This is a genomic window from Chrysiogenes arsenatis DSM 11915 (assembly GCF_000469585.1).
Taxonomy (GTDB): Bacteria; Chrysiogenota; Chrysiogenetes; order Chrysiogenales; family Chrysiogenaceae; genus Chrysiogenes; species Chrysiogenes arsenatis.
The window spans coordinates 1-115,343 of sequence record NZ_AWNK01000004.1; the positions used below are offsets into that span (position 1 = coordinate 1).

Sequence of the window (115,343 nt, forward strand, 5' to 3'; positions counted from 1 at the left end):
GCTGACATCTCCATTTATGCTTGCCTCGGAGGTGGATTATGAGTCGAGTAGCTGACGCTTTGCTGGTGCAGCACAATCTCAAAGCTCTCAATCTCACCAATATGGCTCGCAACATCGAACAGCAGTTGCGTCAGGCCAGAGACGGCGGAATCGATTATGGCCAATTTCTGTTGGAACTAACGGAGTTGGAATTACGCATCCGCTCCGAAAACAACGAGAAACGACGAATTAAAGAGGCGAAATTCCCTCTGCTCAAGACACTGGAAAATTTCGACTTTGAAGCTGTACCCGAACTCGACAAGCGTCTAATGCGAGATCTGGCCGTGGGAGACTACCTTAATGAATGCCGCAACGTGATCCTGATGGGTAAAAGCGGTGCAGGCAAAACGCACCTAGCAACCGCTCTCGGTATCGAGGCTTGCCGTCAAAGCAAGCGAGTACGCTTCGTTACCGGCTACACTCTTGCTAATGATCTTGTGGAAGCCCGCACCGAGAGAGATTTAAATCGCCTACTCGGTAAATATACCCGGCTTGACCTGCTCATTCTCGATGAACTCGGATACGTGCCGTTCTCAAAAGAAGGAGCGGAATTACTCTTCCAGATCCTCGCTGAACGCCATGAACGCGGTTCGGTGATCATTACCACCAACCTTGGCTTTGCTGATTGGACGCAGATATTTGGTGATCACAATATGACCGCTGCGCTCCTCGATCGGCTAACTCATCGCGCCCATATCATCGAATGCACTTGGGACAGCTATCGCCTCAAGCAGTCTCTGAAAGGAGGAAAAAAGAAAACCCTTTAGCTGTACGATTAATTTACTAACCACCGAGGGTGGTCAAAATTCGGTGATCACAGGTGGTCAATTTTCGGTTGTCATAACGACACCAACGAAGTGATATTCTCAGAAGTACCATTGGAATAGGTACCAGTCGCTACAAACTGTCGCGTCAAACCATTCACAACGCTTGGATTCACCGGCGTTACTGCTATCGAACTCAGGGTCGCGGCAGTGACGGTCAGCGTGCTAGTACCAGATATACTGCCAAGGGTGGCGGTGATCAGCGATGTACCAGCCGAAATACCCGTTGCTAAACCACTGTTTACCGATCCATTCGGATTCAACGTCGCCACAGCAATGGTGCCAGACGACCATGTCACCAACGAAGTAATATTCTCTGAGGTACCATTCGAGTAGGTACCAGTCGCTACAAACTGTCGCGTCAAACCGTTCACAACGCTTGGATTCACCGGCGTCACGACGATGGAACTCAGGGTGCCTGCGGTTACGGTCAACGTAGTGTTACCAGAAACACTGCCAAGGGTGGCGGTGATAACTGATTGACCCGCCGATACTCCGGTAGCAAGACCACTAGCGGCTTCAAAGTTGGGATTCAACGTGGCCACAGCTGGTGTGCCAGATGACCATGTCACCAACGAAGTAATATTCTCTGAAGTACCATTGGAATAGGTACCGGTCGCCACAAACTGTCTCGTCAAACCGTTCACAACGCTTGGATTCACTGGCGTCACGACGATGGAACTCAAGGTGCCTGCGGTTACGGTCAGCGTGCTAGTACCAGATATACTGCCAAGGGTGGCGGTGACCAGGGACGTGCCAGCCGAAATACCCGTTGCTAAACCACTGTCAGCCGATCCATTCGGATTCAACGTCGCCACAGCTGGTGTGCCAGACGACCATGTCACCAACGAAGTGATATTTTCTGAGGTACCATTCGAGTAAGTACCAGTCGCCACAAACTGTCGCGTCAAACCGTTCACAACGCTTGGATTCACCGGCGTCACGACGATCGAACCCAGGGTGCCTGAGATTACCGTCAGCGTGGTATTACCGGATAAAGTGCCGAGTGTGGCCGTAATAACCGATGCTCCTGTCGCAACCCCAGTTGCGCCACCTGTAGATGAAATGGTAGCAATAGTAGGCGTTCCTGACGACCATACCACCTCATCGCTGATATCATCAGTGGTGCCATCAGAGTACAATCCTGTTGCAATAAAGTCTTTACTGAGGCCGATGATAACCGTAGAACTTGCTGGCGTAACGGTTATCGAGCTCAGAGCTCGCGGAACACCATCCCAATGCCCACCACCACCGCCACAGCCCGTGATGGAACCAAAAACAATCAACATGAAACAAATAATACTATACCACTTGAACTTTTCCATACCAACAACTCCATTTCTCTTTTAACTACTTAGGAAAGCGATAGTTACAAAGATTCACCGATAATTATTCACTCACCCTCCATTCATCACGACTATAAAATCGCTCGCACATGGATGCATTAGAGCAAATATGATGCCAATGAAATGCTACGCAAACAGCAACGCTATCCCTTTGTTTTCATTAAGTCTCAAAATGAGTTAAAAGTCGAAAAGATGATGATAGATTTGAAATACCTCAATATTTAACAGATCTACGGCATATTGAGGGCAAGGTATGGCACAGAAAAAAAGCGACTGAAACGACACGAAACGAAAATCAGACGAATCTCTAGCGGGTTAAATACTTATATACAAATGGGAAACATAGCTAACAATAGATTTAACGAGAAGACGAACGACGACCAATTCAATACGCGCCGAGCTCATCGAGTCGGTCGTCGCTAAGACCAAAATAGTGGGCAATTTCGTGGTACAGGGTAATTTCGATCTCCCGTTGAATTGATGCGGGAGTACCATCACTGGCCTCAATAATTGGTTCCAGAAAAAGGGTAATCATATCCGGCTCTGAGCCAATACCGTCATGCGTGCGCTCGGTAAGCGGTATCCCTTCATATAATCCCAGTAAGGTTTCGTCATCCTCCATGCCAAGTTCACGCAATAACCGTGCCGAGGGTTTCCGTTGGATAGCGATAGAGACGTTATGTATCCGTTCGCGTAAAGTGGGTGGCAAGGCACGGAACGCCGCATCTGCCAAATCGGCGAATTCATCTTCGGTCATAACGCGTGCCCACTCCCACCATTATCTTCTCACCGTTTCCGCCTGCTGCGGTGCAAGGCAGGCATCACCGGCACAAATCTGTCCGGGGAAAATAAAGACTTGCGAGGGATCAAGGGTAACCATCACCCGCGCACCATCACGCAATGGAATTCTCCCCGCAATTTTCGCGTGGATGTGGGTAGGGCATTGTGGTCCGCAAAATTCAAGCCGCATGTGAATTAAGGTACTGCCGACCAGCATACGGGTCGCACTGACTTCAGCCGCCACTCCATGAGGTGCATCTTCCGCAAAACTCACCTGCAGCGATTCGGGGCGGAAAAAGATTTCCACTGGCGTCATATCAGGGATGTGCGCCGCGTCTAACTGCCCAAACGGTGTAGCGACGACACCCGCTTCGACAAACCCCTCAATACGGTTCACATCACTAAAGAACGATGCCACAAAGGCGTTGATCGGATGATAGTACAATTGCTGGGGGTTATCGATCTGCACAATCACCCCCTGAGACATCAACGCAATACGGTCGCCCATAAACATCGCTTCTTCGGGATCGTGCGTGACCATCACAGCGGCAATGCCGGTTTTTTTGAGAATGTGCAGCGTCTCATCACGGATGTGCGAACGCAAACGGGTATCAAGGCTCGAAAACGGCTCATCGAGCAAGAGGATTTTCGGCTCTGGCGCGAGAGCACGCGCTAAGGCAACCCGTTGTTGTTGCCCACCCGAAAGCTGGTGCGGAAAATGGTCAATGAATTTCTCCATCCCCACTAACCGTAACGCGGCCAAAGTTTTCGCCCGCACACTCTCTTTGGGCAACGAACGCAACCCGAAAGCAACATTCTGGCGCACGTTGAGATGCGGAAAGAGGGCAAAATCCTGAAACACCACTCCGGTATGGCGCTGCTCAGGTGGAGTCGACTTGCCAGTAGAGGCAACAATATTTCCACCAATCGCAATTTCCCCATTTTGCAATATTTCGAGGCCAGCGATCAGGCGCAGTAACGTCGTTTTGCCACAACCCGAAGGGCCAAGCAGGCAGATTACCTCTCCCGCCGCAACGGTAAAGCTGACATCTTGCAAAACGTTATGTGGGCCAAACGCGTGGTGTACGTGCGAAATTGAAAGAATCATAGCTCTCCTCAATCGGTTAGTGTGCCGCCCGCGAACCACGAATGGCGAGCGTGATAAGTATCACGGGAATAATACCAACGGCGACAATAGCCAGCGATGAACTGGCCGACTGGATTAAAAACCCGTCGTTTGCCATTTCGTACGAGCGTATCGCCAAAGTTTCAAGCCCAAAAGGTCGCATCATAAACGTGGCAGGGAGCTCCTTCATCACATCCACAAATACCAGAATAAGCGCCGTAAACAAACTCCCCCGCATCAGTGGAGCGTGTACCTTCATCAGCGTTGAACTGGCACTATGCCCCAACGTGCGCGCCGCGCCATCCATATTCGGCGTGATTTTCGCCAGACTCGCTTCGACCGTGTTGAGCGAAACGGAAAGGAAACGCACCAAGTACGCGAAAATCAACGCCAGCCACGTTCCGGTAAAGAGTTGCCCCGTCGAGATATTCCAATGCTCACGGAAAAAATTGGCGGCAATATTGTCCAGATACGTGAAGGGAATCATCACACCCAAAGCAATAATAGCTCCCGGAATCGCATACCCCAGCGAGGCGAAACGGAGCGCAATGCTCTTGCCGCGCGAAGGTTGCAGCCGATGCCCATACGCCAGAATCACCGCCACAATCACCGCCACAAACGCCGCCAAACCAGCAAGGGCAAAGCTATTGTAGGCCATCGCAAAAAAACGGCTATCGACAAAATCCCACGTAGTAATAGTCCAATACCCCATCGCCGCGACGGGAAGAAAAAAACCAAAGAAAACGGGAAGAGCGCAAACCAACGAAGCCGCCATACCTTGCCAGCCCGAAAGGGTGTGCCGTGATGCAATCCGATCGGCGCGCGAGGAACGTTCCGTTTTGCTCATCCCGCGCGACCACCGTTCCAAGAGAATCAGGGAAAAGATAAACAGCATCATCACCGCACCAAGTTGTGCCGCTGCCGCCACATTCCCCATCCCCAGCCACGTGCGATAAATGCCCGTGCTGAACGTATCCACCGCGAAAAAATCAACCGTTCCAAAATCATTCAGGGTTTCCATCAACACCAGCGCCAAACCACCGGCAATCCCCGGACGCGCCAAAGGGAGCGCCACCAGAAAAAATGATTTCCACGCTCCGCACCCAAGGGTACGGCTCGCTTCCAGTACCGTGGCGGATTGTTCCAAAAAAGAAGCACGTGCCAGCATATAGACATACGGGAAAAAGACCAACGTCATCATAATGATCGCTCCCCATAAAGAGCGGATCTGCGGGAACCAGTAGTCGGACGCGCTACGCCAGCCAAACCAGTCACGCAGCATTGTTTGAATTGGCCCCGAGTATTCCAGCAAACCGGTATACGTAAATGCGATAACATACGCCGGTATCGCTAGCGGTATCAGCAGCGCCCATTCAAAAAAACGGTGCCCAGGAAAACGCGTCATCGTCACCAGCCACGCCGTCGCAACGCCAAGCAGCAAGGTCCCGCTTCCGACTCCAAGCATCAGCCACAAAGAATTAGCGACGTAGCGCGGGAGCACCGTCGCGAACAAATGGCTCCAGAGTTCCGACGAAGGGGTAAATATATAGCTCAATACAACGAAAACTGGGATGCCCACCAAAATGGCGGCACCCCACGTCAACGTTGTCCACAATGAAAATATTCGCAAATTCGTCATTTATCTCCAGCCAGCACGATCCATAATTTTTACCGCTTCTGCTTGATGCTTTTCGAGTTCCGCCAAGGGTAAAGTATCCGCCTTGAACGTTCCCAGCGCTTTTATCGGCCCCGAAATAGCCACCGCGCTATTGACAGGAAACTCGTTGTTTTCGTTGGCATACACCTCTTGAGCCGCTTCGCTGGCTAAGAATTCAATCAGCGCAATCGCCGCATCTTTATTCTTCGCACTTTTTGTGACCCCAGCGCCACTCAGGTTCATATGCGTACCACGTGAATCCTGATTTGGCCAGAGCATTTGTACCGCTTTAACCGTTTGTTGATCTTTTTCTTTATCAGAGCTTAATAGTCTTCCAAAATAATAGGTGTTCGCAATTGCAACATCACATTCGCCAGCAGCAACCGCATAAATCTGAGCCGTGTCATTATCCTGAGGCTGACGGGCAAAGTTTGCCACTAAACCGCGCACCCACGCTTCAGTAGCTTCTACCCCATGATGCGCGACCATAGCTGCCACCAGCGACTGATTGTAGATGTTTGACGAACTGCGCACGCAGATTTTTTTACCCAACGCTGGGTTTGCTAGAGCCTCATAACTGTTTATCGCGTCAGCCTGTATTCTGTCGGGAGCATAAAAAATGACCCGCGAACGAGCGGAAAGTCCAAACCACTGATTATCGCTATCGCGATAGTGCGCCGGGATGATTTGCTTGAGTTTTTCCGACTCAATAGGCTGCAAAACGCCAGCCACTTTCGCCGCAACAAGATTCCCCGCATCAACCGTGATCAGCACATCAGCCGGGCTATTTTCCCCTTCGCGAATCAAACGCTCCAAGAGACCGCCAGCGGCACCAGTTAAGAGAAGGTAATTGATACCCGTCTCCGCTTTAAATTTCTGAAGCAATGGTTCCATCAAATGAGCTTGACGGTACGAATACACATTCACCGTCTGCGCTACAGAATAGCTGGCAAATGCTGTGAGAAAGAGCAAAATAACTAGGAGACGCATGCGAAACCTCACAAGAAATGATTCACAACTCTGAATAGAGTTGAGGCGCGGATTTATCATAGTAGCATCAAAGTAGTCAATACATTTTATATAAACTTTGCAGAGTCTAATTTTTATGCGTATTTCGTTTATTGAGTGTCATGTTCAGACGGTGGCAATATCCAAAGACATGCCGAATGTCATGCGGAAAAGTTAATCAGGGATCAAAATTAGTGTCAGGTTGTGTGAATTTAGCACCAGCTTTTTATGTAGATATGTCGCTTGATTCGACATATACTCCATACATGTCGAAAAAAGACATTTTTTTCGACACGTATACGCCTTGCAGCAGGAGCCAGATATGACCTTCAATCCACGCCGACCTTATAATGACCTGCCAGAATTACCACCGCATGTTGAGCTTGAAAGCAAGGCCGTTCTGAAAGCAGCAATTGGTGCAAACAGAGCGTTGGCGGAACTGAAAGGCGTCGGCGAACTGGTGCCAAATCAAGCCGTTCTGGTTCAATCAATTGGCCTACAAGAAGCAAAACTTTCATCTGAAATCGAAAATATCGTAACAACCAACGACGAACTCTATCGTGCTTTCGCCAACCATGGCGCAAAAGCTCATTTGCACACCAAAGAAGTACTGCGGTACCAAGAAGCACTCTGGCATGGATTCAGTGCCATCCGCCAGCACAACCGTCCATTAACCACCAACTTGTATGAAGAGCTGTTTCAAATCATCAAGCAAACCACCGCTGGTGTGCGCAAAACTCCTGGAACAAAATTGACAAACAGCCAAGGCGACATCATTTACACGCCACCAGAAGGGGAAGCCGTACTGCGTCAGAAACTTGCTAACTTTGAAAAGTTCATCTACGCCGAAGATGGAGTCGACCCGCTGGTCAAACTCGCGGTAATCCACTACCAATTTGAAGCGATTCACCCTTTTACCGATGGCAATGGGCGTACTGGGCGGATCATCAATATCCTTTACCTCATTGAGCACAATCTGCTGGAAATTCCTATTCTCTACCTAAGCCGTTATATTATCGAAAACAAAAACGACTACTACGCCGGACTCCGGGGGATTACTGAGCGCCAAGCGTGGGAAGACTGGATACTCTACCTTCTGCGTGGAGTAGAAATAACCGCTCAACAGACGCGCGCGAAAATCCTGTCAATCCGTGATCTGATGTTCGCAGACATGGAAACCGTGCGCACCCAGCTCCCAAAGGTATACAGCAAAGAACTGCTGGAATTGCTCTATCGGCAACCCTACTGCAAAATCCGCTTTCTAGAAGAAGCAGGTATTGCGCATCGGCAGACTGCTTCAAGCTATCTCAAAAGCCTAGAGCACATCGGCATTTTACGAGCGATCAAAGCGGGTCGCGAAGTGTACTACATCAATCAAAGGTTTCTGGATTTACTGAGCAAGTGAGTAGCCATATGGCACGCGCCAAATAGCGGCTGTATAAACATCTCTGCTGTAAAATGACACGATATTGAGTAGAATAAAAAACGGAGGGCGGCGATGAATGAAAGATACGTCTCACACGAAACCGCGAAGGATTTCGAATGAGTAAGAAGAAAAAAACCGGCAAGGACGTCTCCATTGTCCGTTCTTCGGCAGCGGAATATCTGACCTTCGTTGCCGCCAGCGGCAGCGGTGGTGTCGAAGCGGTGTATGCCGACGAAAGCATCTGGCTGACCCAGAAGATGATGGGCGTGCTTTACGATGTTGAAACCCATACCATCAACTACCACCTGAAAAAGGTTTTTTCAGACAGTGAGTTGCAGGAGGATTCAGTTATTCGAAATTTTCGAATAACTGCCGCAGACGGCAAAAACTACAACACCTTGCACTACAAACTCCCCGCCATTATCGCCGTCGGCTACAAGGTCAACTCAGAGCGGGCCGTGCAGTTCCGCAAGTGGGCCACCACCATCATCGATGAGTACACTATCAAGGCCTATGTGATGGACGATGAGCGCATCAAAAGCGGTGGCTCCATCCTGACCGAACAATACTTTGAAGAGCAACTGCAGCGCGTTCGGGAAATTCGACTCTCGGAACGCAGGTTCTACCAGAAGATCACCGACATCTACGTCACCGCCATCGACTACGACGTCACCGCCCAAGCCACCAAACGCTTTTTCGCTACAGTGCAAAACAAGTTACATTGGGCCATCCACGGCCAGACGGCGGCGGAGGTCATTGTCAACCGCGCCGATGCCGACAAGCCGCACATGGGCCTGACCACCTGGAAAGATGCTCCGCAAGGCAAAATCCAGAAATTCGATGTCAGCGTGGCAAAGAACTATCTGACCGAAGAGGAAATGGCGCAACTAGCCCGGCTGGTCAACGCCTATCTGGATGTGGCCGAAAGCATGGCGCAGCGCAAAATCCCCATGACCATGCAGGACTGGGAAACCCGCCTGAACAAATTCATCGAAGCTACCGACCGCGAGATTCTACAGGACGCCGGTAAGGTTACAGCAGAGATCGCCAAAGCCCACGCCGAAAGCGAGTTCGAGAAGTACCGCATTGTGCAGGATCAGTTGTTTGAAAGCGACTTCGACCGAATGCTGAAGCAGATCGGCACGCTACAGAAACCGGGGAGCGGCGATGAATAAGCAAACCGCACAACTGTTGGAAAAGCACTTCGACACCGCATTTACTGCACCCGACGGCATCGCCAAATTGCGTGAACTGATCCTGACCCTCGCCATGCAAGGGAAACTGGTGGAGCAAAACCCGAATGATCCGCCAGCTTCAGAGTTGCTTCGGGAGATTGAGCGGGAAAGAGCCTCACGCGAAGGCACGAAGGCGCGAAGGCGCCAGGGGAATTCGAAGAGAATAATTCCCCTCCTTTGGAGGGGTGGCAGGCGCAGCCTGACGGGGTGGTGACTCCAAGGAACAACGACGAATAAACGAACTTTCGAGTTGCTAGAACAGCACTTCGACACCGCCTTTGCCGCGCCCGACGGCATCGCCAAATTGCGTGAACTGATCCTGACCTTCGCCATGCAGGAAAATTGCGTGAGTTGATGCTTAAGAAGGAGGTTGGCAAGGCGGTTTAGACGTGTGAAGTTCGGGCACTGGCAACGAGGAAGGACAAAGCAATTGACGTCGGACAGTACTGTTTGTTGAAATTGAGATCTTGCAGCATGGCCGTGTGCATTGTAATCTTCTCATTACTTGGTAACGAGACGCAATAGCCCCGCCACTATCTGTTACCGAAAACGGTAACTTTACAACCTGGTTTTTTTGATACTTAGCGACTGCCTCCAACAATGCCAAGCTCTGCGACATCATTCTATTCCAGATTCAGCTTAACTTCAAAGTCGTGTGTATGAGCGGCATTACCCCACAGAAGGGAAAATCAGTATGACAAATCATGCAAACTACTCATCAGATGCGCCAATATCGAGCCCGGATAAGGATAGATTCTCCAGATGGCCTTTTTCCAAACGGATCTCCGAGGTCATCGCTAAAAAGAGTGATCCAAGTAGCATCGTGATCGGATTATATGGGGCTTGGGGTGATGGTAAAACTACAGTTCTGAACTTCATAGAAGAAGCATTAAAAACCGAATCAAATGTAATATGCATCAGGTTTAATCCTTGGCGATATGGCACAGAAGAACAATTACTGGAAGGATTTTTTCATAACATTGCCGATGCCCTTGACACAAAACTCATAACTTCAGGTGAGAAAGTAAAGGACATCATCAAAAAAGTTGCACCGGCAGCTGCCGGTGCACTTGGCCAAAAGGGGATAGGCGATGGGGTTGCTCAATTTATGGCTGGTCCATCCTTAAATGAACTCAGGTCTAGAATAGAAACAACATTGGAAGAAGCTAAAAAAAGGGTCGTGATATTAGCCGACGATATCGACCGGTTGGAAAAAGAGGAAATTCACGCAACATTTAGACTGGTAAAGCTGACAGCCGACTTTAAATTTACTTCATATATACTGGCATTTGATGAGCAAGTGGTTTCATCAGCTTTACAAGATAGATATGGTGCCGGGGTTGAGAACGCAGGAAAAGCGTTTCTTGAAAAAATTATTCAGGTGCCACTGAATTTGCCGTCTGTCGATAGGAAGATTTTAAGAGGTTTTTGTTTTGAAGGTGTCGACAGTGCTCTCACTTTAGCTGAAATAAAGTTAACGGAACAGCAAGCTCAAGAATTTGCAAGAAACTTTACGGCTGCTTTTGACAAAAGACTAAAAACACCAAGAAAAGCCCGGATGTATGGCAATATTTTATTGTTCTCGTTGCCTATTCTTAAAGGAGAGACAAATCCAGTAGATGTCATGTTGATAGAAGGTGTGAGAGTATTCTTTCCTAAAGTGTATGAGGTAATCAAAAAAAATGCGGAGATGTTCACCGGTAGCGTAAGAGATTCGTATAGTAGTAACCGCGATAAAGAAAAATCACTTACTATAGCCACCATTGAAGGGTCAATAGATTCGTCAGACCCAGAAGAAATCGATGGGATATTAAGCCTATTAAAATCCATGTTCCCTAAGCTTGAAGCAGTGTACGGAAACACACACCACGGGAGAGATTGGGAACAAAGCTGGTCGGATGCACAGAGGATATGCTCTCCTTCTTATTTTCAAAGATATTTCGCATATGCGGTTCCCGAGGATGATATCTCAGACCAGACCATTCAAAACCTGATCGAAGTTTCATCAAAAGATGATCTCGCTGAGACCGCAAAAGTATTCGATCAATTATTAACGACGCAAAATGCAGATAGGCTCATCCGGAAACTACGCTCAAAAGCAAAATCCATTTCACGAGAATCATCTATGACATTGGCAGAAGTTCTTCTGCTGCATTCAGATCGATTCCCTAATCCAGAAAATTTATTCAACTTCAATAATCCATTTGCTCAAGCCGCAATGCTTGTTAGTGGTCTAATTCAGAATATCTCTGATAAAGGTGAAAGAATATCTTTATCTCAGCTCTGCATCAGAACAGCACCAGACATTGAATTCTCAGTGGAAATTTTTCGATGGTTACGAGTGAAGGATAAAGATCGACCAGAAATAGACGGTTTTACCGAAGATGAAATAAGTGCCATTGGCAAAATTTTAGCCGAGCGAATTAAATCGATTCTGGAGAGTGATGTAGATATCACAACAGTCTATCCTAAAATATGCGACCGCTTATTGTATCAAGTTAAAAAATACATCGGCAAATCAGAAGTCGAAGAATATCTCGCCAGCATCTTCAAAACCAGTGAACAATCTGTTTTCAGGTTCTTAGACACCTTCACTCCAACGGCCTGGGGGATGGAATCCGGGATCTCACGTAAGTCAGACCTCGAAAGAGAGCAGTATAATTCAATAGTTGGCTTAATTGACCCTGAAAGTATTCTCTCAGCAATAACCCATGAAATAGGTCAACTACCCTCTGTTTCAATCGAATATCCAGGAGACGATAAAGATAGAAACCAATTACTTGCAAACCAATTTCTTTGGCTACACGACTATGTCCTTAAAGAGCAGGCGAAAACTGATGCTGAAAATGACCAACAGTAACTTCGCTTTGCTGCAAATTTAGTCCACAGCGTTTGCTGCTATATGAATAGTGCAAAATTGCCATATCAACCATCCGGAGCAGTTTCATGTGTGGCATCACGGGAATTTTTGATCGACACCAACGCGAACGAATCGACGCAAACGCGCTCCGCGCTATGACCTCCGCCCTACTCCATCGTGGGCCGGATGACGTCGGTTTTCACCAAGAAAAAAACCTGGGACTCGGCTTTCGTCGTCTCGCTATTGTCGATTTAGTCGGCGGCAACCAACCGCTCTACAACGAAGATCGCTCACTGGTGCTGATTTGTAATGGCGAAATCTTTAACTTCCGTGAATTGCGCGCTGGTTTAGAACAGCGCGGCCATCGCTTTACTACCAACACGGACGTCGAAGTCATCCTGCACCTGTACGAAGAAGAAGGGGTCGCTTTCATCCCGCGCCTGAACGGCCAATTTGCGTTTGCACTCTATGACACCACGCAGCGCCGCGTACTGCTGGCGCGCGATCATGTTGGGATAGCGCCGCTTTTTTATACCGATCAAGACGGGCTTTTCCTTTTCGCCTCAGAAATCAAGGGACTCTTGCAACATCCCAGCGTCAAGCGCGAAGTCGATCTCACTGGCCTTGATCAAGTCTTTGCCTTCCCCGGCTGTCTCGCCCCACGCACCATGTTTCGCCACATTCGCAGCCTGCAAGCGGGCCATTATATGCTGGTGGGAAAAGACGGTATGAGCGAGCACCAATACTGGGATATGCACTACCCGCGCGAAAGGGAAATTGCCTATCAGGATGAAAACCATTATCTGGAACGACTGGACGAAGCCCTGCAAAATGCTGTCAAGCTCCGCCTGCTCGGCGATGTTCCCGTCGGCTATTACCTTTCTGGTGGGCTTGATTCTTCGATGATTGCCGGAATTTTACATACCTTGATTCCCGACGAACGACGCCATTCCTTTTCGATAGGCTTTACCCAGCCAGAAATTGACGAAACGCACTTTCAACGGATGATGGCCGCCCATGTTGGCTCCATCCACCATGAATCCCGCTTTGACTGGCCACAGATCAGCGAAGGCTTCCGTACTATGATTCGCCATGCCGAAAGTCCACTGCGCGAAAGTTACGACACCTGTTCCATTGCACTATCGCGCGCGGTGCGGGAAGCGGGGATGAAAGTGGTGCTGATTGGCGAAGGGGCGGATGAGCTTTTTGCTGGTTACTACGGATATAAGTTTGACCGCCAGCGGCAAGAGTTAGGCGATGACGACCCCTTTGACCCCGAAGCGCTGCTGGAAAAAGAGTTGCGACAAGAGCTGTGGGGCGATGAATCCTTTATTTACGAAAAAAATCTCTACCAGTTTCAGGGCGTGCGCGAAGCACTCTACTCCAGCCGCGCGCTGGAGCAGTTCCATGAATTCAATGCTGTGCGCGCGGGGGTGGTTGATACCCGCAAGCTCGTTGGGCGTCACCCCGTTCATCGCCGCGCCTATATTGATTTAAAGTTGCGCCTCGCCTCGCATTTATTGTCCGATCATGGCGACCGCGCGGCCTTTGCCAATTCGGTGGAAGCGCGTTACCCATTTCTGGATATCAACGTACTGAACCTCGTCCGTGAAATTCCTCCTGACCTTAAACTCCACGGCTTAACCGAAAAATATCTCCTGAAACGGCTTGGCGAAAGGTATATCCCCGCGCCCATTCGCGAACGGCAAAAATTTGGTTTTGTCGCCCCCGGCAGCCCATATTTGCTTGGGCAATCGCTGGAATGGGTGCAGGATACCCTTTCGCGCAGCACGATTGAGCGACAAGGGTTTTTTAATCCCGATGTCGTCGAACGGCTGATAGCTCAGTACCGTTCACCCGGATTTCAACTCAATGTGCCGTATGAAGATGATTTATTGATGATCGTCCTGAGTTTTGGCATATTTATGGATGAGTTTGCGATGCCTGCGTTGTGAGTGCATCGAGTACCATGATGGGGTGAGTGATGAATCGAAAAATCGTCCACAGCGTCTTTGAGCATATCGCAGCCACATTTCCCGAACATCACGCCATCGAAGAAAGCTCCGGCGCCTCTATCACCTACCGCCAACTCAACAAGCGCGCTCATGCCATAGCTTCGCTTCTGGTTGCACGCGGCGTTGGCCGCAACGTGCTGGTCGGCGTCTTGTTTCCAACTGGCATCACGTATGCCGCCACCATCCTTGGTGTCCTTAAAGCAGGTGGTCTCTTTCTGCCGCTGGAACTTGGTTTACCGCGTCCGCGCTTACAACACATCCTGAGCCACACCACGCCATCGGTCATTGTCACCGACGTCCACGGACAAAACGGCCTCGCCGATATGCTGGTCGAATTTGGCCTCGCCACATCAACCATCCTCTTGGTGTTCACCGCAGCGGGGTTTCATGAACAGCGCTTTTGCGATGGACACTGGCAAACCACAGCAATTGCGGACGCAGAAGCAACCGATCCGCTCCCCATGATCAATGAACCCGACGATAGCTGTTATGTTATCTACACGTCTGGTTCAACGGGCGTTCCAAAATTCATTGAAGGGTGGCACAAAGGGTTAGCGCACTACTGCCATTGGCAGGCCACAGAATTTGGCTTGAACGAAACCTCGCGCATCAGCCAAATGGCGCCGGTTACGTTTGAAGCGAGTCTCAAAGACTTTTTTGTGGCGCTCTGCTGTGGCGCAACCCTGTGCATTCCCGCCGCCGACGTGAAAGAAAACCCTGCACGGCTGATTGAGTGGATTGAATCATCGGCGCTGACGCTGCTGCAAACGGTTCCATCCTATTTGCGCCTCATAACGCGGGAAGCCGCTTCACAAGCGCGTAGCGGAGGATTTTTTCCCAGCTTGCAACTCGTCTTTCAGTCAGGCGATACGCTCTACGGCAAAGACGTCAATCACTGGCGGCACGTCATCGGCACCCACGCCGAATTGGTCAACCTCTACGGCCCCGCCGAAGTGACTTTGCTCAAAACATTCCACCGCATCCCGCCAGAACCGCTCAAACCCAATGAAATCGTCCCCATCGGCAAGCCAATCACAAATACCGTCATTTTAATCCTGAGCGGCCACACCCTGTGCCCGCCGGGAAAAATCGGCGAAATAGCGGTCAAATCACCCTTTATCGTCAAAGGATACTACCGCTCGCCGGAACTTACCGCCGAAAAATTTGTCCAAAACCCTCTGCAGAATGAAACGCGGGATATTGTCTACCGCACGGGCGATTTAGGACGCTATCGCCCCGACATGACCATCGACTTTGTTGGCCGTCTCGATAGTCAGGTAAAAGTGTATGGCAACCGGATCGAGCTGGCTGAAATCGAAAGCGTGCTCCTCGCCATGCCGCAGATTGGTCAGGCGGTCGTAGTGCCGCACCGCACCGATGAAATGGAAAACGTGCTCGCCTGCTACTACACCGAACTGGAACCCATCAGCCACACCGCGCTCCGCGAACATATACTGGCCTCACTCCCAGACTATATGGTTCCCGCCTATTTTATTCCGATGGCCAGCTTACCTTTAAGCTTAAATGGCAAAGTTGACCGCAAAGCGTTGCCCAAACCGGAAGTACTGGTCATCGGCAGCTACGAAGCACCGGTCGGCACCACCGAAATACAGTTAGCCGAAATTTGGGGCGAAATCCTTGGACTCAAACGGATTGGGCGCGCCAACCCCTTTATGGAAATTGGCGGGGACTCGCTGAAAGCGATTCGCATTATCGCCCGTATGTACAAAGTGTTCAGCGTTGAAGTCAGCGTACGCGACTTTTTTGCTTCGCCCACCATTGGCGCACTCGCTACGTTTATTGACCGTGCGCGCCACACACACTATGAGCCGATTCCGGCGCTGCCTGACGCTGCAAGCTATCCCCTTTCGCATGCCCAAAGGCGGCTTTGGATGCTCGACCAGATGGAAAAAGGCTCTGCCGCCTACACGATGGCCTCCGCCTTTGTGATCGAAGGTTCCTTCTCACTCGCAGCCTTTACACAGGCGATCCACACGCTGCATCAGCGGCATGAAACCCTGCGCACCACCTTCATCGCCATCGATGGCGTTCCGCGTCAAAAAATTGAAACATCCCTTGCGCCGGATGTCACCGTGCGCGATGTTAGCCACACTCCCGACCCCGAACACACGGCGCGTGAATACTTTACCACCGAAGCGGCTCGCCCTTTTGACCTCACAACGGGGCCGCTCTACCGCATTGCACTGCTGACTTTGGCACCACAACGCACCGCCTTCGTCTTTTCGATTCATCATATCATCAGCGATGTTTGGTCGTTGGGAGTGATGACGGCGGAGCTTTCAACCCTCTATAATGGGTTTAGCACTGGCCAAACACCGCACTTGCCGCCGCTGCCGATCCAGTATCGCGATTTCGCCGCCTGGCAAAACCAAAAAGTAAACGATCCCGCCACGTTGCAGCGCGACCGCACCTACTGGTTGCAGCAACTCGCCGCACCATTGCCGGTGCTCGACCTTCCCGCCGATTTCCCGCGCCCTCCCGTCAAAACCTATGCCGGAGCTGTGGTTCGCTTCACACTTGATCCTGCTATTGCGCAACCACTGCGCGCGCTGGCAACGGCGCAGGGAGCCAGTCTGTTTGCCCTGCTGCTCGCACTGGTGCGGGTACTCATGTTCCGCTACACGGCGCAAGAAGATCTGATTATCGGCACACCGGTCGCGGGGAGAGTGCATCCCGACCTTGAGCCACAAATCGGCTTTTTCCTGAATACGCTGGCATTGCGCGATCAGGTGCGGGCGGATGATCGCTTCTGCGATCTGCTCACGCGTGTCATGGCGACGAATACATCAGGCTTCGACCACCAAAACTATCCGTTTGATCAACTCGTCGATGAGCTGGAGTTGCCGCGCGATGTCAGCCGTTCACCACTTTTTGACCTGATGGTCGTACTGCAAAATACGGGGCAAATTCCATTTACCCTCGACGGAGCTACCGTGCGCGAATTGGCGCAGATGGAAAATATCAGCAAGTTTGATCTCGATTTTGTCTTTCAGGAAAACGATGACACCATTGATGTTATTGTGGAATACAACCGTGACCTGTTCGTGCCGCAACGGATTCACAACATGGCTCACCATTTCTGCATGCTGGCCGAAGGGGTGGTCGTCAATCCGACCGCGCGCGTCAGCGATTTGCCACTGTTAACAACCGCCGAACTCCAGTGGATTCATCACGATTTCAACGCCACCGCGGCACCGTGGCCGCAACAGGCCACGCTGGTATCGCTCTTTACCGAACAGGTGCAGCGCACACCCAATACAATAGCGGTACGTTTTGAGGATCAACACCTGAGTTACGCTGACTTGCAACGCGAAGCCGAGCGCATCGCCGCGCTGCTGCAACAATACCGCATCGAGACGGGGAGCATAGTTGCGATTCTCGCCGAACCGGCGCTGCACATGCCTGCATGGTTACTGGGCATCCTGCACGCTGGTTGCACGTATCTGCCGATCGACCCGACGTACCCCGCCGAGCGAATCCGCTTTATGCTCGAAGATTCCCACGCGGCACTGGTTTTGACGCAAGGCCATCTGCTGGCAACCCACTCCGCCATCGCCTTGCAAGGGATTACGGCAGAAGCGATCATCGAACGCACCGCACCGCGCGCCCAAATCCTTGACGTAGACGCTCTTCCCGTCGTCAATCGCGCCTTAATCGACCATACGCGCTACCACCGTTTTATCGGGCAGTCGATGGTCAAACACGCTGTGGCAATTCAGGCCACACGTGGCTGTCCCTACCAGTGCGCCTACTGCCACCAAATTTGGCCACGTAACCACGTCTACCGTTCGGCGGAAAATATCTTTGCCGAAGTCCAAGCACTCTACCAACTTGGAGTGCGCCGCTTTGTGTTTATCGACGATATTTTTAACCTCAACCGTGACAATAGCCGCCGATTTTTCGAGCTGATTCTGGAGCACAGTTTGCAGCTTCAAATCCACTTTCCCAACGGCTTACGCGGCGACTTGCTGACGCCAGACTACATCGACCTCATGGTGGCTGCCGGAACGGTAAGCTTTGCGCTGGCGCTGGAAACGGCGTCACCACGCCTACAAACAATGATCGGGAAAAATCTCAACCTCGACCGCTTCCGCGACACATTGCAGTACATTACCACGCACCATCCGCAGGTTATCTTAGAGCTGTTCACCATGCACGGTTTCCCCAGCGAAACCGAAGCCGAAGCGCTGGCAACGCTGGAATTCATGCAGTCCATCAACTGGCTCCATTTTCCCTATGTGCATATTCTCAAGATTTTCCCCGGCTCCGCTATGGAACAACTGGCGCTCGACAACGGCATTGATGGCTCAGCGATTCGCCGTTCACACTCCCTTGCGTTCCACGAATTACCGGAAACGCTCCCCTTTGATGCCGCCTTTACCAAGCAGTACCAATCGGAATTTTTCCAAGGGTATTTCTTAAACCGCGAACGACTCCGCCACGTACTGCCGCACCAAATGCGCGTGTTAACCGAAGATGAGCTGGTACAGAAATACAATAGTTATTTGCCGCTGGAAATTCACAGTTTTGCGCAACTGCTGGAGTTTTTCGGTATCCCACACCATGAACTGGGCGACGCCCAGTTTTTACAGGAAGATTCTGTCGCCGTCCCTGAGCTTTCGCATCGCTTTTATGACCGTTTTCCGCGCCCAGCCGTGCCGGAAAAAGGCGCATTGCGCATTGTGCTGCTCGACCTTTCGCAACTGTTCAGCGAACACGCTTCACTGTTTTACGACGTGGTCGAACCGCCACTGGGTCTTATGTCGCTCCTCAGTTATCTGCAGCAACAATTCGGCAGTCACATCGATGGACGGATTGCTAAAGCGCGAATTGATTTCGATTCTTTTGCCGAACTCCGTCAATTGCTTGATGAAACCAAACCTGAACTGATCGGCATTCGTACCTTGTCGCTCTATCAGGAGTTTTTCCACGAAACAGTGGCGCTGCTCCGCCAGTGGGGGATAGAAGTGCCAATTATTGCCGGTGGGCCGTATGCCACCAGCAGCGTCGCGCACGTCCTCCAAAACCGCGCGGTCGACCTTGTGGTGATCGGCGAAGGGGAGGCAACACTCGCCGAACTCGTGGGGATGATGCTGCGCCACGAACACCGTCTACCGGACGAGGCACACCTGCGCGCACTCCCCGGCATTGCCTTTGTGCCGCGCGCAGCGCAAAAGCAAGCGTACGCAGGTACGCGGCCATTGGTGCGACTGGAGCCAGAACACTCCCCCACGCCAAATAATTGTGTCGTTCATCCGCCACAGCTTGACCCTTCCGCTGCCGCCTATCTGCTCTACACTTCCGGCTCAACCGGTACACCCAAAGGGGTGCTGGTTGAACACCGCAACGTGGTGCGACTCCTGTTTAACGACCGGATGCCCTTTGACTTTTCTTCCCGCGATGTCTGGGTGCAGTCGCATTCATTCTGCTTCGATTTTTCCGTCTGGGAAATGTACGGCGCGTTGCTCCGCGGTGGCACGCTGGTGATCCCAAAACGGGACGAGGTGCGCGACATCGCCCGTTACGTGACACTTGTCAAAAACAGTGGCGTGACGGTGCTCAATCAAACTCCAGCCGCCTTTTACGGATTTATTGACGAAGCCTTGCGCACCGATTTCGACTGGAGTTCGTCGCTCCGCTACGTGATTTTTGGTGGCGACCGACTCGAACCGACCTATCTACGCCGCTGGGCGGAGCGCTTTCCGTCCGTAGCCCTCATCAATATGTATGGTATTACCGAAACCACCGTGCACGTCACGTTTCACCAATTATCGCTGGAGGAGCTTGCGATTGCGGGGAAAAGCCCTATCGGCACACCCATTCCCGAAACCACCGTGTATGTTTGCGACGCTTCAATGAATCTCCTGCCCGTCGGCATTCCCGGCGAGTTCTACGTCGGCGGCAGCGGGGTCAGCCGTGGTTACCTGAATCGTCCAGAACTCCAAAACCAGCGTTTTATTACCAATCCATTTGGAACTGGGAAACTCTACCGCACTGGCGATCTCGGGCGTTGGACATGGACAGGCGGACTGGAGTACCTTGGCCGCAATGACCAGCAAGTGCAAATCCGTGGCTTCCGCGTGGAACTTGGCGAAATCGAAAGCCGCCTGCTTGCTCATCCCGCCATCCGTGAATGTGTGGTACTGGCATTAACTGGTGCCAACGACACATTGGCGCTGGCCGCATGGCTGGTGTTTGAACACGAGGTCACCATCGCCGCACTGCGCGACCACCTAGCGCAAACTTTGGCTGATTACATGATTCCAGCGTGGTTTACACCCATCGATGCGCTGCCATTGACAGCGAATGGCAAGCTTGACCGCCGTGCCCTCCCCGATCCACGAGAAGCACATGCCCCCAGCCTCGATTTAGGCACCACGCTTGTCGCCCCACGCAATGACACCGAACAGATTGTGGCAACGGTATGGGAAGGGGTGCTTGGCCTTAGCGCTATCGGCATTCACGACAACTACTTTGCCCTCGGTGGCGATTCGATTCGCGCGATTCAGGTCATCTCCCGCTTACAGCAGCAGGGATGGCAGGCGGAAATGATTGACGTGTTTCAATTCCCCACCGTGGCGGGACTGGCAAGCCGCATTACGCCGTACGAGCGGGTGATCGACCAAAAGCCGGTGACAGGCAATGTCACCCTCAGCCCCGTGCAACGCTGGTTCTTCGAAACACATGGCGCGGGAGTGCACCATTACAATCAATCGATTCTGCTCACCTCACGGGAACGGTTGGATGGAACAAAGCTGCGCACGCTCTTGTCAGCCTTGGTCGCGCATCATGACATGCTCCGCACCGCGTTCACCCAGAGCATCGATGGTTGGCGTCAAACCATTCAGCCAATCGGCACGCCGCTCCGTTTTGAAATCGTCGATTTCACTCGCACAACACATCCCGCGCAGGCCTTAGAGCAACATGCCGCAGCGTTACAAGCAAGTTTTGATATCGCGCAACCACCGCTGCTTACCGCCGCCCTTTACCAACTACCGGACGGCGACCGTCTGTGCATAATCATCCATCATTTGGTGGTAGATGGTGTTTCGTGGCGTATTCTGGCAGAAGATGTCGTGACCGGATATCGTCAACTGGTCGCCGGAAAACCACTAGCACTGACACCGAAAAGTGATTCTTTTGCCGCGTGGATGGTGGCCTTACAAACCTACGCGACGAGTGATACGCTGCAGCGCGAACGCTCGTATTGGCAGCATATATCCGAGCGTGCGACGACTATCGCGCCACTTCCTTTTGGCACCGCAACCCCAACCGCCGTGGCCGCAGATTTTGATGATATCGCGCATACGCTACCCCCCGCGCTCACCGATCAACTGCTGCGTCACGCCAATCGCGCCTACGCCACCGATGCGGTTGACCTCCTGCTCACCGCAACGGCGCTCGCCCTCACCGATTGGAGTGGTTCGCGATGTCACCTGATTACCTTAGAAGGTCATGGACGTGAGGAAATTGGAGTGAAGCTCGATGTCTCGCGCACCGTGGGCTGGTTTACCACGCTCTTTCCGCACCTGCTGGAGGTTTCTGAACGCGACGATAGTGGCTACCGCGTGCGTGTCGTCAAAGAAGGGATGCGTGCCATACCCCATCACGGGATTGGCTACGGCGTCCTGCGTTGGCTCACACCAAATGCCGCGCACGATGCAACGTTACCATCACTGCCGCGCATCAGCTTTAATTACTTGGGGGTGTTTGACGCCACCGTCGATGATGGCGCATGGACGCTTTCCGACGAACCACACGGCTCAACCGTCGGCGGCGATAATATCAGCCCTTTTGATCTGGAAATCACCGGTGCGGTGGTGGGCGAGGTGCTCCGCATAGCATTGCGCTATAACCGTCATGCGCTGGAAGAAAAAGTTGCCAAAAGGCTGCTGCAACAGCTTGTAAGCCATCTGCAAGAGATTATCGCGCATTGTTGTCAGGTCGAAACGACGGTGATCACGCCGAGCGATATTAGCTACGACGGTCTTGATATTGATCAGCTCGACACGCTGCTGGAGAGTTTGGGGGATTCGTGACGGCCTTTAGCCACCGTCGTGCAATTCCTCCCAAACGCGGTAACTCTTTTCCAGCTCTTGTTTGACTTTTTCGAGTTCGCTGGTCAGGGTCATCACTCTGGCGTAATCCGCCGCGTTGGCGATGATACTTTCTTCGAGCGTTCCGCGTTGCTGCTCTAATGTCTCAATCGTCGCTTCAATTTTATCGACTTTGTAGCGGTCAACTTTTTTGGGTTTACTCTGCTGTGTTGTTACCGGCGGCTGTTCTGCTGGCAACTCGGCTTTCGTTGCCGCTTTCAGGCTGGCATGGTATTCGGCATAGTTCCCCCGGAAAAGCTCCAGCCCACCGTCATTCATCAGGAGCAACTTATTGCAGACCTGCTCCAGAAAGTAGCGATCATGTGAAACGGCAACTACGGTTCCGGGAAAAGCTCGCAGGGCGTCGATAATGGCATCAACTCCTTCAATATCAAGGTGATTGGTCGGTTCATCCATAATCAAGAAATTCCCGCAATCCATTTCCAAACAGGCAAAACTCAGGCGCGAGAGTTCGCCGCCACTGAGAACGCCCACTGTTTTTAGGTGTTCCTCACCACGAAACTGATATTTACCGAGCAACGAGCGGATTTGCTGAATGGTGGCACTCGCGCGAATTTCATTGAGCTGCTGGATGAGCGTCAATGGCCGTTGTAGTTCGTGATGTTCCTGAGAAAAATAGCTGACACGTACGAGATTGCCAAAATGGAACGTCCCTTGGTCGGCAGTTTCGTGTCCGGCAATAATTTTCAGCAGGGTCGACTTGCCACTCCCGTTTGGCCCGATAATGCCAAGCCGATCGCCGTTTTCCACTTCTAGCGAAAGTTCTTGCAACACGGTTTTGCCGTGATAACTTTTGCTGATGCGATCTACCTGTAAGACGGTTTTGGCGGAGGGGAGATATTCTGGGGTGAAGCGGGCGCTAAACTCCCTACTTTCGCCTATCTCCATTGTTTGGTTGTTTTCCAGAAAGCGATCGAGTTGTTTTTCGCGACTTTTGGCCTGCGTGTAGTTGCCCCACGAGTGTTGCCGCCGGATGTATTCCTGTTCTTTTTGGATTTTATCGGCAATGGCCTGATTTTCGCGCGCCACGGTTTTATGCACGAGTTCCCGTTGTTCGAGATAATGGCGATAACTGCCGCGATATTCAAAAATACGTCCGGAGTCGACTTCTACAATTTTTTGTGCCAACGATTCGATTAAGTAGCGGTCGTGCGAAACAATGAGTGTTGCTTTGTCGTAACGCTTCAGGAAGTTTTCCAGCCATTTGATGTTTTCAATATCAAGGTGGTTGGTCGGTTCATCCAGCAGCATGAGGTCAGGCGAAAGGGCAACCAGCTTGGCGAGCGCCAAACGGCTTTTCTGTCCACCGGAAAGGGTTTGCGGCTCGCGTTCGTAATCAGCGCTTTGAAAGCCGACACCAGCTAAAACGCTACGCGTGACGGCTTCAATGCGGCTTCCGCCGTAGAGTTCGAAGCGGGTTTGCAGTTCGGCGGCACGATTCATGATTTTTTCCAGACGAACTGGATCGTTAAATACCTCAGGGCGCGCCATGGTTTCGTGCAGCGTCAGCAGTTCGCTTTCCATATCGCGCAACCAACTAAAGGCTTCCAACACGGTTTGATAGACGGTTGCGCTAAAATTTTCCAACCGTTGGTTCATGTAGCCTATGGTTCCATGGCATTTGATCGTTCCGCTGTCAGCCAGCATTTCACCGGTAATCAAGCGGAGCAAGGTTGATTTCCCGGAACCATTTATCCCCATCAAAATGGTTTTTTCACCCCGTTTCAGGCGGAATGAAGCATCCAGAAAAAGTTCGCGATCACCCAAAAATTTACGGATTTGAGAAACTTCAAGAATCATTAGTAGGGGTAACCTTTCATTATCTTTTTTGATTATTTTGTAGAAATATTTATACTGTTCCTGTTTTCTCGGGCATGTGGCATTTTGCAAAGTTCAACTATAGCAGAATTGCATTCACATCTCACTACCCGGAAACGAATTCCTTTGGTTCGAGGCCAAGGAAAAAAGGAGGCACGAGATGACTCAGCAGATTGTTGTTCGCCCCGAAGATGCCGATCGGGAGCGTTGCTTTAACGCCAAAGGGAAAATGGTAGACAAGTTTTACGCCAAAGAGTTGGTCAAACTGCAAATCGAGCTGGCGAAACTGCAAAAATGGGTGAAAGAGAGCGGCAATAAAGTGCTTATCATTCTGGAGGGTCGTGATGGTGCCGGCAAAGGGGGGACGATCAAAGCCTTAACCGAACACCTGAATCCCCGCGTTGCGCGCGTCTCAGCACTCGCCAAACCCAGTGATGTCGAACAAGGGCAGTGGTATTTTCAGCGCTATTTCCGCGAACTGCCGAATAGTGGCGAAATCGTATTTTTTGACCGGAGCTGGTATAACCGTGCTGGCGTGGAACGGGTGATGGGCTTTTGCAATCATGAGCAGTATAAAGAGTTTATCTATCAAGTACCGAATATTGAACAAATGTTGCTGGGGAGCGGTTTTTTGGTGTTCAAATATTTCCTTGATGTCGGCCAAGACGAGCAATCCAAACGGATATTGAGCCGTAAAACAGAACCATTAAAAATGTGGAAACTCAGCCCAATCGACGAAGAATCACTCAATCTCTGGGATCAATATACCGAAGCCTTTCAAAAGATGTTCAGCCGCACGCATACCCCGTATTCCCCATGGATTATTGTCGATTCAAATGACAAGAAACGTGCGCGAATCAACCTGACACGTGACCTCTTGGCCAAAATTGATTACGAAGGTAAAGATCAGAATGCTGTCTGCCTACTGGCAGATCCCGGCGTCGTATCACCGTATTCGCAGGCGACGTTTGCCACAGAGCCATGTCAAATCAAAAAGGTGAAGAAGAAAAAGCATTGAAATACTCTCAACGCCACGAAATAACACGATATTCTTATACGGGCAGACCGGCATGTCTGCCCGTAAAAAACCACCTTTCGTCGGGCAATCCTGCCATTTTACATTCCCACCATTTTCTCGTAGTAATTTCTGTGGTAAAAGGTTCGAAATACCCGAATAAGGTGGAAACCGTATGAGTGCTGATACCAAGACGACTGTTCCAGGCGGCGTGTGGGTCAAGTGTAAGAAATGTAAAGATTCGATATACAGCAAAGATTTTCAGGAAAACCTTTATGTCTGCCCAAAATGTCATTACCACGAACGGCTGACAGGACAACAGCGGATTGAAACCCTGCTCGACGCGGGGACGATTACGGAATACGACGCAAACCTCTCTCCGGTCGATATGCTCGACTTCATCGATTCCAAGCCTTATTCAAAGCGCATTACAGAAACACAGACCGCTCTTGGTCAAAAAGACGCGATTGTTTGTGCTTCAGGTGAATTGCTTGGCCACAAGGTTGAAGTGGCGGCCTTTGATTTCTTTTTTATGGGGGGATCAATGGGATGTGTGGTTGGCGAAAAGATTACGCGCGCAGTGGAGCGTGGTATTGTCAACCGCCATCCGGTTATCATTGTTTCGTGTTCCGGCGGAGCGCGCATGCAGGAATCAACGCTCAGCTTGATGCAAATGGCGAAAACATCTGCGGCGCTCTCGGAGCTTGCCAAAGCCAAAGTGCCGTATATCAGTATACTTGCCGACCCGACCACCGGTGGAGTAACGGCATCGTTTGCTATGCTTGGTGATTTGAACATCGCGGAGCCGGAAGCGCTTATTGGCTTTGCTGGGCCACGGGTTATTGAACAAACCATCCGCCAGAAGCTACCAGAAGGGTTTCAGCGCTCGGAGTTCCTGCTGGAGCACGGGATGCTCGATTTGGTACTCCCACGCCAAGAGCTACGCCCGAAGATTGCGCACGCCCTCGCGCTATTCGGTTTTTAGGTTTTTTATGCGAAGTGTGGGTGGACGGGTGTGTCTGCCCACATTTTTTGGTTACTTGCCTCGCAGTGCCTGAAGTTCTTCCAGCACGCGATAGGGAATATCAAGCGACCCGTCGCCGCGCCCAAGCACAACTCCCGGACGATTCCCGCCATGAAAATCAGAGCCGCCCGTCGCCACTAAACCCAATTGATCGGCAAGGGAAGCAAGCATGAAGCGCTCTTCCAGCGTGTGTTCTGGGTAGTAGACTTCGACTCCGGCAAGTCCTTTTGATTTCAAATGCTGCAATAGTTTACGAAAGTCACGCTCGCCACGTAACGGCAAGGTTCCCGGATGGGCAACAACTGGCAAACCACCAGCGGCCAGAATCAACTCAATCGCCTCTTCCGGTGTCAATCGCTCTTTCGGCACATACGCTTTTCCTGTTGCGCCAAGATAGAGGCCAAATGCCTCCTGATGGGAGCGAACATACCCTTTGGTTTGCAGAATCTGAGCCATATGCGGACGCCCGACGACGTCGCCTGCCACCTGCTGTACCTCTTCAAGTGTAATGTCAAAACCAAGCGCATTCAGCTTTTTAATCATCTGCAAATTGCGCTCATCGCGCGCTTCGACCAAATCAGTCGTTTGAATTGAAAGCGCATTGCTTTGGTGGTCGATATAATATCCGAGTAGGTGAAGGGAACGGCTTTTGAAGTGAGCGGAAATTTCTATGCCAGCAACACCTTCAATGGCATGGTGTTCACAGGCAGTAAGAAACTCCGCCACGCCGCTGACAGTATCGTGATCTGTCAGCGCCACCGCTTCCAGCGAATTGGCCGCCGCTTGTGCGACCAGTTCGCTCGGCGTTAAGGTTCCATCAGAAGCGGTAGAATGTGTATGCAGATCTATCACGGACGGTTACCCACCGTATCGCGTCCAATGCAACGGTAGGTAAAGCCATTCTGCCGAAGTTTGATCGGGTCATACAGATTGCGACCGTCAAAAATGACGGGTGTTTTGAGCAGCGAACGTACTTTATCAAAATCAGGACGACGAAATTCGTTCCACTCCGTGATGATGAGCAGTGCGTCAGCGCCTTCTAGCGCATCATAGCGATTATCAGCGTAATGTATGGTATCGCCAAAAATATGTCGCGCTTCGTTCATCGCTTCGGGATCAAATGCCGTAATCGTCGCACCGAGATTCAGAAGCTCTTTAATAATAGTAATGCTGCTCGATTCGCGCATATCATCGGTGTTCGCTTTAAAGGCCAATCCCCAAACCGCAAAATGGTGATCTTTGAGCACACCGGTCACGGCGCTCACTTCGTAATGACTCATGACTTTATCGACCAACACTTCTTTCTGGTCGCGGTTGACCGCCTCGACAGCGTCCAGCACACGCAACGTCATCCCATGTTCACGCGCTGTTTTCATAATTGCTTTCACGTCTTTGGGAAAACAACTTCCACCATATCCAACGCCAGGATACAAGAAGCTGTAGCCAATACGATTATCAGAACCAATCCCTTCGCGCACAGCAGCGACGTCCGCACCAACGAGATCACACAAATTGGCAATTTCGTTCATAAAAGAAATCCGCGTTGCCAGCATGGCGTTGGCAGCATATTTTGTCATTTCCGCGGAACGGATATCCATCGTCAAAACCCGGTTATTGCGCATCATAAACGGTGAGTAGAGTTCTTTCATGATCTCAAGAGTGCGAACATTATCGGCGCCGATAACCACACGATCCGGCTTCATAAAGTCTTCTATCGCCGCCCCTTCTTTCAAAAACTCTGGATTGGAAACCACATCGTATTCATACTCTGCTTCCCGCTTAGCGAGTGCTTGACCGATAGCTTGCCGCACTTTATCCGCCGTTCCCACTGGAACTGTCGATTTATCGACGATGATTTTATAGCCGTTCATGTGCTCGCCAATAGCCGAAGCTACCCGTAAAACATATTGCAGATCAGCACTCCCATCTTCACTTGAAGGAGTTCCGACCGCAATAAACAGCACCAGCGAATTTTCTACTGCATCGCGAATATCAGTGGTAAAAATCAAACGCTCTTCTTCGTAATTGCGCGCTACCATCGCTTCTAAACCCGGCTCATATATGGGGAGAATTCCCGCTTTGAGATTGGCAATTTTTTGTTCATCGATATCAACACAAATAACCTGATTGCCCGTTTCTGCAAAACAGGTGGCGGCAACAAGCCCAACATAGCCAACGCCGATAACTCCAACTTTCATAAAAACTCCTCCATATCAAAAGCGATCTTTTTTCTTCTCAGCAACTTCATTGCAAATGGGGCGTGAATTATATATAAATAGCGACGAAAATTCATTAATAAGTTACTACAATCACTAAATCGATTGGTCAGGGGCAACTGGGTTCACCTGAACGCCCTGATCCGTACCACTGGAGGTATCAGTGTTCGCTACCATCATACTGGCGGCTGGAAAAGGAACCCGCATGAAATCGGACGTACCCAAAGTACTGCACCCGGTTGCAGGAATTCCTATGCTTTTTCACGTTATCAAAGCTGCCCAAGCGGCGGGAAGTGAACGAACGGTTGTTGTGTATGGTCATGGTGGCGAGTTGGTTCCGCAAAAAACCGCCGAGAGCTTTGATGGAATCGCCTTTGCCTTGCAGGAAACGCTGAATGGAACTGCCAAAGCGGTTGAAGCAGCGAAAACTGCCATCGGTACGTATTCCGGCGATATCCTTATTCTCTGTGGTGACACGCCGTTAGTTGATGCGGCGCTACTCGCAAACTTTCTGGAACATCATCGCCGCGCGAAAGCTGACCTCTCCGTCCTCAGTGCGACACTCAACGATGCCGGGAATTATGGCCGGATCGTCCGTGATTGGAATGGCAAATTTCGCTCCATCGTCGAAGCGCGCGATGCGTCTCCCGAAGAAAAGCAAATCCGCGAAATTAACAGCGGTATCTACCTCGTCAAGCGGGACGTGTTGTTTCAAACGCTCAGTGAAGTCCAGTGCACCAATGCGCAGCAGGAATACTACCTGACTGATATCGTTGCCCATGCGCTCTATCACGGCTACACGTGTCAGGCTATCGACGGGAAAGCATTTGAAAAAACGCTCGGGATCAATTCCCGCGCCGAGCTGGCACAAGCGACGCAAATCCTGTATCGACGGAAAGCGCAGGAGTTGATGGAAAATGGCGTAACCTTTGTCGATCCTTCAAGTACCTATATCGAAGCCACCGTGCAAGTGGGTCGTGATTCAATTTTGTATCCGAACGTCTTTCTCGAAAAAGGGACGACCATCGGCGAACGGGTCACCATTCGTCAGGGGTGCACGCTCATTGGATGCACGATTGGCAATGATGGCTACCTGAAAGATGGTTGTTACTTGGAAGGTGCGGTATTGGGTGACGACGTTGCTGTTGGCCCATATGCTCACTTGCGTCCCGGTTCCGTGCTCGAAAATCATGTCAAAATTGGTAATTTTGTCGAAATCAAAAAAAGCCATATCGGTGAAGGCTCCAAAGCCTCTCACTTGAGTTATATTGGAGATGCCACTCTAGGCCGTGATGTCAACATCGGGTGCGGCACAATTACCTGTAATTACGATGGGTTCGGGAAGCATCGTACCGTACTCGAAGACGGTGTTTTTGTCGGCTCTGATACTCAACTCGTTGCACCTGTTACGGTAGGCAAAGGAACCATTATTGCCGCCGGAACAACCGTGACGCGCGATGTTCCTGAAGAATCGTTAGTCATCAGCCGTGTTGAACAAAAAGTACTGAAAGGGTGGGCAGCGCGATTCCGCGAGAAAAAACTGCGAGAGAAAGATGGCCGCTGAACAATTGGCAGGTGTTGCACTTTCAACCAGCACAAGCGATACACCGGAAGCATTTACCCGTGACGATGCGCTGGATGCGATGACACCGACGGTACTCATCCTGCTCGCGATCATTGTCCTCTTTCTGGTCGGCCGCCGTCAGCGCGAGTTAAATCGCCGCAAAGATCAGCAAATAGCACGCTTGGCTCGGCGGAACCGTGGATAATCTCGATACACTCTTAAAAGTGGCCAAATTATCGCACATCGAAGTACGCACGGAAAAACTTCGTGGCGCAACCAGCGGCGGATTTTGCCACCTTGGAGGCAAGCCCGTCGTGTTTCTCAATCGCGACCATAAGCGAAACGTGCGTGCGCAGGTGTTACACCGTGCGCTCGACGAAGCGCGCGATCAAGGGGTTGTTTTATGGGAACCAGAAGTCGACCCACCACCAGAACGCTAAAGTTACCGTGAGGCATTGCGGCTTTCACCCGTCATCTCGAACGGAGTGAGAGATCTTAGATTTCTCCTCGCTTCGCTCGTTCGAAATGACACTGAGCAATAAGTAGGGGTTGTCAGATTTCTCCTCGCTTCGCTCGTTCGAAATGACACTGAGCAATAAGTAGGGGTTGTCAGATTTCTCCTCGCTTCGCTCGTTCGAAATGACAAGAGCGAGCGCACTGCATTTCTAGCCACCATAGATACCGAACAATTTATAAATAATTTCCATACCGTAAAGGAGCATCGATTCCATGCAAGCAAGCCAAATACGCCAGAGATTCCTTGATTATTTTGCCAGCAAAGGGCACGCCATCGTCGCATCGTCAAGCCTTATCCCGCATGACGACCCCACGCTACTCTTCACGAATGCGGGGATGAATCAATTTAAAAATATTTTCCTTGGGAACGAATCACGCGACTATACCCGCGCCACCACCTCACAAAAATGCGTCCGTGCTGGCGGAAAACACAATGACCTTGAAAACGTCGGCGTTACCGCACGTCACCATACCTTTTTTGAAATGCTGGGGAACTTCAGCTTTGGTGACTACTTTAAGCGCGATGCCATCGCGTACGGCTGGGAATTTGTCACGAAGGAAATGGGCATCGACCCTTCGCGCCTGTGGGTCAGCGTCTTCCGCGATGATGACGAAGCGTTTGCCATCTGGCGTGATGAAATCGGCGTTCCTACTGAGCGTATTCTGCGTTGCGGGGAAAAAGACAATTTCTGGCAAATGGGCGATACCGGCCCGTGCGGCCCGTGCTCTGAAATCCATTACGACCAAGGGCCAGCCGTACCGTGTACCGTGGGTGGCGCGTGTGGCGTCGAGTGCGAATGTGACCGCTATCTGGAGATTTGGAACCTCGTATTTATGCAGTACGACCGGCAAATCGACGGAACTCTGGTTCCACTCCCCAAGCCTTCGATTGATACCGGCATGGGACTGGAGCGCCTTAGCGCCGTCGTTGCTGGTGAGCAGTCCAACTATCATACCTCGCTGTTTCTCCCTATTCTGGAACAAATTGCCCGTGACTGCGGCAAAACCTATCAAAAAAGTACCAGCGAGAACGACGTTTCCATGCGCGTCATTGCGGATCACTTGCGTGCCATGACCTTCCTGATTGCCGATGGCGCCATTCCGTCCAATGAAGGGCGTGGCTACGTGCTGCGTCGCATTATGCGCCGCGCCATGCGTCACGCCAACCACCTTGGCAAAAAAGAAGCCTACATTTATACCCTCGTCGCGCTGATGGATACGCTTTATAGTGATGTCTACCCAGAAATCCGCAGTAACCGCCGCCTGATCGAAGAGATCATTCTTCAGGAAGAAAAGCGCTTTGCCAATACACTTGATCATGGCCTCGCCATTTTGGACGAAATGTGCCGCGAACTCCGCGCCGCGGGAAAAAATACGCTTGATGGCGAAAGTCTCTTCAAACTCTACGACACCTACGGATTCCCGCTCGACCTCACGGTCGACATCCTCGAAAAGCAAGGAATTGGTGCCGATGAGGCTGGCTTCTATACGGCTATGCAACAGCAAAAAGAACGGGCACGCGCTTCATGGAAAGGGGCAACCAATGCCGTTTCCAGTGAGTCGATACGCCAGATCGAACAGAGCATGACGCAACAGTTCTGCGGCTACGAGCATCTGGAACACTCTGCTACCGTTATCGCCATTCTGGATGAAGCCGAAAACCGCATTGAAACCCTTGCCGCTAGTCAAACCGGAACTATCGTACTTGACATCACGCCATTCTATGCGGAAAGCGGCGGACAAGTAGCCGATAGTGGCGTACTCGAAAGTGATGGCGTGCTTTTTGAAGTCAGCAGTGTCAATAAATCGTTTGGCGGTATCCACCTGCACCGTGGCACGCAACGCGAAGGATCGTTGCGTGTTGGCATGACCATCAACGCCGTGGTCAATCGCCCCCTGCGGATGAACATTGTGAAAAACCATTCAGCAACACACCTTTTGCAAGCCGCTCTGAAAAACACCATCGGCGAACATATCAAACAGGCCGGATCGCTCGTCAACGGCGAACGGCTGCGCTTTGATTTCACCCACTGGAAAGGGATGAGCCCAACGGAGCTCGAAGAGCTGGAAAATGCCGTCAACGCCCAAATTTTCGCCAATGCCCACGTTGCCAAAGAAGTCCTGCCGATTGACGAAGCCGTCTCACGTGGCGCAACGGCTCTGTTTGGTGAAAAATATGGCGATGAAGTGCGTGTGGTGACGATGGGCGATTACAGCATGGAACTCTGTGGCGGTACTCACGTCGATGCGACCGGTGAAATTGGACTCTTCAAAATCCTCTCCGAATCGGCAATTTCCGCCGGTGTGCGCCGCATCGAAGCCACCACTGGCCGCAATGCGTTGCGCTTATTGCAAACGACACTGGGAACACTCGAAACCATCGCACAAACCCTGAAATGCCCGATTGACGACATTCCGCTCAAACTCGCGCGTCAACAAGAAAGTCTCCGCTCCGTAGAACGCGAACTGCGTGAAACCCGTGAAAAACTGGCAGCCCTTGAAATCGGCGCATTGGCCGCGCAGGTACAAACACTGGCCTGCGGCACCACGATATTAGTCACCGCCCTGACGGGGAAAACGATAGATGAGCTGAAAACCGCTGTCGATATTGCCCGCAATCAAATCGGCGACGGCATTGTCGCGCTGGGAAGTGTACTTGACGATAAAGTCTCATTTGTGGTTGGTGTTCCCGAAGCACTCACCAGCAAAATAAAGGCGGGTGACATCGTCAAGTGCATGGCACAAATAGCTGGTGGCAGTGGAGGCGGGAAACCAACCTTTGCACAAGCTGGCGGAAAACACCCCGAAAAGCTTGGCGAAGCGCTGGAAGCGGCACGCGAAATGATTGCGAGAATTTTTCAATAATCGCAGAGGAAAGTTCTCGCAAACTCGAGATAACTGGTATAAGGTCTCGAAAAAATTTCAGGAGGCCATCATGGCACAAGCAATTACTGGCGACGAAGTAACCATTCACTATACTGGAACTCTCGAAGATGGAACTGTTTTCGACTCTTCTACAGATCGTGAGCCGTTCGTATTCACCCTTGGCGAAAATAGTGTCATCCCAGGATTTGAAACCGCTATCACGGGTATGGAAGTCGGAACAGAAAAAACTGTTACCATCCCAGCAGAAGAAGCCTACGGCGATTATGATCCTGAACTACAGCAAGAAATCAGCCGCGAAGCCCTTCCTAGCGATATTCTTCCTGAAGTCGGCATGGTACTTGAGGCACAATCTGAAACGGGCGAAACAACGCATGTAACGATTACCGACATCACCGAAGAGACCATTACTATCGACAGCAACCACCCGCTCGCTGGCGAAGATCTGACGTTTGAAATTAAACTCCTGAGCGCACAAAAAGGGACAACAAAGAAAAAAGAACATTGCGGAAGCGGTTGCGGCTGCGGCCACTAAGCTTTATTTGTTATCACGTTAAGTTTGGGAAACCTCTCTGCCGGAGTACCTCATACAGCGCCACCGAAACGGCGTTAGACAAATTGAGGCTCCGGCAGTGTTCTTGCTGAAGCATGGGCAAACGATAGAGATGTTCACCGCACTGCGCGCGAATATCGGCTCCTAGACCCGTTGTTTCACGCCCAAAGAGGAGAAAAAGTGGCTCAACTGACGCTGGCATTTCGGTATGCCACTGTGTAGCAAACTTTGTAAACGCGCAGAGTGTTCCGTTGACGTGCGCTACGAACTCAAGAAAAGCTGAAAAATCTGGATGAACCCTTAATTGTACGTGTTCCCAGTAATCCATTCCCGCGCGACGAAGGTGTTTTTCGTCGAGAGAAAATCCAAGGGGCTCTATCAGGTGAAGCGTTGTTCCTGTCACGACACACAGCCGACCAATGTTCCCGGTGTTGGGCGGTATTTCTGGTGAATAAAGCGCAATATGTATCATACGGTATCGGTTCCTTCTCTTTTCAAAGTCATCATGTGCTGCGCCGACTCGGCGTACTGCTTGCGTGCTTCGGCATCATTCTTGGCATAAGTCAATCCGTTCAGGCGGCCAATCAACCATTGCCACCCGAATGGCATTTTGATGTCTACCCCGTTCCCCGCGCCACAGAATGGCAGCCAGGGCCAAAGATACTCTTTGTTGGTGGCATCCACGGCGACGAATCAGGCGGGCACCGGAGTGCGGCGTACGCGCTGCAAGGCAGCGTGAGTCGCGGTGATGTGCACATCATCCCGTATATCAACCGTCAGGCTGTTATTATGCACCGCCGTGGCGTCAATGTCGATATGAACCGCATTTTTGGCGAACCCAAACCTGATCTCCCTGAATCTGCGGTAGTGCGTAAACTCAGCGCACTCATGCAAAATTACGACTACATCCTGACGTTGCACGATGGTTCCGGCTACTACTCACCAACGTACCAGAACAGTGACCGCAATCCAATGCGCTATGGTCAATCGCATATCATTGATACCGAACATTATTCACGAACCAAACATGGTGACATGTGTTTGCGTTGTGTGGCCGACGATGTTGTCAGCAAAGTGAACGCCGAAATTGCCGATCAAAATCACCATTTCCATGTCAATAACACGAAAACTGGCGAGTCCGGTACCATTCACGTTGAGCAACGCGCGAGTTTAACCTATTACGCTCTCACGAAACTTGGTATTCCAGCCTTTTGTTCCGAAGCGTCAAAAATGCTGCCAGACCTTCGCCATCGCGTCCGTTACCATCTGAAAGTTATGCAGGCATTTGTGGATACAGTTGGTGGGGAACTGATGACGCCACCGGATGACCTAGAAAGTATCGGTTGGTATTTGGAAGACACAAAACGTTTAGAGCACGTCGAAATTGCCATCAACGGGCTTGCGCGACGCGTACTTCCGTGGGGGCGCCTCTACTTACTCCCTGGTGATACCGTAGAAGTGCTTGGGTTTGGCAATCGCGAGCACCACGGTTGGACAGCAGATATCCTTGGTGTTGGTTCAAATGTCGATACGGCTATCCCCTTTGCTGTCACACAAGAAAGTCGCATCGTCATCCGTAAAGAACACGAAGTTCAGGGTGAAATTCGCCTGCATATGACCGAAAACCCTACGGTTGAGTTTGCACTCTCCGTCGATGGCGCCCCACCAATAAAGCTGCGTCAGGGCGAGGTTGTGGTGATGAGCAATACTCTTGTCATTGGTGAAGCATTATCTCGCTCCGGCTCTACAGGCGATATCGTCAATTTTTCAGGCTATGTACCGCCAGGAGGGAGCCCTATTCCCGACGACCGCCACTATCTGATTACAACTGAAGAACTCGATTGGCGCTATTCGGTCAATAAACGTGGACTTCTCTACCGCGTACAAGGGCTGGCCTCCGATCATCGCACCTCCACCGGTGAAGTCTACATTCAAATCCTTGATCGGCACGGAAAATAGGACTACTGTACGGTATGCACATTTGGTGCAGCGACAAAGCCGACATTCACCGCTGGAGGAATTATGCGCACCAATATCTTCATACTCTTATTCGTACTTCTGCTCAGTACCACATCATCACTCGCGGCCGTTATCGACATTTTTCCACTGATTCCAGCGACATCGTCCCTTACCACCGAGGAAAAACAGCGTATTGCTGACACGATACGTCAGCAGATCCGCACGGCAAACGAAGCGGTACCGTCTGAAGATCGCATAGCGTTCTGGAATACCGTGGAACGGCTCACCCCGAACGACCGAACTCAACTGCGCGACTTGATCCTTCGTAGTGAAATAGCCCTGCTGGAAAACTTTTATCGCGATGCATTGTCCACGCTTCAGCAAGGAGGAGCGACCAAGTCAGTGGCTCGGGAACGGCTGGAGCAAGAGTTGATTGATCAACGCCTCCTCTCTTTGTGGCGTCGTGACGAAATGGATGAATCTATGCGTCGCATTGCCGCTGGTGAACCCGTGCGCTTTGACGTTTTCCCTGCCGCCGTTACGGTCGAGCAAATTCAGCAACGGTTGAAAGATCTCACCAATGCCCGTCGTTACGTAGGGATGCTTTTTCTGCGCCCGGCACAACTGACAAACCAGCCAGATAATGCGCTTATTCCTGCAAACATGACCTTATCCCCTTTTACGATTACGCTCCAAGGGCGTAGCGGCTCCGTTGAAGGAACCATCAGTATTGATCTGCGCCTTGCCACACGCGACCGCGCACAAGGGCGCCAGGAGATTTTGAACAAAAAAGATGCTATCGAACAAACGGTGCGTAATATCGCCTTTCATTGGCGCGCTGCGAACCTTGACGGCGCACCCGATGGTCAAAACCGATTTGCTCGCGAAATCGCACGCGATTTAGGGTATATTCTTGCGGTTGCCCGGCTTGAAGCTGTCACTATTACCGCGCTCGACATTCTGGGCGAATAAGAGGAGGCGAGTAGTTATCCATGTCCCACTATCTCTACTTTGACCTTTTGGCCACGACGCCCTGCGACGAGCGGGTCGTGGCAGCAATGCTTCCCTACTTTACTGAGCAATATGGAAACCCAGCAAGCACGGTGCACCGAGCAGGCAAACGGGCGCTCAACGCCGTACATCATGCCCGCGAACAGGTAGCTGCGCTCATCGGGGCTCATCATTCGGAAATTATCTTCACCGCTGGAGCTACCGAAAGCAATAACCTTGCTCTCCTTGGGATCGCTCCGGACGTGAGACAACCAAACGGACGTCGGAAAATACTGACGTCATCCATCGAACATCGCGCGGTACTTGCCCCTTGTCGCTCCCTCAAGCATCGAGGGTTTTGCGTCATAGAGCTTCCTGTTGCGTCGACGGGACGACTCAATATGGACGCCCTCGAAGAGGCCATCGACAGCGATACACTGCTTATTTCGGTGCAACTCGCCAATAATGAAATCGGCACCATTCAGGACATCGCTGCCATCTGTGCACTTGCTCGCGAATATGGCGCTGCCGTTCACTGTGATGCTGCTCAGGGTGTTGGCAAAATTCCCGTTCAGGTAGCAGAGCTCGGCATCGACTTTCTCTCTATAAGCGCGCATAAATTTTATGGTCCCAAAGGGATCGGCGCACTCTATTGCCGCCACGATTCTCCTTTTCGCCTCGTACCAATGCTGCACGGCGGGACGCACGAACATGGCTTACGCCCGGGGACGTTGAACGTTCCCGCAATCGTCGGTTTTGGTGAAGCGTGCGCCATTGCCCAGCAAGAACTGGCGCATGACATGGCGCATGCCGCGGCACTGCGCCAACTTTTTATCGACTTGATATGCCACGCCATCCCTGAGAGCCGTATCAATGGCGATAGCCACTTCCACCTTCCAGGGTGCATCAGCATTACCCTGCCAGAAGTCGATGCCGAATCAATCATGCTGGCTACCCCTGACATTGCGATGAGTTCCGGTGCCGCCTGCACCTCTGATATCCCAGAACAATCACACGTCTTAAGCGCTATTGGCTTACCGCCGGAAGCCGCAGCGGGAACGCTCCGTCTCGCGTTCGGGCGCGGCATTCGAGAAGAAGACGTGCGCGCTGGTGTTGCGTTACTCACCGAAGCGTACTTCCAAACGCTTGAGCTGAGTTGAAGGGAAAGTTGTTATGAACATCTTTTTTATTGCCGATGTTATCGGCCTGAGCGCTTTTGCTGTTAGTGGCTTTCTGGTTGGTGTACGTGCGCGGCTTGATCTACTGGGGGTTATCATAGCCGCTTTCCTGACGGGGGTTGGTGGCGGAATAGCGCGCGATGCGATTGTCAACACGACGCCATTCGCCTTTCGCGAAAACTATCCCTTGATTGTCATCATCGTCTCGCTGGTGCTCGCACTACTCTTCCGTTTACACCGTCGCGGAGATGTCGACCGTCATGCATTGCTTATTGTTGCCGATAGCATAGGGCTGATTGCGTTTAGTATTACCGGTGCACTGGTTGCTATCGAACATCAACTGAATTTTTTTGGCATCATTTCGTTAGCATTCCTGACCGCTGTCGGCGGAGGTATTATTCGTGATGTGATGATTAATGAAGTTCCATTTATTTTAAAAACTGATTTTTACGGGAGCGTGGCGCTCCTGATTGGTATTGCCTTTTACTGGCTTGATCGCACCGAACTTTTGAGCGATCTGGCTATTTTTGTCGTCGCTGCGGTGGGACTCAGCCTGCGCCTTTTTGCGTATTTTACTGGCTGGAAACTCCCAACTTTTGACACTTCACCAACTTCACCAAAAGATGGAGGAACTCATGAGTGACGCCCTCACACGTGCGGCTACAGCGCTTCGAGACGCAACAGAAAGTGTTTTATTTTTAACCAGCGCTGGCATGAGTGCCGATTCAGGCATTCCCACATTTCGCGACCGTGATGGATACTGGCGCAATTTTCCGCCATTCAAAGAGCTGGGACTGGTGGCCGAAGAGTTGGCTTCACCCTACTCTTTTCGTATCCGTCCAGAGCGCTCGTGGGCTTTTTACGAGTGGCGTCGGCGCAATGCTCACACCAATCAGCCACATGCAGGCTATGCGATCCTGAATGCACTTATGCAGCGGAGCCAACACAGCTTTGTGCATACGACAAACACCGACGGCTACCATATACGCAGCGGGATTGAACCCACATCGGTGCGCGAAGTGCACGGTTCCATGTGGCGGCTGCAGTGTTTACGCGGCTCACGCTGCCGGTATGGATATCGTGATTCTCTCGATGTGCCGCTCTGCGACCTGAACGAAACGACGATGATAGCCACCACTCTCCCCAAATGCCCGGAGTGCGGCGAACTCCTCCGTCCGCATATACTCATGTGGGGCGATAGTGACTATATTGGTCACCCTATTCAGGACGATAATTTCACCAGTTTTCTGACGGAAGTCACCACACCGCAGGTCGTTGTGCTTGTTGGGTCGAGTGCAGCGGTGCCAACCAACGATTATTTGGCAGCACGCTTACAGCGGCAGGGATCGCTCATAATAACAATCAATCCTGACTCTGCCTCACTAGAAGTCTGCCGCCCGGACATTTACCTCCCTTTTAAGGCCGCACACGCTTTCGAAGAACTGGCGCTCAAGGTACTTTAACAGTATAAGAATCATATTTTTTGACAGAGATAGTAACAATTGCTATCATCCTCTCCGGCGTATGAAAAGTGACAAAATGTAGGAATGCGTATTCTGCAATAACGGAAAAAACGGAGGAATGTATGCCCGATACGGTGAAAAATCTTGAGTTGATTGATATGCCCGACATGGAAAAAGCCCGTTCCTTAATCAACCACATCGGCTTACCGCACCAACCACGCGTCGTCATGCAGGCCTTACGTGAAACGCAAAAAGAGTCGCCCGATTTTGGCCGTATCGTTCAAATTATCAACTCCGATACCGCGATGGCAGCAAAAATATTAAAACTGGTCAATGCTCCGGCTTGGGGCCTGCGCCAACACATATCGTCTATCTCGCAAGCGCTGGCGCTGCTTGGCATTCCTCGCTTTAATGTATTGGTCATTACTAGCGCCCTCAAAGAAGCCGTTGTAGGGGATGATGCATCGCTCCATACGTTCTGGCTCCACTCCGTTAACGTGGCGCGTGGCACAGAATACATTTTGGATCACCAGCATATCTTCCGTAATTTTTCCGAATTGATCCCAGAACAAGTCTACCTCGCTGGACTGTTTCACGATGCGGCCGTCCCAATGATTGCCAAACGTTACCCGCTTTATCGCGAGTTTTTTCCGTTCCTGCTGCGCGAGCGCGACCGCGTTCCAGAAGTTGAATTCGCTAAACTCGGAACCTACCACCATACCATCAGCTATATTTTAGCGCGGAGCTGGGGTGTTGCGCCGATGATTTCCGAAACGATCCTCTCCCATCACGAAAACGGTGCTGTGCGCGTCCCTGGCACAATGGCCATGGCGAAAGTTTCCGCTGCGCTCCAACTGGCCGACTATCTCGACTTGATTTATCAGCATAAGATTGGCAATATCACTGGGGTTGATACTTGGCCTGAAGAAGAATGGGCTGAAACACACGAAGAAACCCTTTTTCAACTTGATCTTGATGGCGCACAACTGAGCGACTTAATTGATGATTTTTTTATTTTCCTTGGTCAACAGGAGTAACGATTGTCTAGCCAACCCGAACATTCGACGGAACAGAGCCCCATCTATCCGCTCTGTTCCACGGCGCTTACGAAAAAATATCACGCATTTACCGCACTCCATCCACTTGATTTAACACTCAATTCTGGCGAAATCTTTGGCCTTCTTGGACCGAATGGTGCGGGAAAAACTACGTTTATCTCCATGATTTCTGGCCTTATCGCACCGGATAGCGGCTCGATTACCATCGGTGGGTACAATCTTACAGAAAATCCAATTGAAGCGCGAATGCAGGTCGGCGTTGTACCACAGGAGATTGTTTCGCACGGTTTCTTTACCGTTAACCAGGTGTTGAATTTTCACTCCGGCTACTACGGCTTGCTGCGCAATCAAGAGCGGATTGATTATTTGTTGCATAAGTTGGCACTGTTTGAACACCGCAAAAAACTCGTACGTCAGCTCTCAGGCGGCATGAAACGACGCTTGCTTATTGCTAAAGCGTTAGTTCACTTTCCACCTCTTTTACTCCTTGACGAACCAACGGCAGGTGTCGACGTTGAACTGCGTAATGATCTCTGGGAGTTTGTCGAAGAGCTCAATCGCGAACTGAAAACGACTATCCTCTTGACAACTCACTACCTTGAAGAGGCGGAAAAGCTCTGTCAACGCATTGGCGTGCTCCATCATGGTCGTTTGATTGCGCTTAATGATACCGCTGCGCTGATCCACCAGTTAACGTTGCGTCGTGTCACCTTAACGCTTGCCAACATTCCACCTCACCTGACGACGGTTGCGGGGATTTCATGTAATGGACACACGGTGAAGATCAACATCAAGCATGATGAAACGATTGGCCAACTCCTCAGTCGTCTTGCCATTCCATTGGACTCTCTCCACGACATTGTCGTGGATGAAGGTCGATTGGAAGAAGCCTTTAAAACGCTGATTCAGCAACATGGAACAACAGGTGTACCACAATGAATGGTCGAATTTTTGCTGGTTTCTACTCGCTCCTAAGCAAAGAAGTACTCCGTTTTTACCGCGTTGCCGGACAAACGATCTTTAGCCCGTTAATTAACGCGGCGCTTTACCTCCTGATTTTTGGTGTCAATCTGGCAGATAAAATTGACACGATGAATGGTGTAAATTATCTTCTTTTCATCATCCCCGGCTTGATGGCGATGGCGCTGCTCAACAACGCCTTTCAAAATGCTTCCAGTTCGATAATCACGTCCAAATTTCATGGCGATTTTCAGGATCTGCGGGTCGTACCACTGCAACCGCTACAAATTGTCGCGGCGTACGGTCTGGCAGCGACGCTGCGCGGCGCCCTCGTTGGTGTCTGCGTTGGGATCGTGGGACAACTCTTCCATTACAGCATGTATAGCACACTCATACCCATTGCAGCGCCTGGCTGGTTGCTCCTGTTTATGCTCATGGGTGGTTTGACTTTCGGCTTTTTGGGGCTATGTATTGCGATCTTCTCCACAAGTTTTGACCAAGTGAGTGCTATCAGCACCTTTGTGATTCTTCCACTTATCTACCTTGGCGGGGTGTTTTTCAGCATTGAATCAATGCACCCGTTCTGGCAGCATCTTTCGTACCTCAACCCACTATTTTATATCATTAATGGCGTTCGCTACGGAGTACTTGGTGTGAGCGATCTGGCGCCGTACGTGTCCATCATGTTGGCCACGGTTTTCATTCTGCTGGCAGGCAGTTTAGCCTTTTGGGCGGTAAAAAAAGGGAGCTACACAAAATTCTAACGGATCATATTGTTGTGCAGTACACATTCTATTATGCGATAACGAAAAATCATATTCCGTCTCATATATGAGACTTTCAGATTGCGTGCCGAAAGTGCTTCTGTTACATTTTTGCCTGCCAATATTGACGGCAGTCAATTGATCAAGTTCTATCTTGGAGGGGTACAATGTCGGCATTCGGGAGAGTTATTGGTTTAGCAGGGGTAGCAACAGGGGTGATAACCATTGGGGTTTCGGTTCTCGCCACCATTATTGGAAGTAGTTCGCTTTGGATTCCGATTTTCATCACTGCACTCTTAGTATTCGGCGTATGTACCGTATTTGCCCAACAGGGTTTCAAAAAACAACTCAATGAACTTCAGCATGCCACGGAATCATTCCAAGCACATGGTACGATTGACCTACGGGTGCAAATGAATTCAGGCAACAGCCGAGAGCTGGCAGAGTTCGACACCATTATCCGTTCGATTCACGATGGTGTTGCCAATGCGCAAGGAGCGGTTCACGAGATGAGTAACCTTGCGGCACCATTGGTTCATGATACCCGTGATGTCACCCATGAGTTTCGTTCCCATGTCGCTACCGTCAACTCAATTGCGCAAGCGATGGGACAAATTGCTGCCAGCTCGCGCGATGTGATGGATACCCTGAATGAAATGATTCAGAAAACTGACTTCGCGAGTGGGCGCACTGAAGAAGGGAAGAGCCAGCTTGAGCTTGCCACCAGAAACATCGCGCTTATCCGTGACCGGACAGTCAAACTTTCCAGCACGATTCAGGAACTTTCCAACTCTTCTTCAAAAATCAACGCCATTTTAAATGTAATCAACGACATTGCCGATCAAACGAACCTGCTCGCGCTGAATGCGGCGATTGAAGCAGCACGTGCTGGTGAAGCAGGACGGGGATTCGCCGTTGTCGCTGATGAGGTGCGTAAACTGGCGGAACGGACGCAGAATGCCACCAAAGAGGTTTCCAGCATCATTGCTAATCTCTACAACGAAACCGAACTCGCCTTTAGTGAAATGGAACAATCTCGCAAAAGTGTTGAAGAAGGGGTTGAAGTTATCGGAAAAACCGAAACGATTTTTGCTGAAATTGTTGAATCGGTCAGCGAGATTGACCAAGGCAATGGGGTGATTGGCTTCGCTGTCCGCGAGCAGAACCAAACCATTCAGAAAATCAACGATTCATTGCAATCGATGGTCAGTGGCGTCGAACGGAGCACGTTAGCCCTGTCGACACTGGGCGATAGTGTCGATTCGCTGGCACACATTTCTCGCGAAGCTGAAGGGATACTTGGTCAATTTACCGTTCATGGTGGCACAAAGTCACCATCGCCCGTAAGTTCAAGTAAATCAATGCGTCTTGTCAGCGGTGCGCACAAAGGTGGGCCGTTCATCGTCTGGAGCGATGCGCTCAATTCTGGGGTCAACTTTATTGATTCTGAACATAAACAACTGGTTAAAATAGTGAATAAATTAGCCGATGCCGTTCGCGCCGGTGCAGGGAAAGAAGTTCTTGGTAAAGTGTTTAACGAGTTACTCGGCTACACGGCGGATCACTTCAAAGATGAAGAGACCCATATGCACAAATATCAGTATCCAGAGTACTCCGCGCATAAAGCAGAGCACGAAAAACTGGTGCAACAGGCTCTGACACTCAAAAGTAAGTTTGAAGCTGGAGACTTACTGGTCGCCAGCGATACGCTCGACTTTCTTAAAAGCTGGTTGACAGAACACATCATGGGCAGAGATATTAAACTTGGAGAATACCTCAGGAGTAAAGGAGTTAAATAACGCACATCATGCAAACATTTATTGTCGTCAACAACCCAGATGATTGGCTCTTTGATATTGATGGAGTAGAGGTTCTCTCTGCGTGGGAGTACCTTACGAATCCGTACTACAGCAAACTTAAAGGGGTTCAACTCTTTAATCTCTGCCGTTCGTATATGTATCAGAGCTATGGCTACTATGTATCGTTGCTTGCATCATCGCGAGGACATAAACCGTTGCCGACAGTAATGACAATGCAAGATCTTGCGACTCCTGGCCTCCTACGAGTAGCAACGCCTGAGCTTGACCATTTAATTCAAAAAACGCTCGAATCACTGCAACCAGATACCTTTACCCTTTCGATTTATTTCGGTCGTAATTTTGCGAAACGGTACGACAAACTCTGTCGCCATCTGTATCGCTTATTTGAAGCACCCTTCGTGCGTGCCAATTTCGAGCGCATTGCGGGACGTTGGCATTTAACGCATATTGCGCCCATTTCGGCGAATAACGTCCCAGAAGACCATCGGGAATTTATTGCCCTCTCGGCGCAAGAGTACTTTAGTAAACGCCGCCAAAGTCTTCCACGTCGCAGTAAGTACCGCTATGACTTGGCGATCTTGCATGACCCAGACGACCCTATGCCGCCATCTGACCCAAAAGCCATTGCAAAATTTATCAAGGCCGCTAATGCCTTAGGCATTGCCACGGAAATGATTACCAAAGATGACTACAACCGCTTGAGTGAATTCGATATGCTCTTTATTCGCGAAACCACTCATGTGAACCATCATACGTACCAGTTCGCCAGAAGAGCAGAATCAGAAGGGCTGGTCACAATTGACGACCCGCAATCTATCCTGCGTTGCACCAATAAAGTGTACCTTGCCGAGCTATTGCAAACGAATCGCGTCCCAACGCCGCATACCGTAATTGTCCATCGTGGCAATCTGGATAATGTGGAAGAGGAGCTCGACTATCCGATGATCCTGAAACAGCCTGATAGTTCTTTTTCGCAAGGGGTAAAAAAAGTCAATACCCCCAAAGAGTACCGTACCGTCGCGTTGCAAATGCTGGAAACATCTGCCCTGCTGATTGCGCAGGAGTTTATCCCAACGACGTTTGACTGGCGCATTGGCGTGTTTGATCATCAGCCATTGTACGTGTGCAAATACTACATGGCGGCCAAGCACTGGCAAATCATTAAAAGCGATTCCAACGGGAAAGCGCAAGTCGGTCGATTCGAAGCAATAGCCGTCGAACACGCACCACCCAAAGTCATTAAAATGGCGCTGAAAGCCTGCGACCTGATTGGTGACGGATTTTATGGAGTCGACATCAAGCAGGTAGATAACAAACTCTACCTGATTGAAGTCAACGATAATCCCAACATCGATGCGGGCGTGGAAGACTCTATTGAAAAAGATGAGCTCTATTCACGAATTATGCGAATCATGCTACGCCGCGTGGAGCGGCGCAAAGAGCAACGCTACTAACCGATAGCGAGTTATTTTTATTCCACAAATGGCAAGGTAAAGTAAAACGTAGACCCCTCGCCATACACTGAGTCAAAGCCTATCGTTCCACCCATTTTATGGATAATTTCACGCGAAATAGCCAGTCCCAGTCCGGTACCGCCTTTTGGGCGCGTATCGGATGAGTCGGCTTGCGAGAACCGTTTAAATATGCGCTCGCGAAACTCATCGGGAATGCCGCTCCCATAATCACGGATGGCCACCCGTACGTTCTGCCCTTCGCGCGTACAGTGAATTTCCACAGTACTTCCAGCCGGAGAGAATTTTGCAGCATTGGATAAAAGATTGGCTATCACCTGTTGCAGCCGCTTTTCATCAGCGTTCACGAACAAGTTATCGTCACGCGTCATCAGCACAAAGGTTGAGCTATGCTCTTGAGCAAAGGTTTGGTGCGTATTAATGGACTCGACAGCAATCGCCCCTACTTCAAGCCGTTTCATGGCGAATTCCATACGACCTGAGGCTATTTTTTCAATATCGAGAAGGTCGTTGATCAGTAAGGTGAGTCTGTCACTATTACTTTTCGCAATTTTTATCATTTGTGTTGCCTCGGGTGACAATTGGCCAAGTTGACCGCTGTCAATCAACGTAATCGCGCCACGAATAGAGGTTAATGGCGTCCGCAGTTCGTGACTGACAGTGGAAATAAATTGGTTTTTCATCATTTCAACCCGTTTGCGCTCAGTAATATCAAGGTTTGTGCCGATCATGCGCACGGCCTTACCCTCCTCGTTGCGAATCACACACGCATCGGCCTGAATCCAACGGACGGTTATCCCATCGGGGTGAATGACACGAAATTCTGTTTTGAACTCCTTCCCCCCTTGTATAGCTTGTTGGATAAGAGCATGCGCTGATGCCGCATCATCTGGATGCAGCCCGTTTTGCCACGCTTCATAGGCAGCGCCAAAATTGCTTTTAGAAAGGCCGTAGAGCCGATACATATTGTCGTCCCACGTCAGTTTATTCTGGAGAATGTCATAGTCCCAAATACCAATCCCAGTACCTGAAGTCGCCAGATAGAGGCGTTGTCGCTGTTCATCACGCGAAGCTAAAAGTCGGTTAAAAGCGCCAACCAGCTGACCAACCTCATCATTTACGTGCACGGGGATCGCCTGAAATGCTTCTCGTTCATTCACCATCGAATCGATGGTCATAATTGACTGACGCAACGGCGCTAAAATTCGCCCCAACTGCGAAATTAAGAGGAGAGCAAAAAGAGCTAGCAGTCCCAACGTCGATAGTGCAAGGTTAGAAACTAAATGCGCAACCGGAGCAAGTACTTTTTCTTCTGGTAACGCCTTTACGACAATCCATCCCATTTGTGGCATCACAGCACTTGCATAAAGCAATTTTGTTCCATTACGCTCAGTAATAGCTCCACTTTGCGACGTAGTTAAGGCAGCATCTATCAGTGGAATGATGCCATGCGGCGGTAAGGGTTGCATGGAGAGCGAAAAGTCGTGCGATGTAACAATCAACTTATTAACGGGGTCAATAATATAGAGGAGCTCGTCCGAGCGCAGCACTTGGCCGCTAGGCACTAAAAAATTGTTGACTTCTAAAAAGGTGATACCGATTAAAAATCCAAGTACCCCTTCGGTTTCTGAAAGAATGGGGACATTGATGAAAAAACTTGGACGATTGGCACGCGAAGCGATTAACGGTTGCGTGATCACCGGTTGTTTGGTTTTTCGTGCTTCCTGAATATGTTCCCGTTGCGAGATATTTAACCCAATTCTACCACTGTTTTTTGGCGCTTCCCCGACACCAATACCCGCAGCATCGGCAACCATCAAACCACCGTTAAATGTCTGTCTTACCAGTACAATACCATCAAGCAATTGCGCCATCGAAGCTTCATCAAGTAATTTTCCTCCATCTTGCAGGAGCGGCGCGAGTCGCATCAATAAGATTTTTCGCTCTTCTAATGCTTTTGACGCATACGTTACGAGCAACTGTGCTTTCTCTTGCTGTTCCGCAATCAGTAATTGTTTGACGTCACGTGAGACAGTGACTTGCATGAAAATCACTAATATAAATGCCGCAATGGCGAAAAAAAATAACGATGAGAGAATAATGCGCCGCGATATTGAGAGTTGCTTCATGGTGTCCCTGCTTCGATCAACTTTTTGCTATTGAAGGTTTTTGCTGCAGTGCACGGAGTATCTTGCCTATATTCTCCAACATAAAAGCATCTCGCTTGACAACATGATCAAGTGGAATGCAAGCCGGGATATTGGAAGTATCGCTCGCTAATACAACGGTTGATGTTGTGCGGTTGCGATTATCGGAATAACGGATGCCACACAACACACCAAAGGCGCTGATATCACTTAAATGGCGAGCCGTGATGATAAGGTCAAATTTCTCCAGCAGGAGAACTTCTAACGCTTTCATGCCGGTGGTGACGTGTGTTTCACGTGCATGATGCTCTTGCAGTACCTTGCGGTAGGAATGGGCAAAGGTTTTGGATGGTTCGATAACTAACACGGATAATTCACCACCAGTTGCCGTCGCTAAAGAGTCAAGGGCTTCTTGAATCGATGTGATATTCCCGCGCTCACTCGCATCCCGTACTTGCAGCAAGAGGTCAACATATCGCAAGCTATTATCGGCAAAAGGAGGAGCATAATTCCCGTGAGCAGCAGTTAACGAATTTTCCAGTGCATGACAAATAGATGTCACAATCGGCAACCCGAGTGTTCCACCTGTCCCTTTTAAACTATGTACTTTGCGGTACAGCTCATCAAAAATAACGGCATGATGCGCGGTGGGGTCTTCAAGCTTCAGCAACAACGCTTCGATTTGATAGCATTTTTCTGGAAGTTCATGCAGAAAAGAACCCGTCATTTGCAACATTAGAGCGGCGATAGCGTCGTGTCCGTTGGTCGCGCTCATACTGTTTCCTCCTTGCGGAGAGCGACACATACTTTATTTCTGCCGCTCCGTTTAGCGTCATACAAGGCACCATCAGCGGCTTCGAGAATAGAAAAATCGGGGTACTCAGTGTTCGTCGCCATGCCACTGCTCAGGGTGCAACTAAATGACAACTCATCGTGCATAAACGGGATCGCGGCAAATTTTTCGCGAATATCATTCAGAATATCGCAGGCAGCTTCAACGGTACAGTTCAGGAGCACGGCGGCGAATTCCTCCCCTCCATAACGAGCCACAATATCGGTTTTTCGTAAGCGTTGTTTTAAAAGGTGCGCTAAAGCTTTGATGACACGATCCCCCATTCCATGTCCATAGGTATCATTCACTTTTTTAAAGTGGTCAATATCGAACATGGCCACAACGAGTGGTTCTTGTGTGCGACGTGAACGCTCCAACTCTGTCACCAGCTGTTCTTTGAAATTGACGTGCTTCAGCAGTCCCGTCATGCTATCGCGTGAAATAAGGTTGTTCAGCTGCCGTGCACGCGCCACACGCGCCGTGACTGCGGCGATAAGATAATTATCAGCTATCGGTTTTGTCAGAAAATCGTCGCCACCATTCAGCATAGCCTTAATGTGCATCTGTAAATCAGTTTCAGCGGAAAGGTAGACAATAGGGACACCAAGCCACTCATCGCGCATACGCAACATGCGGGCTAACTCCGTGCCAGAATATCCTGGCATATGGATATCCATTAAAATCAATTCAGGGCGCAACTCGTCTGCCGCAGCAAAAAGTTCGGTAGGTTCAGTAACGACACCGACTTCCATGCCTGCCCGTTGTAATACCAACTGGTAATGGCAGGCCAAATCGATATCATCATCAACAATCATAACGCGATACGGAGCTACGTCACGTTGATTAAATGTTCTTTCTAAGCGATCAACCAGTTTGGGAATATCGACCGGTTTTTTAAAATATCCCTGCGCCCCGACACGAGCGGCCATGATTTGAGCGCGAAAATCATCACGATTGGAAATAAAAATGAACTCTGACGGTATTTCCCCTTGAAATAACTCGCGCCCATGCGCAAAATAGTCCGCAACATCAGCCGAAAAATCGGTATCAATAACAATTGCTTCGGGAATTTTTCCCTGTTTCAGTTCATTAAGATGTGCCGTGTACGTCAAAAAACTGGCTACCGAATAGCCGAAGTTCACTAATTCCTTTTTGAGATCGTTCGCCGTTTCAACCTGTGTTGCTAACAGATGAATGGTTCTTGTCTCCGACAGCGAAGGGGGAACACAGGCGGGCTTTTCCATTGTTTCTGGTTGGTTGACTGATTTTGCATGTTCGTGGAGTGCCGCAACGCGACTGACAAGATCATCCAGCACAGGCTTATTGACCCCATCTTGTGTGTGCAGCAGGGCTTGTACTTGCGTTTCCAGTTCACGTGCCGCTTGACTGAGCTGGGGAAATCCAAACGTTCCACCTGACCCTGCCAGCTTGTGTAACTTTTGGTGCAGCTCGCTCAAAACTGATTCAATCTCTTGGCTATCCAAAAGAGTGTTTGCTAAGGTATTCAGTGACGCTAATTCGCTGGCGAGTTTAGCCGCATAGCTTTGCTTGAGCGCCACTAATTGCTGCTGTAATTGTTCTTGGTTATCCATTTCCGCGCTCCATATGCCCCCGCCACAATTGGCGTACCGTATCAGCTAATACCATAGCGTCAAATGGTTTTGCGATCACATCAATAGCGCCAAGTGCCTTATAATGGCTTACTTCTGGCGGCTGCACTTTCGCCGTCATGAATATCACGGGGATATCTTTCGTTTCTGGGTCGCAGCGCAAATTTTCCAGTGTAGTCGGGCCATCCATTTCAGGCATCATCACATCAAGCAGAATAAGATCGGGTTGAAAGATTTTTACTATCTCGAGTGCTTTTACCCCATGTTCAGCAACGGATACGGTAAATCCGCCCATCAACTCAAGAGTCATTTTGGCAATCGTTTGAATGTCCGGTTCATCCTCAACCAAAAGAATTTTATTGAGATCAGGCACAAGAACACCTCTTATTATTTCAGGTCGGTTAACGCTTCCGGAACATGCAAATGAAATCCCTGTAAGTAATCAATTCCAAGCTCGCGCGCTGCCCGTTCCACTTCAGCAGAGTGGACAAATTCGGCAACGGTACGTAACCCGAGTTCGCGAGCCAGACGAGTAATAGCGCGCACAATAGCATGAGAGTGTTGATCGCAATCCATGTTTTTAATCAGCGAACCGTCAATTTTTACAATATCGGCCTGCATCCGCAGGATATATTCAAAGTTAGAATAGCCACTTCCAAAATCATCAATAGCGATCAGGCAACCCGCCTCTTTAGCGCGTTGGATAAAAGATTCAACCTCAGGACTTTCGATAAATGATTGACTTTCGACCAATTCAAGAATGATTCGACCCTGGAAAACAGGATCATTAGCATACTGAAAAATCATTTCCACAATCGACTCGTTATTGATGTCATCGAACGTGATATTGATCGAAAACTTCTGCTGATTCTGTCGAAAATATGCAAATAGCTTTTCCATCATTGCGGCTGAAAGTTTCCCGTAGAGTTTCGACCGTTTCGCCTGTTCTAAAAAAACATATGGGGCAATGACAGTTCCATCATTGCTCAAAATCCGCATCAGCGCTTCAATACGATATTCACCACCACTCGCAGTAGCAAATATTTTTTGTCCATACGGAATAATCGCCCCTTTGCGCAATGCCTCTCGCACCATAGCGGTCACTTCAAGTGCACGCTGGAGTTCACTTTGAATTTGCTGATTGTTGTCGTAATCAACGAACGAAAGCGTGTGCACTTTTGCATAGTGCATCGCCATATCGGCATTATGGTACGCCGCTTGACCCTGAGCGGCGGAAACTTTCACGGTTAAATGTAGCTCGTTATCGCCAATTCGGATTGGTTGGCTCTGAAAATGCTCGATAATACTGCTCGCCAGCATTTCGACATTACAGTAACACTCTACGTGCAGCTCACATTGATCAACGATGATAGCAAATTCGTCACCGACCACGCGATATAAGCGCCCGGCAGAGCCAATCAGAACACTGACTTGGCGCGCGACTTCTGCGATGACACGGTCGCCATTTTTTTGCCCATACGACTCGTTGATACTGCGGAAGCCATCGATATTCACCAGCATGAGCGCGACATTGTCCAAAAGCTCGAGGTCTTCCAGTAGTTGCACTTTATTTGGCAAGTCAGTCAGGGAATCTGTCGTTTGGCGCAGTATCACGTCCATCTGCTGAAAGAGGTCGGTAACGTCAGAACGGATGGATGTATACTCAACAAGCTGGTTGTGTTCATCGGTGATGGGGATAATTAACGATTTGACGTAATAGGCTTCGCCCGATTTCGCCCGATTCTTCGTCACACCACTCCATGTCTCACCATTTTTCAGTTTTTTCCACATCGCGCTAAAAACATGCGATGGCGTGTCGGGGTGGCGTACAATGCGGTGTGGTTGCCCGACAAGTTCTTCCCGCGAATAGCCGCTCCGTTTACAAAACTGGTCATTTGCATAGGTGATCACACCCTGAGGGTCAGCTTTAGAAACAATAAAATTATCGTCTATTGCTTGCGTATACTTATTCGTAAAACGGGTTTGCTGAAAATATTGTTCCATCGAGAGCGCCAAAGTTTTCCACTCATCGTCATGCTGTTTGAGCTGAGTGAGTTTTTCACTATTTAAGTGCTCTAACGCATGCGTCATTTGGAGAATAGGGACAACGGACATGCGGTGCAACACGAACGAGAGGATAGCCCATGCAACAAATGTTACCATGGCAAAAGAAACCATATGGATAAAATTGAACAGCTCAGGATGCAACAATGCCACCCCAAGTACGACGAAAAGGAAATAAATCGCAAATATGATGGCTACCGGCAGGGCAATTTTTGAACGGTACTTCATATCATTCCTGTGAGAGCGGGTTCTAAAGGCATATCGTGCACCGAAAAATAGTCCCCCAACGTGCCGCAGAATACGACACGCTGGGGGTTGGTAACTGTGATGTTAGCGGTTGTGTTTCCCTTTGTATCCTTTGCCTGCAGGGAGAGCAAGTCCGGTATTGCCTTTCTGCGTAAAGCGGAACTCACTAACCGTATTGCTCATTTCGACGGCTTGGCGGGAAAGGTTATCAATAGACTGCGCCGACTCTTCTGCACTACTTGCCGTCGTTTCGGCAACATTTTTTACATTCTCAATGCTTTTGGCAATTTCACCAGTAGTGATCGATTGCTCTTCGCTGGCAGCGGCCACTTGCTGGAATTGATCATTGAGCGACTTCACGACATTGACAATTGTTTGCAGTGCTTCGGCCGCCTGCGTTGCTAGTTCCGAACCACGGTCAACGCGCGACTGAGTCGCCGTCATCGTTTTATTGGTACGTGCGGCTCCATCCTGAATGGATCGGATTTTATCCGCCACCTCTTTGGTCGCATTTTGTGTTTTTTCGGCCAGTTTGCGAACTTCATCGGCGACAACCGCAAACCCCCGTCCATGCTCACCAGCACGAGCGGCTTCAATCGCGGCGTTCAGTGCCAGCAGATTTGTTTGGTCGCTGACTTCGTTAATGACCTGAATAATTTGCCCAATTTCGCTGGCACTCTTATTCAACTGGTCGATCATTTGTGTCAGTTCTACACTGGCATCCTTCACCGAATTGATCTCGCCAACCGCATTGGCTACCACTCGTTGTCCGTCAGAAGCAATGGTGTTGGCTTCATTCGCTTGGTCTGCACTTTCAGAAATCAGGCGTGATATTTCAATAACTGTCGAACTCATCTCTTCGGCAGCGCTGGCAATTTGTGCGACTGCATCCGATAACTCATTGGCACCTTCGGCCATCATCGCCGTGTTTTCGTTCAATTCTGATGCCGCGCGTGCCACATGTGAGCTTGCATTCGTAATAGTCCCGAAAGAGTCGCCAATTTGATCGAAGGTTGTATTGATCGCGCGTGTCAGAACGCCAATCTCATCGTTTCCACCTTCAGGAGCCCGTTTTGAGAAGTCTTTATGCGATGCGGCGCTCAGAATTTCAACAACCGTGTTGATTTTATTCGTCAAGGCATTTCTAAGGAAAACCACCATGAAAATCCCCATCCCGATCAACATCACAAGCGCCACACCAATCGATTTCATCGTGGCAGACAAGACGGCGGACTGCATCGGCTCAAGTTTCATAATAACTTCGTAGGCACCATGAACATCGCCAATTTTCCACCCTTCCATGGTAAATCCGAGTGGGTCAATGCCGTCGCCATCAGGATCATCAGCTTTTACGCCGTGACACAACATACAAGACTGATTCATTACAATCGGCATCATGTAGTTCAGCGTATTCGTCTCGCGATTGAAACGGTACAGCTCTGGTAAACGTTTATTTTGGATTTCGCGAATCATTTCCGCTTCAAAAGCATTGGGCTCATTCACCGGATTACGTGCCTGAAATTTGGGTACGCGGAAGGTGTAGCCGCCCTTTTCAGCGGCATCCATCGCGACACGCCACCCGGCCACAATAGGAATGGTATAATAGGCACCCATTTGGCGCAGCTCTTTCATCTTGGCTTCAAAAGGGAGATGCTTGACTTTTTCCAGTTCGCCAAAAAGCCTTTCGTCATTAAAGGCGTTATACTTTCCACGCAGATCGCCGATATAGTTCCGCGAGTTTTCCGCCATTGCCGTTATGGCACGAGCACGGTCAACCAACATTTCTTCGGCAATAGCCTCAATTTCACCACGTGCGACAAAGATAAAAACCAGAGTCATCAGCACAAAACCGATTCCGACACCTAACTGAATGCGCGAGCCGAGTGAATTAAACATACCACCTCCTCAAACGTACCGACTAAAAACCAGAATACATAAGAAATAGATACTACTCTTATTCATGAAAAAAAATCAATGGAAAGCACGTCTACTTAGCTCTTCAAACCGTAGGCTGAGGCTAAAATTTGTATTGGATGATGCCCATCTTTGCCACGTGCTAAATCTTGTATCTGCATGCGGCAGGTAGGACAGTCGGTGATACCATCGGTGCCAATTGCTGCGATAGTTTCCCCAAGATTCTTCCCGATGGCGACCGATGTCGCATAATTTTGCTTTTTCATTCCCCAACTTCCACTCATACCACAACACCCGGCTTGCAGAACATGGAATTGTAAGCCTGGAACCATGCGCAGTAAATCGACGCTGGTCGAACGAATTTTTTGCACTTTCAAATGGCAAGGGGTGTGATACGAAAAACTGGTAACCCGCTCAGGCATGGTGTACGAAAAATCGGTTTTTAGGAGATTTTCTTCGGCAAGCTTCAGGAGATATTCTGAAATGTGCCACGTATTGCGCGCCACCAAATGCGTGTCGTCATTTTCAGTTGTATAGAGCCATTCTTCTTTCAGACTTAAATTACACGAGGTACAGGTCGTAATAATGTCGTACCCTTTTTTGACATAATAGGCAAAAATTCCCGCATTTGAAATGACATCGTACCGCGCTTCTTTCGCACTCCCATTGGAGAGCTTTGGCAGTCCGCAGCAGTGTTGCTCTGGAACTTCGACGTGAATGTTATTATGCTCCAACACCCGAATGGCAGCCTTGGCAACGTCAGTCTGCATATAATTGGCGGCACATCCGGTGAAGTAGACAACTTTACGTATCGGATTCGCCAAATGGCTACGCGTACTGGCATACTTCACCGCCGTTTCCTTATGAAAGATTAATGGCGAGCGCTCTTTAGCCACACCGACCGTGGCATCCATAACGGTGCGCATCAGTGTTGTTTTCAAGAGCGGATTGACAAGAGACGCCAATGAACTGTTGAGCCGCGCCGTCCGTTCCACCGCCGTCAGTACTTTATTCTGAAACGTCTGTCCATTCCGAGCCACGTAGCGGGCTTTCGCTTCCAGCATCAGTTTCGGAATATTGACGTTGGAAACGCACTCATGATAGCAGCTTTGGCAGGTAATACATTGATCCATGATTTCTTTGGCTTCCGCCGAATACGGAAAGGTTGCGGGGTCTAGGTTCCCCTGAATCAGATGGCGCAGCATGTTGGCTTTGGCTTTGGGGGCTGCTTTTTCGTCCCGCTTCAGTTTGTACATCGGGCACATCGTCACCACCGTGTCGACCGTCATACACGTCGAACAGCCGTGGCACATTTCAATTTGGGCCTGGTAATCGGCACCCTCTTCTGCCCAATGCAGTACCGTCCGTTTCGTGTCCACCACGGGACGGTACTCGGCACCGTAGCGCAGATTGCGGGTGTCGGCTTCATCGTCAGGATTTGTTTTTACGTCAGGATTCAGTAAATGTTTCGGATCAAAAATATCTTTAATTTTTAAGAAGTAAGGAAAAAGATTCGGGTAAAGGCACTTGATATACCGTGACCGGACACGGCCATCACCATGTTCGCCACATGGCGTTCCATTTAAGCGCTCGACAACACGGAAAAGCTCCTGCGATATTTTGCGGAACTTCGCAATATCCTCGGGCTTTTTCATATTCAGAATAGGCCGGACGTGCAAAAGCCCTTTGCCGGCATGGCCATAGACGGAAAACTCAACGCCATGTCGTGCGGAACATTCATACACTTCACGGTAGTATTCGACAAGATTGTGCAGTGGAACCGCCGCATCTTCGACAAACCCGATCGCCTTCGCGTCACCCTTCAGCTTGTTCGCCAACGGAACCGCCGCCTTGCGGATTGCCCATAACGACTCCTGTTCTTGTGGCGTGCGTGCGCTATCAAAGCGGAACGCGTAGGTATTCGTTTCCATGATCTCTTTGCGTACCGCTTCGAGCAGGGCTTCGCATTCACCCAAATCGTCGCCATCAAATTCGATCATTAAAACGTTATCGAGCTCTGCGGGAAGGTTTTTATCCAGCACCGGATCAACCGCCCGCGCTTTTTTGACGAGTGAACTATCAAGAATTTCGACCGCTGCAGCACCAGAGTTGACGGCAATCACCGTCGCTTCGCCACTTGATGCAATGTCGCGAAACATTGCCATACCAAGCACCGTGTGTTTCGGAATAGGGTTCAAGCGGATTTTTGCACGGACGATTGTTGCCAGCGTCCCTTCACTCCCGACAATCAGAGGAACCAGATTGATGACTCCATCTTGGTACACGCCGCGTAAATTATAGCCGCACACGTTATAGCGAATATCAGGATACCCGATGGCAATCAAATCACGGCATTCTTCGATCGTGGCCATGACACCGCGATAAATTGCCGCTTCCAGCGTATTCGCCGTCAGAATTGATTGCATTTCTATCGAATCGACTGGCCGTGGTTTCAGATGAATTTTTTCACCGTTATGCAGCACGACTTCGAGTTCTTCAACATACTCGCCGGTGATGCCATATTTGATCGAATGCGCACCACTGGTATTATTGGCGATCATCCCGCCAACTGTGCAGTAATTGCCGCTTGAAGGATCTGGCGGAAAGTACAAACCGTACTGCTTGGCCGCTTTATTTAAATCCGCGTACCGCACACCGGGTTCAACCCACGCGTATCCCGCACGGTTGATTTCAAGAATAGCGTGACGATACTTCAGGAAATCCAACACAATGCCACAACCCAAACTTTGTCCGCCAATGGCACTTCCAGCACCACGAGCGTGAATCTGAATCCCTTTTTGTGTCGCAAAACGGAGCACATGTTGAATATCGACATCATCTTTGGGGTAAACAACCCCGAGCGGCATTACTTGGTAAATTGAAGCATCGGTAGAGAAAAGACAGCGCGTGGCTTGATCGAAATATACATCACCCTGAATCAGGCTGTTGAGCTCTTCGGCTATGAGATTTGTATCCATGCACTCTCCATCCAGTAGGAATTTTCATTGTACATATTGAACAGTCAATTCTATCCCCTCGTTCGTAGAAACTCAACCGCGAAGTGATTGTAACGCCATTCGAAACGTTTCCCCATGCACCTTTTTTCGCATTAATAATTTTACATTTACAGCGATTCATTTGAGATTTACGTGTGTTAGTATTGCACCAATTTTCTTTACTTCGTTGAAATAGGTACGGGGGTTACCACAATGGCGCAACACTACTTGGCACGTCAGCCGATTTTGGATGAAACCAATACCATTCATGCATATGAAATTCTTTTTCGCCAATCGCAAGGGATGAATCGGATGATCACGGATCATGACGCCGTCAATGAGCTGCTCATTCGCAACACATTGGGAACCTACACTCGTGAAGACCTGTTAGGGACACACCTTGGCTTTATCAATGTCGACCACACTTTTTTTCTGCGCAATTATGGCACGTTATTCCCGAAGAAAAATTTTATCTTTGAAATTCTCGGTTCTACACAAGTCACCCCCGAACTGATCGCTTGCATCGCCTCGCTCCACAGCGAAGGGCACGTTTTTGCCCTCAGCGAGTTTGTTTTTGAAGAGTGGTATATCAAGAATTTTTCACCACTCTTCCGTTATGTTTCCTACATCAAAGTAGACTTACGCAAAAACAGCATGCAGCGCATTAAACTCTTAGCGGCGAATTTCCAGAAAAAACTGGGGTGTAAGATGGTCGCGGAAAAGGTTGAAAGCATTCAAGAGTTTGCGGCATGCAAGCAAATTGGCTTTCACTACTTTCAGGGGTATTTCTTTGCGCAACCACAATTGCTCAGCAAAGAGACGGTCGACCCATCGCTGACGAAGGTGCTGAATATTATCGCCATGCTCAACAGTGATGATACCGATACCGGTGCTATTGTGAAGATATTCGAACAGTCGCCAGAACTTTCGCTTTCTTTAGTCAACTTCATGAACAGTGGCGCTTTTGGTTTACGACAAGCAATCCGTTCCATTCAACATGCCCTTACATTACTTGGCCGAAAAAAATTAGTGAGTTGGTTGACAGTGATTGCCTGCTCAGCTACCCCGAATGGCAAACGCCATCCAGCGCTGATTACCGCTTTGGTTCGTGCGAAAATCATGGAATCACTGATGGAAATGTATGAAGACGGGAAATATCGCAATACTGCCGACAGTGCATTTTTTGTCGGCATGCTCTCTTTAGTCGACGTTATCCTTAACGTCCCCAAAGCACAAGTTTTGGAAAACATCAAAGCCCATGAAAAGATTTGTCAGGCCGTATTGCAAGGCGAAGGGACTCTGGGCCTCATGCTGCAGGCGATTATTTTCTATGAAAAGGAGGATTTTGCGGCAGCAGATGGAATTATGGAAAATCTTCTCATACCAGCGAAAGCGCTGAATGAGATTGTGTTGAAAAGCTATATTTGGGCAGATGCGATACTCGCAAGCTAATAAAAACGGGCGAGGATTTCGATTCCCCCGCCCGTTCTACTGTTGCCCCTTTATACGTCGAGATTGCGTACCCGAAGCGCATTTTCGTAAATAAAATCACGCCGTGGTTCTACCGCATCGCCCATCAGCACCGTGAAGGCGCCATCAGCTTCGACCAGGTCGTCAATTGTAATTTGCAGCAACGTACGGGCATCGGGATTCATCGTTGTTTCCCACAATTGATCAGGGTTCATTTCCCCCAGACCTTTATAACGGGAGAGGTTAATCCCTTTTTTACCACGATTGATAATATAGTCCTTAAACTTGAGATACGAGCCCAACTCCACTTCGCGCTCACCATCAAGAATCGTAAATGGGCTCCGCCCCATGGTGCGACGCAGTTTTTGGTAAATCTGGCTCAGCTTGCGAACTTCTACACTCGACACCACTTTGTTGTTCATAACCACCGTCGATTCGACCCCGAGATCACGACTGGTATAGGCGATATCGAAAGAAGAGGTGTCATCATTAAATGAGATCGCAAAGTTTTCTGCCGCATGCCCATACCGCTGCACACAACTCTGCACCACTTCTTCGGCGGCCTTAATGTCACGTAGTTCAGTTTCAACCGCTACGGCATTTTTGGCTAATTCTTTGATGAAGAAAATTTCAAACCCTTTTTTGCGATAGATATGCAACAGCCGCTCCGACTCAGTAATCAAGCGGAGAAATTCCTTCATATCATCTGGTGTAAATTGTTTTCCTTCACGCTCAAACACGACATTATCGAGTGCCAGATCAATCAGGTATTCGTGAAGTTCACGCTCTGTTTTGACATAAACCTCTTTTTTCCCTTTTTGAATCTTAAACAGTGGCGGCTGCGCCAGATAGAGATACCCACGCTCAATAACTTCGCGCATTTGACGGAAGAAGAACGTGAGCAAAAGGGTCATGATATGCGCGCCATCAATATCGGCGTCCGTCATAATGATGATTTTATGATAGCGGATACGGTTAATATCAAAGTCATCTTTGCCAATACCCGTTCCCAGCGCCGTGATGATGTATTTAATTTCATCTGAAGTGAGCATTTTATCGAAACGCGCTTTTTCGACGTTCAGGATTTTCCCTTTGAGCGGCAAAATCGCCTGCGTCCGACGGTCACGCCCTTGCTTGGCAGAACCTCCTGCCGAGTCACCTTCTACAAAGTAAATCTCACTGAGCGCCGGATCTTTTTCGGAACAGTCAGCCAGCTTGCCAGGCAACGAGTTGCTTTCTAAAACCCCTTTGCGACGTGTAAGTTCGCGCGCTTTGCGGGCTGCCTCGCGAGCCCGTGCGGCACTCACGGATTTGCTGATTACCTGCTTCGCAACGTCGGGGTTTTCCTCAAGAAATTCAGAGAACTTTTCACCAAAAATTGATTCAACCACACTTTTGGCTTCCGTCGTTCCAAGCTTCCCTTTGGTTTGCCCTTCAAACTGTGGGTCTGGAATTTTAACACTGACAACGGCCGTCAATCCCTCACGGATATCCTCGCCCGTCAATGCCATCTTTTCGACGCCTTTAATCGTCGTTTTTTGCAGGTAGGAATTGACACAACGAGTCAGTGCTGTTTTAAAACCGATCAGGTGAGTACCACCATCGACGGTATTGATGTTATTGGCATAGGAGAAAATCGTTTCAGAGTAGGTGTCGTTATATTGCAGCGCAATTTCGACCACAATATCGCTTTTCTCACCAGTGATAAAAATCGGATCGGGGTGCAAAGTCGCTTTATTTTTATTGAGAAACGTCACGAATGTCCGAACGCCCCCCTCATAGAAAAACTCATGCGATTTTTCAATCCGCTCATCCGTGACAACAATCGTAATGCCCGCATTTAAAAACGCGAGTTCACGCAAGCGATTGGATAAAATATCAAAACTAAATTCAAGCGTTTCAAAAATTTCATGATCTGGGAGAAAACGGATTTTTGTTCCGGTGCTCTTCGTGTCACCAATAACAGCCAGAGGCATTTCGGGTGCGCCCCGATGGTATGTTTGACGGTGGATTTTTCCACCTCGTTTAATTTCCAATTCAAGTTCAGCCGAAAGGGCGTTCACAACAGAAATACCAACTCCATGCAAACCACCAGAAACCTTATACGAAGAGTTGTCGAACTTCCCGCCCGCGTGCAGCACCGTCATAACGACTTCCGCCGCCGAACGATTTTGCCCTTTGTGCATTTCGGTTGGGATACCACGCCCGTTATCAATAACCGTGACACTATTATCAGTGTGAATAATTACTTCAACTCGGTTACAATGTCCGGCAAGCGCTTCGTCAATGGAGTTATCAACCACTTCATACACAAGGTGATGCAAGCCAGCCGGGCCGGTTGATCCGATATACATTCCGGGACGTTTACGAACGGCATCAAGCCCTTCCAGCACTTTAATATTGTCGGCATTATAGAGTTGAGGATTGTTGTTACTTTCGGCCTGAGACATGCGTGAGCCCCTTGAGGAATTTGTAGAATTCTGAAGCGCTGAGTATAACAAAATCACCGTGCTTTTTCAATGAATTCACAGAGTTACTCTTCTATAACAACCGCACTCACCTCAAGCACAAAAGCTATGCTGCCGTCAGGGAGAATCGTCGCACCAGCAAAATACGGAACATCCTGATAGAATTTTCCTAGCGGTTTGACCACAGCTTTCACTTCCCCGTAGAGATATTGTACCAGCAAACCAATCTGTCTACCGGAATGGCGCACAACAATAATGTACTGATCCGCTTCGGCGGCTGAATATTCGACATGTAGCAGTCCACGAAGGCGCATACAGGGGAGCACAGCGCCGCGCAGGTTCGTATACCCGATTTCTTTCATTTTTCGTTCTTCAGCGGGAGATATTGCTATAGTTTCTTGAATCTGCGCTATCGGGATTACAATTTTTGTGGTGCCAACGCCAACCAAAAATGCGTCGACCACAGAGAGCGAAAGCGGAATGCGGATGGTAAAGCACGTGCCGCTCTGCGGTTCACTGGCAAGTTCCAAGTGCCCGCGCAACGCGCTAATGGTGGCGCGCACGACATCCATCCCAACACCGCGGCCAGATAACTTACTGGCGACTTCGGTCGTCGAAAATCCTTGCAAGCAGAGTATATCGAGCACTTCTCGATCGCTGAGTGCCCCTTCTGGCGATGCAATCAGCCCTTTTTGCACGGCACTTGCCACAATCCGCTCGCGCTGAATGCCCCGTCCATCGTCGCGCAACGAAATGATCACGTAGCCCGCTTCTTGCGCAGCATGTAAACGGATGATCCCTTGTGTTTGTTTTCCTGACGTTTTTCTTTCCTGTGGCAGTTCCAGTCCATGATCGAGCGCATTGCGAATCATATGCAACAGTGGGTCGTAGAGTTTATCGGCGACATTTTTTTCCAGCTCCGTCTCGCCTCCATGAAAATGGAGCTGTACTTCCTTGCCAAGCTCCGCTGCTGTGGACTGCACAATGCGTGGGAAACGGCGAAATAAGGTATGAATTGGAACCATTCGAAACGACATCGTCTTTTCTTGTACCTGCTTCGCCAAGAGTGAAATGATCCCTACCCCTTCCAAAGCGCGCTGATTACGCTGCTCACGCAGAAGCGATTCAAGCATAGCGGTAGCGGTTACCATTTCGGCGGAGAGGTCGATTAGTTCATCAAGCCGCAGCGCATCAACGCGAATAAGCCGTTTTTCCTGATTCAGCACCGCATACGCATGTTCCGCATTGGGGCGAGAGGGAGCAACAATCGGCGGGCTATCCATATCAAATCCCGCCATTTCATCTTCAGAAAGGGTGGCGATTATCGTGTTCTTGTTGGCAACGTCGTGCATCGGCACACTGTATTCCTGAATGCGCCGCACGACGTCGTCGTACTTTTGCAGCAGTGCAGCGTCTGATAGTTCAGGAGTATCCAATAATGCATTGATTAACGGAATGGCGAGTTGATGAAATTCAACCAGCAAGAGGGTAAAAGGAACGGTCAGACATACCGATTTCTGCCGCAGGGAAACAAGGAGATATTCAACACTGTGACACAGCTCTTCTAAGAGCGCAAAACCCATAATCGCGGCGGATCCTTTTAACGTATGCACCGCACGAAAAAGTTGATTCAGTGCTTCGCTATTAGCGTGATCGTCCTGCAGGCATTGCAAGGCATTTTCAATTTCTTCAAGCAGCTCGCCAACTTCTACGCTGAACGCATATCGTAGCTCCGCTTGTTCGTCCATCATTCTTGCGAAACCAACGGATTTTTATTGGAGGCATCAGCATGAAACTTCGGCGATATATTTCCCACCACAACACGGTTGCGCCCCTGGCGTTTCGCGAGATAGAGGGCATCGTCTGCCACACCGATCAACATTTCCAAGGTGTTCTCTGTACTCCCTGAATATTCGGCAACACCTATACTAACCGTAATGCGCAGATGAATATCATTATAGGTAATGATCGCACATTCAATCGCGGAACGAAGCCGTTCTGCCAATATAAAAGCATTCTCAGCCGATGTTTCTGGCAAAATACAACAAAACTCTTCGCCCCCATACCGCCCAACAATATCCACAATGCGCACCGCTTGCTGTAAGATGGTCGCCATTTCGCGCAAAACATAATCACCACATAAATGACCGTGGGTATCGTTGACCACCTTGAAATGGTCAATATCGATCATAAACAGGCAGATTGATTTACCAAACCGGCGCGCTCTGGCAATTTCTGCGGCAAGACAAGAATCAAGATGACTTCGGTTGTAAAGCCTCGTCAGATGATCGAGTTTGCTCATTTCAATCAGTCGGTGTTCGTACATGACGTAGTCAGTTGCGTCCTGAATGGTAATAAAGATCCGTGTGATGACCCCGCTCTCATCACGAATCGGCCCCGCCGTGCAATTCTGCTGCATAGCAGGAAGATATTCGGCAGAACCATGAGGATTTTTCATTGGAATCAGGTAGTGGTGAAGTTTTTGCGAAAAAGTAGAATAATTGCCGAACTGAAATACACTTTGCACAAAACGCTTAAACGCGGCGGTTTTTAATTCGGGATAAAATTCATAGATCTCTTTCCCGACAATATCCTCTTCGCGAATGCAACTATGCATCGTCATCCAACGGTTCCACGTCGTAACCCGCATTTCGCGATCTAAGACGACGATACCCATACTGATGGTGGCAAAAATCTGTTGGTGCTCAAGCATATTTTTCCAAATAGCTGGCGATAGCTTTTTTAAGCCAGTCTAACGTAATATCGTTGCTGATTAAAAAGAGGTATCCGCTTGCATTAAAGTGTTCGAGGTGAAAAACCGTCTTAAAATAAATCGCATACGAATTCTGCACTTCAAAAGCAGAATTCAGCGATGTGTGAATTTGATCTTTCACAAAAAAACGGGGTGGCGAATACGTCACAACATCATCCAGCAACTCAGCAATTTTACTGATACATGCCCCGATGACGATATTACTTACTTCAATCAATCCCTCTTTTTCAAGCACATCGACATCAGGATAATCTGCGATAATGGTGTTGCTGCTGTCAAATAACCGCAGAAGCTTCTTCCCTTCGCCATGGGGAAAGAGAAGCAGGCTTGAGCCGCTAAACTTACCACTGAAAAACTGCGTAATCATACTCATATCATTGACATCGGGTATTTCTTTGCGAATGCAGCGGAATACCTCTGCAAATGGGATGACCTGAATGACAGGCACCGTCAGCGTGACATGCTGATCAATAACATCTGAAATTCCGGCAGCCGCTTGCCCAAAAGAGATATTCATAATTTCTTGCAGAACATCCCGCTCTATTTCATTTAAGTAGCTTTTCTCTGCGTCCATCGTAGCCTCCTACTGCGCCAGCACTTGTCGCAAGGCGTCTTGAACACTCTCCTTGACCGGTGGCTTCTTGAGCAGAGCAAATGCGCCAAGTTGCATCGCCCGTTCGGTCACACGCTTTTGTATATCTGCAGTTACCACTATTACGTTCGCGGTAGGATGTTCTTGCATGATTTCATGCAGAACATCAAGACCATTCATGTCTGGCATGGTCAAGTCGAGAAATGTCACGTCAGGGGAAATCTGGCGAAAGGTTTCCAGCGCCGAAGCGCCATCTTTTGCTTCGGTAATTTCGTGCCCCTGATCTTTCGGGATGGCACTTTTAAGGCTCATGCGTGCCACAATGGAGTCATCAACGATTAAGATTTTAGCCATTATTTTTCCTTGGATGGGTAGAGATGACGCATCAAACCTCTATCAGGATATCTCTATAATTCACGGCCCTTAGTAAACCGAAAAAGCCAGCATGAACCATGTTCATGCTGACTCAGTGAAACGTTATTGCTTAGCGGTTTCGGTTGTAGCCACCGCGATCACCACGATCACGGTCGCCACCACGGTGGTCTCGATCACTGTGAGGGCGGCGTGGTGGACGTTCTCCGCCACCATGACTTTCCTCTTCAGCCATCCCTTCAGGGCGCTCTAAGAGTTCCTTGCGGGAAAGTTTAAACTTGCCCGTGCGGCTATCTATCTCAATCAATTTAACATCAATAACGTCGCCTTCATTCAGGACGTCAGTCACCTGCGCAATGCGACGGTGATCGATTTGCGAGATATGCAGCAGGCCGTCGGTGTTTGGCAGGAATTCAACGAAGGCGCCAAACTCAGCAATTTTTTTCACCGTACCACGGTAGACTTTCCCAATCTCAGGTTCGGTGAGAATTCCTTCGATAATGGCAACGGCACGACGGAGACTTTCGGCATTGCTCGAAGCCACGCGACACAGGCCGCTATCTTCGATATCGATCTTCGCGCCTGTCTCTTCCACAATGCCACGAATGATTTTCCCGCCGGTACCAATGATGTCACGAATACGATCTGGTTTGACTTGTATCGTAACAATCCGCGGCGCGTGTTCACTCATTTCCGCACGTGGCATAGCGAGTACGTCGTTCATTTTGCCAAGGATAAACATCCGCCCTTCATGCGCTTTGGCAATCGCGGCTTTCATAATATCGATGGTGATCCCTTCGACTTTGATATCCATCTGCAAGGCAGTTACGCCACGCGCTGTCCCAGCAACTTTAAAGTCCATATCACCAAGGTGATCTTCAAGACCAAGGATGTCGGAAAGGATAGAGTAGCGATCCCCTTCAAGAATCAGCCCCATCGCGATCCCAGAAACTGCGCCTGTGACAGGAACACCAGCATCCATCAGTGAAAGTGATGCGCCACAAGCGCTTGCCATGCTGGAAGAGCCATTTGATTCGGTGATTTCAGAAACAATGCGCAGCGTGTACGGGAAGCTGCCATCTTTCGGAAGAATCGGCTCGATGGCACGACGCGCGAGCGCCCCGTGGCCGATTTCGCGACGTCCCGGTGAGCGGAGAATGCCGCATTCGCCAACACTGTACGGCGGGAAGTTATAATGAAAGAGGTAGTTGGATTTTGATTCCCCTTCGAGATTTTCGACGAATTGTTCATCAGAAGACGTCCCTAAGGTTGTCACAACTATGGCCTGAGTTTCGCCACGCGTAAAGAGAACGCTGCCGTGTACACGGGGGAGAAACGATGGCTCGATGGTAATCTGACGAATTTCGTCCAGCGCACGACCATCAACACGGCGGCTGTGATCAAGCACGTTCCAACGCAACACGCGACGTTCAAGTTCACTGAAAGCGGCTTTATAGTGCTTTTTAAGCGGTTCAAAGGCTTCGGCACCAATCTGAGCGGTAAAGTATTCAGACACTTCACTCTTCAGGCGGCTCAGCGCTTCGTAAGTTTCAAGTTTATTGCCAATGCTCAACGCATCGTTAATTTTCTGGCGGAACGCCACATCAACCTGATCCATGATCTCGGTTGGAATCGTTAAGAGCGAGTATTCACGTTTTGGATTTCCCGCAATGCGTCGCAGTTCCTCTTGTGCGTCAAGCAGTTTACCAATGGCGTCATGGCCATAGGCAATAGCCGCGACGATATCATCGTTCGGCACTTCGTTCGCACCCGCTTCTACCATCAGGATAGCGCCGCGTGTCGAAGCAAGGAAAATATCAATATCACTTTCGCGCATCTGAGCAAATGTGGGGTTCAGAACAAATTCTCCATTGATGCGACCAATGCGGCAGGCGCCGAGTGGGCCACCAAACGGGATGTCCGAAATATGGAGCGCACAGGCTGCGCCATACATGGCCAGCGCATCAGCAGGCGTTTCGCCATCGGACGCGAGTACCGTCGCAATCACTTGCGTTTCGTTAACATACCCTTCAGGGAAAAGTGGACGGAGCGGCCGGTCAATCAGACGGGAAATAAGTGTTTCCCCGTCTGATGGCATGCCTTCGCGCTTCTTGTAACCACCAGGGACTTTTCCGGTGCTATACCTTTTCTCTTGGTAGTTTACGGTGAGTGGAAAAAAATCGATCCCGTCACGTGCACTTTTACTGCTTACCGCTGTGACCAGCACAACGTTATCACCTTGTTTGACGAGGACTGCCCCATCGGCTTGACGAGCTACTTTGCCCGTTTCGATCTCGATAATTTTCCCGCCGAATTCTACTGATACTGAATGCATAGCTTCTCCTTCCAATCTCCTCTTTGTGGTTTCCTGCGCTGCTTACTTCCGGATGCCGAGTTTGGTAATCAAACTGCGGTAGCGCTCGATATCTTTCCCTTTCAGGTAGTCGAGCAACCGACGGCGTTTACCGACGAGCATCAGCAGACCACGACGTGAGTGGAAGTCGTGAATGTGCTCTTTAAAGTGTTCAGTAAGGTAGTTGATCCGCTCTGTGAGGATCGCTACCTGTACCTCGGGGGAGCCAGTGTCGCCACCAGCAAGACCGAATTGAGTAATGAGTTCGCCTTTGCGTTCTTTCGTGAGTGCCATTGAAACTACTCCTTGAAATATTAAATAAACCGTGAATATCTAACACGATGAAGCGTATCCGTAAAGTCCTTTTCTTATTGCGACACCATTGCTTCCTCTACCAAATCACAAAAAAGATGGATGAGCGTAATGTGCATTTCCTGAATGCGCGGCGTGTGGGGTGACGGTACCACTAAGGCGTGATCAGCCATGGCGGCTATTTTTCCGCCATCACGCCCTGAAAGTGCAACCGTAATTCCCCCAAGGCGTTTTGCCTCTTCCAGCGCCAGTACCACATTCGGCGAATTGCCTGACGTGCTTATACCAATCACAATATCTCCCGTCTGACACAACCCTTCAACCTGGCGACGAAACACCTGATCATATCCATAGTCATTGCCTATCGCCGTCAGCGCCGCATTATCGGCACAGAGCGCAATAGCGGGCCATGCGCGCCGTTCACGGCGAAAGCGGCCAATAATCTCACCCGCCAAGTGCATAGCGTCTGAGGCTGAACCACCATTACCCATCACCAATATTTTATTCCCTGCTTGCAGGGCAGCGACAGTCGCATGCACTACCTGAAGTAACGGCTCACTCAGTGCAATGCGTGTGGCGTTTGCTACGGCAAGGTGCTCGTTCCATTGATCATCAATATTGCCGGAAAACTGGTAATTTTCACTCATACACACACTCCTCTTTGTTTACTGGCGATAACCGCCTGAATAACCGCTATTGTTTGTTCAACGTTGCTTTCGATGGAAAATTCCTCCGCGATGCATCGTGCTTGCGCGCCATGCTCGCGTGCTCGTGTGTGATCTAAAAATGGCTCCATTTTATTCGCCAACTCTTCAGGAGTAAAGTGCTCAAGCACTCCAGCATTGTGAAGAAGTTCCGATGCACCATTATTGCTCGACGTCAACACAGCCGTACCCCATGAAGCTGCTTCAAGACAAGTATTACTAAAAGGGTCGTAGTACGTTGGCAAAACAAAGAGGTTCGCCGCTGCATAGTACAACGCAGGTTCCTTCACGGGGCCGGTAAACGTCACGCGCTGTTCAATGCCAAGTGTGCGCGCTAACTTCTGGTATGGGCGGAGATCACCTTTGCCAACAATAAAAGCATGGCAAGGAGCCTTTAATAAGGCGAGACCTTGCAGGAACAACCCTACCCCTTTGCGTTCAAAACCACTCCCAACATAGGTAAAAATAGGCCTATCAGAGGGAATTCTTGCCTCTGTCAGCACCTGGGTACGCAGCTCATCCCGCGAAGCAATATCCGGCACAACAACACCATTATAAATAACCTGTATCCGCTGCTCAGGAACGCCATAATGCTGCATCACATTGCGCTTTACCATTTGGCTATTCGCAATAATAACTGGAGTTTGCGCAAAGAGTTGCCTTTCTAACGTCAGGATTTCCCTATTCTTGGGATTCAACCACTCTTTCATCCAATTGCCACGCAAATGCTGACGTTTGATATTGAGCCACTCGCGATGCACACCATCACCCGCACGGTAGATATCCTGACCAACGGTTCGCTCCAGACTGAACACCACATCAAACGCGTTGCGCGCAAGGATAGTTTCCACTGCCATAGCAAAACGCTTCACGCCGCGCCAACGATGCTTTGACACGCGGTGCAACGTCATGTGCGGGACATCCTCCCAGCGCTCGGCAATCACGTGCTGATCGTACCGACTCCCAAGTGTTTCGATGAGACGCGAAAGGTAGCGCTCGGCTCCCCCATATAACGAAAAGTGGCGGCGGATAAAACAGAGCGAAAATGGTTCATTCGGTGTCACAACTGCTCCAAATATGTATCATTATCATTGCTTACAAGTAGCGTTTTGTTTCAAAGGCGGCTAACGCACAACGGGCAACTCATCCCATTTTGTAGTATAACGCGGCGACAGGTTGACCTGTCGCGTATCCCACGTGTGCTCTTTGGGTTTCCCTTGGGCAGCAAACCAGATTGTGCCGCGTCCGCCACGGTTAATACGATCAAGGGCTTGCATCAGTTGTTGGCTCTTTTGGATTTCCCCTTCGTCTTCAAAAAGACTCCGCACTTTACGGTGGCGTGGGAGTATTTCACCCAGCATAACTCCAGCTTTACTATACGCATGCCCTTCGCGCCAAATGCTTTGTAAGAGTGAGCTGGCAGCACTGATAATGTCACGACTATCGTCAGTGGCCATGCCAAGCGCCATACTTGCACTATTCGCATAATAAGGCTGGCTTTCACTAAAAGGGCTGGTTTGAAGAAAAATGGTAACGTGCTGGGTAAGAAGTTTTTGCTCGCGCAGTTTCGCTGTCGCATTTCCGGCATAAGTACAGACGGCTTCTTGCATATCAACGTTTGCCGTAATCCGTTTCCCAAAGGAGCGCGAACAGATGAGTTGCTTTTGTATCGGAGGGCTTTCTTCGAAGGCAAAACACGGGATACCATTCAGTTCATGGATAGTACGCGACAGGGTTACGGAAAAGCGCCGCTTGATTTCTTGCGGGTTCGCCTGCGCTAGTTGCAGCGCGGTTTTAATGCCGTAGAGGTGCAGTTTTTCGGTGGTCTTTTTCCCGACACCCCACACATCTGAAACGGGGGTGATTTCCATCAGCTTTCTTTGACGTATAGAGTCGGTAAGATCGACGACACCATTCGTCGCAGGGTATTTTTTCGCAGCATAGTTGGCGAGTTTCGCAAGGGTTTTTGTAGGGCCGATCCCAATGCCTACCGTGATACCAATCCACTTGGATACAGTTTGGCGTACACGTTGCCCATATTCGGCAAGTGGTTCAACGTTGCCGATACCACTGACATCAAGGAACGCTTCATCGATCGAATATATTTCCATCCTCGGTGCAAGGGTTTCGAGAATCGCCATCATCCGTGCCGACATATCGGCGTAGAGTGGATAGTTGGAGGAAAACGCCACAATCCCATGCCGCTCAATTTCATTTTTGATTTGAAACGCAGGTACCCCCATTTTGATACCTAATGCTTTGGCTTCCTTGGAACGAGCCACCACGCAACCATCGTTATTGGAAAAAACGACAACAGGAGTCTCTTTGAGATCAGGTCGAAAGATTTTTTCGCAACTGGCGTAAAAATTATTACCGTCGATCAAGGCATAGAGGGGCATTGGAGAAATCATAACAGTCGCTTCACCGCATGAATAATAGTGGTGACAACCCCGAAGATATCAACGTCGGCGCCATCTGGCACCTCAATCGGAGCATAGAACGAATTCATGGGAACCAGTCGCACGGTTGGTCTCATTTCGAGTTTTTTCACCGTCAGCTCTCCATGAAACCCGGCAACCACAATATCACCGTGCTGAGCCTCAAGCGAACGATCAACAATCAAAATATCGCCCGGAGCAATACCCGCTTCTCTCATCGAATCCCCTTCCGCACGGACAAAAAAAGTGGCCGTAGGGTTGCGAATACACAGCTCATTAAGATCAAGCATCTTCTCTATATAATCTTGCGCAGGGGATGGAAAACCTGCCCGCACCGCTTCTACATACAGCGGAATTTGCAATGGTTTATCAGGGAGTTGGCATGTGCCAAGTATGGCAATACTCATGGAAAGCTCCTTAAGAGGGCAATGACGTTACGGCTGTAATTCCCGTACAGTCAGCCGGTTTTCATCAATAGCCATCACTTCGACTTTGGTTCCATCAGGAAATGGGACAGTACTTTGTGCATCGTATCGCCAAAGCGTTCCACTGTATTCCACGAATTCCCCCTTCACGATACCAATTCCATGTGTGTTGATGGCTTCTATTTCGGGATGCGGCGTGGTGTCAATAAACCGTTTGCGCAGCAAGAGGAGCAAGACCAGCCCGACGGCTGCCGCAAGGGCACTTTGCAATGCCCAGTGACCAAGCAGTGCTGGAAAAAGGGCGTGAATAAGTGCCGTTGCCGCAAATCCAGCTCCAAACCACATCATGACAAAAGTGCCAGGAAAAAAAATGAGTTCGATAATGATCAACGCGGCGGCAATGCCACCAAGCCAGAGTGGTGCCAGTGGCATCATGGCTGTTTGCCTTTATTGAACAAGTCTGAAAGAAGGCCGATGCCGGATGCCATGCTCGACATTTCGGCAGGGACGACCCATTTACTAACAGCATCATTTTTCGCAAGGGTATTCCAAGCGGCAATACGGTCTTTTTCGAGCAGGAACTGGGCCGCAAGTTGATTATCTTGCATCGCGCTGTTGATCATTTCCATCGCCGCTTTCTGCCCTTCGGCAGTAGCCTTTTGGGCAAAGGCATCAGCTTGCGCAAGACGCTCTTGGGCTTCTGCTTTCTTTTGCGCCTGATAGAGATCCGCATCTGACTCTTTTTGCACCTTCACTTTATCCGCTTCGGCACGAGTTTCGATGGCTCGCTTTTCACGCTCGGCAGTCATTTGCATTTCCATCGCTCTTTTGACCTGATCGGGAACGGAAATTTCGCTCACTTCAACCCGCATGATTTTAGTACCCCAAGAACTTGAGGCGAGATCAAGCTGCATCATCACTTTGGTATTGATGACGTCGCGACCGGAAAGGATCTGGTCAAGATCCATTTCACCGATGACAGCCCGCATATTGGTGATCGCAAGATTTGAAATAGAGCTGTAGAGATCGAGCACTTTATACGTCGCATCAACCGCATTATGGGTAACGATAAAACACACACCATCGATAGTGATAGTAACGTTATCGCGCGTAATTACCGACTGCTTGGGAATATTCACCATCGCCTCTTTGGTAGAAATCTTACTTACTACTTTATCAACAAACGGGATAATAAGACTCAGCCCCGGCGCAAGCGTCCGATGATATTTTCCAAGGCGCTCTACAATCATGTAGTGCGCTTGGGGTACAATGCGAACCGCAAATGACGTCACCAAAAAAAGTGCTGCCGCCAGCGTTACCCAAAACGTAAGTGATTCGTACATCGCAAAACCTCCAGCAAAGAATAAAAACCATTTTTCAGCATAGTAACTGACCCATTCCTGACAGAACACCACAACAGACTAGTACGCTCAACAGCAGGAATCAACACTATTCATATTTCAGAAGAGTTGGTGAAGCACCTCCCCACACCGAATATAAGACACATGAGAGTAAAGACATTAGGACTTGCGAAGCGGTATAAATCACTTATAGTACCCATGCGAAAAAGATCCACCACGCGGCAACAAATCAAGATCCATTTATTTGACGCCTTTGTGCCGCCCAACCGAAACAAACTCAAGGAGTTTCCTAACCATGCCACAACCGGTAGCCCTTATTACAGGAGCCGCCCAAACTATTGGGCGCAGTATTGTAGAGAAGCTGCGTCAACACCACTGGCGAGTGGCCGCACTTGACTGTGATGAGGACGCTATTGCGGACGCACAAAACACATGGGCTGCTGGTGATAATGAGATTCTGTGGCTCACCGCTGACGTGGCGAGTGAAACTGATGTGGCAAATTGCATTCAGCGCATAGTCAGCCAGTGGGAGCGGCTGGACGCCGTCGTGAACAATGCTGCCATAACGAACCCCGTTAGCGAACGGCCAGAAGACCTTCAGTTTGATTTCTGGCAACGGGTAATAGCGGTCAACCTGAGCGGATCATTTTTGGTATGCAAATACGCCATTCCCTTCTTAAAAAAATACAACGGCGCCATTATCAACATCGCCTCTACCCGCGCCTTACAATCAGAACCCAACTGCGAAGCCTACGCCGCAAGTAAAGGAGGCCTACTCAGCCTGACCCATGCCCTTGCCGCATCGCTTGCCGGAAACGTACGCGTCAATGCCATTAGCCCCGGATGGATCGACACTGGGCCATGGAAATCTACCACCAAACGTCAGTCATTGCTGAGCAATCCTGCCGACCACGCATGGCATTGGACTGGACGTATCGGATTACCCGAAGATGTCGCATCGATGGTGCATTATCTCTTTTCGCCAGCAGCAGGATTTATCACAGGGCAGAACTTTATTATTGATGGGGGAGTAACGCGCAAAATGGTTTACCCACCAGAAACATGATTCACGCTGAGTTTGCATAGAGACAGTCACAATTGTGTTTAAAATAACGATATGAGACGGAGAGAGTGCTGGCAGAAATTTTGGACAATAAAACAGGCAGCGCCATAATAAACACTGCCCGTAGATAACCTAAATCGACTTTTTGCACACACCTCATTATTCCCGCAGGGATATTTCTTTGTCCCACTCCCAGTAAAACGTGAGGTAAGGTTCGTTTGGGCGCCTCCACCCGAGTGAGATATGGCCAAGCATGGCATCGGGAAATCTTGAGAGGATCTGGATCACCGATGCGCGGCGAGAAATACTCAAGATCTCAAAGCATTGATCCTGCACGCACGGTAAGATATCCCTAATGGCTACGTTTAAATCATACACTCGCAAATCCACCCCTTGGCTCTGTGGCGGAGTGTTGACGTACAGAATGTCCAGTTTTTTTTCGCCATCCACAGTTGCGACACCAATCCGATCAAGTAGGCTACCGAAGATCGGTTCAGTAACAACCTCAGGAAGCAGTAAGGGAATCGTGGCTATGGTAGCACCGGGAACCATGTGGTAAGAAGTCACGCGCTCAAGTTTCCCACTTCGAGCCCGCCATTTGTAGCCACGACACCACAATGCCGATGGTTGCCAATAAAGTTGTTCTCCAACTTGCGTGGACAAATGAACGGGAAATTCAAGATAGAGCTTGATGACCTCTGGCGTCGCTGACGACACGTTTTCCGGAGAGACTACCGCCGATTCAATTGCCAGATAACAAAAATTTGCACGATCCCAATCGGCAAGAATTGATTCAGATACTATGTTCGGAACACCGCCAATCTCCTGAAAATGGGAAAACAATTCCATAGGGTCGAGATTCTGTTTATCAAACCCAAAAAGCAATCTACTGCCATCAAAGCCATTTGGTGTAATTTGCAGCGAACGTTCCCACCCTACCACTCTTGAACCCAACCAATGAGCGATTTGATAATAAACATCAAGAGTCAGAAGCTTATTGGAGTGGTTACTCATAACTGGTAAATGTCATCCTTTTTTGACTTTCGCGTGTTGCCGTGTTCATAAATCGACGTAAGCGAAAGGCTTTTAACTCAGCTCGGTGCTGTGTAAGTCGAATCATTGTTGTCCATAATTTATTATGGGGCCAGTGTTCTGCCAAAGAACACAGAACGCGCAAAACGCATTTTGGCAACACGGCTCGCATAATCCCATCCTCAAGCGAAACCAGTGGGTACGCTTCGCCCGGATTTCCCTGCCGCCCAGCGCGACCGAAAAGTTGCCAGTCAATGCGAGCCGACTCATGCGGCTCCATCATGATGACGCGTAACCCTCCTGCTGCCATTACTTCCCTCGAAAGCTTAATGTCCGTTCCCCTTCCCGCCATGTTCGTCGCTATCGTGAGTTGCCCTTTCTCGCCTGCACGGGCAACAATATCGGCCTCTTCGGTGAGCTTTTTGGCGTTCAAGAGCTGATATTTTACCCTCTCCCGATCAAGCCGACCGGCAAGTTGTTCGCTATCTTCAATGGTACGTGTTCCTACCAGCACAGGAATCTCCCGCACAAGCAATTCCCGCAAAAGATTCAATAAACCAAGCTCTTTTTCCTGTTTCGTTACAAACAGCTGAAAAGGCTGCACGATCAGTTGCGATGGAAGTCGTGAAGGAATTCGGAGTGTGCGTATCCGATAGTTAAAAAACAGCTCATGAGCAATATTCTGCAGTGTGCCACTCGCACCCGTCAGGCGCACATAATGTTTAAAATAATTCTGAAAACTCATCCGCGCTAACGTTTTATTCGGGTGAGTGAGTGGTACACCAGCGCGAGCCTCTACTGCTTGATGCAGGCCGTAGCTCCACGATCTACCCGGCATAGGACGGCCAGTGCCTTCATCAACAATCACCACCTCGTCGTCAAGCACTACATAATGCTGATCCTGAAGAAAGTAATCACGCGCTAGCACAGCCTGCGTAAATAAATCATGGCGTCTATGTCGGCCTCGCCAAATAGGGGGAAGCTCTTGAGCCATCTTTTCCATTAACTGTTCACCATGTGTCGTCCAACGCACATCTCGGTGCAGCGAACTACACTGATAATCTCGGGGCGACTGTAATCTATCGACCAGCGTGCGTGCGACAAGAATAGCTTCGTGTAGTACTGGATTATGATCTGCTCCAGAAATAATCATCGGAGTAATGGCTTCATCAATCAAAATATTATCGGCTTCATCGACAATTGCGGTATGAATGCCGCGCATCAGTAATCGATGTGCGGTTTGCCCTTGAAGCATACGCACACTCATGGTCAGAGGCGTCACGGAGCCGCCGAAAGTGATTTGATCGGTCAGATAGTCGGCTAAGAGCTGCTTGGCCGTTGAATACACAACATCGGCAAGATACTGCGTTGGCTTCTCTTCCTGAGTATGGGTTTGCAGCACCGTAGCAACGGAAACACTGCAAAATTCGTAGAGCGGTGCCAACTCAGTAGCGTCACGCTCGGCTAAGTAGTCATTGGCAGTAATGACGTGACAAGGTCGGTTGCTCCACCCGAAAAGAATAGCGAGTAAGCCAATCGTAAGAGTTTTCCCCTCCCCTGGTGCTAGCTGTACCAAATATCCATCAAACATGGCGAGAATGGCTGCCATTTGCACTTGATATGGTTCCATGCCCAGCAGTCGCACCGATGCAAGTTGAAGGAGAGCAAGTGTTTTATGCAATAACAACCGTTCTGCAGAGAGTTGACCGGCAAGCGCGTGCAAGCGCATTGCATTCAGCTGATGGATCAATGCTTCTGGAGTCAAATCAGCGAGAGCGCGATAGTGCCGACCAATACCATCTGCTTCTTGCAGATAGTCACTCACTAGTTTTTTTTCTCGCCAGCGATGCCGCACCAGATGCCATTTTACGATGCACCAATACGGCTCTTTCGGGAGTTTTTTTAACGATGGAAGTTGCAACGATGCGAGCATGCTTACTGGATCTGATAGCGTGATTGTAATAGCTGCCGCACTGCCAGAGCTATTTGCTCCAGAAGCGGTCTGGGCGACAATGCAATACGCATGACACCAGGAGCACCATCATAGAAAGCCGTTGGTGATTCTGAAAAACGCGCAATCACCTCAAAAAACGGCTCATCAGTTCGTAATCTCCCTTGAGCATCAGCTTGAGCAAAGAGCGTACCACCTCCTTGAAGTGCGAGTGCCGAAGAAGGGAGCTCGTGCTTCTGATACGGAATAAACTGCAGATCATGACTCTCCAGTGGCGAAGTAAACTGCCCAGGCAGACGGATTTCGGCACGTAGCAAGTTCGATCCGAAAAGATCTCCTGCCTGCTCTTGGGTAACAACACCGACAAACTGCTGCTTGCCCGGAGTAATCATTACCCCTAAACGCTCTCCACGCATAAAATGCGAATTGACCCGCGCCGGCATCACATCACTTACCCAGATCCCATCAGTCGGTGCCACCGTCTTGAGTCGATCAAGTCGTTTGTCAAGTTCATCCAGACGCCCCACCAGAAACGACTCGCGGTCATAGAGCGCTTTTAAATCACCCTGCTTACCATCCGTTGCTTTGCGGATAAGCCAACGAGTTTCCACCAATTGTTGCCCTGTCAGTTCATACTCCAGTTCTAATTCTGGATTGATAAACTCCATCAACACACTGCCTTGCTGCACGGTATCGCCAGAACGAACGACCAGCGCTGTCAAGGTTCCACCGGCTTCCGCATACAACGGCATCCGCTGCTCAGACAAAAGCACCCCCGGCGCAACAAGGGCATACGGCAGAGGAAATGTTGCCAATACCAGCAGAATGAGCAGCGGGGTAACGGCAGAAACAACGATGGCACGACGGCGATTCTGCCGTAATTCGCTGCTTTTACGAAGATATTGCACGAGTTTCAACGTGGGGCCAATGAGCCACATGTAGCACATTGCGAGTAACATTAAAACACCGAGAAACAGTGAAAGGTCGGCCATATAAAGCAAAATCGCCACCATAACGAACAGGCGGTAACCAAAACTTGCGGCACCATACCCATAATACCAGTAACGTTCGTTACGGTTTTCCGCCGGCTCCTGCGCATCTTTGGTGCCAAGAAGTACTACGTTCGCAATATAATGCCACTGACGCCCCGCTTTCTGATAGAGATTCGGCAAATCAATCAGATCGGAGAGGACATAATAGGCATCAAATTTCAGCAACGGATTTCCATTAAAAACAAAACTCGAAATAGAACCAATAATCATGATGTTAAAAGCAAGACCATTGACAAACCCGGGTGCTGTCAACCCCCAAACAATCGCCGCCAACGCCGCAAAAAACAACTCAACATACAGACCAGAGACTCCGACAAATGCGCGGTGCCACTTACTGCGCATTGACCATGACGAGCTCACATCAATGTAAGGAAGCGGAGCCAGCGCGATAAACATCACCCCAAGCGTATAGACATCACCACCAGAACGGCGACATGCTATTGCATGCCCCATTTCATGAAGAAATTTCAAGAGAAACATGGCGACATAAAGCCACAAAAGGTTATCGACGGCTAAAATCCCTTGTGCCTGACTCGTAAACGATCCGAAATGGTCAATCACCGACTTCGCACCAAACAAAACCACAAGCAACCAACCAACAAAAGACCATCGCGAAAAAAAACGTTGCAGCCATCCGATATTGTTCTTCAGAAATTCATTCGGATTCCAAAGTGGAATTCTAAAATAGAGAAATGCCAGCAGGTGAGAAAGCTTTTCCTTGCGCCGCTGCTCCGCGTAGCGCTCGAAAATTGATTCGCTCTTGCCCTGTGAGCGGAAGAACAGAAGGCTCATCTGATGCAGTTGGGATAATAACATAATGACGGCATCTTGACTCGGTGCATCTTCGGGATACTCTTCCGTAAATGCTATCCAAAGCTCTTCAACCGTTCTTTCCGGAGTAAGGCGCGCAAGGAACAGATACGCCGGTTCCTGAACGCGGTAGTACTTCTCAGAACAACTATCTTGCAGCACATACCAGACCTGATCGCGATAGATCTGTTTATGAATGCGGATCGTCGGCAGTAAACCAAGCCGCAGTGTCGCAACCTGATACCAAGATTCGCTGAATGTCGCAGACAATTCCTACCTCCAGAGCGCAAGACGGATACGATTCAGCGTCTTGTGTGTATAGATCCAGAAGTACGACCGTGGTTGCACATGAATTTTTGCCACCCCAGTCATACCAGGGCGCCACCACGTTTCACCATCCTCTTCAAGTTGAGCAATCACGGTAAACCGCGCCCCCTCCTGCGACTTCACCTCAGCCATTGGAATTACGCGACTGATTCGCAGGGGAATTTTCCGCCCTGGCTGGCTGACCAGCGCAAATTCGCCAATACTCCCCTCGCGCACATGGTGAATGTCGTCATGCGCTACTTCAACTACCACATATACATCTTCGGTTTGTGCAATACGCAGCAGGGGTTGCCCTTTGGAAACAGGTGCTGAAATCAGCTCGCGCCGCTCCCCTTCGACCACTACCCCAGTAAAGGGAGCGTGCATATGTGCTTGCGAAAGCTGATAATTCACCCGCTCCATACGGGCTTTCACCTGCTCAATCCGTGCCAAAGCAATCGCCAAGTCCACACTGGTAAACTCTGCCCGAGCCCGATCAGCTTCGGTTACGTTTCGCTGTAACTCCGCTTGGAGTTCGGCAAGTTGCATCAGCAAATCTTGCACATCAAGCGTCAGCAACGGATCACCTTCCACCACCTCGTCACCACTGGTGACATAGGCATCGATGATCACCCCCTCAAAAGGGGCCGTAATGAGCCGAGTATTGTCCGTAACAAACTGCCCAGTCCCTTCAACAGTATGCATGGTGGAGAATGTCAGCGAGCCAAACAACAGTAAAGATCCAGCCAGTACCAACGACTTAACCAGCAGATTTTCTGCCCCCGCAAGACGGCCAATTGTGCGCAGAGCAACCGTCCGCAACCGATCGCGCCATTCGGCATCTTGCAAATACAATTGTTCCAGCCGCGGCATCACGGTTCGTGCCAGAAAGTGCACCGCCTCGCAAGGAAGTTCCGGCAAATCATCACGGTAGTTGACGAGTGTCAATGCGAACACGGTATGGCCGTGAGAGTTCACAAGCGGAAAAGTCATAATAGATCGTGCCGCAAGGTGGGTTTGTAGTTGTTGATGAGCAAGGGTAATTACCTTTCCATCCGAAGCACGGTGACTTGAATAATGAATGGCGGCAACCTGATCCACCGACTCCTCTAAAGCCGCTTCAAACAGTCTAACGGTATCGGTTTTTTGCTCAAAGCGCTCATAGTGGCTGATCCCCTTTACCCGTGTATACGCCCCCTCTTTCCAGCCCAGCACGACCTGATCAAAGGCGCTCTGGTAATTAACGATGCCATTGGCTAACGCATACACAGCCGCTTGAAAGTTTTCGGATTGATATATTTCGCTCAGCAAGTCGAGCAAGCTTGCGAGCATGTTTTCGTGCGCCGTTTTCCGCGCATCAACTGCTTTTGACTCTGTACCTAACAACGCTGACGTGTTCAAGACGGACTCATCCTGCACAAAGTCGAGCATTAACTGGGCACGCACAAGAATGTCGTTCAAACGTGTTGCAGCATCACAATCAATCGCTAAAATCAAAAAATATGGGGTAGGACACAACGCACGGAGCGCGACGAAGCCGATTGACCCATCGATATGGGGATGGGGTGGACGGTGGGCAAATCCACTGGCTTCGGCCCGCTGCAGAAAAAGGAAAAATTCCTGCGTGTCTAACAAAGGCTTTGACGGGCTTTTCTGTTCTAAATCGCTGGTAGCAACCAAAAGCAGTTGATGTTCCTGTACCAAAATGAGTTCCGCACTCGGCACACGGCATACGTTCTTGACGAGCACCAGATAATCTATCCACGATGCTTGACCTGCTTGAGACTGAGTGACCCGTACGTGGTATAATTCCTGTAATCGTTGGCGAAATGCTTCTTTAGAGGCCATAAAACCACACCATCACAGCTGCACTCGCGCTTTTAATCCTGGCCGAAACCGATTATCCACGTTGCGATATTCAACCTTCACTTCGACTAATCCACTTGCCGGATCAGCTACTGGTGAGAGAAAAGAAATCGCCCCTTGTGCGCGCGTGGATTCCACTGCAAAATCAACTTTTTGCCCTATCGTAAGCTTCGCTGCGATAGCACTCGGAATACTGATGCGGATGTAAATATACGAAGTATCAACCAGTTCGATGATCGGCTCACCCGCCTGAGCCCATTCCCCTTTTTTGAGGCGAATTTGGGTGATAAATCCTTTACTGGGCGCGAGTAGAGTCCGTTGGGCAAGGACTTGTCGGCCAATTTTATAATCGTAGTCTTGTTTTTTTTCTTCTAACTCAAGCAGTGCAACTTCGCTCTCTGTTGTGACTCTATTGATGATCATTTGATTGAGCTCATCAAGACTGATTGATCTACTTTCATGGTACAACTCAAGAGCGGATTTTACTTGCTCCACTTGCAGCAGTAACCGAGCGCGAGCCCCGTCCAATGCACTCTTGTCCCGCATCAGCGTTTCAAGGCGCGACAGTTCAAGTTGCTCAATATGTTGCTCCAGCACCAAGAGCGGTGTTCCCTGATCGACGTAGGCTCCTTCTGCGATCTTGACTTCACTGACCACACCGCTAACCGCCATTGCGAGCAAGTAGCGCTCACGAGGGTACACCACACCTACCATCGCATCACTTATTGCAACCGTCTCATGTGGACTCACCTCTGGACTAAATGAACGGAAATCGCCACGCGAACGAGTGCTTGGAGCCTCGCTCGCTATAGCGAATACATTCAAGGACAAAAACAGCAGGAAAAAAATACAGTTGGTCAATCGCATAGTGCCCTTCAAAATTCTACAGTGCTTCTACGTCAAACTGAATGCCGAGTTCCTGCAACAGGCTACCATCCGAAAGCTGAAGACTGATTTTTGCCAGTTCATATTGAATCTCGGCATCCACCATACGGATTATACCCACGTTGAGATTATCTTCGCGCTCAATCATATCAATGTAGCGCGCTACACCGCGGTCAAACCGTTCCCGCTCAATTTCAAGCAGTTCCTTGAGGACAGTGGTATTCTGCCGATGACGATCCAACTCTTGATACGCTTGATCTACCTGTGCAAGCCGCAACTGAAGTTGATTTGAAAGGTCTACCTTTACCGCTTCAGCCTGATATTGATTTTGGGTAATTCGTGAAAGCGCTATGGATTCTTTCGAACGCGCACTTTGATTACCACCTAAAGGGATGGAAAACTCAACACCAGCATACCAGTTGGGATAACGCTCCGAAAATGCTTCTTCAAAAGTTCTGCCGTAGCGCTCATCATACCGAAGGCTACTTTGGCCATAGCCCGCAACAAAATCGAGTTTTGGACGCAACTCATCGCGGGCTATCGCCAGAGAATGTTCTTCCAGCGCAATACGTTCTATTGCAATTCCGTAATTCGGCCAAACACTGAGAACCTGCTCAAAGTAAGTCTGAAAACTTTCCGGCTGTTGCCACGCGGTAGTGTCAGGCTCTGAAGTCGTCTGAAAAACAACGTGCTGATATTCATTGGCTGAGAGGTTGAGAACCCCCTTAATCGCACTTTTCACTTGTTCATACCCGCGCTCTACGACAAATGATTCTGCCTGACGAAGTAGAAGGGTAGAACGGGCTTCGGTCATAGCAGTTTGCGGTAAGCGCCCAGCTTGCACGCGCCGCTCAATATCGGTGAGGATATTATTCGCATTTTTCAATGAATCTGCATTCAAAGCTTTCATCTGTTCGGCACGGTACAGCCGCCAGTAGAGGCTGAGCGCATCGTATGACTTACTCAGAATCTGTTGCTGAGTTTCCTGTTTGCGGATTTCAATCTGTTTTTCTGATTGTGCGATCCGATTCTCAATTTGAGCCGCCCCAAATCCGCGCAAAATTGGTTGACGGATACGGAAATTCAGCGAACCGACATTGTCGTTAATCCCAGTAGGATCATTCACCGAGCTCGTATTATTATAGCGTTTATGCCCTTCATATTCGACAGAGACCTCAGCCCCAGAAACGACTAACGTGCGCACGCCAAACTGAAAACGACCATTGCGGTCTATCGTCGTGTCATTAGGGGCTAACGGATTATTTTCGGTTTTTCGCTCATCAGCACGGAGTATTGAAAAAAATTCCATCTCGTATGCGGCGCGATCATGCTGTAGTTGCGCCTCAGCAATTTTTTTCTGCTCTGCACTTACGAGCACCTCAGGATTGCGTAGGAGCACAAGGTGCACGAAAGACTCTTTATTTAGAGCCACAGCACCTTGTTGTATTTGCGTCAGCACTTGTTCGTGGCGATTCATGTCACCATGAGAAGGTTGACTCTCGGCCCACGCGGGAATGGCCAGACACGCTGCCGAAACCGCTAAACCTGCAAAAACTTTTTGGGGGCAAGAAAGTATATTCCGTATCATCGTCAACCTCTTTGTATCGGCATAGATGGCCATGGCTCAAAAAAATATAAACTTACCACCGTAAACTCCATTTATTATAGAGATTACGGTGGTGAATGTTTTTATGACTCAGCGATTACAGGCTCTGTTTCACCTGGCTTCAGGCTCGTCTGCCCATCTTTTAGCATCGCCAAGCGTTCAAGTTGGCTGAGTGAGGTTAAATGAGCAAAGATAGGCGCAAAGTAGCGCTTTTCGCGTATTTCAAGAAAGCGCTTATCGGAAAGATTATTCAAACGCTCCTCATTGATCACATAACAACCAGTTACGTTGCGAATCTGCCCACCGTAGCGCACACGCATACTGAGCGGAGTAAAGAGATTATTTTCAGCCATGAACGTACAGAATGCCTTCGTGAAGATCTCCATTTGTTGCATTTCGCCAAGGTATTTTTTTACATTGTCGATGATCACGGTTGGCTCACCTTTTTCAAACAACGCTTGGCCATCTTTTGTCCCAACACAGTCCGCATCTTCATCAATGCAAACTGTAAATTGATCAGCTTGATCACTTTTAGCGAGGGCAAAAGGGTAACGGCGGATAATGGCTGGCACATATGAAGCCTTCCAACTCCCATCTTCAGCGATAAATAGATTTTCTCCGGCATCAAGGCCAAACATCACAACAGGCTTAAATTCATCCTGCTCTTTGTCTTCAAGGAAAACAATCGGATACACCGATGCCGCCCGAGCAAATTCATGCACCATGAGTGACGCAATATGAAACTTACTGGCAAAGGCAAAGCTGCTAATAGGTGTCACTTTTGTCTTCGCATGTTTGTCCTTGTTAAGCGGAACCAATTTTTTAAACATTCTTGTCCTCCATAACGATATGAAATTTAAAACTCAAATTCTTCCTCTGTGTAGAAGTCGAAAATGAAACTATCTTGAATACTTGAGCCAAAGCTCGAAAACTGGAAGTCTCCATAGAAGTTAACCACCTTGCTGGAAGTATACGGCATTTGCAGGTTGAAACCTGGCTCTAAGCCTACTGGCGCTTGCTGCATAAATCCAAAGTCGAAGTTGATGCCACCAAACATTCCGTCAGAGATGCCAAGATCGCTCAAGTTCATAAAGGAACTCATGGTGGCTTTCTGTAAACGTGACAAGCTTGCATGATCAAGGAATGTTGTCGCATTGTGCAAACGCAGAGCATCCATATTTTCTATCGATAATTCTTGGATTGTTTTACTTGCACTAGCCGAAGCGCCTCCCCCTTGAGATCCACTGAAGCGCACTGACTCAAAAGCACTCAATTTGAATTCCGCTCTCACTGGACCATGAACAACGGCGTGATTACCCACAGAAATCACGTACACTCGCTGATCAATACCACGGATACCAAATATATAGCTATCACCAGTAGCATCATCAACAACACTATACAGTTGCCCAGGACCGACAATGCCATGAATCTGCGCTGCATCTATCTTCAGTAAGTCAGCGCGGATAGCTTCAAGTTGAGGTATCAGGCTTGCTACTGGCTGATCAATAAAAAACGGTATCGTCTTGATAAACACCTGATTGGCAACAATATTGGCTGCTTGTGTCCCGAGCGAACTCTGGATACGATATTCCGAACTTTCAAGCCACACATCACCACCCGTCGCAACGTGAGCAATCAACAAAATACTATCGGTCGAGGTAAAGTAAATATCGCCTCGCTCTGATAATGTCTGTGCACTTGCTTTCATCTCTATGACCGGAGCCGTGTAACGAACTTCCCCCTGCCCCGTCAGCGACAGAGTGGCCTCTTGCACAATACTTTTTCCAGATGAAAGGACAACGGTACTATCGACGCCTGAGATATTCATAGCAAGAATCAGTGAACCATGTACGGCATGGAGTTCGATAGTGCCATGACTACTCGTTCCATTCAGCATTGAATCCGTAATTTCTTCAACAAGAGCTTCATTGGTCATCCGCAGCACCGTTAGCTCACCGAACTGGTCATTATCACCAATGCGCAAATCTTCTTGGGCGGCAAGGAAGATACCACCATGACCAATATCCGCACTCAGTGAATCGACTTCAACCACAAAAGGACGCCCTGATTCACCAAGTTGACTACCAGTAACCCGCAGATACTTTGCTAGGATATTCACGGTACTTGAAGGAGCACTGGTTATGACGCCACCAACCAGACTGACCGCAGTTGGAGTTGTTACATGAGAGATGGACATACTGTGAGTTGCTTCGATGCGAATATTGTTCTGAGTTTGCAATAGAGCTTTAGCTGTCATGGAGACTGATTGGGCACTAATGTCGAGCGTCGCATCTCCTGTAATATGAACCAGACTGTCGATAAACTCCACATTGCCGTTCCGCGCTAACAACGACACATTACCACTGCTGGCAATGTCGCTCTGCACGATAATGGATCCATTTTCAACTTCTATTTGTAAGTGCTCGCCAGAGAAATTCAACGCACCATCAAGTATAAAGTTTCGCTGCTCACCGGAAACGCCTGCCTGCACCATTATGACAGTTACGGTGTCGGTTGCCAATTCAAGCTCAGACAAACGCAGATCACCACTAGTGGTAATGGTATTTAACCCCGCTATGGTGAATACCCCCTGCAGGGTAGTAGTCCCGCCACTGTGAGCACTTAGATCGCCACCAACCGTGAGGTTTCCTTCAATTGTCAAAGTTTCATCGGTTTTGATAGTCGTGTCACCGGTGATAGTGATTGCATCGCTGAGTATTACTGCTCCGGTTCCGGTGATAGCAAGGTCGCCGCCAATCTCTAGTGTGCCTTCGACGGTAGTTGCTCCGCCGACTGTCAGGGTAACATTGGCGCTGGTGAAAGTTCCTTCTATCAGCAGGGCATCGGTTGATGTTAGTTCAGTACTTCCTTCAACGATAAAGATTCCGTCTAGGATGCTCTCGCCTGCACTGCTTGTGGTAAGGGCGCCACCAACAGTGAAGTTTCCTTCAAGTGTCAGGTCAGCATCGGTCTCGATAGTCGCGTCACCAATAATAGTGATTGTATCGTTGAGCATCACCGCTCCGGTTCCGGTGATAGCAAGGTCGCCGCCAATATCTAGTGTGCCTTCGACGGTAGTTGCTCCGCCGACTGTCAGGGTAATGTTGGCGCTGGTGAAAGTTCCTTCTATCAGCAGGGCACCGGTTGATGTTAGTTCAGTACTTCCTTCAACGATAAAGGTTCCATCTAGGATGCTCTTGCCAACACTGCTTGTGATGAGGGCGCCACCAACAGTGAAGTTTCCTTCAATCGTCAGGTCGGCATCGGTCTCGATAGTCGCGTCACCGCTAATGGTGATTGCATCGCTGAGCATCACCGCTCCAGTTCCGGTGATAGCAAGGTCGCCGCCAATATCGAGCGTACCTTCGACTGTAGTTGCTCCACCGACTGTCAGGGTGACGTTGGCACCGCTGAAGGTTCCGGTAATCGATAAGTCTGCTTTCGCATCGATAGTCGTGTCACCGCTAATGGTGATTGCATCGCTGAGTATTACTGCTCCGGTTCCAATGATAGCAAGGCTGCCTGCAACATCCAGCTCACCTTCGATAGTGGTTGTTCCGCCGATTGTCAGGGTGACATTGGCGCTGGTGAAAGTTCCTTCTATCAGCAGGGCACCGGTTGATGTTAGTTCAGTACTTCCGTCAACGATAAAGGTTCCATCTAGGATGCTCTTGCCAACACTGCTTGTGATGAGGGCGCCACCAACAGTGAAGTTTCCTTCAAGTGTCAGGTCGGCATCAGTCTCGATAGTCGCGTCACCGCTAATGGTGATTGCATCGCTGAGCATCACCGCTCCGGTTCCGGTGATAGCAAGGTCGCCGCCAATATCTAGTGTGCCTTCGACGGTAGTTGCTCCGCCGACTGTCAGGGTAACGTTGGCGCTGGTGAAAGTTCCTTCTATCAGCAGGGCACCGGTTGATGTTAGTTCAGTACTTCCGTCAACGATAAAGGTTCCGTCTAGGATGCTCTTGCCAACACTGCTTGTGATGAGGGCGCCACCAACAGTGAAGGTTCCGGTAATCGATAAGTCTGCTTTCGCATCAATGTTGATGTCACCGTCAATGGCTATTGCATTACTGAGTATCACCGCTCCGGTTCCAGTGATATCAAAGTTGCCAGCAACATCCAGCTCACCTTCAATAGTGGTTGCTCCACCAACTGTCAGGGTGACGTTGGCACCGCTGAAGGTTCCAGTAATCGATAAGTCTGCTTTCGCATCGATGTTGGTGTCACCGTCAATGGCGATTGCATTACTGAGTATCACCGCTCCGGTTCCAGTGATGCCAAGGTTGCCAGCAACATCCAGCTCACCTTCGATAGTGGTTGTTCCGCCGACTGTCAGGGTGACCTTGGCACCGCTGAAGGTTCCGGTAATCGATAAGTCTACTTTCGCATCGATGTTGGTGTCTCCGTCAATGGCGATTGCATTACTGAGTATCACTGCTCCGGTTCCAGTGATATCAAAGTTGCCAGCAACATCCAGCTCACCTTCAATGGTAGTTGTTCCTCCGACAGTCATGGTGACGTTGGCACCGTTGAAATCTCCGTCAATCGTCAGGGCTGCATCAGTATCGATAGTCGTGTCACCGGTGATAGTGATCGAATCGCTGAGCATTACCGCTCCAGTTCCGGTGATGCCAAGGTTGCCGCTAATATCCAATGTGCCAGCGACTGCGGTTGTTCCACCGACTGCCAAGGTGACGTTGGCGCCAGTAAAGGTTCCGATAATCGCCAAGCCTGCTTTCGCATCGATGGTCGTGTCACCGGTGATAGTGATCATATCGCTGAGCGTTACCGCTCCGGTTCCGGTGATGCCAAGGTTGCCGCTAATATCCAGTGTACCAGCGACTGCGGTTGTTCCACCGACTGTCAGGGTGACATTGGCACCGCTGAAGGTTCCGATAATCGCCAAGCCTGCTTTCGCATCGATAGTCGTGTCACCGCTAATGGTGATTGCATCGCTGAGCGTTACCGCTCCGGTTCCGGTGATAGCAAGGTTGCCTGCAACATCCAGCTCACCTTCAATAGTGGTTGCTCCACCGACTGTCAGGGTGACGGCGGCGCCGGTAAAGTCTCCTTCTATCAGCAGGGCACCGGTTGATGTTAGTTCAGTACTTCCTTCAACGATAAAGGTTCCGTCTAGGATGCTCTTGCCAACACTGCTTGTGATGAGGGCGCCACCAACAGTGAAGTTTCCTTCAAGTGTCAGGTCGGCATCGGTCTCGATAGTCGCGTCACCGCTAATGGTGATTGTATCGCTGAGCATCGCCGCTCCGGTTCCGGTGATAGCAAGGTCGCCGCCAATATCGAGCGTACCTTCGACGGTAGTTGTTCCTCCGACTGTCATGGTGATGTTGACACCAGTGAAATCTCCATCTATCGTCAAGTCTGCTTTCGCATCGATGTTGGTGTTGCCGTCAATGGTGATTGCATTGCTAAGTGCAACGTTTCCGGTTCCGGTGATGCCAAGGTCGCCGGTACTCACCAGCCTACCTTCGACGTTAGTTGCGCCTCCGACAGTCATGGTGACACCACCGCCGGTGTATCTCCCTTTAAGTGTTAAATCATTTGTGGCAGAAAGGTTGCTACTTCCTGTTGTGCTAAAAGTACCGCGCAAGATACTTGCACCATCGCTGTTCGCGACGAAGTCGCCAGCAACGGTTAACTCGCCTATGATTGTCAGGTCTGCTTTCGAATCGATGGTCGTGTCACTGCGCAGCTTGAAATCACCAATAAGAACCATATTGCCCTGACTGTTGATTGTACTGGTGCCGCTTACCGTGAGTGACAGCGCACTTGCCTGATTGCTGGTGAGCGCTCCAAGGGTATCAATGTGCAACGTTCCGGCAACTGCATTTCTACCAAAGAGGTACGTGTCGCCATCTATAAAGAGCGTCGCATCACCGTTGAGCGTAGTGACGTTCAGGCTCGCAATGCGCACCTCGCTCTGAGTATTTGCGCCAAGGGAAATATCGCCATTGGTGGCGCGCATGGTGGTTTTGCCACCAAGTCGCAATACATCATCGGTATCATTGGCCAGTGCTATTGATTGGGCGGTGAATGAGTTATCGCCCGTCACGATAAGCTGTGTACTGGCGCCAGCGGTAATACTCTCTGGCGTAGTCACATTAAGGCGTCCCGCCGTATTGCTGCCTACAAACGTCACGGCATTATCAAGTTCCAATACCACTGCGCCAGCACTGTTGACCGTCAAGGTTCCGGCAGAGAAAAAGTCACCAACAGCATTGCCAAGACGAATTTCCCCGCCAGAGAATGCGGCATGACCTGTAATCGTAAGTTGTGCTTGCGTCAGGTTGGAAAGCACATTGACCGCTTGCGCACGAAGATCTCCACCGACAGTGATATTCGATAGGGTTAAATTGTTGGCAGCCTTCAAATGGACATTTTTGGCTTGATGCACCGTCACGGCACCACCAAAGTTATGACTATTGTCAAATACAATATCCGATGCCGCATCAGCCGTGAGCTTTGTGATTCCCGTGACCGACAACTTGCCCGTCGCGCCATCATTAAGAGAACCCGATACCACCAGTTCTAGTGTTTTAGCAGTGCTTTCCCCCGCTAACACCATATCGCCATCGTGTGTTATGCGCACATTGCCATTGCTCACAAAGGTCAGAGTGCCAGTAGTGAAGGAATCGGTATCGATAGTAACGGCACTGCCTGAGAAACGGGAATTCTCTTCAACCGCAATCTGCGCCCCCTCTAGAGTACTCAGCTCATGAACCGCTGTCGCAACAAGATTGCCGGTGACGGTCAGATTTGCCAGTGTCAAGGTATTCACATCGCTGAGTGTTACATTCCGAGCGCCGAGCACGGTCACTGCGCCACCAAAGTTGTGCGCGTTATCCAAAATGATATCGGCAGTCTCCGTTGCCTGCAGTGTTGTGGAGCCTGTAACCGTCAGGGTAGCATCAGTTCTGTTGGTAACGGTGCCTTGTGCCGTCAAAGAAAGATTACCGCCGGCAAAGCTTGCACCGGCTAAGGTGAGCGGTGCGCTTTGGGTAATCACAACATTGCCAGTGGTACTGAATTGGAGTGCACCAAACGTAACATTTGATTCCGTGCCAATCACAATATCCGAACCGTCGCCAACCAGCAACGCTACCACACCAGCGACATCAATAGTCACGTTAGCTTCGGTTTCAATACTTCCATCCGTTTCTAGGATAAGATCATTCGTCACATTCACAGCACCAAGATGAATAGACTGGGTATTTTTTAACGCCACATCATACGCATTGGTTATATGAATCGCACCACCCAGACTATGATTATTGTCAAGGTGGATAGCTTTTTCGTCTGCCACACGAAGTAATGTAGCGTTGATAACGTGAAGCACACCGGTATCACCATCCGTGATATTGCCCGTCGCATGTAACGTCAGTTGCTGAGTAGAACTCGCTTGCAACAGGAGTAGATCACCCGTGTGAGAGATCTCAACCGCACCCGTCGTCGTAAATTGCAGCGAGCCAAAACGTGCCGTTACCGGCTCATCAATCGTAATATCTGCCCCACTGCCCGCCGTGAAAGAGGCGTGACCAAGTACGGTAATAATTGTTTCATTGCGTGTACCGATCGCACCATCCACTGTCGTCAGCACCAGTGACCCGGCTGTATTATTACCTGTCATGATGGCATCAGCACCAGCCGCTACGTTTACAATAACCTCGCCCTCACTGGAAAACCGCATGGTTTCGGTGCTAAAATTATTCTCAATACCCAAAGTAATGCTGGCAGCGGTAACATCTGTCAATCCACCAACTTCAATGGTATCCACTTGGCTTACGTGCCCGCCAGCATGAACTTTCAAATCACTATTGCTAGTAATTGCGCCTAGCTTTACGTCATCAATATCAGCAATCGAAATGGCATGCTCGCCATCATTCAAAATCAATACAACGCCAGTAAAGTTATTTGTACTATTAGTTAAAGCAATCTCACCCGCCTGAGTGGTAAACGTTACCAAACCAGCATTGAGAGCTTGTACCAATGCGCCCGTTTGCGTTATGGCACCGGTGGCCGCAATGGTTAACGACCCACTCCCCACACTTGATGTCCCCAACTCCAGTGCTCCATCCTGCGTCAGCGTAACCGCATAGTCACCAGAGTTATGTAAATGCACCGTACTCGCGAACTGATTCGAAGTATCATCAAGTGTTATAACCCCAGCACCCGCGCTCAGGTGTGCCACTCCACCCACCGTAATGGCGCCAGACTGCACAATTCCTTGACCAGCTACGCGCAAGTCACCACGTATCGATGAGACACCCAATTCAAGTTGCTCATTTGTTGCTACCGTGACATTCGCACCTATCAACGCCACCGCACCAACAAAGCGGTTTTGCGCATCAGTCAGCGTGATGTCAAATCGTTCATCACCACTTGCGGCAGTGATGCGACTCTCACCACTAATCACCATAACCCCTGCTTGCGAAATCACACCATGAGCATAAATATCCATATCACCTGTTATCGTAAGCTCTCCAAGTTCCAGCGCACGGTTGTTCACAATGTTAGCGCTCGCTGCCACAAGGGACACATTACCCGAAAACTCGTTTGCTAGATTCTCAAGTACAACCGACCCCGTTGCATGGAGTGCCATATCACCACTGACGTCTAACGCGCCAGATTGTGTAATATTTCCTGCTGTCACAACGGTGAAGTCGCCACTTATGGTTGATGCACTCAGTTGAGTGTTCAACATATTGTGCACGGTTACATTGTGCGCATTAGCAAACGTCACAGAACCGGCCAGGCGATTATTTTCATTTTCCAGAAGAACATTCGATCCCGCCGTGACCGTGAGTAGCGTCGTACCACCCACCTCTAGCCAAGCCGCAGTATTTGCTAAAATTCCACCAACCGTTGACGAGAGAGCGACACCTCCTGTCACCACACTCTGCCCCGTGAGGGTGATCGCCGAACCCGTATCGCAAAGCGTAACGTCCGTTGCCTTCAATTGCAGTAATCCGGACGTGAACCCATCGCTATCATCAATTCCCAGTGTAATATCAGTTGTGGCCGTCAAGTCAGCAAGCCCCGCCACACTAATAGCCGTTCCGGTAGCCTGTATAATCGCACCAGCAGTCGCATCGAGTGTGAGCGAGCCACTGAGCGTCACATTCGCCAGCGAGACTGACTGATCCACGAGAGATGCATTTTTGCCACGCAAGGCCACTGAGCCAGTAAAGTTATTGCCTACATGAGTTAAGGTAATATCATAATCGGTTATGCCATCAAGACTACGAGCCTCTATCTCACTCCAACCGGTAACAGTAAGTGAACCACTTTGAGTAATATCGCCCGCCGCACTTATATCGAGATCTCCACCAACCTGACTTTCAAGCAGTGTCAACGCCTGTTGATTCTGCAACGTTACATTTCCGCTGACATCAAGCTGTAAACTATCCGTTGCCAGTGTTGTCCCTGAAGCCTGTGCCACATCACCAGTGGCTAGAATAGTTAGGTTTCCATCAACTACGGTATTGCCGAGTGTAAGCCCGTGCGTCGTAATCAGGCTCAGATTGCTGGCAGAAGTCGCGACAGCTTTCAGAGTAAGCGTGGTGCCATACACGGTAGTGTCCGTATGTAACATTGCAGCCGCATCCAGCGACGCGCCCACAGTAACCACACCACTAGCCGTTTCGTTGCCCTGCCATTCACCTCCGGCCTTTTCAAGATGACCGAAAATGAACTGGCTAAAGCCATGAGAATTTGCCAGCATCGAATTGCTGATATTCAGCGCATCGCCAGCACTTACGCCAATATTCACGTTGCGCTCAGCGCTATACGCTCCGATGATCAACTCGGAACCATCACTTCCGGTGAAAGTTTTCCCGTCTGCCAAATGAACAGCATCGACGATAAGAGTCAGATCCTCAGAGACCGACACATTATCGTTGAAATTCGCAACCGTGGCACCGGTGATCGCCAGTGTTGCCGCTTGTACTTTCGCATTGAATTTGATCGTGCCACCATTGAGGGCAATATTCAAATCAGCATCGGCGGTCACAATGTCAGCGGTAATGGCAATATTCCCCGCCGTGCTGCCACTGAGCGTCACCATGCCACTACCAAAGCCTACCGTTCCACCTATAATCGTCAATGAACCGCCATCCAGCAGGGTTACACCTTTTTTGAAAATGACATCGCCCGTCGCATTGATGACCAGATCGCCAGCTATCGTCACCGCTTCTTCAAAGGTGACGTCGCTTGCACCGGTGATGTTCATACCAGCCAAATACCCTGTGGCCGGAGCCGTACCACTGCCTGAGCCCACTTCGCTCCAAACAATGACACGACCACCATCACTGAGATTTAGATTGAATGTCGTCTCCACCCCGCCACTATTCGCGGCTAAGTAGTAACCAGCACTCTCACCACCCAGTGTAATATCGCCCCCACTGGTTACCGACACGCTGGAACCTACGATCCGTAACGAGTCATGAATCGTATACTCTCCGGCAAATAAGTGTCTTCCACTAAGGTTGGTAGTTGCACCAGAACCGGTGATATTCAGCGATCCACCTTGAACCGTTCCACCCAAGTAGGTGGTATCGGAGTTCACTACAAAATCCCCTGCACCAACATTGATATCGCCATCGAGTTTTAATACCGTGTCGCCACTATTGTCGACGGTCAAACCTTCGGACTTCAGCTGCGTCACGGTGAGCTGATTCGCGTTATTGCCCGTCAGGTTCAGTGCAACCGTTTTGGTTGTTTCCAGATTCAGTGCGCCCGTCGCACCAGTAGAGACCTCGCCACTGATATTCAATGCCGCATTACTACGAATATGCGTATTGGCATTGGCCGAATTTACCCCATTGAGGGTGACAGACGTATTCGTACTATCGGCAAGAGTAAAGTCAACTTTCAGCTCCGCACCACCAGCACTGCTATTGGTGAGATTGGTTAACTGAGCATTACCAGAAACCTGTAAATTCAGGCTTCCCCCTTGCATCGCTACCGTACCACCAGCTAAATCCCCCTGTTGTTGAACGGTGAGTGCCACACCCGCCGTCGCCTGAGTATTCAGGTTTAAGTTCGCCGTTTGCGTACTCAGGGTCGTATCTTGCGTCACGGCAACGGTTAGATTTTTTGCAGTAATGGTGCCCGAAGAGAGGACGGTATTCCCCGTCAGACTAATATCTGAATTTCCAGTACCAACGTTACTTCCGAGCACAATATCGCCACCAGAACTTGCTAAGTCGAGTGACTGCCCATCTCCCAATGGCAAATCGGTTACCCATATGTTGCCAGTAGCCGTAGCGGTTAGCGGTACATATCCATCACCACCTAAACCCACCTGCGAGTTCAGAATCGGTTTCGGGATACTCACCACGTAATCGCCTTGCACGTCTGTTTCCAGTTGCGCCAAGCTCAATGCAGATTGAGAGACCATGTTACGAGTAAATTCACCGCTGGAGGTTGCAATATTGAGAGTATCCAAAGCCCCAGTTGCACCAAGGATAGACACCGTATCCCCTACAATATGCACCGCACCACTTGGGGCGGCTTCCATGCGCTGAATAGTGCCAATGGTATCCAACGTCACAGCACCGGCGGGCGCCGACACAAGACCAACTTTAATATCCCCTAAAGTTGCAACCGAAATGGTGTTCGTAACGCTATTGGTCATAGAACGGACATCAACCAGTGTCAAATCATCCTTCGTGCGGAGGTCGATCGCCCCATTGCCCGTGATCATTTGCTCGACTTTCAGCACACCGCTCTGCCGCACGGTGAGGTTACCGGAGTCCGTCTGCACATCTAACGACTTGACATTGGTAAACAGTGTCACATCGTCGGTTGCCCTTACCCGCAGTGTCTCTGACTTCAGCAATCCGCCCGTATTCATACTGATACGGTCGGCATGGAGTTCAATCAAGCTACTCGCATTGATGACACCGGCGGCTAAGTTGAGGTGCGCCGCTTCTATTTTAAGCGAATTTAGTGGCTCTAAACTTGTCAGACCGGCGATAACGCCATTGAGATAGAGATCATTCGTGGTTGCAATAGAGACACTTTCTTTGGCGCGCATATCCAGCACATGAACCATCAGCGTTGGTGCAATTACCCGAATAAAACCGCTTGGGCTACTTTCTGTAGGAGAACCTTCAGTTGGTGTACCTGGATTTTCCCCTTCAAGATTCACCACGGCAATATCTGACAATCCCGATGCCCGCATTACCAATTTATCTATTTTTCCGGCTGGATTATCCAAACGGAGCAGATCTCCCTCGAACATGATGTTGGCATCTGACACCAGCTCTACCAGAGCATTGGCACGGATGGCAGCGTTGAGAGTGAGTGTTTGACCAGAATCATCGACACCAGTACCCGAATGCACCGCATGGATAATAACCTTGTCCGCCGACATATCCTCATCAAAGCTTGTCACTTGACTACCCGCATTACCAAAGGCAAAGGCGCTGGCACGGTATTCCAACGTACCGGCCGCCTGATTAAACTGACGGTAGAGGTTGACACTCCCTTGCGTAGCTACCAATGCCAGATTGGTATAGCCGGTAACCGAGTCATCGGCACTACTGCTCCAACCATCCGGTTTTTCGACCAGTACATTGCCCTCTTCCGACTGTAAACGGATCGTGTGGCCACTTACCTGAGCCTCTTTATCGAGACGCACATCATCCTGCGCACTTATATGCAAAAGGCCAGAACCTTGTAATGCTACCGTACCAAGTAACAGTCCGGGTGAAGTTTGCCCCGCTAACGAACGGTCGCGTACAATCAAATCGCCGCTGTCACTACTGGCTTGTAGGTGATTGACCGCTACCTCTAGCCCACTTACACCAGTACCAGCATCCAGAATTAACTGGTCGGCACGGATCATAGCCTGATCAACAGTGGCGCCTACAATATCTGCCGTAGTGGTTACGCTGACGAAGTCACGCACGCCATTATTACCACCGCGAATCCAGATATTTTCGACCACCAAACGGTCATTACTGACAACCGCTACGTTGCCTGCATCAAGGAGGATATCCCCCAGAATCAGGGCACGGCCACTTTGATTCAGTGTCAGATCGCCAGAGGCCAATTCTGCATCAATACGACCCGCTTGCGTGCGCAAACTCGTAGCCGTCCCCAACGACAAGTGCAGCTGCTCTACCGCAATGGCTGGGGTATTTTCATCGATATTTTGCACCCTACCCGGTGTGATCAAATGCACGTAACCACTACTAACAAGAGTGCCAATAGCAATTTGCGCCTGAGCCGCGTTCACGGCAACCGTGTCACCAACATTGAAGCCCTCACCCAGCACCGTCTGCACTTCCAGCGTCAGGCGATTCTGGCTCACATCACCACTCAGTTGAGCGTCTACTACCCGCAAATTGCCGGTATTTGTCAGGGTGACCAGCATGTCCACCGCATTGACAAGCGAAAGATCAAGGTTGCCCACATGGCTGATATCCATAGTGCTCCCCGTGCCAGAAAGCTTCAGCGACTGAACATCGTTCAGCACCAGCGTTGCTGTACCACCAGCCGCAAGGTGGAGCGTTTCGCCCTGCAAGTAAGCCCGTGCCATCAAAGTATCACCAGTAAAGCTCGCTTGCTGTATCAGATCCCCTTGGGTACTGATAAGCGTAACGGTATTTCCCGCACCAATCCCTTCGACAAAGCTACTGGCATCCAGTACGATATCACCCGTATTGGCCTGCAGGGTAATATGGTGGGCATATACCTCACCCAAAATATGCAGATGGTGCTGCGCCTCCACTACCACTTGGCCGTCAACCAGCGCGGCACTACCAATTTGGCCTGCGAGCGAAGCATCTTGCGCACTGTTCAGGCTAATGTTGCTCGCCAGCAGGGTGGAAGTATTCGCAAGCGCAAGCTCACCAGCGATTAAGGACAAACTCTCTGCCGTTAAAATCGATTGCGAAGCAAGTACGCCCGAACCTTCCACGGCCGCTTGCCCCTGCACACTCAGCAATCCACCAGCTTCCACTGTCAGCGCCTGTGTCGCCGTTACTAAGCCGCGCAAATCGACAGCACCGGCACTCTCCAAACGGATATTCCCCGCCTGCAATGATTGCCCCGCAAAAGCCGCTTGTTCTTGCACCTGACTTTCAAACCCAGGCACCTGCTCTGCACGCCCCTCTAAACCATACGTATTCTGTGTTTCCCACTGAGTTACCGTTTCATCTACAACGGTAGCGACTTGGGTTGTAATGGCGCCATACTGCGAAACAAGCTGGGTGACATCGTTCGGCTCGTACACCACCTGATAATGTAATTTCATACGCTGATCGCGCAAATCTGTGGTATTCGAAGTCCAGTCATAGGTGTAATCGGTAAAGGTTTCAAGTGGGGCATTTTTCGTTTGCCAGTCATCAATATGATAGAAAATTGACAACGTCGTATCGAGGCCAGTACCTGGAACTAATGCAGTATCATGATGTTTCCAAGAGAAACCAATTTGTAGAGTTCCATAAAGGTCACCACTAACTAGGCGACTAAATATATCAAGCTTTTCTCTTAACGATACATGACCACTTGCAACGTGCGAAGCGTGGTCTTGAATAGAATTGCTAAAATTATCAATAGAATTAAAATAATGGGCTGTATAAATATGACGAGGACTCATACTTGTGTTCCATGAATATGTAACAAGTCTGTCGATTAAATTGGAGTACAGTGTACTTTGGGTAGCGTCAAGTGTTGCAATACTTGTATTAGGATCAAGTTCAGCATCAAGTAGTGTAGAAAAATTCTGTTTCAATAACTCCATCATGCTTCCAGCAGTTGGAGTTGTGTAGTTTTCCCCTACTATAACTATATAGATTGCGCTTGTTTCTGGTGTATAGAGATCAGCTATGCGATAGCTCCCCGCATACTGATTACTACGCGGAGTAGTAACCACTACGTTCATATTGCCCGTATTATTAATGAGCGCCTCTACAAAACGGTTATCGGCGCGGATGAGCTGGGTTGCCGGTTCACTAGGAGTAAACCCTGCCGTTACAACATTTGAATTGATTCCATAGTCCACTGCCCACGTTGGCAGTAGACCGGAACTGAATCCAGCGCTACCCACGACGCTATATTCGCGACTACCACCACCCACATAGGTTACATCCCAATAGGCAGGGTCATTACCATCAATCACCTCATTGGCGGCGCTAATGATATCAGGAAAAGGAATAACACCCGTCCACTGCGATGCTGCCTGAGTATATTTAACCTGCGCAACGTCTTTGAAGTTTCCAACGAATTCACCCAAAAGATCGCCACCAGCTACCGGTGAGCTAAACAGCGGTACATACCCCAGCGTGTCGGCGACTGCCATTTTCTGCGCGTCGCTTAAAGCGGCAAAAGTTGTTCCAGCGGTGGGCGCACTGAGGCCATAGTTCCCCCAGACAATATTCTCATTGGTGTAGTGCGTTCCGTGCACAAAGCTCGCTTGAGTGTGACCAACGGCATTGCGATAAGTGACAGTAACCCCAAGTTCAGCCGCCGATTTCCATGTGCCACTATTATTGCCATTCATTGTGGTGTCGTTTACCAGATATTGTGGCCCACCTTGCGACACAACGCGCAAGATATCGGCCTCAGCTCCCTGCGGCAGGCTGATCAACATATCGCGCCAACCGGCAACATCGACGGAAGTCACCTGTTGCGCATTCCCATGCCATGACGGAGTATGGGCAGTAGCCGTCGCGGTGCCGTTCGTAACCGTCACTTTCTGTGCATTGCTGTAACTGAACTGAAACAGTGGCTTGTACCCCAGATAGTTAAGCACAGCCTGACGTTGCGCCTCGTTTAACTGGTCAAAACGGGTGTTGGCACTTGGTGCCGTCGCCGTGCGGTTCGGCAGGAGTTCGGTAGCCGCATTGTTCCAGTTGACTACACTGTTCTGATAATCCTGCCCTTCGATAAAGAATTCTTTGAAGTTGGTGCCATTATGGTAGCCGGTCTGCTCCAGCGCGACATTCATCATGACATATTCGTAGCCGACCGTCACACGCGACTGCGAGACTATTTCCATCCTGGTGGTTTCCGACCAGACAATTTTGGGAATGGTTATCGTGCCAACAGCAACACTCTGCGTGCCGGTTACAATTGGCACAAAAGTTATTTGCGTGATCAAGGTTGGCACACGGATCGTCCGCTCCTGGGTGCCAGCAATACTCGCTTGGAGTATCAAATCGCCTCCGGTCTGAATATTGAGGTCACGGGCGGCGGTGGCTCCGCCGATACCCAGCACATACACATTACCAGCCGCCTGCAGGCTCGCGGTGGTTTGTGCCGCTTGCAATGCAACATGACCAAGGCTGAGGTCGACACCAGCACGGATATCGATATCTCCGCTTGAATCAAGCAGCCCATTCAATACCAGTTGCCCTGCAGTGTTGATTAACAGCCGGGCTACGTTTTCGCCACTTGGGAGATCAGTCACTTTCACCTCGCCATTTATGGCGATCGCCTGACTGAGGAGGTGGAGCAATGCACCGGACTGCAAGCGAGCGGAACCGTCTATCAGCAATTCGGCATCAGCTTGGGCGCGAAGCGTGCTCCCCGTGCCTGTGGTTTCGACCAGTGCGGCCGCAAGTATATTCAGTTGCTGAGCGGCATGGAGCGCAATGGTGTTGGCCGCATGGAGTTGACCGGCATGGGCGGCTATGCCTTCGCCATCGACGATACCATCGCCGATATAAATGCTGCCAGCACTGGAGTGTAGATGTATGTCGCTGACGAGATGGAGATACTCTCCACCCTCATTGATTTCAGCACCAAGGCGGGTTTTTACAAAAATATCATCTACTGCGGTGAGTGTCAGCGTGCCGCCAGCGACCCGCAACGTATGCCCCGCTTCAACCAATAAGCCAAGATCTGGGTGGCTCGAAACGCCTGTGCCGCCGTGGAGTTCTAGGCTCGTGGTTGCCCAAACTTCGCCCCCAGCCATCCAGAGCAAACCACTGGTTGTGATGGTGACATTATTACCCACTATGCGGCTAAAAGGGTTGAATTTCAAAAGGTCATCGGTGCTATCCAGGCCCGTTTGAAGCTGAATGTTGCCACTCGCCTGAATCAGCGCCAAGCTCGCTACGAGTTCGTTTGTAGTGGTGTTTAATACTTGACCACCCATTTGCAATTGTCCGTCAAGATTGAATGTCACGTGGGCGATGTTTCCAGCCGACCAGTCGGCTTCGGTTGGGTTTTCCGCGTCAAAGCGGGCACCAGCATAGGCTTGACCGACCCAGAAGGCATCGTGTGCCGTCACGGTGAGTTCACTGCCATCACCACGGAGGTAGAGCGCTGCATTTCCTGCTAAGTGCAACGTTGCCCCGGCATCAATGTGCAAATCATTAGCAACTTGTATGGTCACACTGCTTGGATCTAGCTGGCCAACGTGTGGCGTAGTGTTGCCGATATTGATATCGTTTCCAGCCTTCAGCGTTAATGATTGCAAGAGGGCAGCGGCTTCAGTCACGTCGGTCTGGTGCGTACTGCGGACGCCAAGCATGGCATTGGCCAGCGACAGGGTATCGCCTGCTTCTAGCATTATGGTTCCACCGCGCACATTCCCAGAGAGGGTCAGATTTTCACTGGCAAAGAGTGTTGAGATCACAGAACTGGTGGCGTTGCGGACGACGAGTGCCCCCTGGAAGTCAATAGTGCGCCCACTTAAACTGACGGCATCGTCGGCTATCAGGTAGCCGTCCGTCGTTACGGTAATGTCGCCTTGGCTCTGAAGCGAGAGGTGGGTAACGCCAAAGTCACTTCCATCAAGCGTTGAGTTAATGATCAGGTTTTGAGTTGAACCAATTTGCAGTCCGCCAGCCGCCACAATTTGACCAGCACCCAACTCCATTTGCGCCGTGGTAGCAACTATAATCTTAACACTTCCGGCAGACTGGACGGTTGCGGGGTCACCGCTGTTGGCTTTCGGCTGTATAACGGTGCGCCCTTCAGACTCTAACCGGATGGTACTGTGAGCTTCGCTTGTTTTGAGTAGCGCCGCTCCACCAATGGTAATGGTATCCGTAGCGATCAGCGAAATATCGCTATTTGCTCGCACAGTGCCAAGCACGGTGAGAGTTCCGTCAACTTCAAAATGGACGGCTCCGCTCGCTCCGGCATGTTGGGTGTAGAGCGCATCGATCTGTTCTCCGTCGGCATTGTAAATAGGTTGTAACTCGCCACCGCTCGCGGCAAAGCCCCAGATTTGCGCATCGGCATCGGCAATCATTTTAAGGATGCCATCGGGATTTTTCACGACGGCAACGGCGGTTGCTGGCATTTTAATGGCGAGGTTATCATCGCCCGCTCCGTGATTGCGGCCACTGCCACCCTGCAAGGTCATGGCACCTCCGGCACGCAGGGTACCGCCAACTTCGATTGTGCCGCCACCGGTTGCAGCGGCCTTGCCTCCGAGATAGAGTTGCCCCAGAGCTACAATAGTCATGGTGGCTTCGGTATTGATCCAGTGAATGCTTTCGGTTGGTACACCACCAGCAATAGTACGGTTTACGCTGCCACCAGCCAGCAGGTTGCCCATCACTTCAATATGTCCAGCCGTGGTGAGCGTCAGTGTGCCCGTCTGCGTGTTTGGTTGCGGCGTAGCGCTGATACCCCCGCCAACGGTGATCCCTCCGGCAGCCGTTACTTGTATGCCAACGCCATCATAAATGCTGTTTTGTGGTATCCCGGCACGTATTTCGGCATTGCCAGACGCCGCGAGTCCGGAATCGATACGGACTTGTTGATGAAGCGATTCAAGGTAAAGACGATTATTGGCAGCGTTAAAGACAAAACCAGTGCTACCAATATTTCCGCCTGCCACGATTTCGCCGTTTGTGTGCACCGTTTGCGAGCCGATCAGTCTGATTTCGCTCCCGCTGCCGGTCGTGGTGATTTGACTGGTGCGAGCGATCAGAATACTCACGCCATCGCTGTTTGCTCCGTTAAGGTCTATCAGCTCAATACCGCTTTTGCGCACGCCACCGTAAATTTCGACGTTGCCGCTAATGGCGGTCTGCCCTTCCCAATAGACCCAGTGGTCGGATTGTAAAGAGAGGTCGGCATTAAGCCCGCGAGTTTCAATATTGCCCAGCATAAAGAGGGCGCCTGCTCCGCCAATGTGGATATCCGCATTGTTCCCAAGCGTCGTGAGTGTGCCCGTGAGCAAGAAACCAAAGTTTGGTTGGGCACTGCCCGTCGCTTGGTAGAGTGGGTGGGGAGTGCCGAGCGTGCTAAAATACGCATCAACATAATTTACACTCGAAGCGATACCGGCACGTGGCGTCCCCATATCAAGCGTAAGTTGGCCGCTGGCACTCACGGTGCCAGCAATCCACATTTCCGCTTGCGAGTAGAGGTAGACACTGGCCTGCGCCCCTGTTTGGTAGGCAATTGATTCATTGAAGGCCACGCCAGCATTGATGGCCGAACCACTGCCGATGATCATGGCCTGGCTTGATTCAAGGTAAATGCTGGAATTTTGTGCGAGTGCCGAGATTTCGGATTGAGCGTTCAGGATAAGTTCACCACCCGAAACCAAACGGATAGTGCCGCCATTCGGGTTGGTGGCTACGATGCTATCAACAATAACGCTCTGGTTAGTTTGGATAATGACGTCGTCACCACGTGCGGTGAGTCCGCTCGCGTTTGGATCATTAAAGCCGATATTGACGTCCTCGGCCACTTGCAACACGAGGCTATCAATGCGGTATTTATTGGCAATGAGCATACCCGATTCTAACGCCAGTGTGCCGCCATCGGTTGCATCATCGGCAATAATTTGCTGCCAAATATTGGTATTGGAAAAATCTTGTTTACTCAAATCAAGAGTCGCTGCGGCTCCAACATACTCGTACAGGCCGTATTCGGACTTGGAGTATTGCACTTGCACCAGTGCACCCGTATTGAGGCCCAGCGCACTGTTTTGGCTGCTTTCGGTGCGTCGATCGGTACCAGTACTATAATCAGCAGTAATGCGTTGCCAAAGAGTCGTATTGTCAAAGGGATTTTCTAGCGTGGTTAGATCGACCTGCTCATTCGAGCCGAGATAGCGATACAATTCATACGCCACGCCAATGACATCACCGGCTCCGGCGCTAGCCAAGGCGCGTTGTTCGGCGACACTCAGTTCGTCAAAGCGATGTGGTGCGGTAATGACGAGCACGTCACCAAGTTGACCAACTTGTCCACCGCCCCACGCTTCAGCGATAACGCTATTGGCTTTGATGTTGAGGAAATCGTTCGAGGTGGCTGCGCCGAGCTGACGGGTATCAATATGTGGGTTCAGGAACCCAGCAAAGCCCGCATTGAGGCGATATTGGGCACGCGAACTTGATATGCCAGACTCTACTATTAAACTGGCAACACCAGCATTCACCTGATTGGCATTTGTTTGTACACCATTGGCACCATCAATTATGGAACCGCTAAGAGTAATTAACGTTACATTGCCGTTCTCTGAAGCTACCGAGGCGGCGGCATTCTCCCACGCTGTGGGGCGTACCAACACCATATCACCTTCAGTTTGGGTAATGCGGACATTGCCTTCGGCACGCACCGCTAATCCACCGTCGCCCTGTGTATTGCTGACGAGATGGATATGGCTCACTTCACCGTTAATGGCATCAAGGTGTACTACGTTACCCCGAATGCTCATGTACTCAGTTTCACCCTGCCCTTGGCTGACTATCCCCTCTGCAGCGCGGATAGTGACATCGCCGGTAGTTGATTCAACTTTAGTAGCTTGGAAGAGACTGCTCAGGTTATCGCTCGATATAACTTGAACGAAAATATCATCGCCTGCGGTGATACTGGCAAAGCCTCTATTCCCTTCCATCATCAAAGTGACACTGCCACCGGCCGTAATGCTCGGCGCTATCCCATAATACGCAGCGCCGTCAGCAAAAGTAACATTGCCCTGGCTGTTTATCGCCATGAACATTTGTGACAATTCGTTCCCTTGGGCATCGGTGCTACCATCAGCAAGTTTTACATCGCCACGGAAGGTGACCGACCCGACGCTGGTAATATTCAAACCTGGAGTGCCATTGCTGCGCACTACTGCGATTGTAACGGGATAATCAGCACGCAAGTAATGGTTGTAGTAATCTTTATAACCAGTTTCCGTGGTAGTAAGGGTATGGATGGTTTTTGTGCGCAACCAGCCGCCACCGGTAGTCCAGTTCTTTTGTACGTAGGTGTAATTTCCATCGGGGTTAAGTGTTACCTCAAAGGTAATGCCATAACTGCTATCGGTTACGAAGGCCGGCACATCGTTTGGGCTCAAGATCAGCTCGGATTCTAATAATGGCGCGGCATCGGTGTATTCAACGGTTCTCCAAGCATAGCTTTGATCTGCGACTAAAAAACCCCAATCAAAACCAATCAGGTTGAAGCTGTTCTTTTCGTACTTGCGCGTCTCGGTTTGGGTGAAGCTTTGCCCTTCCACCCAAGAGTAGAAGGTACCCTCGGTGGGTTGATAATAAATACGCCCGGTCGTATCGCGCAGGAGATCGCGTGAAGCATATTCGGCACTGGACTCAAAGGTAGCGCGCGTCAACGCCATTGCTTCGATATCATACACCACCATGCCACCGGCACTTGGGGCAAGTGGGGTGTATTCTATACGGTTGTTAACGAGGCTGCCTTGATAGTTGACCTCGGTTATTTCGCCACTAGCAAAAGTATATTCAGTCTTGCGTAGGCGCGAGGTGTCGTTGATGATTAACATGCCGGGACGGGAAACGGATAAATCGATGCCATCAAATACGAGTTCATAAGCACTATCGTTATTGATAGTGACATTCGGCACGCCATCCGCAACACGGATTTCACCAAGGCCGGTATTGAATATATGGCCTGTCACGGTAACACGTCCGGGTGTGGTCGTCATTTGTTCGACGACAATAGATTGGGTGGCATAATCAAAATAGCTTTTGAAAGGGACATCGCCAAAATTCACGCCATGGGCAAATACATAGGGGCGGAAATGGTCATCAAGCGATTGACCTCCCGGTGCTTGATCATAGAGGCTGATAGAACTATTTGGGGCAAAATCGGCACTGATATTGAGCACTAAATCGGTGATACCACTTTGAATGATGCCGTTCAAATTGAGATAAGTGGCAGAAATATTCACTTCGCCACGTGCGATAATTTTAGACATTTCGCGATCAAGTAAGCCGGCACGCAAACTTTCGAAAGCCGCCAAATTTTTGGCAATGGCGTTATCGGCATCATTCTTGACCGCCGTGTAGTGCGAAACAAAATCGGCTAACTGGCGTGGATCGGCAAAGTGTTGCCAACCCGCAACGTTGAGGTCAAAGTTGCCTGCACTGACAATGTCGAGGGTTCCTGCCAATAGCTGGCCAGATACCTGAATGCTGCCCATCTGGTTATTAATCGTGATGCTGCCAGCTTGATTGACCACTGAGCCAAGCACGAACATATCTTGTGGACCGGAGAGCAATTTGGCGATTTCTTGATTCAGCCCGAGCAAGCTTGCTGATTTGCTGCTCTGTAAGATACTGACGCTATTGGCGCTACCACTGCTTGTAGCATGTGTGAGATTAACGTTATTGAGATAAATATTGCCCGGATGGAAAGTCATCATCTGGCCATTGACAGGCCGCACTAAACGAGCATCGTTGATGACCGCATCGGCAATCCGCATTTGTAACGGTGTATTGTTGACAATATCAATCCGCGCAGCTTCGGCTGTTTTGAGGAGGCCAGAACTGATGCGGCTTGCGATCATGTTCGCGTCGGTTTGAGCCGCTTCGATAAAAATCAAACCTGGAGCGGCATAAAGATTTGGCAGATCAAGGAAGGCGACGTCCATGGAACGGGCAATCAAGGTGTACTCGTGACCATTCACCACGACTGTTTCCATCAGCCCTAGTTGCGTGAGGGCATCTTCGACCTGTTCTAGCTGCACCTGATAGCGGGCAATCGCCTCAGCATTGCCGGCATGACTGGACATCCAGCCCAGAATTGTTTCGTGCCGTTCAATTAAAAGGTTGGCAACATTATCTAACCGTACAATAGGAGCCGCAACTTCTACTGGCTTAATAACATAGAACTTCCCTGCCAATGCACTGATAATCGCTTGTTTGGTTGAAAGCTCTTCCGCCGTGAGGTTGTCCGCTGTGAGGGCCGATAAATCGAGTGCCACATATTCCATAGCGACATCCGCCGCAATGCCTAATGTGGCTTTTTCCGCACTGGTCAACTGTGTACCAATGCGGTTCCAGTCAAACAGTACCTGACCTTCTGCTTGCACCGGCAGAATCATCATTACCGCTTGATTATTTAAGGCAGATTGAACACTCGCGTTGGTGCTCATTAACACTTCATTGACAGATGCCTCTACTTGCCCTTGGTCGTTGCGGCTACTGCCGTACGGAATCATAGAGAGCGACAATACGCTTTCGGACTCTGTACCGCGCTGGTTGCCGCCAATCCCTTCCACGGCGCGCAGATAAGTATTGCCAATAGATTGGATACGGGTATTGCCTTGCAAATGAATGCGATTAATTTCGTTAATGCTAAAATCGGCTCCGGGATTCGCTAAAGATGGGAACATGCCAATGGTCGTAATGACCGCATCACTGTAACCATTGAGCTGATTCACTCTACCTTGAGCGTTGACACCAGTAAGCAAATGTACCGAGCCACCACGGATGGTTGAACCGTTGGTGGTGATGAGGTTGAGTGCGCTGACGCGACCCACCGCATCGGCACCAGTCACTCCACCGAGAACTGCCGCCGTAAACATATTGGCGCTAGCGTTGGCCGTTGCCACTGTGCGTGTTGCGAGGTAGACATCACCGCTATCACTGCGCAGTGTTGCGGCACCGATATTGATGTGCGACAAGGTTGCCGCATCAATGCGACTGCGGCCATATGACAGACTAAAGGCGGATACACCTTCAACGAGCACGCTATCGACAGCGTATACATCGGCAACGCTGTTGATTTCAATACGCCCTGGCGCTTCATGCGAACCAAGCACTTCGAGATGCACACCATCTGCAATGTTAACTTCGGCGGTGAAGCGACTGGCGTCGGTACCAAATAGGGTATAGCTTTCAAGTGCGGTGAGGCCAATAGCACCTGCCGAACCGGAAGTTAGGTTATTTTCATGAGCATAACGCTCTTTTAAACCAGTATTTATGGCGCTGATAGAAACGTTATCGCGTGCGAGAATGTTGGCGTTCTGACCAATAGTAACGTATGCATCGCCACTCATTTCAGTGAGCACAAGAGCACCTGTGCCGGCCAGTAAGCCCAGTGCTTTGGCATCGGCGCGAGAATCACCAGCTTGATTATGGCTTGACAACACGATGAGGCTACCAACATCCACTTGGCTATTGGCACCGATTTCAGCGTTAACGTCGCGCGTATTGCCCACAATGGCGATGGTTCCTGCCAAACCAGCCAATAAACCTGCACTGCTGGCTTCACTCTGGACGTACAGTTCGTCTTGAGCATTAGCGTGTATATCGAGTATACCAGCGGTAATATTGGTGTTTTGACCTAAGCCCGCAGTGACATCACCGCTCGCATAGATACGTGCATCAGAAGCACCGACACTTAAACCGGTCGATGCAGAAAGTCCACGAGATTGCGCGTAGCCATCCAGCTGAGAATTGGCAGTCACACTCAGGCGACCAAGCGCGGTAACGGTTGCATTGCCAATGATTGCTTGGGTAACGCCGTTAAAATCAAGGAGTGACACGGAACCAGCCGCGGCTGCGGCAATAAGCCCTGCTGAAACTGCCGTAGCGCGCACTTGACTATCAGCAAAGGCGGCACTATTGGCTTTTACCAAGATGTTACCTGCGGCAAAAAGGGAAGCATGATCATCAATGAGTGCTTGTGTTAAATTATTGATGGTTGATTTGGCTTCGGCGCCACCACCAGCGAGGGCTGCGCCAATGCTGAAGCTGGCAGAAATAGCCGCTGCTTCTGAATAGGCCTCAATTTGAGCCTCATCACTAGCCAACACACTCAGGTTCCCAGTTTCAGAAGCAAAATTCGTAGCTGAAACTTGGGCGACAATGTGGTTATCCAATGTATTACTGGCAATCGAAACGCCAATTGCGACAGAACCGCCAAAAGCTCCTACCGAAGCGGCCAGCGAGGCAGCGGTAACATCTGCCAAGATACTAGAGTGTTCCTTGGCTTCGATACGGGCATCCTCAAGCAGTAGCACGTTCCCCCCACTCAGGGCGGCACTTATCGTCATCGCTATGGTGTTATCGGCTACGGAGCCTGCTCCTGATGCGGCGACACCCACGGCGCCACCAGCCACCGCCATGCTTTTGGCATCGACTATGGCTTCAATAATTGCGTCGTTGGCGGCCTCAATGACCAGCCCGCGAGCAACCATATTCGTATTGCTGACCAGTGCCTGAACACTTCCGCCGATACTATTTTCGGCCTGAGCAGAACCGATAGCAATGCCAATACCAACGGTACCACCGACAGCCAATGCGGCTGAAGCGGCGCCCACTTCGGCACGGATGCTGGCGAGGTTGTCTGCCAGTACGGTGACATTACCGACGGCATCTATATGTGAATCCTGAATCAGTGCTTGTGTTTGGTTGATGATGACGTTGTGAGCAAAGCCAAAGGCGCCACTAAAGCTGATTCCCGCCGTGCCGCCCACGGAAGCTGCTGCCGATATGGCACTCACATTGGCAGTGATGCTCGCATTTTCTATGGCTTGCAGTTCGATATCGCCACTACGTGCTTCTACTTCCGCTTGGTTGATAGCGGCGGTTACTTGGTTGCCAATACTGTTCGCAGCTACGCTGGCGCCCACTGATATTGCGACTCCGACAGTACCGCCAAGGGCAGCAGAGATAGCGGTTCCGGTTAAGCGGGCGTCGATGACAGAATCATCGTTGGCACTCAGGGTGATGGCATCGGCTTTGATGCCACTGCCTTGGCTGCCGGTTATGGTGGCAGCTACATCAACATAGATCTGATTGGTGGCACCAACTCCAGCGCCACTCAACCCTAAACCACCAGTACCACCACCAGAGACCGCTACTGACAAAGCACTGACTTGTGCTTCGATACGCTGCTCGGCTTGAGCATTCAGGCTCAGTGCGCCCCCTGCATCGATGGCCGAATCGACGACCAACGCATGAACATTGCCGCCATCCCTTGCGAGGCCAACTTGACGCCACAAAAGGGTATTGCCGTAATCTTGGGTCGACAAATTGCCGTTCTCTTCGGCCTCAAAGTACAGTACTTCTTCTCCGATATATTCATACGTTTCATCACCACGCACCCCATGCAACACCTTAACGATCTGGCCACTGCTGATGCTGCTGATGTCGATTTGGTCGGTGGTGTAGTGATAACTCGGATCTTGCTCTTCGCGCATGCCGATGACATTACGGGCAATACCGACACCCAATGAGGCGCCAATACCCGCCGTGCCACCTAAACCAACCGATACCGCTAAAGAGCCAACGTCCGCTAGAATAAGCGAGCTATCACGAGCTGCGATAATCACATTGCCCTGAGCTTCGAGAGAACTCCTTTCAACACGCGCAATCGTGTTTCCATTGATGTAATTTTTAGCATCGGCACCCGCTCCGCTAAGGGCAATACCGGATGTGCCTCCGATGGCAGCCGCAACAGAAGCGGCAATCGAAGTAACTTCTATCTGTGCTTCGGATTGACCTTCGATAAAAATATTACCAACGCTTATAACTTCAGTAGCGTTTAATATTGCAGCTTCAACGGTAGTATCAATAACGTTGCGCGCAATGCTGGCTCCTATCGATACAGCGACACCCGTCGTACCGCCAAGGGCGGCGGCTATTGAGGCCGCTCCCGCAAATGATTCAATGGTTGAGCGGTCATAGGCCGTAATTGTGATGGAATTGGCTTCAATGGTGCCATTCGTTTCGCCACGAATACCGGCAAAAACATCGTTGGCAATCCAATTGTTGGCAAGAACTCCAGAGCCTGACGCCCCGATACCAAACGAACCACCAGCGGCCACTGCGACGGAACCACTGAATACGAAAGAACTTATCGTTTGGCTGGCCACCGCGCTCAGTGTTAAATCGCCAGCGGCATTAAGATTTACATTTTCTAAAAAGGCATGAGTGCGGGCGCCTTCGAATTGGCCACTCGAGTTGATGCCAATCCAGTTACGGGCTAAGGCTATACCAATAGAGGCACCAACGCCATTGCTCGAGCCGGCACCTACCGCTATTGAAGCGGCTATAACTGAGGCATTAATGCCACTGTTACTGAAAGCGGTAATGGTAACATCGCCGGCACTATCAATACGGCTATTGCGTATAAAAGCTTCGGCGGAAGTGAGCATGGTGTTATAGGCTACGGCACCAGCACCACTAACAGCGATGCCATTATCCATGCCAGCCCCTACCGCTATCGAAGCAGCTAAAGAAGAAGCATTGATAGTATTACGGATAATTTCTACTTGATCGTTGTTGTTTGCTGAAAGGCGTAGCGTGTAGCTACTGCCATCGGCAAGTACCATAAGCCACGATTTGCCTGGCTCAAGAATGCTAAGTGTGGGGTTTGGGATTACTTTTTCAAATAACGTACTATCGGCATAATCAGCTTGTGATAAATCAATTTCACCCTCGTTGCCAAGATAGCGATATAATGTATCCCGTTCACCACCAGCCATGTGAGATCTATCAACGCGGATGACATCACCTGTCTTAAGCGTTTGCTCTCCATCATTACTGCGATAATTCCAATCAGCAATAATGTCGCTTACTTCAGGGAGTTTTATGCCGGCATCGGTTAAGGCGACAGTTAACTTTTGTAAAATGGCGTAATCATTTGATTCATCGAGGGCATATTCGTCAATATCGGTATCTTCAATATTGCTCTCTTTGGTAGCGGCATCATCAAAATCTGCCGCACTTAAATGTGCACCTGCGAGGCTAAAGATACCAGAGGTGACACCACTTGCCTGAGCATTGATAAGAATATCACCCGTCGTGGCGGTGACGCTCTCTGCCCCTTCGATAAAGGCTTTCGTGCTGTTGCCTATTTCATTAAAGGCCAGAGATAACCCAATAGTTACCGCAACGGAGTTTTTCAAGGAAAGTGAAGCCCCTACGGTGGCAGCACCGGCTATGGAATTAATACTGCTAAAGTCTGCGGCACGTAGGTTAATGGCGGCCGCTACAACGGGCAGTGTGCTGGTGATGTAGGCATGGGTATCGACGTAAATGTTATTTTCGCTATAAACGCCGCCAATACTTGGAGCGACTGTCGTCCCTTTGGAGGCAGCGACCGCTACCGTTGTTGTTTGTACTTTGGCATTGATAAAGGCATTATTTTTCGCTTCGACGCTCAGATCACCACCAACGGTGGTGGCGGCATTGGCGATATACGCGAGTACTTGTGTCCGTTCAGTAACCGTATTGACCCATTGCCACTGTGCATTATCGTAGTAGTTTTCGTTCAGCAATTCGCTGGTTTCAGTACGGTTATCGCCAATATACTCATAGACACGCCCAAGCAATGGCCCATCAACAACTTTTACTCTTTGGCCTTTGGTTAAGGTGGCTGCAGTATCTTCGTGCTCAAAATCATAATCGATATCAGCAGTGGTATTGCGCCCAATGTTATTGGCCGCAACGGATAAGCCAATAGCTACAGCTGGTGTTGCTTTGGATCCAAGGCTGATTGAAACCGCCACGGCAGTGGAAGTGATGGTAGCATCGATGAGGGTGGTGTCACTGGCGAACAGTGACATATTCTTGCCGATACTGAACCCTTGCATGGTAGTGACAAAGGCGTTCGTAGCTCCGTTAATCGCATTGAAGGCTAAAGTGCCAGCGCCAGCGACGGAGGTAGCCCCTTTCAGACTAGCGGCCACGGCTACGGCGGTGGCGGTACCAGTGGCGAGAATACTCCCTTCGCGCCATGCTTCAATAGTCACATTGCCATCAGCCCGCAATTTTGCTCCGATATTGTTCGGAGCACCAGCGACAGATGCAATAACGTCGCTCTCGATGTCATTGCGCGCCAGACTGAGCCCAATGGAAATACTGCGAGTATCGCCGCTACGACTTGCGGCAACGCTCACGGCAGAGGCTTTTACTTCAGAGCTAATTTCGTTTTTACCTTGAGCGACAATCAGCACATCGCCTTTTATGGTCATGGTTTGGGCGGCAATAATGTGTGCTCGCGTATCGGTGCTCAGTTTATTCATCGCGAGAACCGGTGCGACGGTGAGAGTGTTGGAGGAAGAGTCACCCGTTTCAGTTATGCTAACATCCAGCGCCAAAGCCGAATTAACGATGTTGGCGGCAATAGCACCAGCCGATTCTGCCTTGAGTTCGAGATTGCCACTGAGAGTGAAATGGGTATTTTCGATGACGGCATACGTATTGAGGGTTTGCTGGCCGCCAAGTTCAGTACCAAAGGTATCAAGAATATTGTAAAGAAGATTCGTCGGTTTATAACCAATGGTGTTGAACGCTAGCGTGACACCTATTGAGGTCGTCGCTTGCACCTCGCTGTTGACGTTAGCAATAATCGAGGCCACCGATTGAGCGACAACGCTGAGATTTCCACCCGCATCGATTTGGCTATCGCGCACTACAGCATTGGCACCACCGAGTATCGTGTTGGTGGCGATAACCACATTGATGCCCAACGTATCCGCACTGACGACGCTCTCTTCTTGAGCCAAAATCACCGCTGACTCTATCGCTTTCGCACCCACCGTGCCACCGGCATCAATAGTGACGTCTTCAATCAAAGCGTGTACGTCGGAGCGCACATCATTGCGTACTACAAGCCCACCAAAACCGGTACCTTTAGCGCTTTCGCCAAATATGATGTCGGTTCCTTCTGCCACGAAATCGACAATCGCATCAAGGTCGATTCCAAGCCAACGAGAACTATCGGTAAAATCCTCTTGTCCGAGATCAACTTCACCGAGGTTTTCGCGCGCCATGTAAATGAAGCCGGTATCGGCTTCCACTTCACGCCAAAGGCTCGTGTCGGCATAATTCTGACGATCAAGGCGCTGGTTTTGCAAAGCCTGTTCACCAATGAATTGGTACGTAGTTCCTCCGGCACCGCCGGCCATGTCCCAATCGAGAGTGACGCGGTCGCCTGATTGTAGCTTTGCGACACGATCAAACGGGGTATAACCGCTCGAGCCAATGCGCACTCTGTCACCTAGAGTGATTTCGCGCACACCAGAATAATCGGTGTAATTCTGCCCAAAGAAGCTCGCCAGCGCTCGGATGGCGGCGGCTTGATCGCCCTCGTCGCCCGTTTCTGCACTGAGGTTGACCAAAGACTTGATGCTAGCGTCGTTTAAGGTTAAGGCAAGAACATCGCCCATGATGCTGTTGACGTTATGATTTATGCCAGAAATGCTGGCGAAGGCGCGGCTTTCGACCATGTTGCTACCGAGGACAAAACCGACGGAGGTGGCGCTTGAGTCATCCGGTGCTTTATCGCCTAACTCAGAGGTCGTCTCGTTTGTGACTCGTGCTAAAATAGTAGCTTGGTTGTTGGCTTCAACAATCACACTGCCATAGGCATTCACATCACTGTTATGGATACGTGCCGTGACTTCAGCCGGTTGTTCATTGCCAATAGAAGTTCCAATAAGGGCATCGATGGTATTGAAAAGCACGTTCTGAGCTTGCCAACCTATCGTGTTAAATGCCAGCGTGACATTGACACCAGTACCATTGGAGCTGATACTGCTCGCATTACTGGCAAATATTTCGGCATTGTTCTTGGCCAGTACGGCAACATCACCTTCCGTAGTCGTGATAATGCTATCGATAATTAAGGCTTCGGATTCGTTAAGAATTAAATTGGTGGCAATGATGCCACCAAGGGCTAATCCCGGTGATTTGCTGTCGCCAGTTTTCGCTACGGCATCGAGTTGTGCATATATCTGAGCGTCTTCAGTGACCGTTACGGTAACAGTACCCGCTTCTATCCGAGCGTTTTCAATACTGGCATAGGCTGAACTGCGAATGTCGTTGCGGACGATAAGTGCACCCACAGCGGTGGCACCCTTCTCCTCACTTTTTTCCGTTTTAGCTCCGCCAACTCCCGCGACAGAAAAGGCGGTGATAACCTGTCCATGAAGACTCCCCTTAAAGTTGACGATCCATTTTCCATCTTTATCTCCCTTCAGCACGTCGGCTTTAATACCAAGGCTGTCGAGTCGTACGCCGCTTGCGGAACGGGCTCCCAATAAAGCATTGCTGATTTGCTCCAAGCTGGCATCTTTTTCAAGTTCCCCGGTAGTGAATTTGGCGCCATCCATTGTAACTGTTAGCGTGTACTTCTCTTTATCGGGAACGGTAAACTGATAGCCTGGTCCGATGGGAAATTTGCCTATTTTCAGATTGCCAGTCGAGGCTTGTACCGCTTCGGGATCGCTTAAACCATTTACTTTCAGTAGGTCAATGGGGCGAGTTGCTTGCCTGCCTTCGAAGACAATCTTGTACTGCTGGATGAATTCACTAACAGAATAGGGTGTGACCGCAATGTTGCCACGGCCAAGTAGACCCTCAAGAGCCCCTTGGATCAGTTCGGCTTGCATCTCGGCAGTATATTCCTCTGCCCCTTCGATCAGAGTTTCAGCACGAACCACGAGAGTGCCGGGATCGCCCACTCGCTGCATCCGGATTTGCGCCATATTTGTGGCGGCTAACTCACCGATAAAGCTTATGTTATACGACCAGCCCAAGGCGGTTTTTTCTGCTGTGACCTTCACGTTCCCTGCGCCGTGCCAAGCACTCAAGACACTCTGAATTGCTGCGGCATTGGCGCTGATGTTGCTACTAAAGCTCAGTACTTCACTCGTTTGCGATCCATTGCTGAGGCGGAACTGGACACCATAATCTTCTTTGGAGTGAATAAAAGTTAAGCGCTGCAGTTCATTGGCTGGCTGACCTACAGGGAGAACTTGAAATTTC

Annotated in this window: 62 protein-coding genes and 1 pseudogene (1 of these 63 running past the window's edge); 26 read left to right on the plus strand and 37 right to left on the minus strand. The window is 49.9% G+C overall.

The annotated features are described in order from the left end of the window. Positions 1–38 precede the first annotated feature (38 nt). The gene (gene istB / locus P304_RS0101915) at positions 39–806 is read left to right on the plus strand and encodes an IS21-like element helper ATPase IstB (protein WP_027389162.1); all 768 of its coding nucleotides are present in this window, start codon (positions 39–41) and stop codon (positions 804–806) included. 71 nt (positions 807–877) lie between these two features. Here the strand turns inward: istB and P304_RS13535 are convergent, their stop codons facing one another. The 5 genes from P304_RS13535 to P304_RS0101940 form a co-directional block, all read right to left on the minus strand. Then, positions 878–2,188, minus strand: a complete 1,311-nt coding sequence (locus P304_RS13535; protein WP_051321319.1) for a beta strand repeat-containing protein — start codon at positions 2,186–2,188, stop codon at positions 878–880. A 406-nt stretch (positions 2,189–2,594) separates the two neighbouring features. Continuing rightward, positions 2,595–2,966: a metallopeptidase family protein gene (locus tag P304_RS0101925; RefSeq protein ID WP_027389163.1), complete on the minus strand. Its 372-nt coding sequence runs from the start codon at positions 2,964–2,966 to the stop codon at positions 2,595–2,597. Between the two features lie 21 nt (positions 2,967–2,987). Next, positions 2,988–4,097, minus strand: coding sequence for an ABC transporter ATP-binding protein (locus tag P304_RS13540; protein ID WP_051321320.1), 1,110 nt, complete (start codon positions 4,095–4,097; stop codon positions 2,988–2,990). Between the two features lie 16 nt (positions 4,098–4,113). After that, positions 4,114–5,754 (minus strand): ABC transporter permease, encoded by a 1,641-nt coding sequence (locus P304_RS13545; protein WP_034763772.1) that lies wholly within the window; start codon positions 5,752–5,754, stop codon positions 4,114–4,116. Beyond that, positions 5,755–6,762 carry a Fe(3+) ABC transporter substrate-binding protein gene (locus P304_RS0101940; RefSeq protein WP_034763775.1) on the minus strand — a complete coding sequence of 336 codons (1,008 nt, stop codon included), beginning with the start codon at positions 6,760–6,762 and terminating at the stop codon, positions 5,755–5,757. Between the two features lie 340 nt (positions 6,763–7,102). Here P304_RS0101940 and P304_RS0101945 point away from each other — a divergent pair, with 340 nt between their 5' ends. From P304_RS0101945 to P304_RS0101975, 6 genes and pseudogenes are all read left to right on the plus strand, one after another. Then, the gene (locus P304_RS0101945) at positions 7,103–8,185 is read left to right on the plus strand and encodes a Fic family protein (RefSeq protein ID WP_027389165.1); all 1,083 of its coding nucleotides are present in this window, start codon (positions 7,103–7,105) and stop codon (positions 8,183–8,185) included. 137 nt (positions 8,186–8,322) lie between these two features. Continuing rightward, the gene (locus P304_RS0101950; RefSeq protein ID WP_027389166.1) at positions 8,323–9,381 is read left to right on the plus strand and encodes a virulence RhuM family protein; all 1,059 of its coding nucleotides are present in this window, start codon (positions 8,323–8,325) and stop codon (positions 9,379–9,381) included. Continuing rightward, positions 9,374–9,553 (plus strand): annotated as a pseudogene (locus P304_RS17560) (restriction endonuclease subunit S); the annotation flags it as partial. The gene P304_RS0101950 and the pseudogene P304_RS17560, both read left to right, overlap by 8 nt. Positions 9,554–10,135: 582 nt before the next feature. Next, complete coding sequence (locus P304_RS13550; RefSeq protein ID WP_034763777.1) at positions 10,136–12,301, plus strand: KAP family P-loop NTPase fold protein; 2,166 nt, start codon at positions 10,136–10,138, stop codon at positions 12,299–12,301. Positions 12,302–12,387: 86 nt separating this feature from the next. Continuing rightward, the gene (gene asnB / locus P304_RS0101970) at positions 12,388–14,256 is read left to right on the plus strand and encodes an asparagine synthase (glutamine-hydrolyzing) (protein ID WP_027389168.1); all 1,869 of its coding nucleotides are present in this window, start codon (positions 12,388–12,390) and stop codon (positions 14,254–14,256) included. A 29-nt stretch (positions 14,257–14,285) separates the two neighbouring features. Then, a complete protein-coding gene (locus P304_RS0101975; RefSeq protein WP_027389169.1) occupies positions 14,286–22,376 on the plus strand; it encodes a non-ribosomal peptide synthetase in 8,091 nt (2,696 codons plus the stop codon). Between the two features lie 6 nt (positions 22,377–22,382). On the opposite strand, the gene P304_RS0101980 is transcribed toward P304_RS0101975, so the two are convergent. Then, positions 22,383–24,254: an ABC-F family ATP-binding cassette domain-containing protein gene (locus P304_RS0101980; protein WP_027389170.1), complete on the minus strand. Its 1,872-nt coding sequence runs from the start codon at positions 24,252–24,254 to the stop codon at positions 22,383–22,385. Between the two features lie 178 nt (positions 24,255–24,432). On the opposite strand from P304_RS0101980, the gene ppk2 reads away from it, so the two are divergent. Both ppk2 and accD read left to right on the plus strand, forming a co-directional pair. Beyond that, entirely contained in the window at positions 24,433–25,290 is an 858-nt protein-coding gene (gene ppk2, locus P304_RS0101985) for a polyphosphate kinase 2 (protein WP_027389171.1), read from the plus strand. Positions 25,291–25,462: 172 nt separating this feature from the next. Next, on the plus strand, positions 25,463–26,272 hold the full coding sequence (gene accD / locus P304_RS0101990) for an acetyl-CoA carboxylase, carboxyltransferase subunit beta (protein ID WP_027389172.1): 810 nt from the start codon (positions 25,463–25,465) through the stop codon (positions 26,270–26,272). Between the two features lie 51 nt (positions 26,273–26,323). Here accD and P304_RS0101995 read toward each other — a convergent pair whose 3' ends face one another. Together P304_RS0101995 and P304_RS0102000 are read right to left on the minus strand one after the other, a co-directional pair. Further along, positions 26,324–27,163, minus strand: coding sequence for a PHP domain-containing protein (locus P304_RS0101995; protein WP_027389173.1), 840 nt, complete (start codon positions 27,161–27,163; stop codon positions 26,324–26,326). Beyond that, on the minus strand, positions 27,160–28,509 hold the full coding sequence (locus P304_RS0102000; protein WP_027389174.1) for a UDP-glucose dehydrogenase family protein: 1,350 nt from the start codon (positions 28,507–28,509) through the stop codon (positions 27,160–27,162). The genes P304_RS0101995 and P304_RS0102000 overlap by 4 nt, the downstream gene beginning before the upstream one ends. A 181-nt stretch (positions 28,510–28,690) precedes the next feature. Here P304_RS0102000 and glmU point away from each other — a divergent pair, with 181 nt between their 5' ends. The 5 genes from glmU (at position 28,691) to P304_RS13555 (ending at position 34,025) form a co-directional block, all read left to right on the plus strand. Then, positions 28,691–30,091, plus strand: a complete 1,401-nt coding sequence (gene glmU, locus P304_RS0102005; RefSeq protein ID WP_027389175.1) for a bifunctional UDP-N-acetylglucosamine diphosphorylase/glucosamine-1-phosphate N-acetyltransferase GlmU — start codon at positions 28,691–28,693, stop codon at positions 30,089–30,091. Beyond that, a complete protein-coding gene (locus P304_RS0102010) occupies positions 30,081–30,296 on the plus strand; it encodes a hypothetical protein (protein WP_027389176.1) in 216 nt (71 codons plus the stop codon). The genes glmU and P304_RS0102010 overlap by 11 nt, the downstream gene beginning before the upstream one ends. Next, positions 30,289–30,531 carry a hypothetical protein gene (locus P304_RS0102015; protein ID WP_027389177.1) on the plus strand — a complete coding sequence of 81 codons (243 nt, stop codon included), beginning with the start codon at positions 30,289–30,291 and terminating at the stop codon, positions 30,529–30,531. The genes P304_RS0102010 and P304_RS0102015 overlap by 8 nt, the downstream gene beginning before the upstream one ends. Before the next feature lie 289 nt (positions 30,532–30,820). After that, a complete protein-coding gene (alaS, locus tag P304_RS0102020) occupies positions 30,821–33,472 on the plus strand; it encodes an alanine--tRNA ligase (protein ID WP_027389178.1) in 2,652 nt (883 codons plus the stop codon). A gap of 70 nt (positions 33,473–33,542) precedes the next feature. After that, the gene (locus P304_RS13555; protein WP_084417484.1) at positions 33,543–34,025 is read left to right on the plus strand and encodes an FKBP-type peptidyl-prolyl cis-trans isomerase; all 483 of its coding nucleotides are present in this window, start codon (positions 33,543–33,545) and stop codon (positions 34,023–34,025) included. A gap of 13 nt (positions 34,026–34,038) precedes the next feature. On the opposite strand, the gene P304_RS0102030 is transcribed toward P304_RS13555, so the two are convergent. Then, positions 34,039–34,515 carry a tRNA (cytidine(34)-2'-O)-methyltransferase gene (locus P304_RS0102030; protein WP_027389179.1) on the minus strand — a complete coding sequence of 159 codons (477 nt, stop codon included), beginning with the start codon at positions 34,513–34,515 and terminating at the stop codon, positions 34,039–34,041. Between P304_RS0102030 and P304_RS0102035 the strand changes: the two genes are divergently transcribed. From P304_RS0102035 to P304_RS0102080, 10 genes are all read left to right on the plus strand, one after another. After that, entirely contained in the window at positions 34,491–36,002 is a 1,512-nt protein-coding gene (locus P304_RS0102035; RefSeq protein WP_027389180.1) for a M99 family carboxypeptidase catalytic domain-containing protein, read from the plus strand. The two genes, P304_RS0102030 and P304_RS0102035, sit on opposite strands and share 25 nt — an antisense overlap. Positions 36,003–36,065: 63 nt before the next feature. Continuing rightward, positions 36,066–36,974 (plus strand): hypothetical protein, encoded by a 909-nt coding sequence (locus tag P304_RS0102040; RefSeq protein WP_027389181.1) that lies wholly within the window; start codon positions 36,066–36,068, stop codon positions 36,972–36,974. Between the two features lie 20 nt (positions 36,975–36,994). Further along, complete coding sequence (locus tag P304_RS13560) at positions 36,995–38,152, plus strand: cysteine desulfurase family protein (protein WP_034763781.1); 1,158 nt, start codon at positions 36,995–36,997, stop codon at positions 38,150–38,152. Positions 38,153–38,165: 13 nt separating this feature from the next. Then, positions 38,166–38,813 carry a trimeric intracellular cation channel family protein gene (locus tag P304_RS13565; RefSeq protein ID WP_051321321.1) on the plus strand — a complete coding sequence of 216 codons (648 nt, stop codon included), beginning with the start codon at positions 38,166–38,168 and terminating at the stop codon, positions 38,811–38,813. After that, entirely contained in the window at positions 38,806–39,633 is an 828-nt protein-coding gene (locus P304_RS0102055) for an SIR2 family NAD-dependent protein deacylase (protein WP_027389182.1), read from the plus strand. The genes P304_RS13565 and P304_RS0102055 overlap by 8 nt, the downstream gene beginning before the upstream one ends. Positions 39,634–39,755: 122 nt before the next feature. Beyond that, complete coding sequence (locus P304_RS0102060) at positions 39,756–40,670, plus strand: HDOD domain-containing protein (protein ID WP_027389183.1); 915 nt, start codon at positions 39,756–39,758, stop codon at positions 40,668–40,670. 3 nt (positions 40,671–40,673) lie between these two features. Next, on the plus strand, positions 40,674–41,630 hold the full coding sequence (locus tag P304_RS0102065; RefSeq protein ID WP_152514468.1) for an ABC transporter ATP-binding protein: 957 nt from the start codon (positions 40,674–40,676) through the stop codon (positions 41,628–41,630). Continuing rightward, a complete protein-coding gene (locus tag P304_RS0102070; RefSeq protein ID WP_027389185.1) occupies positions 41,627–42,415 on the plus strand; it encodes an ABC transporter permease in 789 nt (262 codons plus the stop codon). The genes P304_RS0102065 and P304_RS0102070 overlap by 4 nt, the downstream gene beginning before the upstream one ends. Before the next feature lie 167 nt (positions 42,416–42,582). Next, positions 42,583–44,214 (plus strand): bacteriohemerythrin, encoded by a 1,632-nt coding sequence (locus P304_RS0102075; protein WP_027389186.1) that lies wholly within the window; start codon positions 42,583–42,585, stop codon positions 44,212–44,214. An 8-nt stretch (positions 44,215–44,222) separates the two neighbouring features. After that, on the plus strand, positions 44,223–45,689 hold the full coding sequence (locus P304_RS0102080) for a RimK family protein (protein ID WP_027389187.1): 1,467 nt from the start codon (positions 44,223–44,225) through the stop codon (positions 45,687–45,689). Between the two features lie 17 nt (positions 45,690–45,706). Here the strand turns inward: P304_RS0102080 and P304_RS15895 are convergent, their stop codons facing one another. The 7 genes from P304_RS15895 to P304_RS0102115 all read right to left on the minus strand — a co-directional run bounded on the left by P304_RS15895 (position 45,707) and on the right by P304_RS0102115 (position 57,498). Further along, positions 45,707–47,836 (minus strand): sensor histidine kinase, encoded by a 2,130-nt coding sequence (locus P304_RS15895; RefSeq protein ID WP_051321322.1) that lies wholly within the window; start codon positions 47,834–47,836, stop codon positions 45,707–45,709. 16 nt (positions 47,837–47,852) lie between these two features. Beyond that, on the minus strand, positions 47,853–48,629 hold the full coding sequence (locus P304_RS0102090; RefSeq protein WP_027389188.1) for a response regulator: 777 nt from the start codon (positions 48,627–48,629) through the stop codon (positions 47,853–47,855). Further along, the gene (locus P304_RS0102095; protein WP_027389189.1) at positions 48,626–50,278 is read right to left on the minus strand and encodes a diguanylate cyclase; all 1,653 of its coding nucleotides are present in this window, start codon (positions 50,276–50,278) and stop codon (positions 48,626–48,628) included. The genes P304_RS0102090 and P304_RS0102095 overlap by 4 nt, the downstream gene beginning before the upstream one ends. Further along, positions 50,271–50,669, minus strand: coding sequence for a response regulator (locus P304_RS0102100; RefSeq protein ID WP_027389190.1), 399 nt, complete (start codon positions 50,667–50,669; stop codon positions 50,271–50,273). Before P304_RS0102100 ends, P304_RS0102095 begins: the two co-directional genes overlap by 8 nt. A 14-nt stretch (positions 50,670–50,683) precedes the next feature. Then, positions 50,684–52,588: a GGDEF domain-containing phosphodiesterase gene (locus P304_RS0102105; RefSeq protein WP_027389191.1), complete on the minus strand. Its 1,905-nt coding sequence runs from the start codon at positions 52,586–52,588 to the stop codon at positions 50,684–50,686. A 102-nt stretch (positions 52,589–52,690) separates the two neighbouring features. After that, complete coding sequence (locus tag P304_RS0102110; RefSeq protein ID WP_027389192.1) at positions 52,691–54,502, minus strand: methyl-accepting chemotaxis protein; 1,812 nt, start codon at positions 54,500–54,502, stop codon at positions 52,691–52,693. Between the two features lie 95 nt (positions 54,503–54,597). Then, complete coding sequence (locus P304_RS0102115) at positions 54,598–57,498, minus strand: anaerobic glycerol-3-phosphate dehydrogenase subunit C (RefSeq protein ID WP_027389193.1); 2,901 nt, start codon at positions 57,496–57,498, stop codon at positions 54,598–54,600. 231 nt (positions 57,499–57,729) lie between these two features. Here P304_RS0102115 and P304_RS0102120 point away from each other — a divergent pair, with 231 nt between their 5' ends. Continuing rightward, a complete protein-coding gene (locus P304_RS0102120; protein WP_027389194.1) occupies positions 57,730–58,968 on the plus strand; it encodes an EAL and HDOD domain-containing protein in 1,239 nt (412 codons plus the stop codon). A 50-nt stretch (positions 58,969–59,018) separates the two neighbouring features. Here P304_RS0102120 and gyrB read toward each other — a convergent pair whose 3' ends face one another. The 13 genes from gyrB to P304_RS0102185 all read right to left on the minus strand — a co-directional run bounded on the left by gyrB (position 59,019) and on the right by P304_RS0102185 (position 72,766). Beyond that, a complete protein-coding gene (gyrB, locus tag P304_RS0102125; RefSeq protein WP_027389195.1) occupies positions 59,019–61,436 on the minus strand; it encodes a DNA topoisomerase (ATP-hydrolyzing) subunit B in 2,418 nt (805 codons plus the stop codon). Positions 61,437–61,519: 83 nt separating this feature from the next. Next, positions 61,520–63,205: a chemotaxis protein CheA gene (locus P304_RS13575; protein WP_051321323.1), complete on the minus strand. Its 1,686-nt coding sequence runs from the start codon at positions 63,203–63,205 to the stop codon at positions 61,520–61,522. Next, positions 63,202–64,167, minus strand: coding sequence for a sensor domain-containing diguanylate cyclase (locus tag P304_RS13580; RefSeq protein ID WP_051321324.1), 966 nt, complete (start codon positions 64,165–64,167; stop codon positions 63,202–63,204). The genes P304_RS13575 and P304_RS13580 overlap by 4 nt, the downstream gene beginning before the upstream one ends. Beyond that, positions 64,160–64,801 carry a chemotaxis protein CheC gene (locus tag P304_RS0102140; RefSeq protein WP_027389196.1) on the minus strand — a complete coding sequence of 214 codons (642 nt, stop codon included), beginning with the start codon at positions 64,799–64,801 and terminating at the stop codon, positions 64,160–64,162. The genes P304_RS13580 and P304_RS0102140 overlap by 8 nt, the downstream gene beginning before the upstream one ends. Positions 64,802–64,810: 9 nt before the next feature. After that, positions 64,811–65,173 (minus strand): response regulator, encoded by a 363-nt coding sequence (locus tag P304_RS0102145; RefSeq protein WP_034763786.1) that lies wholly within the window; start codon positions 65,171–65,173, stop codon positions 64,811–64,813. Positions 65,174–65,303: 130 nt separating this feature from the next. Further along, the gene (pnp, locus tag P304_RS0102150; protein ID WP_027389198.1) at positions 65,304–67,526 is read right to left on the minus strand and encodes a polyribonucleotide nucleotidyltransferase; all 2,223 of its coding nucleotides are present in this window, start codon (positions 67,524–67,526) and stop codon (positions 65,304–65,306) included. A gap of 42 nt (positions 67,527–67,568) precedes the next feature. After that, the gene (gene rpsO, locus P304_RS0102155; RefSeq protein ID WP_027389199.1) at positions 67,569–67,838 is read right to left on the minus strand and encodes a 30S ribosomal protein S15; all 270 of its coding nucleotides are present in this window, start codon (positions 67,836–67,838) and stop codon (positions 67,569–67,571) included. Between the two features lie 74 nt (positions 67,839–67,912). Then, complete coding sequence (locus P304_RS0102160) at positions 67,913–68,503, minus strand: D-sedoheptulose 7-phosphate isomerase (RefSeq protein ID WP_051321325.1); 591 nt, start codon at positions 68,501–68,503, stop codon at positions 67,913–67,915. Then, a complete protein-coding gene (locus tag P304_RS0102165; protein ID WP_027389201.1) occupies positions 68,500–69,624 on the minus strand; it encodes a glycosyltransferase family 4 protein in 1,125 nt (374 codons plus the stop codon). The genes P304_RS0102160 and P304_RS0102165 overlap by 4 nt, the downstream gene beginning before the upstream one ends. Before the next feature lie 60 nt (positions 69,625–69,684). Next, on the minus strand, positions 69,685–70,971 hold the full coding sequence (gene umuC, locus P304_RS0102170; RefSeq protein ID WP_027389202.1) for a translesion error-prone DNA polymerase V subunit UmuC: 1,287 nt from the start codon (positions 70,969–70,971) through the stop codon (positions 69,685–69,687). Next, positions 70,968–71,405 (minus strand): translesion error-prone DNA polymerase V autoproteolytic subunit, encoded by a 438-nt coding sequence (umuD, locus tag P304_RS0102175; RefSeq protein WP_027389203.1) that lies wholly within the window; start codon positions 71,403–71,405, stop codon positions 70,968–70,970. The genes umuC and umuD overlap by 4 nt, the downstream gene beginning before the upstream one ends. A 27-nt stretch (positions 71,406–71,432) precedes the next feature. After that, complete coding sequence (locus P304_RS0102180) at positions 71,433–71,858, minus strand: NfeD family protein (protein WP_027389204.1); 426 nt, start codon at positions 71,856–71,858, stop codon at positions 71,433–71,435. Then, entirely contained in the window at positions 71,855–72,766 is a 912-nt protein-coding gene (locus P304_RS0102185; protein WP_027389205.1) for an SPFH domain-containing protein, read from the minus strand. The genes P304_RS0102180 and P304_RS0102185 overlap by 4 nt, the downstream gene beginning before the upstream one ends. A gap of 313 nt (positions 72,767–73,079) precedes the next feature. Here P304_RS0102185 and P304_RS0102190 point away from each other — a divergent pair, with 313 nt between their 5' ends. Then, positions 73,080–73,850, plus strand: coding sequence for an SDR family oxidoreductase (locus tag P304_RS0102190; RefSeq protein WP_027389206.1), 771 nt, complete (start codon positions 73,080–73,082; stop codon positions 73,848–73,850). A gap of 156 nt (positions 73,851–74,006) precedes the next feature. Here P304_RS0102190 and P304_RS0102195 read toward each other — a convergent pair whose 3' ends face one another. From P304_RS0102195 to P304_RS0102230, 8 genes are all read right to left on the minus strand, one after another. Beyond that, positions 74,007–74,861 carry a hypothetical protein gene (locus P304_RS0102195; protein WP_027389207.1) on the minus strand — a complete coding sequence of 285 codons (855 nt, stop codon included), beginning with the start codon at positions 74,859–74,861 and terminating at the stop codon, positions 74,007–74,009. Continuing rightward, on the minus strand, positions 74,854–76,812 hold the full coding sequence (locus tag P304_RS13585; RefSeq protein ID WP_051321326.1) for a preprotein translocase subunit SecA: 1,959 nt from the start codon (positions 76,810–76,812) through the stop codon (positions 74,854–74,856). The genes P304_RS0102195 and P304_RS13585 overlap by 8 nt, the downstream gene beginning before the upstream one ends. A gap of 2 nt (positions 76,813–76,814) precedes the next feature. Then, positions 76,815–78,962, minus strand: a complete 2,148-nt coding sequence (locus P304_RS0102205; protein WP_027389208.1) for a hypothetical protein — start codon at positions 78,960–78,962, stop codon at positions 76,815–76,817. A 3-nt stretch (positions 78,963–78,965) separates the two neighbouring features. Next, a complete protein-coding gene (locus P304_RS0102210; RefSeq protein WP_027389209.1) occupies positions 78,966–80,846 on the minus strand; it encodes an efflux RND transporter periplasmic adaptor subunit in 1,881 nt (626 codons plus the stop codon). 12 nt (positions 80,847–80,858) lie between these two features. Continuing rightward, entirely contained in the window at positions 80,859–81,731 is an 873-nt protein-coding gene (locus tag P304_RS0102215; RefSeq protein WP_027389210.1) for an efflux RND transporter periplasmic adaptor subunit, read from the minus strand. Positions 81,732–81,747: 16 nt separating this feature from the next. Further along, on the minus strand, positions 81,748–83,337 hold the full coding sequence (locus P304_RS0102220) for a TolC family protein (RefSeq protein WP_027389211.1): 1,590 nt from the start codon (positions 83,335–83,337) through the stop codon (positions 81,748–81,750). Positions 83,338–83,438: 101 nt separating this feature from the next. Then, positions 83,439–84,185 carry a SapC family protein gene (locus P304_RS0102225; protein WP_027389212.1) on the minus strand — a complete coding sequence of 249 codons (747 nt, stop codon included), beginning with the start codon at positions 84,183–84,185 and terminating at the stop codon, positions 83,439–83,441. 26 nt (positions 84,186–84,211) lie between these two features. Continuing rightward, positions 84,212–115,343: the 3' portion of a hypothetical protein gene (locus P304_RS0102230; RefSeq protein WP_236613290.1), read on the minus strand. It continues 6,152 nt past the right edge of the window; the window shows 31,132 of its 37,284 coding nt (coding positions 6,153–37,284); its start codon lies off the right edge, out of view; it ends in the stop codon at positions 84,212–84,214.

What these genes read in the sequence shown, in the direction of transcription:
- rpsO (WP_027389199.1), bottom strand. Translation starts at nt 67,838, where the DNA reads ATGGCACTCACGAAAGAACGCAAAGGCGAACTCATTACTCAATTCGGT.
- P304_RS0102225 (WP_027389212.1), bottom strand. Translation starts at nt 84,185, where the DNA reads ATGTTTAAAAAATTGGTTCCGCTTAACAAGGACAAACATGCGAAGACA.
- gyrB (WP_027389195.1), bottom strand. Translation starts at nt 61,436, where the DNA reads ATGTCTCAGGCCGAAAGTAACAACAATCCTCAACTCTATAATGCCGAC.
- P304_RS13580 (WP_051321324.1), bottom strand. Translation starts at nt 64,167, where the DNA reads ATGCTTGAGCACCAACAGATTTTTGCCACCATCAGTATGGGTATCGTC.
- P304_RS0101925 (WP_027389163.1), bottom strand. Translation starts at nt 2,966, where the DNA reads ATGACCGAAGATGAATTCGCCGATTTGGCAGATGCGGCGTTCCGTGCC.
- P304_RS0102060 (WP_027389183.1), top strand. Translation starts at nt 39,756, where the DNA reads ATGCCCGATACGGTGAAAAATCTTGAGTTGATTGATATGCCCGACATG.
- P304_RS0101975 (WP_027389169.1), top strand. Translation starts at nt 14,286, where the DNA reads ATGAATCGAAAAATCGTCCACAGCGTCTTTGAGCATATCGCAGCCACA.
- P304_RS0102180 (WP_027389204.1), bottom strand. Translation starts at nt 71,858, where the DNA reads ATGATGCCACTGGCACCACTCTGGCTTGGTGGCATTGCCGCCGCGTTG.
- P304_RS13560 (WP_034763781.1), top strand. Translation starts at nt 36,995, where the DNA reads ATGTCCCACTATCTCTACTTTGACCTTTTGGCCACGACGCCCTGCGAC.
- P304_RS0101950 (WP_027389166.1), top strand. Translation starts at nt 8,323, where the DNA reads ATGAGTAAGAAGAAAAAAACCGGCAAGGACGTCTCCATTGTCCGTTCT.
- P304_RS0102000 (WP_027389174.1), bottom strand. Translation starts at nt 28,509, where the DNA reads ATGAAAGTTGGAGTTATCGGCGTTGGCTATGTTGGGCTTGTTGCCGCC.
- P304_RS13540 (WP_051321320.1), bottom strand. Translation starts at nt 4,097, where the DNA reads ATGATTCTTTCAATTTCGCACGTACACCACGCGTTTGGCCCACATAAC.
- P304_RS13545 (WP_034763772.1), bottom strand. Translation starts at nt 5,754, where the DNA reads ATGACGAATTTGCGAATATTTTCATTGTGGACAACGTTGACGTGGGGT.
- P304_RS13550 (WP_034763777.1), top strand. Translation starts at nt 10,136, where the DNA reads ATGACAAATCATGCAAACTACTCATCAGATGCGCCAATATCGAGCCCG.
- P304_RS0102190 (WP_027389206.1), top strand. Translation starts at nt 73,080, where the DNA reads ATGCCACAACCGGTAGCCCTTATTACAGGAGCCGCCCAAACTATTGGG.
- P304_RS0101980 (WP_027389170.1), bottom strand. Translation starts at nt 24,254, where the DNA reads ATGATTCTTGAAGTTTCTCAAATCCGTAAATTTTTGGGTGATCGCGAA.
- asnB (WP_027389168.1), top strand. Translation starts at nt 12,388, where the DNA reads ATGTGTGGCATCACGGGAATTTTTGATCGACACCAACGCGAACGAATC.
- P304_RS0102195 (WP_027389207.1), bottom strand. Translation starts at nt 74,861, where the DNA reads ATGAGTAACCACTCCAATAAGCTTCTGACTCTTGATGTTTATTATCAA.
- P304_RS0102095 (WP_027389189.1), bottom strand. Translation starts at nt 50,278, where the DNA reads ATGGATAACCAAGAACAATTACAGCAGCAATTAGTGGCGCTCAAGCAA.
- P304_RS13565 (WP_051321321.1), top strand. Translation starts at nt 38,166, where the DNA reads ATGAACATCTTTTTTATTGCCGATGTTATCGGCCTGAGCGCTTTTGCT.
- istB (WP_027389162.1), top strand. Translation starts at nt 39, where the DNA reads ATGAGTCGAGTAGCTGACGCTTTGCTGGTGCAGCACAATCTCAAAGCT.
- P304_RS0101945 (WP_027389165.1), top strand. Translation starts at nt 7,103, where the DNA reads ATGACCTTCAATCCACGCCGACCTTATAATGACCTGCCAGAATTACCA.
- P304_RS0102055 (WP_027389182.1), top strand. Translation starts at nt 38,806, where the DNA reads ATGAGTGACGCCCTCACACGTGCGGCTACAGCGCTTCGAGACGCAACA.
- ppk2 (WP_027389171.1), top strand. Translation starts at nt 24,433, where the DNA reads ATGACTCAGCAGATTGTTGTTCGCCCCGAAGATGCCGATCGGGAGCGT.
- P304_RS0101940 (WP_034763775.1), bottom strand. Translation starts at nt 6,762, where the DNA reads ATGCGTCTCCTAGTTATTTTGCTCTTTCTCACAGCATTTGCCAGCTAT.
- P304_RS0102120 (WP_027389194.1), top strand. Translation starts at nt 57,730, where the DNA reads ATGGCGCAACACTACTTGGCACGTCAGCCGATTTTGGATGAAACCAAT.
- P304_RS13575 (WP_051321323.1), bottom strand. Translation starts at nt 63,205, where the DNA reads ATGATGGACGAACAAGCGGAGCTACGATATGCGTTCAGCGTAGAAGTT.
- P304_RS13585 (WP_051321326.1), bottom strand. Translation starts at nt 76,812, where the DNA reads ATGCTCGCATCGTTGCAACTTCCATCGTTAAAAAAACTCCCGAAAGAG.
- P304_RS13535 (WP_051321319.1), bottom strand. Translation starts at nt 2,188, where the DNA reads ATGGAAAAGTTCAAGTGGTATAGTATTATTTGTTTCATGTTGATTGTT.
- P304_RS0102090 (WP_027389188.1), bottom strand. Translation starts at nt 48,629, where the DNA reads ATGAGCGCGACCAACGGACACGACGCTATCGCCGCTCTAATGTTGCAA.
- P304_RS0102140 (WP_027389196.1), bottom strand. Translation starts at nt 64,801, where the DNA reads ATGGACGCAGAGAAAAGCTACTTAAATGAAATAGAGCGGGATGTTCTG.
- P304_RS0102145 (WP_034763786.1), bottom strand. Translation starts at nt 65,173, where the DNA reads ATGGCTAAAATCTTAATCGTTGATGACTCCATTGTGGCACGCATGAGC.
- P304_RS0102010 (WP_027389176.1), top strand. Translation starts at nt 30,081, where the DNA reads ATGGCCGCTGAACAATTGGCAGGTGTTGCACTTTCAACCAGCACAAGC.
- P304_RS0102215 (WP_027389210.1), bottom strand. Translation starts at nt 81,731, where the DNA reads ATGCGATTGACCAACTGTATTTTTTTCCTGCTGTTTTTGTCCTTGAAT.
- P304_RS0102080 (WP_027389187.1), top strand. Translation starts at nt 44,223, where the DNA reads ATGCAAACATTTATTGTCGTCAACAACCCAGATGATTGGCTCTTTGAT.
- pnp (WP_027389198.1), bottom strand. Translation starts at nt 67,526, where the DNA reads ATGCATTCAGTATCAGTAGAATTCGGCGGGAAAATTATCGAGATCGAA.
- P304_RS0102160 (WP_051321325.1), bottom strand. Translation starts at nt 68,503, where the DNA reads ATGAGTGAAAATTACCAGTTTTCCGGCAATATTGATGATCAATGGAAC.
- P304_RS13555 (WP_084417484.1), top strand. Translation starts at nt 33,543, where the DNA reads ATGGCACAAGCAATTACTGGCGACGAAGTAACCATTCACTATACTGGA.
- P304_RS0102105 (WP_027389191.1), bottom strand. Translation starts at nt 52,588, where the DNA reads ATGAAGTACCGTTCAAAAATTGCCCTGCCGGTAGCCATCATATTTGCG.
- P304_RS0102210 (WP_027389209.1), bottom strand. Translation starts at nt 80,846, where the DNA reads ATGGCCTCTAAAGAAGCATTTCGCCAACGATTACAGGAATTATACCAC.
- alaS (WP_027389178.1), top strand. Translation starts at nt 30,821, where the DNA reads ATGCAAGCAAGCCAAATACGCCAGAGATTCCTTGATTATTTTGCCAGC.
- P304_RS0102040 (WP_027389181.1), top strand. Translation starts at nt 36,066, where the DNA reads ATGCGCACCAATATCTTCATACTCTTATTCGTACTTCTGCTCAGTACC.
- accD (WP_027389172.1), top strand. Translation starts at nt 25,463, where the DNA reads ATGAGTGCTGATACCAAGACGACTGTTCCAGGCGGCGTGTGGGTCAAG.
- P304_RS0102075 (WP_027389186.1), top strand. Translation starts at nt 42,583, where the DNA reads ATGTCGGCATTCGGGAGAGTTATTGGTTTAGCAGGGGTAGCAACAGGG.
- P304_RS0102185 (WP_027389205.1), bottom strand. Translation starts at nt 72,766, where the DNA reads ATGTACGAATCACTTACGTTTTGGGTAACGCTGGCGGCAGCACTTTTT.
- P304_RS0102030 (WP_027389179.1), bottom strand. Translation starts at nt 34,515, where the DNA reads ATGATACATATTGCGCTTTATTCACCAGAAATACCGCCCAACACCGGG.
- P304_RS0102070 (WP_027389185.1), top strand. Translation starts at nt 41,627, where the DNA reads ATGAATGGTCGAATTTTTGCTGGTTTCTACTCGCTCCTAAGCAAAGAA.
- P304_RS0102115 (WP_027389193.1), bottom strand. Translation starts at nt 57,498, where the DNA reads ATGGATACAAATCTCATAGCCGAAGAGCTCAACAGCCTGATTCAGGGT.
- umuD (WP_027389203.1), bottom strand. Translation starts at nt 71,405, where the DNA reads ATGAGTATTGCCATACTTGGCACATGCCAACTCCCTGATAAACCATTG.
- umuC (WP_027389202.1), bottom strand. Translation starts at nt 70,971, where the DNA reads ATGATTTCTCCAATGCCCCTCTATGCCTTGATCGACGGTAATAATTTT.
- P304_RS0102110 (WP_027389192.1), bottom strand. Translation starts at nt 54,502, where the DNA reads ATGTTTAATTCACTCGGCTCGCGCATTCAGTTAGGTGTCGGAATCGGT.
- P304_RS15895 (WP_051321322.1), bottom strand. Translation starts at nt 47,836, where the DNA reads ATGAAGCAACTCTCAATATCGCGGCGCATTATTCTCTCATCGTTATTT.
- P304_RS0102220 (WP_027389211.1), bottom strand. Translation starts at nt 83,337, where the DNA reads ATGATACGGAATATACTTTCTTGCCCCCAAAAAGTTTTTGCAGGTTTA.